This window comes from Micromonospora avicenniae (genome assembly GCF_900156065.1).
Classification (GTDB): Bacteria; Actinomycetota; Actinomycetes; order Mycobacteriales; family Micromonosporaceae; genus Micromonospora; species Micromonospora avicenniae.
The window spans coordinates 1-112953 of sequence record NZ_FTNF01000006.1 but is presented as its reverse complement, the minus strand read 5'-3'; the positions used below and the strand labels follow the sequence as shown (position 1 = coordinate 112953).

The window sequence follows — 112953 nt, the reverse complement described above, 5'->3', positions numbered from 1 at the left end:
ATGATCGAGGTGCTGCCCAAGTGACGTACCGACAGGTCAGGGCGTGTGCGGCACGGGCTCGGCCAGGGCCTGGATCTCCGTGGGCAGCTGCGCCAGCGCCTCCAGGAACTCCCGGTGCCCGACCACGCGGTGCAGGGTCTGCAGGACGGCGCCGGCGCCCTGCTCGGCGATCAGAGGGCTCACCTGGGCGCGCTCGGTGACCCGGCGCAGGAACTCGTCGTACCCGAACACCTCGGGCTCCTCCGGCGCGGTCCGGGCCAGCAGCGGGCGAAGCTCGTGCGCCACGTGGCCGGCCAGCGCGCCCGCCTCGGCGCCACTGATCCGTTCGGCGAGCGTACGCAGGGTGGCCTCGGTCAGCGCGCGGGCCGTCACCTCCGGGACGCCCGCCCGGTCGGCCACCTTGTCGTAGAAACTGAGCTCGGCCATCACCCGTCCTTCCCGAAGCGGAGATGCGTGGCTACCCGCAGCCATCGACGGCAAACGGACCGGCCGGGTCGGCGCCGGCCGTCGAGGAGACCGCTGAGCCTCGCCGTATACCGTTTCCGGCGGCCGCCGACGTCCCGGTGAGCGGGCGGACCGGCGGTTTTCGGTCTACCGGAGAGGTGGGAAGCCTTGCGTCTTCACGTGGGTTGCGCGATGTGGTCGCACCGGGCGTGGCAGGGCCGGTTCCTGGCACATCCCCTGCCCGCGGAAGAGCGCCTGCGGCACTACGCCGGCTGGTGTGACGCCGTCGAGGGAAACACCACGTTCTACGCGACGCCCGCTCGGGAGAGCGTCGCGTCGTGGGCCGAGCAGACCGACCCGGACTTCCGGTTCGTGGTCAAGCTGCCGAAGCTCATCACGCACGAACGCCGGCTCGGTGACGTCGGCGACGCGCTGCGCGGGTTCCTCGAGGCCATCGAACCACTCGGCCCGCGAGCCCACGCCCTCTGGATCCAACTGCCGGGATCGTTCGGCCCCACCGACGTGCCCGTGCTCGCCCGTTTCCTGCGCCGGCTCCCCGACTCCCACCGGTACGCCGTGGAGGTCCGTCACCCCGCGTTCTTCGACGACCCCCGCTCGGCGCGCCTCCTTGAGGAAACACTCACCACGGTGGCCGCCGAATGGGTGCCGTTCGACACCACCACGTTCTTCCAGAGCCCGCCGACCAGCGACGCGGAACGGGACGCGTGGGTCAAGAAGCCCCGGGTGTCGCTCCGATCCGTCGCGCTGACCGACCGGCCGATCGTCCGCTACCTCGGGCGCGACGACTCCGCACGCACGGTCGAGGGCTGGCAGCGCTGGGTCGAGATCGTCGCCGGGTGGCTGCGGGAGGGCCGCTCCCCCACCTTCTTCGTCCACACCCCGGACAACGCCGACGCGCCGCTGCTCGCGCGGCGGTTCCATGACGAGGTACGGACCCGGGTGCCCGGGCTCTCGCCGCTGCCCACGCCGATTCCGGTCGGGCCGGCGACCCTCTTCTGATCGACCGCACCTCGTAGGGCTCGTCGGCGTACGACTGGGCGCAGCGGGTATCCGCCGTCCCTGCGTACCCCGAGATCCGGGCCGGTCGGGCGGGCAGCCCGCAGTTCATTCGAGGAGCGAGCATGAGCATCGCCGGGCGGGCTCGTCTCGCACCGAACGCCTCCCTGGTCCTGCTCGCCTCGATCCTCGTGTCGTTCCTGGCCGCCTCGTCCGCCCCGACCCCGCTCTACGGCATCTACCAGGCGCACTGGCACTTCTCGCAGATCACGACCACGACGATCTTCGCCGTCTACGCCGTCGCGGTGCTGGGATCCCTGCTCACGTTCGGCAAGCTGTCGGACCATGTCGGACGGCGACCGGTGCTGCTCGTCGCGATCATGGTCGAGGTGATCGCGCTGATCATCTTCGTCTTCGCGAACGGCGTACCCACGCTGCTGGCCGCCCGCATCGTGCAGGGGCTCGCGACAGGCGCCGTCACCGGTGCCGTGGGCGCCGCCATGCTCGACATCGACCGCGCCCGCGGCACGCTCGCGAACTCGTTCTCACCGGGCATCGGCACCGGCACCGGCGCGCTGCTGTCGGCGTTGTTCATCCAGTTCCTGCCCGCGCCCACCCGACTCGTGTACATCGTCCTGCTCGTGATCCTGCTGATCCAGGGCATCGGGATCGTGCTGATGCCGGAGACCGTCACGCCGATGGCGGGCGCGCTGCGCAGCCTACGGCCCGAGATCAAGCTGCCCCGCAGCGTACGCGGGCCGGTGCTCGTGGTGGCCCCGGTGCTCTTCGCCGTCTGGGCGCTGGCCGGCTTCTACGGCGCCCTCAGCCCCGCGCTCGTGCGCGCCCTCGGGCCAACCTCGATCGTGGCCGGTGGAGCGGTCCTCTTCGTCTTCGCCAGCCTCTCGTCCATCGCCGTCCTGCTGCTGCGCAACGCGTCCGCGCGAACCACCATGCTCACCGGCATCACCGCCCTCATCCTCGGCATGGTCGTCACGTTGGTGTCGGTCCTGACGGACTTCGTCGTCGGCTTCTTCGTCGGCGCGGCACTGGGCGGCGTCGGCTTCGGCAACGGTATCCAGGGCAGCTTCAAGACGGTCATGCCGCTGGCCGAGGCGCACGAACGCGCCAGCGTCCTGTCCCTGCTCTACATCGTCAGCTACGTCGGCCTCGGCGTGCCCGCCGTCATCGCGGGCTTCCTCGTCGTCTACGGCGGTGGCCTGCCGATGACGACCGACGAGTACGCCGTCGCCATCATCGTGCTGGCCGCGATCGCCCTGCTCGGGCTGCGAAAAGCCACCAAGAAGACGCCTGCCTGACCCACGCCGGTCCGATGGCGTACGTCTCCCGGAGACGTACGCCCTCGTCGCCTGCCTGACCCGCGGGGCTACCGTTGCGCGTTCTTCCCGGTGGGTCGTCGCCGTCCGGCCCGCAGCGCTGCGAGAGAGGCGGGATCACGGTGACGTCCGAGGCGTTCGTGCAGGATGGTGCCGGCGTCGATTCCGTTCGGCCCGACGCCCCACCCACGGCGGAGGAAGTACTGGTCGACGTGCGCGGCGGCACGCTGCGCGGCGCACGCGAGAGCGGACTGACGGTCCTGCGCGGCGTCCGGTACGCGACCGCGGAGCGGTTCGCCCCGCCGGTGCCCGAGAAACCCTGGTCCGGGGTACGCGACGCGCGGAAGCACGGCGGGGTCAGCCCGCAGCCACCGGCCCGATCCGTGGGGCCCGCCGGCATGTCCGAGCTGGGCCTCCAGTCGGAGGACTGCCTGAATCTGACGATCGTGACCCCGGCGGCCGACCGGGCGCGGCGGCCGGTGCTGGTCTGGTTGCACGGCGGCTCGTACCGTTCCGGCTCCGGTTCCTGGGACCGCTACCGGACCGACCGGCTCGCCCGCGAGGGCGACGTGGTGGTGGTGAGCGTCAACTATCGACTCGGGGCGCTCGGCTACCTGCGGTCACCCGGCGTCTCCCCCGGCAACCTCGGCCTCCTCGACCAGATCGAGGCGCTGCGCTGGGTACGGGACAACGCCGCGGATCTGGGCGGCGACCCGGAGAACGTCACAGTGCTGGGCCAGTCGTCGGGCGCGCACGCGGTGGCCTGCCTGCTGGGTGTGGCGCAGGCGCGCCCGCTGTTCCGCCGTGCCGTGCTGCAGAGCCCGCCGCTCGGTCTGGGTCTGGGCAGCCCCGCCCTGGCCGGGCGGGTGGCCGAGCGCTTCCTGACCCGGTTGGGACGGGATCCGTGGGAGGCGTCGACGGCGGAGGTGATCGCCGCGCAGCAGCTGACCGAACGTGACCTGGCGGCACGCACCGGGTTCGGCATGGCCCCGGTGTACGGGCCGGTCGCCGGCACGGATCCGCTGCCGGACGTACGGGGCTGGCGGGCCGCCACCGCGGAGGGCGCGGAGGACCTGGAGGTGGTGCTCGGCAGCACCCGCCGGGAGATCGCCTATTTCCTGGCCGACGGGCCGATCTCCCGGCGCGTCCCCGTGCTGGGACGCGCCGTCGAGAACGCGGTCATCGACCTGGCCACCCGGGCGGTCTTCGCCCGGCCCACCCTTCGGCTCGGCCGGCAGCTGGCCCGGGCGGGCGCCCGGGTCTTCGCGTACCGCATCGACGAGCCGGCCTCGACCTCGCCGTACCGGGCCTGCCACTGCAGCGATCTCCCCCTGCTCTTCGGCGACGAGGCCGCGTGGGCGAACGCGCCGATGCTCGCCGGACTGAGCTGGGCCGAGGTGGCCGACCGGGGCGCCGAGATCCGATCGGCCTGGTTGTCGTTCGCCTCCGGCGGCGCGGAGGCGTTGGCCGCGCAGGGCTGGGCCGGGTACTCCGGCCGGGCCGCCGAGGTGCGCCGCCTCGCCTAGGTGCGATGCCTAGGCCGCCGCGACCCGGACCACGGACTTGCCCGCCCCCGGCGCGGTCTGGTTCGCGACCATCCGAGGTATCTCGTCGAAGCCGTAAACCGTGCCCACCGGCGTGGTGATGGCGCCCCGCTCGGCCAGGTCGGCGAGGCGCTGCCAGATGGCGGCCTCCGCCTGCGGATCCTCCTGGGGCATGGACAGCACGCCGACCACTGTCTGGTTACGCAGCATCAGCTGCATCGGATCCAGCGCCACGGGTGCGCCGCTGGCCAGGCCGACGACGGCGATCCGGCCGTTGCGGACGAGACTCCGCATGGCCGTGGCCGCGGTCTCGCCACCCACCGGGTCGTAGATGACGTCCACCCCTCGTCCGTTCGTGATCTCGGCCATTCGAGCGGTGAGGTCCTGCGTGCGGTAGTTCACCCCGTGGTCCGCGCCGTACCGGACGCAGAACTCCAGCTTCTCGGCGCTGCCGGCCACCGCGATCACGGTCGCGCCCAGTGCCTTGCCCAGCTGAATGGCGGTGGCGCCGCTGCTGCCGGCCGCGCCCAGGATCAGCAGTGTCTGCCCTGCCTCGACCGGGGCGCGCTCGACCAGAGCCGCGTACGCCGTCCGAAACCCGATCGGGAACCCGCCGGCCTGCTCGTCGGTCATCCCTGCGGGGATCCGGACGGTCGATACCTCTCTCAGGTAGGCGTAGTCGGCGTACCCTCCCCAGCCGTTGAGGAATTCGGTGATACCCATTACCTGGTCACCCACCGTGAACCGAGAGCCTGCCGGTACGGCGACGACCTCGCCGGCCGCCTCCTCGCCGAGCCCGAACGGAGGGTCGCCGAGCAGGGGAAACTCTCCCGCCGTCATCATCGCGTCGGGATACCCGGCACCCGCGGTTCGCACCCGGATGAGCACCTGTCCCGGGGACGGCTCGGGCCAGGTCAGTTCCTGAAGTTCGATCGCCTTCTCCGGGGCGCCGAACCTCGCCACGCGCCACGCACGACCAGTAAACATCTCGCTCCCCGCTGTTCCCGTGCCCACAACCCTCCTCACGATCTTGCACGCTGCCGCGTTCACCGGTGACGACTTCGACACAACCTCCGGACGTTGCTGGGCGACCGGCGACCGTGCTGATCAACTCGGCTTTCTTGGAGTCGGCCCGTCCTGAACGCTGGGGACAGCCCGACTTCAAGGAGCCCGAGTCGTCACGGCGGATCCCTCGGCGATCCGCTGCATCGCTCGCACGTAGCGGTCGGTGAAGACGGCCTGCACCTTGCGGCCTGCCGGGCCACCGAGCCGGGCCGCCAGTGACGCGGGACGGGAGAACGCCGCGATGCCGAAGCGGACCTCGCCGTCCGGTTGGAGCCGCACGACGAACAACTCTTCGCCCCGCACGGGGTGACCAGGCAGCGTCCCGTAGGCGAAGCCCCGCCGGTCCGGTTCCTCGACCCGGTACACCACGCGGCACGGGATGAGGAAACCGAGCGGGGGGATCCCCAACCGCAACACCACGATCGCCCCCGGTACGGCGTTCGGCTCCGACGCCGTCACCGCCATGCCCGCGCGGCGGTGCATCTCCCAGGTCAGCAGCCCGTCGACGGCCCGTTCGAAGACGGCGCGGCCGAACCCCAGTGCCGCGTCACGTCGCGCATGGCGGTAGCCCGGCGGCAGCCCGCCGCGCGTGGCCCCGGGATCGGCGTACGTCAGCTCGGCCGCCGCGAGCGCATCGAGTCGCTTCTGATCACCTGGGAACCGCAGCACACCCCCGTGTCTACCTGACGGGAGGCGCGGCACACGTCCCGATCATCGGCGTTCGGTCAGCCGGGCCATCTCGGGGTTGCCGGCGGCCGGGTAGCCGTACCGCCTTGACCTGCGTTTTTCCAATCGGCGCGCCAGCTGGAGCCAGCCGTGACGCCTAACTGAGCCAAGATGGCTTGCATGTGATGCCATTCGTGTGCCATATTGGCACCATGGATTTGACCTCGTACGTGAGCAACCTCGGGCGTGAGATGGCCACGCTCGCCGAAGCCGGCGGTGAGGAGGGGCGCGTGCTGGTCGAGCGCCTGACCGGGGCGCTCGAGTCGGCGATCCGGATGACGCTGCTGGACGCGCTGTCGGCCGCCGCCGACGAGATCACCCGGGACCTGGCTCCGGGTTCGGTGGAGCTGCGCCTGCGCGGGCGTGACCCGAACTTCGTCGTGACCCTGCCACCCGCGGAGCCGCTCGGCCACGCGCCGCAGGACACGAAGGCGACGGCCGGCGGCACGCCGGACAGCGATCTGCTCATCGCCGAGGACGGCCCCAGCGCCCGGATCAACGTACGGCTGCCCGAGCAGCTCAAGGCCGCGATCGAGGAGGCCGCGGCCAAGGAGGGGCGCTCGGTCAACGCCTGGCTGGTCCGGGCGGCCGCGGCCGGGTTGCAGCGCTCCGACCGCGATCAGCGTCCCGAGCCGGGCGGCAGCGCGAAGCGGGCCCAGCAGCGCTTCACCGGCTGGGTCCGCTAGCCGCACCGCGCGCTCTTCTCACCCCACGTCCCCGCCCCGGGGACGACCAACCACCTGTGATGCGGAGACAACCATGCCCAGCTACCAGACCCCCGAACCGATCTCCGTCACCCTCGAGCTCGGCGTCGGCCAGGTGCGGATCGCCGCGAGCGACCGCAGCGACACCGTCGTCGAGGTACGTCCCAGCGACGAAGCCGACGAGTCCGACGTGAAGGCCGCCCAGCAGGTCCGGGTCGACTACAGCAACGGCACGCTGCGGATCATCGGTCCGAAGGTGCGCGCCTTCGACTTCTCCCGCAAGACCCGATCGGTGGACGTGTCCGTCGAACTGCCCAACGGCTCCCAGGTGTCGGCCGAGATGCAGGTCGGCGACTACCGCTGCGCCGGCCGGCTCGGGCAGTGCCGATTCAAGACCTCCGCCGGCAACGTCCAGCTCGAGCGGACCGGCCCGCTGCGCCTGAGCACGTCGGCCGGTCACGTCACCGCCGAGGCGGTCGCGGGCAACGCCGAGATCTCCACCGGCTCCGGCAAGGTCCAGATCGGCGAGGTCGAGGGCACCGCGACGGTCAAGAACTCCAACGGCGACACCACGATCGACACGATCACCGGCGACCTGCGGGTGCGTGCGGCCAACGGCAACATCCACGTCGAACGGGCCGGCGCCGGCGTCGACGCGAAGACCTCCAACGGCAGCATCCGGCTCGGTGAGGTGGTCCGCGGCTCGATCGTCCTCGGCACCGCCATGGGTGACCTGGACGTCGGCATCGCCGAAGGCACCGCCGCCTGGCTGGAGGTCGACACCGCATTCGGTCAGATGCGTAACGAGCTGGACAGCACCGACCGACCCGGCCAGACCGACGAGACCGTCGAGGTGCGCGGCCGCACCTCCTACGGCGACATCACCATCCACCGTTCCTGACCCATCCACGGCCCCGGAGGCAGGCAACCATGACCACCACGCAACCCCGGTCGGCGATCGCCGTCGCCGGGCTACGGAAATCGTTCGGCGACCATGTCGTGCTCGACGGTCTCGATCTGGATGTGCCACGGGGCACGGTCTTCTCGCTGCTGGGCGCGAACGGCGCCGGGAAGACCACCACCGTCAAGATCTTGTCCACCCTGCTCAGAGCCGATGCCGGTGACGCCCGGGTCGCCGGGTACGACCTCGCCCGCGACCCGGACGCGGTACGTGCGGCGATCGGCGTCACCGGTCAGTTCTCCGCAGTGGACAAGCTGCTCACCGGTGAGGAGAACCTGCGGCTGATGGCGGATCTGCACCACCTCGCCCGGAGCGAAGGCCGGCGGCGCGTCGCCCGGCTCCTCGACCAGTTCGGCCTGACCGAGGCCGCCAGGAAGCCGGCATCGGCCTACTCCGGAGGCATGCTGCGGCGGCTCGACCTGGCGATGACGCTGGTCGGCAACCCGCAGGTGATCTTCCTCGACGAGCCGACCACCGGACTAGACCCGCGCAGCCGCCGGGACATGTGGCAGATCGTCCGGGACCTGGTGGCCGGCGGCGTCACCATCTTCCTGACCACCCAGTACCTGGATGAGGCCGACGAACTGGCGGACCGGATCGCGGTCCTCGACCGCGGCCGGGTGGTCGCCGAGGGAACCGCGGAGGAGCTGAAGCGCCGCATCCCCGGTGGGCACGTTCGCCTGCGGTTCGCCGACCCGCAGGGCCTCGACGCGGCCATGGGCGTGCTGGGTGAGGTTGCACGCGACAACGACGCCCTCGCCCTGCGGGTGCCGAGCGACGGCAGCCTGCGCTCACTCAAGACCCTGATCGACCGGCTCGACGACCGGGCCATCGAGGTCGACGAACTGTCCGTGCACACCCCCGACCTCGACGACGTCTTCCTCGCCCTCACCGGCGACTCCGCCAACGAGAAGGTGACCACCCGATGAGCACCACCGTCCTCACCGGCCCGGCTCCGGCAAGCCTGCGTTTCCACCCACTACGCGATTCGGCGACGATGCTGCGCCGCAACCTCAAGCGCATGCTGCGGTACCCGTCGATGACCCTGATGCTCGTCGGGATGCCCGTCGTCTTCCTGCTGCTCTTCGTCTACGTGCTCGGTGGCACGCTGGGCGCCGGGCTCGGCGGTGCGGTGCCCGGCGGCGCGGCCGGCGGGCGTGCCGCGTACGCCAACTACGTGGCACCGGCGATCATCCTGATGACCGTGGCCGCCACGGTCCAGGGGACCGCGATCTCGATCGCCATGGACATGACCGAAGGCATCATCACCCGGTTCCGCACCATGCACATCGCCCGCGTATCGGTGCTGACCGGACATGTCCTGGGCAGCATGATCCAAACGGTGATCAGCCTGGCGATCGTGATCGGCGTGGCGCTGCTGGTCGGCTTCCGGCCCACCGCCGGGCCGGGCGCGTGGCTGGCCACCGCCGGTTTCCTGGTCGCGGTGACCTTCGCCCTCGTCTGGTTGTCGGTCGCGCTCGGCCAGGTGAGCAAGAGCGTCGAGACCGCGAGCAACCTGCCCGCGCCGCTCCTGCTGCTGCCCTTCCTCGGCAGCGGGTTCGTCCCCACCGACTCGATGCCGGCCGGCCTGCGCTGGTTCGCCGAGTACCAGCCGTTCACGCCGATCATCGAAACCCTGCGTGGCCTGCTGATGGACGACCCGATCGGAAACAACGCCTGGATCGCACTCACCTGGTGCGCCGTCATCGCACTGGCCGGATACCTCTGGTCGAAACGACTCTTCAACCGCGAGTCCTGAGCCTGTACTGGGACAGAACCGCGCCGCAGTCCGGGCGCGGCGACGCTCAACCAGCCGCTGGTCGTGTCCGCCAACAGAAAGAGCTCTGGCGAGGTGGGGAACCACCGAGCCAGAGCTCTTGACGTTGGTGCGCCGCCAGGGACTCGAACCCCGAACCCGCGGATTTCTGCTGGGCGATCGACTCGGCGCACGCCTGCGCGACCACATCCTTCATCAGGCGGCGGGATCTGCGGTCGGGCAGGTAGCAGTAGGTGCAGTCGAGGTTGCAGAAGTTGGTCGGCTGCACGACCAAGGTGTGGAAGCTGCCGGCGATCGCCGGCTGGCCGGTGGCGTTGATGACGCCGATGCCGCTCACGAGGAGGCCTCCTCGATGCTGACGGCCGTGGTGGCACTGATGCGGTAGGCGTGGGTGTGGCGGGCAGGCCAGCCGAGGAACCGGTCGAACATGTCTGCCGCGCTGCCCGTGACGCTCGGGTTGAGCCGGTGCAGGTCGTCGATCGCGTCGTGCAGGCAGCCGGCCAGGTCGAGGAACAGGCTCACCGGCACATCGCGGTACTCGGCCAGGAGCGCGAGCTTCGCCGCGCCGCAGGGCCACGGCTGCCCGCAGCGCCGACACAGCCACAGCGGGCGCATCGGCAGATGTTCCACCTCGGCTGGCGCGAACCGGTTCGCCGCGAGACGGCGCTGCTGCCCGGTCACCAGCGACCACCCTCGCGAGCCCGCTGCTTGAACAGCCGATGCCACACGAAGGTGAGCAGCGGCGGATCGGCGGGCCACACCTGCCCCGACGAGGCCGTCCACCCGGGCTCGGGGCGCCGGAGCTGGCTGGCCGTCGCGTTACGCGAGACGTACAGCGTCATGCCGTACCCCCCGTCCGAGACGATGAGCGGTGGGCTCGCCGGGGGAAAGGTGAGCCCACCGCCGCATCACGGCGGCTGGGAGCAGCCCGCCGATCACCCACCCACGCAGCCCTCATGGCAGTACGCAGGCGAGGCTTTAGCCGCACGCGTAAGGGGGCGTCATCCGATGGCGCCGGCTTTGGCGTTGGGCATGACTCTTGCCCAACGGCGGTCCCGTCGTTCATCTCGAGCTCCCTGGCGTGAGGCTGCGATTGCGTGCCGGCCGCCTACTCAGGAGAGCGGTGCACCAGCACGATCAGGTTCGCTCGGTCAACGCTGCGATGGGGATGTCCCGGCGGTGCACTCACGGTGCACCTGCGAGCACGCCGAGTGCAGCTACGATCGTGCGGCTGACGACTGTCCGCAGCGAGAGGACGTGCCATGGCAGCGGTGACGACCTGGACCGGCCGGGAAGCGAACGCCCTGCGTCAATCGTTGCGGATGAGCGTTACCGGCTTCGCCGAGCACTTGGGCGCGGCCCGCCGGACGGTGGCCAAGTGGAGCAGCCAGGGCGAGAAGATCCATCTGCGTGCCGATATGCAGGCGGCCCTGGACACCGTGCTGGCGAGGGCGACCCCTGAAGTTCGTGAACGCTTCGACGCGCTGCTCGATTCAGGTACCAACGGTGCACTTGCGAATCCCACAGCGCCGACCGATCCGGCTACCTACACCCATACTGGCGAAGGCAGCTTCCACGACCTCGACTCGGACGGCGACGTGCGGCGCAGAGATCTCCTAACAGGTGTGACGATCAGCGGTATGACCCTGCCGAGGGTTGCAGCGCTGCTGAACGCACTGGTCGCACCGACCCCTTGCAGCACCGAGTCAATCGCCCTACCACTTCGGCAGTTCGCTCGAAATGTCGCCGCAGTCAAGATCGACTACCAGGCCTGCCGGTACGAGCAAGCTCTCGCCAGCCTCGTGGCCATGCTGCCCGCCCTGGAGCCAACCCGCGCGGGCTCTCAAGGCGAGCAGCGAGCGCAGGCAGAAGCCCTGATTAGCGACCTCTACCACGTCGTCGGCAGCGTGTTACTCAAAGTCGGTGACAAGGGCATGGCCCTGGTCGCCGCCGAACGCAGCAGCCGCGCAGCCCTGCTCAGTCAGGACCCGGTAGCGGTGGCCACGAGCGCCCGGATCATGACCCACGCTCTCATGAGCAACGGCCACAGCAATCAGGCGCAGCAGCTCGCTGAAGTCGCGGCCGAGAACCTCCGACGCGGCACCGGACTCGCCTCGACAGACGCGGTCGCCGTCTACGGCGCCCTGCTGCTGCGCGGTGCCATCGCCGCCGCCCGCGACGACAACCGCGACGTGGCAGAGGCCATGCTCGGTGAGGCCTCCCACGCCGCCGGACGACTCGGCTACGACGGCAACGACCGGTGGACCGGATTCGGCGCCACCAACGTCCTGCTGCACCGAGTCAACATCGCGCTGACCATCGGAGACGCCGGCACCGCCATTACTCTCGCCCGCCAGGTGCCGCTGGACAAAATCGACCTCGCCGAACGCAAAGCTGCACTCTTCGTCGACGTGGCCCGTGCCTACACCCGGTGGGGCCGGTACGAGCACGGTCTGAACGCGCTGCGCAGCGCCTATCAGGTCGCACCAGAGGAGATCCGGTGCCGGCCAGTGGTACAGAGCATCGGTCGCGACCTCGCAGTCCTCACCCGCGGGCACGTTCGTAACGCCGTTATCGACTTCGCCCGGGAAGCCGGAATCCGCGTATGACTCGCGGTCACCTGCAGATCGTCGCCTGCGCTGCCGGGCCCGCCGCAGACGTGACCCGACTGGTCACCACTGCGATCCAACAGTCGTGGACAACGGCCGTCACCGCTACCCCCAGCGCGCTCGACTTCATCGACGCGGAAGCGATTGAGCGGCTGACCGGGCACCCGGTCCGGTCCAATTACCAGTCGGCTGGTCGGACCCACCGCTCGCTCCCCGTCGTGGACGCGCTCATCATCGCCCCCGCTACCTACAACTCTGTCAACAAGATCGCCCTCGGTATCGCCGACAACTATGCCCTGACGACAGTTGCCGAGCTGATCGGCCGGCAGGTGCCGACAGTGGTCGTCCCGTTCGTGAACGCCGCCTTGGCTGCCCGCGCGCCCTTTCAACGCGCGGTGGCGAACCTCCGCGACGAGCGCGTAAGGGTCTTCCTCGGGACCGACGACGGGTGGGAGCCTCACCCGGCCGGCAGCGGCGGCAGTCGCCAGAAAGCGTTCCCTTGGACGGCGGCATTAGACGCAGTGACCGGGATGGCCAGCGGCGTGCCTGCCAGCAGCGCCGATCCGGGCTGAGCCCGTCCCCCTTACATTCAGCGCGGAGAATCAGACCCCGAGGTCGGCGAGTCGCCGGGGGTTGGTCTGCCCGGGCAGCCTCCGTCACATTCTTTTCGATCATCGCTAGCCGGAGACACCGACTCGACAACGGTCGCGATCCCGGCCACTGGCCGCTGTTCATGCATCGTGATGGCGTCTCCGGCCACCAAGCGTCGCCACCGCTGCGGGCTCAGCGGGGCCAGGCGGGCCACCGCTCTTCCGCCAGGCTGAAGATCCGGCTGTGACTCGACCCAAAGTCGCGCGACAAGCAGATCCGGATTGCCCGCCGCCGTCACATCGCCGATGTCCCACAGCGGACGGAGGTGTCCGTCACCGGGTATCGGTGTCCGCCTACCACCGGCGACCCCGGGATCCACGAGCTGAAGGTCCACGCGAATCACGCCATGCACGACCTCGGCCCGCCGCCAGTGACACCACCGCTCGGTCCGGGACAGCCACATCATCCTGGCGGCCTCGGCAAGGAGATCCCAGAAGGCGGTCCCGGTGCGGCACGCATCGCCGAGTTCCACGAGGACGTCCAGCGCGACCTCCCACTCGTCGTGGTCGAGATACTCGTGCGCGTCAGCCACCGTCGTGCCGGCTTCACCCGTCGCGGCCACGGGCAGGTGGTGGGCAGCGCGACGAAGAAGCTCGGGAACATCCACAGCAGGGATCTTCCCGCAGCATCCACACGACGCCGCACCCAGAGAAGGAGCCAGCGCCAAGCTCGGCCGTGGGGAACCCCGCCGACGGAGCCACGTCTCGGCCCGCACCCGGCTACCCGTGAAGCACCACCACACTGACTCGGTGGCTTGTGTCCACGATCACGGCCCCACGTCCACGCTTGCCGGAACCGTCCAACCGCTCCCGAGCACCCCGCGAGCAGCCGGTCAATGGCCAGGTTACAGAAAAGGCCCCGGCCCGGCGTGAAACGCCAGGCCAGGGCCTGATCACCGTGCGCCGCCAGGGACTCGAACCCCGAACCCGCGGATTAAGAGTCCGCTGCTCTGCCAGTTGAGCTAGCGGCGCTCGCTGACAACGGGGAGAGACATTAACAGGGCCGCCGGCGCGGCCGAGCGGGAGGGCCCGGCTACGGGTGGATCACCACCCGCCGGCCGCGCAGCTCACCCTCTTCCAGCATGCGGTGCGCGTCGGCCACGGCCGACAACGGCAGCGGCACGGTCTCGCGTGGGGCCAGCCGCCCGGCGGCGAGCATCCGGTTCACCATCCCGGCGGCCTCGGTCAGCTCCGCGACGGTGGCGTGGGAGATGACGAAGCCGACGACGGCGCGGTCGTTCTGGTAGAGCGCGCCGACCGGCAGCACCGGCCGCGACGCGGCCCCGGCGAGCAGCACGATCCGTCCGCGCAGGGCGAGCAGGTCGATGACCGGTTCCAGCTCGTTGCGTCCGGCCGTGTCCAGGTACACGTCGACGCCGTCGGGACAGACCGTTCGCAGCCGGTGGACGAGGTCGGGAGCACGGTAGTCGAGCGCCTCGACGGCGCCGTTGCGGCGGCAGTATTCGAGGTCGGCAGCGGCGGCGGTCGCCACGACGCGAGCACCGGACGTGCTGGCGAGCGCGACCAGTGCCGAGCCGACGTTGCCGGCACCACCTGCCACGACGGCGGTCTCCCCGGGCCGGAGCCGGCCGTGGACGAACAATGCCAGGTACGCCGTGGCCGCCGGGTGGAGCATGGTCACCGCGGTGGCCGGGTCGACACCGGCAGGCAACCGGAACAGCCGGTCGACCGGCACCACGGCCTGCTCGGCGGCGCTGCCCTGCCTCCCGTCGTACCCCACGCTGTTGCACCAGACCAGGTCTCCGGCGCGGAAGCCGGCGGCGCCCGGTCCCACCTCGGCCACTCGGCCGACGAGGTCGCGGCCGACCACGAAGGGCAGCGGCAGCGGCGTGGGAAATGCCCCGGAGCGTACGAAGGTGTCGACCGGGTTGACGGTGGTGGCGATCACGTCGACGAGGACGTCGGTCGGACCCGGGCGGGGTGCCGGCAGGTCGCCGAACCGGATGTCGGCGGCCGGTCCGGGACGCTCGATGTAGGCGGCTCGCATCGCCTGATTCTGCTCGGCGTCCCGAGGGCCCCGCGCTCCAGCTGAATACGAAAAGGCTCCGACCCGATGCAGGACATCAGGCCAGAGCCTTATTGCTGGTGCGCCGCCAGGGACTCGAACCCCGAACCCGCGGATTAAGAGTCCGCTGCTCTGCCAGTTGAGCTAGCGGCGCTCGCTGGCAACGGACAGAACATTAGCACGGGCTCTGAGCGGGGTTCCAATCCGATACCCGGCTCCCCCCTTCGGGCGAGCTTAACGGGCAAAAGCATCGAAGACCCCAACTTGATCCTGCAGGGGACCTGCTTGCGGCGCGAGATGCGGCACCATGTCCGCCAGGCACGCGAGAACAGAGGTGGGGATGGTCAGGTTCACGCGGGCCGGGGCGTTGGTGGGCGCCCTGGCTCTGGCGGCTTCGCTGGCACTGACGGCTTGCGGCGATGAGCAGCAGAAACCGTCATTCGTCGGTGGATCGGCACCGGGCACCGGCCCCGGTGCCGCGATCGGCAACTCATCGACGCCGGCCGCTCCTGCCGGGCCGCCGCTGCCGGTCAGCCCGGGGAACGGGACGAAGAACAAGCCGGTCAGCACCGAGATCAGCGCGGACCTGCCGGACGGCGCCAAGATCAAGGAGGTCACGCTGACCAACGCGGCCGGCGATCGGGTCTCGGGCAAGTTGCGCACCGACGGCTCGGCGTGGGTCCCGAACGCGCCGCTGAAGTACGGAACCAGCTACACGGCGAGCGTCACCGCCGCCGGCTCCGACGGGGCCACGCATCAGGGGACCAGCACCTTCACCACGATGAAGAAGCCGAAGTCGACCATCGGCTCCGGGCTGTACCTCTTCGACGACAAGACGTACGGCGTGGCCATGCCGGTGGTGGCGGAGTTCCATCCGGGGATCCCGAAGAAGGACCGGGCGGCCGTGCAGAAGCGGATGTTCGTCCGCACCGACCCGCCGCAGCCGGGGGCCTGGCACTGGGTGGACAACGGCAGCCAGGCCTACTACCGCGCACCGGAGTACTGGAAGCCGGGCACGACGCTCGACGTCCGGATCGCGTTGGCCGGCATCCCGTTGAGCAACGGCCGCTACGGCGACGTGGACCGGAAGGCCACCGCCAAGATCGGCCGCTCCTTCGTGATGAAGGTGGACAACGCCACCAAGAAGATGACGGTCTACGAGGACGGCAAGGTGAGCCGGACCATGCCGGTGAGCCTGGGCAAGACGAGCACCCCCTCCTCCAGCGGCACGATGGTCGTGATGGAGAAGAAGGAGAAGACCGTCTTCGACACCATGGACGACCCCGATCCCGCCAACCGCTACGTCACCGACATCGAGTACGCCCAGCGGTTGACCTGGGGCGGTGAGTACATCCACGCCGCACCGTGGTCGGTGGCCGATCAGGGCCGGCGCAACGTGTCGCACGGCTGCGTGAACGTCTCCACCGCCAACGCTCGCTGGCTCTTCGAGAAGACGAGGATCGGCGACCCGATCACCGTCAAGGGCACCGAGCGCAAGCTGGCCGCCGGTAACGGCTGGACCGCCTGGAGTCTGAGCTGGTCGCAGTTCATCAAGGGCAGCGCCCTGCCGGTGCCCGCGGGTGGGGCCGGCCCAGCGCTCTGACATCACGTGCGCCGGCTCGCGATGTCGAGCCGGCGCGGCGGTGCGCGTACGCTGTTGGATCGATGGGCGGGACCGAGCCTCGGAGAACCGAACCCCGCTCGCGAACCGCGAATTCTAGCAACAACCCGGGCATAAGTTCTCGGGGTGTTTCGTTTCACCCCCTGCAACGGGTACCCGTTCTGACGCGTCTGTAAGAGACGATGGGTTGTGCGGGGATCACGACTGTGAGGGAATCATGCGAGCTGACCAGGACCAGCTGAACCAAGGTCGCGGCGGCCGGCCAGTCGGGCGACGCCGTGCTCTCGCCGCAGGGCTGATCGCCGCCACGCTGGCGCTGACCTCTGCCTGCACCAGCGGCGGCGACGGGAAACCATCGTCGTGGCAGGGCGGCACGGAGACCCCCGCGCCGAAGGCGGCCGCCACCATCAGCGAGCCCAAGGCCGACGCCAAGGACGTACCGGCCTCCACGGCCATCGCCTTCAGCACCACCGAGGCGGAGGAGACGGCGGTCGAGCTCAAGGACTCCGCCGGCAAGACGGTCAAGGGCAAGCTCGCCGCGGACGGCAAGTCCTGGCTCCCGTCCGGCGCGCTGAAGTACGGCGAGACCTACACCGCGACCGTGACCGCGACCGGTGACGACGGCCGGCCCGCCACGGCGACCAGCACCTTCACCACCATGGCCCAGCCCAGCAAGCAGATCCGGGTGAGCAGTTTCCTCGGCGACGGCCAGACGGTCGGCGTCGGCATGCCGCTGATCGTCAAGTTCAGCCGGGCGGTCCCCGAGAGCTACCGCGACGACGTGCAGCGCCGGATGACGGTGACCTCGGTACCGGCGCAGGAAGGCATCTGGCACTGGGTGAGCCCCACCGAGATCCGCTACCGGCCGAAGCAGTTCTGGAAGCCCAACAGCAAGGTCTCGTACCGGGTCCAGGCCGGTGGCCTGCCGATGGGCAGCGGCTGGTACGGGCGCGCCGACCTGACCGTCGACATCAACATCGGCCCCTCGCTGATCATGACGGTGGACAACAAGACCAAGAAGATGACCGTCACCAAGAACGGTAAGGCGATCAAGACGATCCTGGTCAGCCTCGGCAAGAAGAGCACCCCGTCGTCGAGCGGCACGATGGTGGTCATCGAGAAGCTGCGCAAGACGGTCTTCGACACGTTCGAGGAGCTGGGCCCCGAGGAGGGCTACCGCACCAAGATCGACTATGCCCAGCGGCTCACCTGGGGTGGCGAGTTCATCCACGCCGCCCCCTGGTCGGAGGGGCAGCAGGGCAGCGTGAACGTGTCCCACGGCTGCGTGAACGTGTCGATGGCCGACGGCGCGTGGCTCTACGCGAACACCCGCATCGGCGACCCGATCACGGTGAAGGGCACCGAGCGCAAGCTCCAGAACGGCAACGGCTGGACCGACTGGAACATGAGCTGGAACGAGTACGTCAAGGGCAGCGCCCTGCCGTACGAGCCGCCGACGGAGCCGTCGACCGACGCGACGCCGGACCCGGACGTCACCCCGACCACCGACTGACGTTCCCGAGAGACGACGAACGCCCCCTCCACGGAGGGGGCGTTCGCGTTCAAGGACTCCCGACCGTCCCACCCGGCTCCAGCCCCGGGGGGTCGGTCTTGCCGTAAGACAAGTCGGGCCCCCTCCGCGGAGGGGGCCCGACTTGTTGCTGGGGTGACTGATGGGAATTGAACCCACGACAACCGGGACCACAACCCGGTGCTCTGCCAACTGAGCTACAGCCACCATGTCGCCGTGCCCGGTCGAACTCTCCGGGCGGCGCGGAACAATAATAGCCCCCCACCCGGCGACCCCGTCCAGCGGGTTGCACCGGACGTCCGAGCACCACCGGCGGAGCCCCGGAGCAGAGCTCAGAGCTGCGCGGCGACCGCCTTGGCGCTCTCCACATCGGGGCCGGGCAGCGGGACGAAGATCGTCCGCCGGTAGTACTCCAGTTCCCGGATGCTCTCCCGGATGTCCGCGAGCGCCCGGTGCTCCAGCCCCTTGGCAGGCTGACCGAAGTAAACCCGGGGGTACCACCGGCGGCAGAGCTCCTTGATCGAGGAGACGTCGATCATCCGGTAGTGCAGGTGGTTGTCGAGCCGGGTCATGTCGCGGGCGATGAAGCCGCGGTCGGTGGCGATCGAATTGCCGCAGAGCGGGGCGGTACGCGGGTCCTTCACGTACGTCGTGACGTAGTCGAGCACCATGTCCTCCGCCTCGGCCATGGTGACCGTCGACCGGCGGACCTCCTCGGTCAGCCCGGACTTGGCGTGCATCGTCCGGACGATCTCCGGCATCGCGTCCAGCGCCGCGTCGTCCGCGTGGATCACGACGTCGACGCCGTCACCCAGGACGTTGAGATCGCGGTCCGTCACCAGCGCCGCCACCTCGATCAGCTTGTCGCCGCGAAGGTCCAGCCCGGTCATCTCACAGTCGATCCAGACGAGGAGATCAGCCACCGGCACAGACTACGCGCAGCCCACGGGCCGCGGATGCGGGCTCCACGGCGACCAGCCCGCTAGGGTTTCCCCGTGCCACCCGAATCCGTCGCACCACCAGCCGTCACCGATGACGACCCCGGTGGCCGTACGGTCCGCCGTCTCGTCACAGTCGTGGCCCTGGCCGCGGTGCTACCGGCGCTCTACCTGCCCGGACGGGTGCACGACTTCTTCGACCTGAAGATCTACATGCGGGCGATGCGGTGGTGGGCGGCCGGGAACCCGCTCTACGACTACGCCCAGCCGGACCGGGTCCAGGGCGAGCTCTACTTCACCTATCCGCCGTTCAGCGCGCTGCTGCTGCGGCCGTTCGCGCTCATCCCGCTCGGTGCCACGATCGCGATCTTCACGATCCTCACCGTGCTGGGCGTGGTGGCGACGACCCGCTGGCTCGTCCGCCCGGTGATCGCGCGGCACGGCCTGCCCCGGGTGTTCGTCATCACGGTGGCGGTGCTGCTGGTCCTGGCCGTGGAGAGCACCCGCGAGACGATCACCTTCGGCCAGATCAACATGTTGCTGGTCGTACTGATCCTCGCCGACCTGCTCTTCGCCGTACCCCAGGGACGGCGGTGGGCCGGCGTCGGTGTGGGGCTGGCGACGGCGCTCAAGCTCTTTCCCGGCATCTTCATCGTCTACCTGCTCGTCTGCCGGCGCTGGTGGGCGGCGGCGGTGGCCAGCGCGACCGCCGCGGCGGCGACCCTGCTGGCGGCGGCCGTCGCGCCGAACGACTCGTGGCGGTTCTGGACGCACGAACTGTGGGCCACCGACCGGGTGGGGCGCACCGACTACACCGGCAACCAGTCGCTGTTCGGGCTGCTCAGCCGGTTCACCGCACCGGACAAGCCGGACCGGCTGATCTGGCTGCTGCTGGTGGCGGTGGTGACCGGGTACGGGCTGTGGCGTGCGGCCCGGGCCGCACGAGTGGGTGACCACCTCGCCGGCCTGACGCTGACCGGGCTCGTCGGCGGGCTGGTCAGCCCGATCACCTGGACGCACCACCTCTACTGGTTCATCCCGGCGGTGGTGGTGTTCGCCGACGCGGCGCTGGGCACCCGCCCGTCGACCGCAGCCGCACCGTCGAGCGCCGCCGTGCCGTCGACCGTCGACGCTCCGACCGCCCCCGCTCCGACCGGCGACGACGACCTGGGCCGACGCCGCAGGCTGGCGGTGCTGGCCGTCGCCACCGGCGCCGTGATCATCTACGGCGTGGTCACCTTCTACGACTGGGGCGTCGCGCCGGTCAACACCGACAACCCGTGGCAGTTCCTGGTCCGCAACACGTATGTGCTGCTCAGCCTCCTGCTGCTGGTCACCCTGCCGGCCCGGCCGTCCATGCCGCGACCGGAGACGTCCCGCCCGGCCACCGAGCCCGAGAAATTGCATCAAATGGACAGAGGCCCCGAGTAGCCGCCATCGGCGCTAATCTGACCTCAACTACCTCATGGACAACTCGGGTAGCGGCACCGATCCCCCGGTGAGAGTGGCCCTCCACGTCGGCAGCGCGGAGGGCCGCTCGCCGTTCGCGGGCACCTCCCGGCGAGCGAGCCGCCCGATGCCGGTTGATCGACTCGGCCTCCTGGATGTCGGGGTGTCCCGGTCGTTCGGATGCCCCGACTTGATGGAACCCGGGCGGGCCAGGTCCCCTGGGCCCACGAACGACACCGTCGCTCAGGGCCGGCGACCGCCGTCGTCCGGTTCCCCGGACCGCCCCCGACCGTCCACCGACACCGGTCCGACAGTGGGTTCCGGTTGCGCGGGCGGCCAGGCGAGGGTGAGCATCGCCTCCGGCGTCGGCTCGGCGGTCGCCGTCGACGGGTGCGGACGCCCGACGGCCGCCGATCGGGTCCCGACGTCCGCACCCGCGGCACGCTCGGTCTCGGCGAGATCCGCGAGGCTGGCCGGGCGGCGGGCGGGCACCGCGCCGATCGCGGACCGCTCGGCCGCGCCGGACCCGACCGCCACGAGTTGCCGCTGAACCCTGGTCATCCGGTCGTCGCCGCCGGTCGGCTGGGCGCCCAGACCGCTGAGCGACGTGACCCCGAGCCGACCGGCGAGGACCGGCACCTGGTCCGGCTCGACCACGAAGACGACCTCCCGGGGGCGCACCGGGCGGAAGAGCAGGAGGACGGCGAACGTCACCAGCAGCACGCCGCCGGCCAGGAGCCCCCACATCGCGGGGGCCGCCCACCCGACGTTCAGCTCGGCGCGCAGGTCCAGGGCAAGGTCCCCACGGCCGTCCGGGCGCATCACCACCAGGCTCAACGGGCGGCCCGCCAGATCATCCGAGGTCCACTCCAGCTCGCCGATGCCCTCCCGGGTCCATCCGGGACGGCCCACGGGCGCGGATCCCGCCGGGTCGCCGGTGGCCGGCGACGCGCCGGCCGGATCGAGCCGGACCGGCAGCGGGCCGCGGGCCAGCGCCACGCGCCGCACCGTGGCGTGCGGTACGGGTTCCAGCCAGCGCCGCACCTCGTCGGTCGGGGCCAGGCCGAGCAACGCGGGACCGTCCGGCGTACTGGCCTCGAGGCGTAGCCGCGCCTGCCCGAACCGGGTGAACGGCGCCTCCTGCCGCAGCAGCCGGTCCAGATCCGGCACGACCACCGCATGTCCGGAGGTCTGCACGGTCTCGACGCGGGCCGTGAACGCGCCGCTCGGGTCGGCGTGCCGGCCGACCTGCCAGAGCAGCCCACCGGCGAGCAGCGCCGGGAGACCGACGATCAGCAGCAGCATTCCGGCGAACGTGCGTACGAACCGCATCCGTTCCGTCCCCCTCCGTAGCCAGACACCCGGTCGACCTTACCGACGTCGACCGGCCGAACAGGGGATATCCACGGCACGCGATCGGGAAAGCGCGCGGGCCCGCCGGAGATCCGGCGGGCCCGCGTGACGGAGTACGGGTCAGGCCTTCGCGGCCGGCTCCCGGCGGCTGCGGCTGAACGCGAGCCCACCGAGCACCAGGCCGGCGAGGCCGGCCACCAGCCCCGCGATGCCGAGCCCGGTGGCGAGACCGTTCCCCTCGGCCTCGTCCGGGTCACCGCCGGCGGCCGAGGCGTTGTTCGCGACCGGAGCCGACGACGCGGAGGGGGACTCGGCCGTGGCGGCCAGGGTGAGCACCGGCGCCGGGTCCTCCGGCTCCTCCGCGCCCGCCGTGGGCTCCTCGATCCACCGCGAGACGTTCCCGTCCGAGTACGTCTGCAGCGTCTTGAAGACCATCTTGTCGACCTGCGGCAGCGGCCCGAGGGAGACCGGGAACTCCTGGAACTGCCCCGGCTTGATCCCGGCGTCGCCGCCCGCCGTCCAGGTCAGCTTCGACACCGCCTCGGTGATCTGGCTGCCGTGCACCTCGAGCGGCGGGTTCAGCTTCCGCTTCTCCATCGCCACCGTCCAACCCGGCACCGGCATCGTGGAGACCGACCCGACCGGCGCGTTCTCTGGCAGCACCACCTCCAGCTTCACCGTGGAGGCGGTGTCGCTCTCGTTCGGCACCCGGAACGCGATCCGGCCGTAACCGCCCTGGGTCGCCTCGTTCGGGTTCACCGTGACGTGGGCCGACGCGGGCGCGGCGAAGCCGAGCACGGCGGTGGCGACGACACCGACGGCCAGGGCCGCGGCGCCGCCCGGAGAACGGCGGGTACGGGTCATGGGTTCGGAACCTCTCTAACGGATCGGCACGGTGGCGGTCACCGTGGCCTGGTCGATGTCGGACGTACGGGCGGTCAACTTCAACTGCCAGTCCCCGGACGCGGGAAGGTTGATCTCGCCGGTGGCGTGGCTGTCACTCAGCGGCAGCAGCGGGATGTCGATCGGTTCGATCCCGGCCGACGGCAGGGCGGCTGTCGCCTTCCACTCCACCACCGGTTGCGGCCGGCTGTTCTTGTCATACGCGTACAGGTGCAGGCTGTTGTTGCCCGGCGCGGCCGGATCCAGCTCGACCTGGATGTCGAGCAGGGAACTGGTGAGCGTGCTGCTGAAGTAGCCGGCCTCGACACCGGCCGTTTCGGCGGCGGTACGGGCCGGCGGGGTCTGCACCAGCACCGTGGTCACGCCGAGCACCACCACCGTGATCGCGAGCTCCACCCAGACGGCCCGGCGCACCGCCCCCGGGCGCTGCTCGGCGACGCGCCGGCGCACCAGCTGCCGCGAGTACGCGGCCACCCCCATGACCAGCGCGAACAGCCCGATCTTGACCAGCAGCAGCCGGCCGTAGGTGGTGTTCACCAGGGCGCTCGGGGTGGCCACCTCGATCAGCCCCTGCACCACGCCGGCGAGCAGCAGCGCGGACACGGCCAGCGCCGCCCAGCGGGACCAGATCGGCATGATCGCGCCGAGTTCCCGCTCGTCGCCGCGACGCAGCAGGAAGACGGCGAGCATCAGCAGGCCGCCGAGCCAGACCGCCATGCTGCCCAGGTGCACGGTGTCGACGACCACGGAGACCGCCGGGGCCGGCGACGCGGCGGGGTGCCCCGCCAGCGGCCAGGTCAACAGACCGGCCACCCCGAGCACCGCCAGGATGATCCCGTCGGCCCGCCCGGTCGGCCCCGCGAGCAGCGGCCGGAGCAGGAAGGCGGCCGCGGCCAGCAGACCGAGCCGGACCAGGTGCACCGCGCCGAAGGTGCTGCCCAGCACGGTGCCGAGACCCGCACCGCTGACCTCGAAGAGCCCGCCACCGGCCGTGTACGGCACCTGCAACCACAGGTCGGCGAGGGTGGAGAGGGCGACCAGGCCGAGCCCGACCCAGGCCAGCCGGGCCGGGCCACGCCGGCTGAGCCGTCTCGGCCACAACGCGGCCAGCACCAGCGCCGGCCCGATCAGCAGCACGAGGCCCGCGTAGCCGAGGAACTTGGCGACCTTCACCGCGGTCTCGACGACCGGGTTCGCCCGGCTGTTGTCGCCGGTGTCCTGCGGGGGAGGCGACGGCGCCCCGACCGAGTAGGTGAACGCGCCGGATACCGGGTGGCTGTCGGCCGAGATCACCCGGTAGCTGACGAGGTACGTGCCGCGCTCGCCGGCCGGGTCGACCGGGATCTTCACCACCGCGCCCTGGAAGTCCGGATCGCCACGGTCGGCACGGGAGCCGTCCGGCGCGATGACACGGATCTTGTCGGGCACCTTCTGGACGGACTCACTGAAGGTGAGCACCACCTCCGACGGCCCGGTCGGCACCACTGCCGACGCGGCGGGACTGGAGCTGGAGAGCACCGCGTGCGCGCTCGCGGGCGTGGCCGGGGCGATCAGGAGGGCGACGACGGCGACGAGGAGTCCGGCCGCGGCGACGAGCCGACCGAACCAGCGGCGAGGGGCAGAGATCATGCCGGCCATGCTTGCCGACTGCGGCGGTCGACGGCCACCCCGCCTCACCCGCGCCCCGAAGCCAACGCGTCCGGCGCCGCCGGCTCCGCCTGCGGATCCACCCCGTCCGGCAGTGCCGACAGCGCCGCCCGTTCGTGGTCGCATGTCATGACGAGGTAGTCGGCGGGAACCCGGAGAAAGTTCCCGGCGTGGTGCAGGCCATGGATGAGTCCAAGCATCCCCGCCGCCCGTCACGTGCCGCGTAACCTGATTTGTCGTGATCCCCGCCCCGCGCGACGCCACCGCCGTGGAGCGGGTGCCGCTGGTCACCAACCGCTCCCGGGTGGCCCGGGCCCGTGACGAACTGGTCGAGGCGGTCGGCGACGCCCTGCCCGGTTGACCGGGCGGAACTTCCCGTGGAGGCGGGACGACTAATGACCGTGACAGCACCGAGCACCCGGGTCGTGCATTGGCCCGCCGTCCGGCCCTGGCTCGGCACGGCCGCCCGCCTCGGCCTGGCCGCCGTGTGGCTGCTCGCCGGCGCGTCGAAGGTCGACGACCTCGCCGCGTCCGGCCGGGCGGTGAACGCCTACCAGGTCCTGCCGTACGACGTGGCGACCGTGGTCGGCGCCGCGCTGCCCTTCGTCGAGCTGGCTCTGGGCGTGCTCCTGCTGCTGGGGCTGGCGACCCGGCTCACCGCGGGAATCTCCGCCGCCCTGCTGGTGGTCTTCATCACGGGCATCGCGTCGGCCTGGGCCCGTGGGCTCGCCATCGACTGCGGCTGTTTCGGCAGCGGCGGGCAACTCGCCGAGGGGCAGGCGCCGAGCTACCTCCCGGAGATCCTTCGGGACCTGGGATTCCTGGTGATGGCGGGATTCCTGCTGATCTGGCCGCGTACGCCCGTCTCGGTGGACGGCTGGCTGACGGGAGAACCCGTCGTGGAGGACGAGGATGAGTAGTCGCAGAGGACAGCGGGGCGCGGCCAAGGTCGTCCGGCAGCAACTCGCCCGCGAACGTCGACGCCGCCGCACGATCTGGGTCTCGGTGACCGCCGTGGCCGTCGTGCTCATCGCCGGGCTGATCGGCTGGGGCGTCTGGTCCAGCCAGAAGTCGGACGAGTTCACCGCCCCGAAGAACACCGCCGAGGGTGGCACCGGCGTGGTGGTCGGCTCCGGCCCGGTGACCGTCGACATCTACGAGGACTTCCTCTGCCCGGTCTGCAAGCAGTTCCAGGACACCAGCGGCGCCACCGTCGACCAGCTGATCAGCGAGGGCAGGATCAGAGCCGTGTACCACCCCGTGGCGTACCTCAACCGCTTCTCCACCACCGAGTACTCCACCCGCTCCTCCGCCGCCTCCGGCTGCGCGGCCGACGAGGGGAAGTTCGCCGAGTACGCCAAGGCGCTCTACCAACGGCAGCCGCCGGAGGGCAGCGCCGGGCTCACCGACGACGAACTGATCGACATCGGCGCGGGCGTGGGCCTGAACCGCGACGACTTCGGCTCCTGCGTCCGCGACAACACCTTCAAGCCCTGGACCGAACACGTCACCGACACGGCGAGCCGCAACAACGTCACCGGCACACCCACCGTGATCATCGACGGTCAGCAGGTCACCGACCGCAGCCCGGACGGAATCCGGGCGGCCGTGGAGGCGGCCGGCAAGTGATCCGAACCCTACTGACGCGGGCCGGGCTGGTAGCGGCCGCCGCGCTCACCGCGACCCTCGCCACCGCCGCACCAGCCGCCGCGCACGGCGCCGACGCCCCCGACGGCACCGACTACCGGACCACCGTGACCGGGATCGCCCCGGCCCTCGACGGGCTGGAGATCCGGGCGGTCGAAGCGGGCGCCCGGCTCGAACTGACCAACCACACCGGCCGTCCCGTCGAGGTGATCGGCTACTCCGGCGAGCCGTACCTGCGGGTCGGCCCGGACGGCGTGTACGAGAACACGCACTCCCCCGCGACCTACCTCAACCGCACCATCTCCGGGGACACCACGCTGCCCCCGGAGGCCGACCCGGCCGCCGAGCCGTCCTGGCGTCGGGTGGCCGACGGGCCGAGGGTGCGCTGGCACGACCAGCGGGCCCTGTACCAGGAGGGCGCGCCGCCGGCGGCCGCCCAGGCCGCCCCGGATCGGGAACACCGGGTCCGGGACTGGTCGGTGCCGCTGCGCGCCGGATCCGAGCCGATGGAGATCCACGGCACGCTCGACTGGGTGCCACCACCCGACTCGTACACGTGGTGGGCCGTGACGATCGTCGGCCTGCTCGCCGTCGGCGCGCTCGGGCTGCTGCCCGCGGGCTCCGTGCCCGGCGGGCGCGCGCTGGCCGGTGTGGGTGCGCTGCTGGCCACCGGCGGGGCGGCCGCCGTGGCGTACACCGTGGGACGCACGCTGGACGCCGGCGCACAGGGGCTGGGCGGGCTGCTGCTCGGGCTGCTCACCGGGCAACTCTGGGCGCTGCTCACCGGCCTCGGCGCGATCGCGGCCGGCGCGTACGCCCTGGCCCGGCGGCCCGCCGCCGACTTCACCGTGGCGCTCGCCGGCGCCTGCCTGGCACTCTTCGCCGGGGTGGCGAACGCCACCGTGTTCGCCCGGGCGGTCGCCCCAGCGCCCTGGTCGGCGACGTGGGCCCGGGTGCTCCTCGCGGCCGTTCTGATCACCGGCGTGGGGGCCACCGCCGCCGGCGCGCTGCGCCTGCACGCCGCGCGCAACGCCACGCCCCGGCGCACGCCGACGGTCGGCGCCGCCGCGGGGGCGAACAACGCCACCGTGGCTGAGGGGGACGACACCGCCGGCCCGGAGCCGGGAGCCGCGACGGAGCGTGCGGCGGGCGGCGCGGGTCAGGAGCGGGCTGCCGCGCGGGGATCGAAACCGTAGGGCAGTTCGAGACGGTGCCGCGCCAGCAGGTCGGCGTCGGTGAGCAGGTCGGCGGTGGGAGCGTCGGCCACGATCCGCCCACCGTCGAGGATCACCGACCGGTCGCAGAGCTCGGCGGCGTACGGCAGGTCGTGGGTCACCATGAGCATCGTCACCGGCAGGGTACGGAGGATCTCGGCCAGCTCGCGCCGGGCCGCCGGATCGAGGTTGGACGACGGCTCGTCGAGCACCAGGATCTCCGGACGCATTGCCAGCACGGTGGCCACCGCCACCCGGCGGCGCTGCCCGAACGAGAGGTGGTGCGGGGCGCGGTCCCGGTGCTCGGACATGCCGACCGCGGCGAGCGCCTCGTCGACCCGCTCGGCCAGCTCCGCCCCGCGCAGCCCCAGGTTGGCCGGGCCGAACGCCACGTCCTCCGCGACGGTCGGCAGGAAGAGCTGATCGTCCGGATCCTGGAAGACGATGCCCACCCGACGCCGTACCTCGGCGAGGGTGGCCCGGTCCGGCGTCACCGTCAGCCCGCCGACACTCACGCTGCCCTCGGTCGGGGTGAGGATGCCGTTCAGGTGCAGCACCAACGTGGTCTTGCCGGCGCCGTTCGGGCCGAGCAGAGCCACCCGCTCACCGCGCGGCACGGTGAGGTCCACCCCGTGCAGGGCCACGTGCCCGTCCGGGTACGCGAAACGGACCCCACGGGCGTCCAGGCTGGGTGTCGTCGGCTGCACGGAGCCGATCATCCCAGCACCAGGGCGGTGGCCGCGATCGAGGCCGCCAGAACCGGCACGGTGGCCGCGACGAGCCACTGCCCGGCGGTGGCCGCGCCCGCCCCTTGCCAGACCGCCGGCATCCGCCCCGAGTAGCCGCGGGACAGCATCGCCAGGTACACCCGCTCGCCCCGCTCGAACGCCCGCAGGAAGAGCGCGCCGATGCCGGCGGCGAAGCCGCGCAGCTGCCAGAGGAACCGCGGATCGTCGCCCCGGGAGATCCGGGCCACCCGCATCCGCCGCGCCTCGCCGACCAGCACGTCGAGGTAGCGCAGCATGAAACTGGCGATCTGGGTGAGCACATGCGGGCAGCGCAGCCGGTCCAGGCCGAGGATCAGGTCCCGAGTGGTGGTGGTCGCGGCGAGCAGCAGCGACGCGAGGACGCCGAGGGTGCCCTTCGCCAGGATGTTCCAGCTGCCGAAGAGACCGTCCACGGACAGGTGCAGCCCGGCCACGGTGATCCGCTCGCCCGCCCCGAGGAACGGCAGCGCGACCGCGAAGAGCACGAACGGCAGCTCGATCAGAGCCCGGCTGAGCAGCCAGCGGGGCCCCACCCGGGCCAGCGTCGCGACCACCACCACCAGGAGGGCGTACCCGCCGAAGGCCCAGAACGCCTCGCGCGGGGTGGCCACCACCGCGACGGTGAAGACCACCATCGCCACGATCTTGACCTCGGGCGGAAGCCGGTGCACCGGCGAAGAGCTCTCGCGGTACAGCACGTGCGCGTGACCGGCCCCCACCGCCATCAGCTCCGGCTGGCCGGGGCCGACGCGGTGCCCTCGGCAGACGCGTCACGGCCGGCCGCCGCAACGGCGCCCGACGACGCGCCGTCGACCGCCCCGCCCGACGAACGGCGGCGCAGCAGCCAGAAGGCGCCGCCGCCGATCGCGAACGTCAGCAGTACGCCGAGCACCCCGGAAAGGCCCGTAGAGAGGAAGCCGTTCTCGATGCCGCGTACCCCGTAGTCGGCCAGCGGGCTGTCGGCCAGTTCATGGTCCTTGGCCTGCTGGGCCGGGCAGCTGCCGCCGACGATGTTGTCGTCGGCGTCGACGGTGCAGCCCTTGAGCAGCGAGGAGTCCAGCCCGTCCGGATGCGACGAGGCGTAGTTGCTGACCACGCCGGCCAGCACCAGGGCGACCAGCAGGCCGCCGACGATGAAAGCCCAGGGACGCTTGTTCACCGGACACCTCCGACGGCCGGGACGGTGGGCGCCGCGGCGGGGCGCAGCCCGCGCAGCGCGTAGACGAGATCGGGACGCACCTTGGCGACGGTGACCACCGTGGTCGCGGTGATCAGGCCCTCACCGATGCCGATCAGCAGGTGGGCGCCGGCCATCGTGCCGGCCAGACCGGCCAGGTTGCTGCCGAGATCGGTGGTGCCACCCAGCCAGTACTGCACGACGAAGCCCTGCGAGGCGACCACCACGCTGAGCATCGCCGAGACGAAGGCGGTGATCGCCAGGCCGGCGGGCGTACGGGGCAGCACCCGCAGCAGCAGTGCGATGAGCAGGTACGCCGCGGCGGTGCCGACGAGCGCCATGTTCGTGATGTTCAAACCGAGCATCGCCACCCCGCCGTCGCCGAACACCAGCGCCTGCACGACCAGCACGACCGAGACGCAGAGCGCGCCGACCCAGGGGCCGACCAGCATCGCGGCGAGCGCGCCGCCGAGCAGGTGGCCGCTCACGCCGGCGGTGAAGATCGGGAAGTTGAGCATCTGCACGGCGAAGATGAACGCGGCGACCAGCCCGGCCATCGGCGCGAGACGGTCGTCGAGATCCCGGCGCCCGCGCAGCACGCAGACGGTCAGGGTCGCCAGTGCGAGGGCCGCGAAGATCGCGGCCACGGGACCGTTGATGATCCCGTTCGAGATGTGCATCGCCAGGGTTTCCACGCGACCTCCCACGCGTCGGCGGGCCCGTCCTCGCCGGCCGGATCAGACTATTTCCCGAACCTTTCTCTTGCAAAGAGATGGCATTAAGCCTCTGTGTTGATCAACGAACGGGCGCGTGCCGGCACCGGCCCGACGCTCACCACCGGCGGTAGGGTCGGGCAATGACCGCTACCCGCCTCTCCCCCGGTGACCCGGCGCCCGAGTTCACCCTGCCCACCGACACCGGCGACACGCTCAACCTGGCCGACCTGCGCGGTCGGCGGGTGATCCTCTACGCCTACCCGGCGGCGATGACCCCCGGCTGCACCAAGCAGGCCTGTGACTTCCGCGACTCGCTCGCCTCTCTGCAGGCCGCCGGCTACGAAGTGGTGGGCATCTCGCCGGACAAGCCGGAGAAGCTGGCGAAGTTCCGCGAGCGGGACGCGATCACCTTCCCGCTCGTGTCCGACACCGACAAGAGCGTGCTGACCGCCTACGGCGCGTACGGCGAGAAGCAGCTCTACGGCAAGACCGTGACCGGCGTGATCCGCTCAACCTTCGTCATCGATCCCGACGGCAAGATCGAGCGGGCGCTCTACAACGTCAAGGCCACCGGGCACGTCGCCAAGATCCGCCGCGACCTCGGCCTCGACTGAAGTGCCGTATCGGACCACTACCTTGCGTGAGTGGTCCGATACAAATACACCCCGGAAGCGCTCGCCGAGGCCGCGGCCGCCGCGCGCAGCGTCACCGAGGTGATGCGGCTGCTCGGCGTACGGGTCAGTGGCGGCTCGCACGCGCACATCAGCCGGCAGCTGAAACGCTTCGGCGTCGACACGTCGCACTTCACCGGGCACGCCCACAACAAGGGGCAGCGCAGCCCGCGGCGGATCGCCTCGTGGGAGCTGCTCGTGCAGCTGCCGACCGGCTCCCGCCGGACGCCCGGCAGCAGACTGAAGTGGGCTTTGGCCGACATCGGCGTGTCCGAGGAGTGCGAGGAGTGCGGCGTCGGGCCGGTGTGGCGGGGCAAGCCGCTGACCCTGCACGTCGACCACGTCAACGGAGACTTCCTGGACAACCGGCCGCCCAACCTACGGATCCTCTGTCCCAACTGCCACAGCCAGACCGACACGTACGCCGGCCGGAACAAGAACGGCCCCGTCGTAGAAAATGCGCATCTCCCGGTCGGCAGGCCGCCAACGCCACCGGACCGGGAACCGCCGACTGTGGAACAGACAGCGGACCTCGTCCGGCAGGTGGAGCGCGGAGCCCTGGGGCCTGCGGAGGCCGCGCGACGGATCGGTTGTCACCGCAATCACGTCGCTCGCCTCCGGAAGCGGCTCGCCGAGCGCGGCACCCTGGCCCCCGCCGGGCCACGGCGCAGGCCCCCCATCGATGATGTCGTTGTCCATTACGCGCTCGCGAATCCGGAGCTCGGCCCGCGCAAACTCGCCGACCTCATCGGCAGGATCACCGCCGGCGAGTGCGCGATCAGCCACGGAACCGTGTCGAACGCTCTACGGCGGGCGGGACTGCGCACCATCGCGGCGCGACGCTCTAGACTCATCGCGTCGGCGGGAGTGGCGGAACGGCAGACGCGCAGGCCTTAGGAGCCTGTGTCCGAGAGGACGTGGGGGTTCGAAACCCCCCTCCCGCACCGGAACGATGTCGCGAAGATCACGAACGCGATGCAGGTGGCACCTCACCCGGTGAGGATTGCGGGTGTGAGTCTGCGCTTCGTACTCGGCCCCGAGCTGACCCCTGAGCTGCGCGAACAGATCGTGACGCTGTGGGCGGACGTGAGCAACGCCGGTGGGGCGGTCGGTTTCGTGCCGCCGGTGACCGCCGCCGACGTGCGCGCCCTCGCCGAACCGACGTTCGCCGGGATCACCGACGGGCCGGACCGCCTGCTGCTCGGGTACGAGGGCGACCGGCCGGTCGCCGCGCTGATCTTCGCCGACAACCGGTTCGCGCTCAAGGCGCACTGGTGCGTGCTGAAGCGGGTGATGGTCCACCCCGACACCCAGGGCAAGGGGTACGGGTCGGAGCTGATGCGGGAGGCCGAGCGGATCGGCCGGGAGCTGGGCTTCGAGGCGCTGCACGTGACCCTGCGGGACGGGCTCGGACTCGACAGCTTCTACGGCCGACTCGGCTACCAGGAGATCGGCCGGTTGCCCCGCGCGCTGCGGGTGGCGCCCGGCGACGACCGGGACGAGGTCCTCATGTGGCTCGACCTCGCGCCCGTCGCCAGCCCCGACTCCGGACGGTAGATCCGGCCCGCCGGCCACCCGCCTCCTGCCACAATCAGACCCGCCGGACGTCGGCGGATGGCAGGTCAGGAGGGCGACACCGTGCCGGACAGCGAACTCGAGGCGGCCCTGCTGGGCGCGGAGCGCCGCCTCCAGGCCGCGCAGCGGGCCGGGGATGTCGCCGCGCTCGACGAACTGCTCAGCGATCAACTGGTCGCCGTCGGCCCCGACGGCGGGAGGTACGGCAAGCAGGACGATCTCGTCGCGTACCACAGCGGGACGTCGGTGATCGACGAGCTCGTCGAGGAGCAGGTGGAGTTGCTCGTCGAGGGCACCACCGGTGTGACGTTCTTCGTCGGACGGGTGGCGGGCACGTTCAACGGCTCGGCCTTCGCGGCCCGGCTGCGATACACGCGGACGTGGGTCTACGACGCCGACGACGGTTGGCGGGTGCTCGCGGCTCTCATCACCCCGGCCTGAGTCGTGCCGGTGGCGGCTCGGCCCGGGGCGGGGCTCGCGGTACGACGTGCGCGGTCAGGCGCCAGGCGTCAGCGGGTCGCCGACGTTCAGCGCGCCGGTCCCGGTCGGCACGAGGTGCAGTCCGAAGAGGAGCTTCTGCCGCACGTTACGGTAGCGGCCGAGCGTGCGCAGTGGCTCCCGGTCGCGTACCCCGGTCTCCTGGTCGATGGTCGTCACCACGCAGCGGTCGCACGGCCCGGCGGCGCCGAACGTCACCTCGCCGATGCGCAGCGGCCGGCCCACCCAGTCGTCCTCGGCCCAGGCGGGCGCGCCCTCGACGACCAGGTTGGGCCGGAACCGGCTCATCGGCACCGGTTCCTCGCCGGCCTCGGCGAGCCAGTCGTTGAGCGCGGTCAGCGAGGCGGCGTTGGCCAGCAGCAGTGGGTAGGCGTCGGCGAAGCTCACCTGGTCGCCGGTGTCGTGTTCCCGCTCGTCGGCGGCGAGGTGCCGGGCGGGCCGGGCCAGGAAGACCAGCCGCACGGGCCGGCCGAGCAGCGCGCCGAGCCAGTCGTCCGCGGCCGGCCCGGCGGCCAGGGCCGATACGGGCAGCTTCCGGCTGCGGAACGTGCGCACCGCGACGGGCTCGCCGCCGGCCGGCTCGGGTACGTCCAGGTCGGGTCGCCCGTCCGCCCGTAACAGCAGGCCGCCGTCGCGGGGCGTGGCGTGCAGCCCGACCAGCCGGCGGGTCTCCCGCTGGGTGACGCCGACGCCGTCTGCGTCCACCACCATCCAGCGCCGGTCACCGGCCAGGCCCCACGGCAGTACCTGCGTGCCGTCGTGGTCGAGCCGGTGGCAGCCCTTGACCGGGTAGGTGTGGATGGTGCTCAGGCGCATCCGCTCACCATGCCACGCCGGTGCCGTCGCCGGGGTACCGGTGGTCGGCAGCTGGCTGCGCAGGGTCTCCCCGGTCGAGCCGCTTCACCCGCCTCTCACCGCCCGTCGGAGCGCGAGCGCGCCCACCGCACGGTGACGGGTGGAAACGGGCCGATCGAGCGGGCGGCAACCGACCGGCTGGTGGACCGGATCGGCCGGACGAGGGTGCACGGTTCGTTGCCCGAATCAGTAGCATCGCGCCATGCGCCGACATGAACAGACCACAGATTTCGACGCGGAGCCTTCGGGGGTGACCCCCTCTCCGGAACCGACCGGCGGCCCGGAGCGGCCGCGCCGGCGCCGCCGCTGGCGGCGGGTCGTCCTGATCAGTCTGGTGGTGGTCCTCCTGCTCGGTGGGGGCGCGGTGGTCGCCGGCGGTCTCTACCTGCGCTCGGTGGAGTCCGGCATCGACCGGGTCGACGCGTTCGAGGACGTACCGGTGGAGTCCCGCCCCGAGCCGGTGGTCAAGGGGGCGATGAACATCATGATCCTGGGCAGCGACTCCCGCGACCCGGAGAGCACCGGCGGCTCCCGCAGCGACACCATCATCCTGGCTCACCTGCCGAAGGACCGGTCGAGCGCACAACTCGTCTCGATTCCACGGGACACCTGGGTACCCGTGCCGAAGTCCAAGAACGGCCACGGCGGCCGCGACGCGAAGATCAACGCGGCGTACGCCTGGGGTGGCGTCCCGCTGATGGTTCAGACGGTGGAGGAGTTCACGAACGTCCGCGTCGATCACGTCGCGATCATCGACTTCGCCGGATTCAAGGAGATCATCGACGCCCTGGGCGGCGTCGAGGTCGACGTGGAGAAGAACTTCACCTCGATCCACCCCCCGTTCCGCAACTTCCACAAGGGGATGCAGAAGTTGGACGGGGAAGCGGCGCTGGACTACTCGCGCCAGCGCAAGCAGTTCGCCGACGGTGACTTCGCCCGAATCCGGCATCAGCAGCAGGTCATCAAGGCAATTCTGGACAAGGCGGCCTCCGGCGGTCTGCTCACGAACCCCGGCAAGCTGAACTCGTTCCTTCAGGCCACCTCCGACTCCGTCTCCATCGACAAGAACATGTCGCTGCTCGACATGGCGAGTCAGATGCGTGGGGTACGCGGCAACAACCTGACCTTCGTCACGAGTCCGACCAAGGGAACCGGACGGGTCGGCACCGAGAGCGTCGTGTTCGCCGACGAGAAGAAGGTCAAGTCCTTCTACGACGCTGTTCGACGTGACGCGGTAGCGGAGATTCTCGCCGCCGGGAAGTAGGAAATCTGACTGCCTGTATGGCTCTGGTGGTGCAACGTAGCCGGTCGTATCCTTCGGTCGCCCGGACGCCATGGCGTGCGGTTCGGGGGCGGTTCACGGGGAGGAACGACCATGTCAGGGCATGCGGCTGCGGCCGACCAGGCAACAGGCGAGGTGCAGGAAGAGGATCCGCCACGGCAAGCCCTGCTGACAAGGCCTGACCAGGACGAATACACGCGCCCACCCGGCCAGCGGACACGGGAGACCGCGCCGGCCGGCGGCGGCACCGGCGACCGGGTGGGACAGCCGGGTCTCGATGTGACAGCGGTGCTGCCCTACGCCGGTTCCCGCGCCTCCAAGCGGACGCGCTGGCTGCGTGCCTGGATGCTGACCGCACCGGTCGACGTCGCCGCGTTGCTGGCGCCCCTGCTGCTGACCCACCACTACTGGCGGGGGACGCTGGTCATGGCGGGCCTGACTGTGGCGATCTTCGCCGCCGGTGGGCTCTACCGGGCGCGACGCCACGTCAGCATCCTGGACGAGCTGCCGAGCATCTCCGGTCGGCTGCTCGCCGCGGGAGCGGTGGTCGCCATCATCGCGGCCCTGCGTCACGAATCCGCCCAGTACGTGGGCGGGTTCGTGCGGGGGGTGGCGCTCTCCGCGGGGCTGGTCGTCATCGGGCGGATGGTCACCCGAGAGCTGGCCACCATCGCGCGCAAGCGTCGTTGGGTGGAGCACAACACGATCATCATCGGAAGCGGCCCGACCGCGGTGGAGCTGGCCCGGCTGCTGCGCCGCTACCCCCGGTACGGTCTGCGGTTCACCGGCTGCGTCGACACGACGGCCAGGCGCGGCCCGGGCTCGCTTCCGCTGATCGGCACGTTCGACCAGCTCGAGCAGCTCGTGACGACCGTCGAATGTGACGTACTCATCATCGCGGACCCGGAGTGCTCGGAGGCGTTCCTCACGCAGATCCTGCGCCGGCCGGGCACCGCGAGCTGCGACCTCTGGGCCGTGCCCCGGCTCTGGGGTTCACGCTCCCAGGGTGACCACATCGGCGCGATCCCGATCGTCCGCGTCGGCAGCACCACCCTCTCGGGCTTCCGCTGGGGCCTCAAGCGCGCGTCCGACATCGTCTTCTCGGCGCTGGCGCTTCTTCTGCTCAGCCCGGTGCTGCTGCTGTGCGCCATCGCCATCTTCCTCGAGGGTGGCCGCGGCATCTTCTTCTACCAGGAGCGCATCGGCCGTGACGGCAAGCCGTTCCGGATCGTCAAGTTCCGCTCCATGCGTCCCGTGAACGAGCACGAGTCGCAGACGAACTGGTCCATCGCGCACGACCGGCGGGTCGGGCCGATCGGTCGGTTCATGCGGCGCACGTCGTTGGACGAGCTACCACAGCTGTGGAACATCCTGCGGGGCGACATGAGCGTGGTCGGTCCCCGGCCTGAGCGGCCCTACTTCGTGGAGAAGTTCTCCGCCGAGTACCCGCACTACGCGATGCGGCACCGCGTCCCGGTGGGGCTGACCGGCCTGGCTCAGGTCAGCGGCCTGCGGGGGGACACCCCGATCTCCGACCGTGCCCGGTTCGACAACTACTACATCGAGAACTGGTCGCTGTGGTTGGACGCGAAGGTGCTGCTGCGCACGGTGTCCGAGGTGTTCCGCGGCGGCGGTCGCTGACCTTCACCCTGCGCCGCCCGATCAGCCACCTCGTGGCCCCTGAACTGCATGGAGATTGAGATGCCGGATGTTTCGGTCGTCATTCCGACGACCGGCCGAAGCAGCCTCGCGGAAGCTGTCATGTCCGCCCGCGCCCAGGAAGGCGTGTCCGTACACATCGTGGTCGTGTGCGACCTCGCCGACGTGCCGCCGTCCGTGGCGGAACTCCGGGGGCAGATCGACGAGATCGTCTGCACCGGTGGCGGTCGCCGGGGCTCGTTCGCACGGAACCTGGGGGTCGCCCATGCGGCGCCGGGCAGCCACGTGGCGTTCCTCGACGACGACGACGCCTGGTTGCCCACGAAGCTGAAGGTTCAGGTGCCCGCGCTGGAGCGGCTGGCCGCAGCGGGCCGGCTCCCGGTCGTCTCCTCTCGCGTCCTGCAACGCAAGGACGGAGCGGCTCCGCTGCCGACCGCCACGCCCGTCGCTCTCATCTCCGAGGGCGCCTACCCGGAGGACTACCTGTTCCGCCGGCGACGCCTCGGGGTGGGTCGGCAGTCCCTGCCGACGTCGACGCTGCTCACGACGCACGAACTCGCCACCCGCTGCCCATGGGACGAGACTCTGCCCCGCCATCAGGACTGGGACTGGCTGGTCCGGGCCGCGCGCATCCCGTCGGTGAGGATCGTCCAGGTGGAGGAGGCTACCGCGATCTACACCGTGGGCAGTCCCGGCTCCATCTCGGCAAGCGCGGACTGGCGGACGTCGTGGCACTGGGCGCAGCGGTGGGAGGGAGTCTGGTCCCCGGAGACCTTCTCCGACTTCATCGCCGCCCAGACACTGCGTTACGCCCTCCAAGCCCGCGACAGGGCGGGGATTCGGGAGATGGTGCGTGCCATCCGGCGGAACACTCCCCCGTCCGCCCGCAACGCGGTGCTGGCCGCGCTCGGGCTGGTACCCCGAGCCACCCTGGAGCGCATCGCCATGCGAAAGTCGCGTGTCACCTCCGATGCTGCCCCTCTCCTGGACTCGGCCCCCTGATGCGTCTGCACTTCGTACTGCCCCAGCTCGAACCGTTCTACGGAATGGAGCGCGCCGCAGCGCTCCTCATGCGGGGCCTCCGGGCACGTGGTGTGGAGGTCTCGGCGACAGTCCTGTCGCGGGAGGTTCCGGCCGGACTCGACGACCTGGCGATCGACTCGCTGGGGCTCGGGTCCCGGATCACCCGGCTGATGGAGGCGGTCCCGCCGCTGCGACGGCGGTTGCAGGCCCTTCCCTCGGACAGCACGATCGTCGCCAGCGGGCTGTGGGGAAGCGTTCCGGTCGGCGCCGCGTTGACCGGGTCCGGCCGGAGCTTCGTGGCCTGGGAGCATTCGTTGCTGCCGGAGCGGTTGCGCATCGACCGACGGGTACGCACGCTCGCCCGCATCACCCGGCTGCAGCCGCTACGGCCACGACTCGTCGTAGCGGTGTCGGACGGCGTGGCGCAGACCGTCCGGGCTCTCGTGCCGGGGCAGCCGGTCGTGACCATCACGAATCCGATGCCGCCCAGCTCGTTCGTCGCGCCGCGCGACGTCTTCGACCCCGAGCGGATCCAGCTGCTCACCACCGCCGCGTTCCGCCCGTACAAGAACCACGCCTGCGCGCTGTCCGCGCTCGCGTTGCTGCCGCCGCGCTACCACCTGACCTTGGCTGGCGACGGCCAGGAACGGCAGATGCTGGAGGGGATGGCGCGTGACCTGGGCCTGACCGGGCGTACGACCTTCCTCGGCCGGGTCCCCGGGGTCGGCGACCTGCTGGCCGGATCGGACCTGCTCGTGCACCCGTCCCGCGCGGAGACGTTCGGGTTCAGCCTCGTGGAGGCGGCGGAGGCCGGGCTACCCGTCGCGGCCCTGCCCGTACCCGCGCTGGACGAGCTGATCCCCACGCACGTGCCCGGGACCCTGGCCGCGGACACCACGCCCGCCGCCCTGGCTGACGCGGTGCTGCGGATGACAGGCCCGGAACGGCCTACCCGGTGCGACTTCGAGAAGGCATGGCAGGCGCGCAGCGAATTGCTGGATCCGGCCGAGGTGAGCCGCCGGTGGGTGGAGGCGCTGACATGACCCTCGCTTCCGACACCGGCGGCACGGCATCCGGCCCGATCGCGGACGACAACGGCAGGCCCCGGCTCCTGCGCCGGTTGCTCTCCGGCGGGCACGACGGTTTCCTGCGGAAGTCGGGGAAGTTCTTCAGCGGAACCCTGCTCCGCACCGCCGCTCAGGGGGTTCTCTTCGTCCTCCTGGCCCGCGAGATGTCGATCGACACCTACGGGCTGTTCGTCGGCGTGACCGCCCTGGTCGCGGTGGTGTCACCGTTCGCGTCGGCGGGCGCGCCGAGCCTGATCTTTCAGAACCACGCCGACGCGCCGGGTGAGTGGGCCCGACATCTCGCGCGCGGCCTGCTCCTGTCGCTGATCTTCGGCACCGCGGCGACGGCGCTGGTCGGGGTGGCGGCAGTCGTGATCTGGGGCGCCGAGGTGAGCCTCCTGGACGTGTTCGGCCTCGCCGTCGCGGACCTGGTGGCCTGGCGCCTCATCGAGGCGGTGGCGGCGTCGGTACAGGCTCGGGGCCGGATCTTCCTCGCGTCGGTCGTGCCCGCGCTGCTGCACCTCGGCCGGCTGGCCGGCGCCGTGGCACTCGCGCTCGCACCCGAGCCGATCACCATCCGTGAGTGGGCGGTGACGTCCACCGTGGCCTCCGCGATCATCTGTCTGCTCCTGGTCTGGTACGGCCTGCGCGGCGCGGGCCGGATCCCGCTGGACCTCCGGGGCTCGCTCGCGCAATCACGGTCCGGGATGCTCTTCGCCGTCGGCCTGTCGGCACAGACCGTGTACAACGACATCGACAAGGTGATGTTGTCGCGCCTCAGTACCACGGAGAACGCGGCCATCTACGCGGCCGCCTACCGGGTCATCGACTTCGCCTACACGCCGGTCCGCTCCATGGCCGCTGTCGCGTACCCGCGGTTCTTCGAGACGGGACGGGACGGCCCCAGGGCCGCGCTCCGATACGCCCGCACGCTGATGCCGCGGTACCTGCTGATCAGCGTTCCGACCGCCGTCCTGCTCGTCGCCTTCGCGTGGGCCATGCCCCTGGTCTTCGGGCCCGAGTACGACGCTGCCACCCCTGCCCTCCAGGGCCTGAGCGCGCTCGTCGTGCTGAAAACGATCCACTATCTCGCCGCGGACACCCTCTCCGGCAGCCGGCTACAGGCCCGCCGGACGGTCTGCCAGATCATCGTCGGCGTCGTCAACGCGGCCCTCAACGTCTGGCTCATCCCACGCTACGGCTGGCAGGGGGCGATCGTGTCCAGCCTGGTCTGCGACGCGCTCCTCGCGGTGCTGCTGTGGGGCTGCGTCATCGCCGCGCTGCGCCGCGACCCGCAGACCGAGGCCGTCACGTCGCCGCAACCGACGCTGCAAAAAGAAAGGGCATGAGGTGCGCATCCTCTTCAGCTTCCTGCTCACCGCGAGCGGTATCGCGGTGGCCGCCTGGTTGGCGGTCACCAGACGGCGGGTCGCCGCGGCGTTCGGCGGTAGCGGGACCGCGGTCGCGCTGGTTGCGTTCGCGGTGCTCACCAATGCCGCCCCGGTGCTCGCCGGAGACCGCAGCTCGGCGCTCATCGGCGTACTGGTGCTCTGCCTGCTCGGCTGGCTGGTCCTGACCGGCCGCCGTAGCGTTCGCGGACCCGCCGACCTCTGGCGCCGGATGTCGCTGATCGCCGCGGGCGCACTGCTCGCCTGGTGCTTCGCCGTGGACGTCCTCACCGGCACCGGGCTCTACGGTTCGAGGCTGGTGGCGTACGCGGCGTCCGGGCTGTTGCTGCTCGCCGTGCTGTTGATGTCGCGGGACATCGCACTGGACGTGCGGGCGATGACCTGGACCGGGCTGGCCGTCCTCGCGGTCATGACGATCCCCGCCCTGTTCTCCGGTGACGCGGCGTGGCGGGCATGCACCGCCGGCAAGCTGGAGAAATGTTCCCTGGCGGGTGGCCTCTTCAAGAGCTTCTACGACTCCGAGAACTACATCGCGCTGCTCGCGTCGTTCACGCTGGTCGCCAGCCTCTGCGTGCTGCGGCGGGCGGAGCTGGTGGCGGCCGCCGCGTTCTGCCTCCTGATCGTCGTCGCTACCGGCTCCCGGACCAGCTATCTGGCCATCGCGGCGGTGGGCGCCTGGGTGCTCGGCAGTTTCCTGCTCGAACGGTGGCGGCGGTTCGTCCGGATCCACCTCGCGTTCTGCGCCGCCATGGCGATCGCCGCGGCCGGTTTCGCGAGCTACCTGATGTGGAGCGCATCCAAGACGACCCTCAGCAACAGGGGCAACATCTGGATCGCCGCCCGCGAGTACATCGAGGGACGTACGGCCGCCGGCGTCGGCGTCTCCAAGTGGTACCACCTGCGGGACATCGGCGAAGCCCCGACCCACTTCTTCCACTCGGGCTACGTGCTGGCCATCTTCTCGGGCGGTCTGGTGGCGCTCGTGATCTGGTGTCTCTGGGCGACCGCCCTGCTGCACGGCAAGGTTCTCGACGGTCGTGCCTTCACCGCCAAGGCACCCCTCGTGCTGCTCATCGTCTACTCGTTCACGGAGGTCGTGTGGAACCCGCTCTCCGTCGACGGGCTGTCGTGGATCCTCGTCGTACTGATGCTGACCGTCACGTCGTCGTCGGCGTCCGCGGTTGAGCCGGCGGCGGGAGCCCCGGCGGCCGACCGGCCGAGCGGACTGTGGGCCACGCTGCGACGCTGACGGGATCGGGCGCCGCCAGTCGGACCGGCGGCGCCCGCGCGCTACCTCGAAGCGCCACCGATCGGCAGGCGGTCGAAGGCCAGCAGGCCGGCGCCGGTCGCGTTGGCGATCCACGGCCCGGCGCCGGAGTGGCCCCGGTAACTGACCCCGGTCGCCCCGTCGGCCGAGCCGGACAGGCGCAGCACCAACTGCCCGCCGTCGCGGTACTGCACGTCGGTGACGGTGACGGTGGAGCCGTCGATCCGGAAGTCGGCGCCGACACCCGGATCGACCGTCAGCACATCGTCGGCGCGCAGCCGGATGACCAGCTCCGTACGCGCCGCGTCGGCGAATGCCGCCGACTGCGGGTTCGGGGGAAGCACGCCGTCGCTCGGGCCTGCGTACAGATCGCGCGCCACGACCGCGAAGGTGTGGTCGCCCAGCTCCCGATAGCCCTGCTCCCAGGCGAAATGGCAGCCCTGGTGGCCGGAGAGCCCGGTGGTCGACAGCACCGTCACGCCCGAGGTGTCGCCGAGGCGGCGCTGGGCCTCCCGCAGTTGGGTCTTGCTGCTGTCACCGCACGGCGAAGTGCGCACCTGGAAGACGTAGTAGCGACTGCCACCCGCGACCTCCCGCCCGATCTCGCGGCGCCAGTCGGCGAGCAGCGCGCTGAATCCGGTCAGGTGCGCGGAGACGTTGTTGTCATCCGACTCACCCTGGTACCAGAACACCCCCCGCACCTGTCCGATGACATCGGCGCCGATCAGCCGTTGCCGTAGCCGGCCGTAGTTGGTCTCGAGGTCGCCGGGATCCGCGTCGTTGCGCTGGAAGAACCAGATCGACCTGCCGTTGTCGGCGCCGTTGAAGATGGCCACCGGTACGCGGTAGGTGTCGACGATCTGGTGGGCCATCCGTATCCCCCACTGACCGACCGACCCCGGCTGCCTGATCGCCTCGCTGACCCCGTAGTGCCAACTCCGATCCGCGGCGGAGATGCCCGGATCCGGGGTGCTGGAACCGTAGCTGCGGATGAACGGTGACTCCTCGCCTGCCGAGGAGCCCTGGTGGGGCGCCGATACCGCGTTGGACTGGCCCTGGATGATGTAGACGTCCCCCGCGACGACGCCTTCCCACAGGCCGACCCGGCGATCCAGGCCCTCGCCGACGGCGCGCAGCTCGAACCGGTAGTCCCGGAGAGCGGCCGTGATCCGGCGTTCGAACGAGAACTCACCCCCGGTCGTCACCTGGGCCCGGTCCTCCCAGCGGTCCTGATCGCTGGTCACCTGAAGACGAATCTCCTTGACCCGGGAGTCACGCACCTTGCCGGCAACGGTGACCGTGGCTCCGTTCGCCGCGTCCCTCGGGTACAACTGCCGGTCCTCCGGGTGCCGGTCGACGTCGAGCAGGGCGGACCGGGCGTAGACCGTCAGCCGGCGCTCGGTCCAGGAGCCGGCGTTGCCGGCGAACGTCCAGTCGCTGTTGCCGCGCGGCGCCGAGCCGATGCCGACCGAGAGCGGGCCGCCGGTGGAGGTGTACCCGTTGATGGCGAAGACGGTCTGTGGGGCGGACGTCGACGGGCGGTCGGAGCCGACCAGATGCACTTGGAACGACCCGTAGCGCAGGGCTGGCAGGACGTCGTCGTCGGCGTCGAAGGTGCCGGCGGAGGCCCCGGCGATCTGGCCGGAGCTGTCGGGGCCGTACGAGTTGGGCCACATCTCCAGGTACCCGGACAGCCCGGTACCGGTCTGCAGGCCGGCGACGTTGGACGCCACTTCCAGATCATCGACGCGTTGCCGGACGATCTGCCCCTCGCGGGTCGGCAGACCGAGCTGGCCCGCGTCCCTGGTGAAGGGCTCCATGGCCGACCAGACCCACTGCACACCGCCGGGCCCCCGGAGTTCGAGGCAGTACCCGACCCGGTCGAACGCTCCGGCCGCCGCGATACGGCTCCGGTCGAATGTGTAGGGCGGTGTCCGGCCGAGCCAGTTGGCGCGTTCGGGCAGGTTCAGTTCGGCCAACGGAGTGAACTCGCTCATCGAACCGACGTTCGCCGCGCAGGACGTGCCGTCCACTGGGATCGGCCGTTGCGTCGGAGCGGTCGCCGTCGCCCGCGGCGACGCCGCATCCCCGGCAGCCCACGCGGCTGCGGCGATGCAGGCCACGAGCACGCCGAGAGCGCCAAGCGCAACCCAGACCAACCGCGCGGTGCGCCGACGGCGCATCACGGTCGAGAACGGATCGGACACCCTTGGACCTCCGCGGCCGGCGCTTTCGTCGCCGCAAGGTTATGCGATCGCCCGTTCCCGCGGTCGCCGACCAGCGCGTCAAGGGTTCTCGGGCGGCGACCGAGCAACTCGTCGGGTGGCTCACCGAGCGGCGCGAGGTGGACCGGGGCAGGGCCGGACGAGGAACACCCCGTCTGCGATGATGCGCGCCATGGCCGCTACGAGCACCACGGCACCGGTCGCCACCCGGTCCGCCGGCATCGATCTGCTGCGTGTCGCCGGTATCACCGCTGTGGTGATCGGCCATGTCCGGAGCGACGACGTCACCCGGGCGGCCGTCTACACCTGGCACGTGCCGGTCTTCTTCCTCCTCACGGGCTATCTGTGGAAGCCCGGGCGTCCACTGCGTGTGGAGTGGCAGCGGCGGTGGCCGACTCTCGGTGTGCCGTACCTGACCTGGCTCCTGCTGCTGATCGCGATGCTGCTCGCCGCCGACGCGGTGACCGGGCGGGTGGCATCGGGCACCTTCGCCGACGCGATCTACGGCGGCAGCGCCGCCATGCGTCCGTTCTCCGCCTTCTGGTTCGTCTCGGTCCTCTTCCTGCTCGCGGTCGCGTACCGGTTGCTGGAGCGGCTGCCGGTCGCGGTCGCGTGGGGGATTGCGCTGGTCGGGCTCGTGGTCGCCTACGTGTCGCCGGAGGCGGTGACGGCGGGGCCCCTCGGGGTGTTCCTCGTACCCGCGTGTCTGGTGTTCGTACTGGCCGGGCGGCTGCTCCGCCAGGTGCGGCCACGGTTGTCAGCCGGGTCCGGCGTCCTGCTGCTCGTGCTCGGCGCCGCCCTGGTCGTTTCCGGTCTGAGCACGCCGCTCGACATGAAGGCCGGCGATTTCGGGCGTCCCGGGCTCGGCGTGCTGACCGCCGTCCTGATCAGCGCCGGCCTCATCCTGCTGGCCGAGGCGCTCGACGGTCGTCTCCGGCAACGAGCGTCCGCCGTGATCGGCGCGCTGTCCGCGTGCGGCATCGCCGTGGTGCTCAGTCACGCCGCCGTCCTGTGGGTCCTGGGCACGCCGGCCCAGGGTGGCCTCTTCGACTTCGCAGCCGCTCTGCTGCTGCCGTGGGGGTTCGCGCTGCTGGCTCTGCGCACGCCCTTCGCGCCGTACCTCGCCGGGGCGCCGCGGATGCGCCGCCGGTAGATTCCGCCGAGACCTCGGCACCCGCCCGCGCGGGCGGGTGCCGGGGCGGACCGGAACGGTCAGCCCCAGGAGCCTCGGCGACGGCGGACGATGAGCACCACCAGGACGGCGAGGCCGACCACTGCGATCGCGCCGGAGGCGGCGAGCAGCGGCACCGCCCACGCGGGACGCTCCGACGTGCCGGCCTTCGAACCGCCGCTGTCGACGGCGGCCTGCCGGTACGCCTGCGCCAGGGCGTTGGCAGGCGAGGTGGCGTTGCTCTGGTCGAAGCGGTCGATGGCGGTGCCGAGATCGCCCTTGAAGTAGGCCTCGAGCCCGCTGCGGTAGAGACGGTCGGCCTCTCCCAGGCTGTTGTTGACCCCGGCCGCGCTCAGCAGTCCCACCATGGTGGACACCGGCACCACGACCCGGTTGGCACGGTCGGGTCGCAGGATGTCGTTGTCGAGCATGCCGATGACCCGGCCCTCGGCGTCCATGGCGATGCCGCCGCGCGAGTAGATGCCGATGTCCTCGTTGATCCGGTAGATGGGGCCGGTCGGCTGGTTGCCCACCGAGGTGACCGTGACCGGCTTGGAGACCACGGTGTAGGTGGCGTCCCGGAAGTTGGTGTCGCTGGTGTTGTAGCCCATGACGACGAACGGGCTGCCCTCGGCGATCGTCGCCCCGGTGTTCACCTCGGCCACGGGGAGGTTCTCCTGGGCCAGCTTCACCACGGCGAGGTTGCCCTCCTCCAGGGGGAGCGCCTTGACCACCGTGGCGCCGATCGCCGGGGCGGCCGTCGCGCTGCCCTTGGCCACGTTGAGCTGGCCGTACACCTTGACCTCGGGTGGCGACGACGGGGACTCGCCGGTGAAGGCCGTCGTCTTCATCCGGGAGCGGGTGAAGGAGTTGACGTCAGCGGGCTTGAGCGTGCCCTCGCTGACGAGAGCGTTCGCGAGGGCGGAGAGCGCACCGGAGAGCATGATGTCGGGCGTCGGCTGTACGCACTGGCCGTTGGTCAGCACGTGCCCGTCGTGGTTGACCACGAAGCCTGTGCATCGACGGTTGAACGTGACCGGCTGCTGCCGCAGCAGGGTGTTGCCCTGCTTGTTGCGAACGTAGCCGGTCAGGATGACCTCCACGAAGACCATCGAGGGTGCGGCCGTCGCGAGAGCCCGCTCCTCCGGGCTGTGCAGCATCGCCTCGGCCCACGGCTTCAGACCGGGTGCCGCCGGGCTGGCGGTCGGCTCAGGCCGCGCACCGGTCGACCCGCTGGGGCTGCCGGTCGAGACCGCCCAGACTCCGACGCCGCTACCGATGACCGCCACCAGGATCAGCGCGATGACGGCCACGAGGGGACCGATCCGCTGCTTGGGCCCCTCCGAGGGCTGGATCCGCCGTCCGGGTGCGCCGAACGGGTCCTGTGGTGGCACGCTGCCGGCCACCGGCGCGGGCGACTGGGCCTCGAAGGCGGGCTGCGTGGCCGCCGGCTGCCCGGAGACCGGTGCCGAATGCGCCGCCCAGGCGACCTGTGACATGTGCGCCGCCGGCTCGGGTGCACCGGAGACCGGTATCGGCGGGCCGCTGACCTGCTGCGGTATGCCGGAGACCGGCGGCGCCGAGGTGGGCGCGGCGGAGACCGACGGTGGGGCGGACGTGGGAACGGGCGTGTAGTCCACACCGAGGGCCCGAAACAGCATCTCCGCGCTGGAGCCGGCGGCGGCCGGGTAGGCCACCCAGGGCGCGGCGGCCGAGAAGTCGGCGTAGGTGTAGGTGAAATCCTCGGAAATCTCGCCGAGCGACTCAGCGGCCGCCGCGAACGCCTCGCGCCACCCGGGCGTCTCGGCGACTGCGGCGTCGAGCACCGCTACGGTGACGAGCCGGCCGTGCTCATCGGTCGCGGCCCATGCCTTTCCCACCGGAGACCCGCCGAGCGCGTGAGTGAACCTGTATAGGCCTTCCGGCTGCATGCGTACTCCTCCGTTGTACCGCCGTGCGGATAATACCGATCGCCGCTCAGCGCGACCTGGCCCGATCGGCCGACCGTGACGAGCTGCCGAGGCTTGCTTCGTGAAAGTTTTCATGCATAGAGTCACGGCGTGAATGAGGGAGCTGTCGCCGTACCCACTGAGCGGGTGCTCGACCTGTTCCACGGGGTCCGGCTCACCCCCACCCAACGCCGGATCGCGCACTGCCTGGTGCAGCACGCCCCGGCCGTGGCGTATCTCTCCGCCGCCGAGGTGGCCGAGCTGGCCGGGGTCAGCCAGCCCTCGGTCACCCGGTTCGCCGTCGCGCTCGGGCACGACGGCTACCCCGCGCTGCGCCGCCGGCTGCGCGAGCTGACCGCCGGTGCGCCGGACGGCCGCGCCGACGCCGGCAACGAGCTCCAGCAGGCCGTACGCGCCGAGATCGGCAACCTGGACCGGCTCGCCGGGGAACTCGCCGACCGGGACCGGATCGCCGGCACCGGGCAACTGCTCGCCGCCAGCCGGCCGCTCCCGGTCCTGGGCCTGCGCGCCGCCGCGCCGCTGGCCGCGTACTTCGCCTACTTCGCCGCGAAGGTGCACCCGGACGTACGGGTGCTCGACGACGGCGGCAGCCTGCTCACCGACCGCCTGGAGCAGGCCGCAGCGGCGGGGGCGAGCGCCCTGCTCGCCTTCGTGTTGCCCCGCTATCCCCGCGAGACCCTGGACGCGCTGCGCGAGGCCCGCGACGCCGGGCTCACCGTCGTGGCCATCACCGACTCACCGGTCAGCCCGGCCGCCGACCACGCCGACGTGCTGCTGCCCGCCGCCGTCGGCGCCGACCTCGTCTTCGACCTGCACACCGCTCCGATGGCCCTGGCCATGGTGCTGCTCCAGGCAATCTGCGACGCCATGCCGGCCGACACCCAGCGTCGACTGGAGGCGTTCGAGGCGTCCGCCGCCCGCCGACAGTTGTTCCTCGACTGAGAGAGGACCAGAGATGTCCCACCCCGTCCGCGCCGCCCGTGGCGCTGAACTCACCGCCCGTGGCTGGCCGCAGGAGGCCGCGCTGCGGATGCTCATGAACAACCTCGACCCGGAGGTCGCCGAGCGCCCCGAGGACCTGGTGGTCTACGGCGGCACCGGCAAGGCCGCCCGGGACTGGCCGTCGTACCACGCGTTGGTGCGTACGCTCACCGACCTGCGCGACGACGAGACGATGCTGGTGCAGTCCGGACGCCCGGTGGGCGTGCTGCGTACGCACGAATGGGCACCGCGGGTACTGCTCGCCAACTCGAACCTCGTCGGTGACTGGGCGAACTGGCCGGAGTTCCGCCGGCTGGAGCAGCTCGGCCTCACCATGTACGGGCAGATGACGGCCGGCTCGTGGATCTACATCGGCACGCAGGGCATCCTGCAGGGCACGTACGAGACGTTCGCGGCGGTCGCGGCCAAGCGGTTCGGCGGCTCGCTCGCGGGCACGTTGACGCTCACCGCCGGCTGCGGCGGGATGGGTGGGGCGCAGCCGCTCGCGGTGACCATGAACGGCGGCGTCTGCCTGATCGTGGACGTGGACCGGTCCCGCCTGGAGCGGCGGGCGCACGACCGCTACCTGGACGAGATCGCCGACTCGCTGGACGACGCGGTGGAGCGGGCGCTCGCCGCGAAGCGTGAGCGCCGGGCCCTCTCGATCGGCGTGGTGGGCAACGCCGCAGTCGTCTTCCCCGAGCTGCTGGTCAAGGGCGTCGAGATCGACATCGTCACCGACCAGACCAGCGCGCACGACCCGCTGTCGTACCTGCCGGTGGGAGTGGAACTGGCCGACGCCCGGGACTACGCGGCGGCGAAGCCGGCCGAGTTCACCGACCGGGCGCGTTCGTCGATGGCCCGGCACGTGGCGGCGATGGTCGGTTTCCTCGACGCCGGAGCGGAGGTCTTCGACTACGGCAACTCGATCCGGGGCGAGGCGAAGCTCGCCGGCTACGAGCGGGCGTTCGACTTCCCCGGCTTCGTACCGGCGTACATCCGGCCGCTGTTCTGCGAGGGCAAGGGCCCCTTCCGCTGGGCGGCCCTCTCCGGTGACCCGGCCGACATCGCCGCCACCGACCGGGCCATCCTCGAGCTGTTCCCGGAGAACGAGTCCCTCGCCCGGTGGATCCGGATGGCCGGTGAGCGGGTCGCTTTCCAGGGCCTGCCGGCGCGCATCTGCTGGCTCGGCTACGGCGAGCGGGACAAGGCGGGTGTGCGGTTCAACGAGATGGTGGCCTCGGGGGAGCTCTCCGCCCCGGTGGTGATCGGCCGCGACCATCTGGACGCCGGCAGCGTGGCCAGCCCCTACCGGGAGACGGAGGCGATGGCCGACGGCTCTGACGCGATCGCCGACTGGCCGCTGCTGAACGCCCTGGTCAACACGGCGAGCGGGGCGTCCTGGGTGTCCATCCACCACGGCGGCGGCGTGGGCATGGGCCGCTCGATCCACGCCGGCCAGGTGTGTGTGGCCGACGGCAGCGCGCTGGCGGGTCAGAAGATCGAGCGGGTGCTCACCAACGACCCCGCGATGGGTGTGATCCGGCACGTGGACGCCGGCTACGACAACGCCCGCGAGGTGGCCGAGCGCACCGGTGTCCGGGTCCCCATGGCGGAGGGCGCCGAGTGAGCGACCTCACCGCGCGGTTCCGGAAGCTCTGGGACGAGATCGCGCCGATCGGCCGGGACGCCGGCAGTGGCGGCTACCTCCGGTACGCGCTGACCGAACCGGAACTGCTGCTGCGCGGCTGGTTCCGGGACCAGGCCGAGCAGCGTGGCATGCCGATCATCGAGGACGGCAACGGCAACCTCTTCGCCTGGTGGGGTGACCCGGACGCGGGCGACGCCGTGCTGACCGGCAGCCACTTCGACTCGGTGCCGCACGGCGGGGCGTACGACGGCCCGCTCGGCATCGTGAGTGCGTTCCTCGCCGTCGACGAGCTGCGGGAGTCGGGGGTCACCCCGGCCCGGCCGCTGGCGGTCGGCGCGTTCGTGGAGGAGGAGGGGGCGCGGTTCGGCGTACCGTGCCTGGGTTCGCGGTTGCTCACCGGGGCGTTGCCGGCGGAGCGCGCGGCGGTGCTGCGGGACGCCGACGGGGTGAGCTTCGCCGAGGCGCTGGGCCATGCGCCGGCGGGTGCCCGCCCGGAGCTGTGGGGGCGGTTCCGGTCCTTCGTGGAGCTGCACGTCGAGCAGGGCCGCGCACTGGCCGACACCGTCGCGCCGGTGGCGGTGGCCAGCGCGATCTGGCCGCACGGCCGCTGGCGTTTCGACTTCCGGGGCGAGGGCAACCACGCCGGCACCACCCGGATGGCCGACCGCCGCGATCCGATGCTGACGTACGCCTTCACGGTGCTCGCCGCCAACAAGGAGGCCCGGCTGCGTGGCGCGTACGCCACCGTCGGCCGGGTGTCGGTGGAACCGAACGCCACCAACGCGATCCCGTCCCGGGTGACCGGCTGGCTGGACGCTCGGGCGGCGGAGCCGGAGATCCTGACCGGCCTGGTGGAGGCCGTGCACGACAAGGCGGTGGAGCGGGCCCGCCGCGACGGCACCGCTGTCACGCTGACCGAGGAGTCGGCCACCCCGCTGGTCGCCTTCGACGGCGGGCTGGCCGACCGGTTGGCCGCCCTGCTGGACGCCCCGGTGCTGCCGACCGGGGCCGGCCACGACGCCGGTGTGCTCGCCGGGCATCTGCCGACCGCCATGCTCTTCGTCCGCAACCCCACCGGGGTGTCGCACTCCCCCGCCGAGTCCGCCACCGACGCCGACTGCGCCGCGGGCGTGGCCGCGCTGGCCCGGGTGCTGGCGGAGCTGACGTGCTGACCAGCACGCCGGGCCGGGCAGCGGACGCCGCCCGGGTCGTCCCGCGTTGCGCGAGGCGGGAGGCGGCCCGGTGCCGTCAGGATCGGGGGATGTCGCAGACGATTCAGCTCGGAAGGGGGCGTGTGGCATGACCGCCACCCGCTGGTTGGCCGAGTACGCCTGGCTGCCCGACCACGCCGAGCCGATCGCGGACGTGCTGATCGAGGCGGAGGACGGCCGTTTCACGGCGGTGACGCCGTTGACCCGGGGTGGTGCGCCCACCGCCGGGATCGAGGTGCTCACCGACGCGGTACGGCTGCCCGGACTGACCCTGCCCGGACTGGCCAACGCGCATTCGCACGCCTTCCATCGGGCGCTGCGCGGGCGTACGCAGGGTGGGCGGGGCGACTTCTGGACCTGGCGGGACCAGATGTACGCGCTCACCGTCCGCCTCGACCCGGACTCGTACCTGGCGCTGGCCCGGGCCACCTTCGCCGAGATGGCGCTGGCCGGGATCACCGGCGTGGGCGAGTTCCACTACCTGCACCACGCTCCGGGCGGCACCCCGTACGACGACCCGAACGCGATGAGCGCGGCGCTGGTCGAGGCCGCCGCCCAGGCCGGCGTCCGGATCACCCTGCTGGACACCTGCTACCTGACCGCGTCGGTGGACGGTCAGCCGCTGACCGGGCCGCAGTTGCGCTTCGGTGACGGTGACGCCGTGCGGTGGGGCGAGCGGGCGGCGGCGTTCACGCCGGCGGGCGGGCACGCCAAGGTCGGTGCGGCGGTGCACTCGGTGCGGGCCGTACCCGCCGAGCAGCTCGACACGGTGGCCCGCTGGGCACGCGAGCGGGACGCCCCGCTGCACGTGCACCTGTCGGAGCAGCCGGCGGAGAACGACGCCTGCCGGGCGGTGCACGGCAGTACGCCGACGCGGCTGCTCGCCGACCGGGAGGTGCTGGGCCCGGCCACCACCGCCGTGCACGCCACCCACCCGACGAGCGCCGACCTGGGCCTGCTCGCGGAGAGCCGGACCGGTGTCTGCCTCTGCCCCACCACCGAGCGCGACCTGGCGGACGGTATCGGGCCGGCCCGCCGGATGGCCGACGTCGGCATACCGCTCAGCCTGGGCAGCGACAGTCATGCGGTGATCGACCTCTTCGAGGAGGCGCGCGCCGTGGAGTTGGACGAGCGGCTGCGTACCCGTCGCCGAGGGCACTTCGCCGCGGCCGACCTGGTGACCGCGGCGACCGCCGCCGGGCACGCCGCGCTGGGCTGGACCGACGCCGGCCGGATCGCCGTCGGGGCCCGCGCCGACCTGGTCACGGTCCGGCTGGACAGCGTCCGCACCGCCGGGGTACCGGCGGTCGGTGCGTTCTTCGCGGCCACCGCGGCCGACGTCACCACCGTGGTGGTGGACGGGCGGACGATCGTCGCCGACGGCCGGCATCGCAGCGTCGACGTGCCCACCGAGTTGGGTAGGGCCATCGCGGAGGTGACCTCGTGAGCACGGACCTGTGGCCGACGCGCCCGGTGCGGCCGGGCGACCCGGCGCGGCCGACCGTCCGAAGCAGCGGCAGCCTGCTCGTGGACAACATCGGGGAGCTGGTCACCAACGCCTTCGGTGGGGGCGAGGGCGGGCCGCTGGGCATCCACCGCGACGCCGCCCTGCTGGTGGAGGACGGGCTGGTCGCGTGGGTGGGGCCGGCCCGGGGTGCGCCGGCTGCCGACCGGCGGGTCGACGCCGGAGGCGCCGCGGTGCTTCCGGGTTTCGTGGACAGCCACGCGCACCTGGTCTTCGCCGGGGACCGGGCGGCCGAGTTCGCCGCCCGGATGGCGGGCGAGCCGTACACCGGGGGCGGGATCCGGACCACCGTCGGCGCCACCCGCGCCGCCTCCGACAGCGAGCTGCGCCGCAACGTACGGCGGCTGCGCGACGAGGCGCTGCGGCAGGGCACCACCACCATCGAGATCAAGAGCGGGTACGGCCTCACCGTCGCCGACGAGGCCCGCTCGCTTCGGATCGCCGCCGAGTTCAGCGAGGACACCACGTTCCTCGGCGCGCACGTCGTGCCGGCCGAGTACGCCGACCGTCCCGACGACTACGTGGGGATGGTGTGTGGGCCGATGCTCGCCGCCGCCGCCCCGTACGCCCGCTGGATCGACGTGTTCTGCGAGCGGGGCGCCTTCGACGTGGACCACGCCCGCGCGATCCTCGCCTGCGGGCAGGCCGTCGGGCTGGGCGTACGGGTGCACGCCAACCAGCTCGGTCCCGGCCCGGGCGTGCAGCTCGGTGTCGAGCTGGGCGCGGCCAGTGTGGACCACTGCACCCACCTGTCCGACGCCGACATCGACGCGCTCGCGTCGCACCGGATCGGCTGCATGTGCCCGGACGGCCGGCACACCACTACCGTCGCGACCCTGCTGCCCGGGGCGGAGTTCTCCACCCGATCGCCCTACCCGGACGCGCGGCGGCTGCTCGACGCGGGTGTCACCGTCGCGCTGGCGACCGACTGCAACCCCGGTTCGTCGTACACCTCGTCGATGCCGTTCTGCATCGCCCTCGCCGTACGCGAGATGCGGATGACGCCGGCGGAGGCGGTCTGGGCCGCGACCGCCGGTGGCGCGCGGGCGCTGCGCCGCGACGACGTCGGTGTGCTACGCCGCGGTGCCCGGGCCGACCTGATCGTCCTCGACGCCCCCTCCCACCTGCACCTGGCCTACCGGCCGGGTGTGCCGCTGATCCGCCAGGTCCTGCACAACGGAGTACCACAATGACCGTTTCCATCCAGCCCACCGGCATCACCCCCGCCGACGTCCTCGCCGTGGCACGCGGCGGCGTCAAGGTCGTGCTCGATCCCGCCGCGACGGAGGCGATGGCGACCAGCCGGGCGATCGTGGACGGCATCGAGGCCGCCGGCCGGCCCGTCTACGGCGTCTCCACCGGCTTCGGCGCACTGGCGAACACGTTCGTCGCCCCGGAACGTCGGGCCGAGCTCCAGCACGCGTTGATCCGCTCACACGCCGCCGGGGTGGGTGCACCCATGCCCCGGGAGGTGGTCCGGGCGATGATGCTGCTGCGGGTCCGCTCGCTCGCGCTGGGCCGCTCCGGGGTCCGGCCGCTGGTCGCCGAGGCGCTGGTGGACCTGCTCAACCACGACATCACCCCGTGGGTGCCGGAGCACGGTTCGCTGGGCGCCTCCGGCGACCTCGCCCCGCTGGCACACTGCGCGTTGGTGTTGCTCGGCGAGGGCTGGGTCCTCGGCCCGAACGGCGAGCGGGTCGACGCGGCGGACGCGCTGCGCCAGGCCGGCCTGGCGCCGATCGAGCTGGCCGCCAAGGAGGGGCTGGCGCTGATCAACGGCACCGACGGCATGCTCGGCATGCTGCTGCTCGCCCTGCACGACGCCGCGCACCTGTTCACCATGGCGGACGTGACCGCCGCGCTCGCCATCGAGGCGATGCTCGGCTCGGACCGGCCGTTCCTGCCCGAGTTGCACAGCATCCGCCCGCACCCCGGCCAGACGGCGTCGGCGGCGAACATCCACCGGCTGCTGCAGAACTCGGCGGTGATGGACTCGCACCGGGACGACCTGGCGCACGCGGTTCAGGACGCGTACTCGATGCGCTGTGCGCCGCAGGTGGCCGGAGCGGCCCGCGACACGCTGGACTTCGCCCGTACGGTGGCCGACCGCGAGCTGATCTCGGTGGTGGACAACCCGGTGGTGCTGCCGGACGGCCGGGTCGAGTCGACCGGGAACTTCCACGGCGCGCCGCTCGGCTTCGCCGCCGACTTCCTGGCCATCGCCGCCGTCGAGGTCGGGGCGATCGCCGAGCGGCGGGTCGACCGGCTGCTGGACGTCACCCGCTCCCGGGACCTGCCGGCGTTCCTGTCCCCCGACGCCGGGGTGAACTCCGGCCTGATGATCGCCCAGTACACGGCGGCCGGGATCGTCGCGGAGAACCGCCGGCTCGCCGCGCCCGCCTCGGTGGACTCGCTTCCCACCAGCGGTATGCAGGAGGACCACGTCTCGATGGGCTGGGCGGCGGCCAAGAAGCTGCGTACGGTCCTGGACAACCTGACCAGCGTGCTCGCGGTCGAGCTGCTGGCCGCGGTGCGGGGCCTTCAGCTGCGCGCCCCGCTCACCCCGTCGCCGGCCGGGCGGGCCGCGGTCGCGGCGCTCGGAGGCATCGCCGGTGAGCCGGGCCCGGACGTGTTCCTCGCCCCGCTCATGGAGGCGGCACGGGAAGTGCTCCGCGGCCCCGACCTGCGCGCCGCGATCGAACGCGACCTCGGCCCCCTGGCCTAACCCCCGCCCCCTTCCAACCCCCAGCTCCGACGCAACGCCTCATACACGGAAAGCGTGGCTATCCGATGCGGGATAGCCACGCTTTCCGTGAACGAGTGCCTGCCACCGGGGAGGTGGCCGCGGTCAGGGGGTGGGTTGGAGGAGCTTTGCGACAAGCTTGGCCAACTCGCGCAGCGCCTTACCGCGGTGGCTGATCGCGTCCTTCTCGTCGGGCGTCAGCTCGGCGTTGGTCCGGGTCTGCCCGTCGCCCATGAAGATCGGGTCGTAGCCGAAGCCTCCGTCGCCACGCGGAGCGCGCAGCAACCGTCCGGGCTGCCGGCCGTCGACCAGGTGCTCCTTGCCGCCCGGCAGCACCAGGGCGACGGCGCAGACGAACGAGGCGGAGCGGTGCTCGTCCGGCAGGTCGGCGGTCTGGTCGAGCAGCAGCTGAAGGTTCGCCTGATCGTCACCGTGCCGTCCGGACCAGCGGGCGCTGAAGACACCGGGCATCCCGCCCATCGCGTCGACTGCCAGTCCGGAGTCGTCGGCGACGGTGGGCAGGCCGGTACGCCGGAACCCCTCCCGCGCCTTGATCAGAGCGTTCTCACCGAAGGTCAGACCCGTCTCCGGCAGCTCCGGGTACTCCTCGACGTCGTCGAGGCCCAGCAGAGCGACCCGGTGCGCGCCGAGCGCACCGTCGAGGATCCGCTGCAGCTCCACCAGCTTCTTACGGTTACGGGTGGCCAGCAGGATTTTGTTCACAGCATTCCGCCTTTGCTCGCGACTGCGGGGCTCGCGAGCTCGCTCCTCGCGCTCATGAGAGAGCCTTCCGCTGGATCTCGGCCAGTTCCGCGCAGCCCGCCACCCCGAGGTCGAGCAGGGCGTCGAGCTGACTCCGGGGAAACACGCCCGCCTCCCCGGTGCCCTGCACCTCGACGAAGTCGCCGGTGCCGGTGCAGACCACGTTCATGTCGACCTCGGCGGCCACGTCCTCGGCGTAGCAGAGGTCGAGGCGCGCCTCGCCGCCGATGACGCCGACGCTGACCGCGGCCACCGACCGGTGCATCACCGTCTCCGGCTTGCCGACCAGCGCCTTGCGGTCGGCGAGCCAGCGGACCGCGTCGTACAACGCCACGTACGCGCCAGTGATGGCCGCCGTCCGGGTGCCGCCGTCGGCCTGGAGCACGTCGCAGTCGAGCACGATCGAGTTCTCGCCGAGCGCCTTCAGGTCGACGCTGGCGCGCAGGCTCCGGCCGATCAGCCGGGAGATCTCGTGCGTACGCCCGCCGATCTTCCCTCGGACGCTCTCCCGGTCGGATCGGGTGTTGGTGGCCCGGGGCAGCATCGCGTACTCGGCGGTGACCCAGCCGAGGCCGGAGCCTTTCCGCCAGCGGGGCACCCCCTCGGTCACGCTCGCCGTGCAGAGCACGCGGGTCGCACCGAACTCGACGAGCACGGAGCCCTCCGGATGGGTGCTCCACCCCCGGGTCAGCGTCACCGGTCGGAGTTGGTCGGGCTGTCGCCCGTCGGGTCGTGCCATGCCTGCACCCTATGCGGTTCACTGATCCGGCCGCGCCGCGGTGTCCCCGACCCGCCCGGCCAGGCGCGCGGCCGGTCGGGCCGGGCCGACGTCCGGGTGCGAGCACCACGTCGGCGCCGGCCGGACGGTCCGGCGAACACCGCGGCAGGAGCGGTCGGTGCCCGGCGGGTCAGATTTCGTAGCTCGCGCCGGGACGGACCACGTCGAGCGGCCCGGCGTACGCGGCGGCGGCCGACTCGACGGTGTGCGCCTCACTGCCCCAGGCGGCCACCAGGTGCGTGAGCAGCAGCCGGCCGACACCCGCCTTCGTCGCCGCCTCGCCGGCCTCCCGGCCGGTCAGGTGCAGGTCCGGCGGGTTCTCCACACCGTCGAGATAGCTCGCCTCGCACAGGAACACGTCGGCGTCCTGCGCCAGGCGCAGCAGCGAGTCGCACGGGGCCGTGTCGGACGAGTAGCAGAGCACCCGGCCGTCGTGTTCGAGCCGCACCCCGTACGTCTCGACGGGATGGTTGACCCGGTCGACGGTGACGGTGAGCGGGCCGATCGGGAAGGTGCCGGGCTGCAGGCCGTAGAACTGGTAGACGTCGTCCATGGTGCCGTCGTCGCCGTACGCGGCCATCAGCCGGTCGGGGGCACCGGAGGGCGCGTACACCGGCAGAGGCGGGTACGGGCCGTCGGGGGCGTAGCGGCGGACGACCACGTACGTCACGGCGTCGAGGACGTGGTCGCAGTGCAGGTGGGTGAGGAGGATCGCGTCCGGGGCGTGCAGGCCCGCGTAGCGCTGAAGAGTGGAGAGCGAACCGGAGCCGAAGTCGATCAGCAGCCGGAACCCGTCGGCCTCTACCAGGTAGGCGGAGCACGGCGACTCCGGTCCGGGGAAACTTCCCGCGCAGCCCAGGACGGTCAGTCGCATCGAGTCGTCTCGCTGTCACGTTGCGTAGTCGCCACGCCGGTCGTCGCTCGGCTCATGATCTCGACCGACGCGTACGCCACGCAGCGCAGCCTACGCTGGCACGCGCGGGCGCAAGAATCATCCGGTGAAAGTTGTCGTCAAGGTGACACCGAGCGCGGGGACGACCGGCATCGCGTGACCGAATTCGAACATCATCGCGACACCGGCCGTCGCGCTACGTGAGGGCACGGCACCCGCCGGGTCAGGCCCAGAGCTGCCCGTCCAGGGCCTCTTCGGCATCGGCCAACGTGCCGCCGTACGCCCCGGTGGAGAGGTACTTCCAGCCGCCGTCAGCGACCACGAAAGCCACGTCGGCACGGCGACCCACCCGCACCGCCTGGTGGGCGACCGCGAGGGCGGCGTGCAGGATCGCGCCGGTGGAGAAGCCCGCGAAGATGCCCTCCACCTCGACGAGCTGCCGCGTACGCAGTACCGCGTCCCGCGTACCGACGGAGAACCGTCGGGACAGCACAGTCGCGTCGTAGAGCTCCGGGACGTACCCCTCGTCGATGTTGCGCAGACCGTAGACCAGCTCGCCGTAGCGCGGCTCGGCCGCGACGACCTGGACGCCCTCGACCTTCTCCCGCAGGTAGCGTCCGGTGCCCATGAGCGTGCCCGTGGTGCCCAGGCCGGCCACGAAGTGGGTGATCGTCGGCAGGTCGCGCAGCAGCTCCGGCCCGGTCGTCTCGTAGTGCGCCCGGGCGTTCGCCTCGTTGCCGTACTGGTAGAGCATCACCCAGTCGGGGTGCTCGGCGGCGATCTGCTTGGCGGTGGCGACCGCCTGGTTCGACCCGCCGGCCGCCGGCGAGAAGATGATCTCCGCGCCGTACATCCGGAGCAGCTGGACCCGCTCCGTCGACACGTTCTCCGGCATCACGCAGACCAGGCGGTAGCCGCGCAGCTTCGCGACCATGGCCAGCGAGATCCCGGTGTTGCCGCTGGTCGGCTCGAGGATGGTGTCACCCGGCCGGAGCTGACCGGCCTCCTCGGCCGCGCGCACCATGAACAGGGCCGCCCGGTCCTTGACGCTGCCCGTCGGGTTCCGGTCCTCCAGCTTCGCCCAGAGCCGCACCGGCGGTGCCCCCTCGGGCACCGTCGGCGAGAGCCGGGGCAGCCCTACCAGGGGTGTACCGCCGCAGGCGTCGAGCAGGCTCTCGTACCGCGCCATGGCGGCCGCCTCAGCGATCGGCGGCGGAGGCGCGCCGGTCGGGCTCCACGGTGGGCGCCAGCTTCTGGTCGCCGATGGCCGCGGCGGCGAAGCCGAACGCACCGCCGGCGACCGCCGGCAGGATGGTGACGCTGTCACCATCACTGAGCTTGGCGTCCAACGCGCCGAGGAAGCGGACGTCCTCGTCGTTGACGTAGACGTTGACGAAGCGGTGCAGCGCGCCGGCCTCGGTGACCAGGCGCGCCCGCAGGCCGCTGTGCCGCGAGTCCAGGTCGGTGAGCAGGTCGCCCAGGGTGTCGCCGGCGCCTTCGACGACCTTCGCGCCGCCGGTGTAGCTGCGCAGGATGGTGGGGATACGAACCTCGATGGCCATGATGTCGTGCTCCTTCTCGGGTGTGCCTCGGTGACGGGACGTGGGTCGGGTGCTACGGCGTCGCGTTCAGCTGCCGGAACACTCGTAGTCGACCGCCGTCGGGCTCTGCCCGAACTTGTAGGACTGCACGGCGTGCGGGTCGACCGCGGCGTCCACGACCCGGACCGGTTCCTCGGTCACCACGCCGTCCACGATCCGGACCGGTTCCTCGGTCACCACGCCGTCCACGATCCGGAAGGAACGGATCTCCTCGGCGTCGGTGTCACGGGTGGAGACGAGCAGGTAGTGCGCGCCCGGTTCACCGGCGAAGGAGACGTCCGTGCGGGACGGGTAGGCCTCGGTCGCGGTGTGCGAGTGGTAGATGACCACGGGCTCCTCGTCCCGCTCGTCCATCTCCCGCCAGACCCGCAACTGCTCCATCGAGTCGAACTCGTAGAAGGTCATGGAGCGGGCGGCATTGTCCATGGGGATGTGCCGGGTCGGGGTGTCGCTGCCGACGGGACCGGCGATGACGCCGCACGCCTCGTCCGGATGGTCCCGACGCGCGTGGGCCACGATCGCGTCGATGATCGACCGGTCGATGCTCAGCACGCCGACCAGCCTAACGCCTGGTCAGCGCGGGCCGCGAGAGTGGCCGCCGTCACGCCCCGTCGATCAAGGCGTTGAGCAGGGATTCCTGGAGATAGCCGAGATACGCGTAGACCGACAGTTGGAACACGCGGCTGGAGGTCGGGTCCTCGGCGACCGCCTCGTCCAGTTCCTCGCCGAGGTCGGTGCCGTCCTTGATCTCCAACCGGACGCCCATCGCCAGTCGCGCGTCGTTCAACGCGCGGAGCCACGCCTCGGCCGCCTCGGCGTCCAACCGCACCTCGCCGCCGGACTCACCCGGCAACGCCGCGAGGATGGCGCCGGCCTGGTCGATCTTCGCGGTCTTGAGGTCGCCCTCCGTGTACCGGCGGAACTCGGCCGTGCTCCTGCGGTCGTCCGGATAGGCGTCGGGGAAGAGCCGGCCCACCACCGGGTCGGAGTGGTCGAAGCCGTCGGTGAGCAGGCCGACCACCTCGGAGGCGACCTTGCGCAGCACCCGCACCTCGTCGGAGGCGAAGGTGGCGACGTAGCGGCCGCTCTGGCGGCGGAACATACTCAAGACGCCATCCCTTTTCGCGGCTGCGGGGCTCGCAGCATCGGCTCGATCCTCACGCTCACGAGCGGTCCACCGTCGCCCAGAGCCCGTACGCGTGCAGCTGTGACGCGTCGTGCTCCATCCGCTCCCGGGCGCCGGAGGTGACGACGGCGCGCCCCTTGTGGTGCACGTCCAGCATCAACCTCTCGGCCTTCTCCCGGCTGTAGCCGAAGAGCTTCTGGAAGACCCAGGTCACGTACGTCATGAGATTGACCGGGTCGTCCCACACGATCGTCACCCATGGCCGGTCGGACGCCGGCACCTCTTCGGTGGCCGGCGTCTCGACCGGTGCAACCTGCGGAGCCGCCATGCCCCCCATCGTGCCACCGGTTTCCGGGAACCGAGGAACCGGAACGCCGGACCGGGCCGGATCGCCCTCCAGCGGCAGGCCCGACCCGCCGGCGCCGCGCCCGAGGGGTGGGCGGGCGGGCCCGACGGGCCGGGTGCCGGAGCCGCCGTCAGGCGAGCAGGATGCCGTGGTCGACCGCATCGGAAAGCACCGCACCCAGAGCGACACGGACGACCTCGAACCGGCGGGACACGTCCCGGGCCAGCTCCAGCTCGACCTCCCGCAGCGCCCGCTGAGCCCATGCCCGCGCCTCGTTGGCGTCGTTGTTGCCGGGGCTGCGCCAGTGCTGCCAGCAGCCGCCGGAGAGGGCGACGGCGACCGGTGGCAGGATCTCGGCCCGCGCGGCACCGGGATAGCCGGCGAGGGCGTCGATCGCTCCGCCACCGGCCAGGCCGGCCACGCCGGCAGTGCTCGTGACGAGCAACACCCGGTCGAGTTCCCGGGCCAGCCGGTCCTCGGCGAGCCCGAAGCGGATCGCCTTGACGACCCGCTGGCGTACCCCGTCGGGCAGCGGCGCCCCGAGGACCCGGGCGACGGCTTCGTCGAGGATGCCGTCCACCGCCCGGTCGCACTGGACGGTGGCCAGCAGCGAGAGCGCCTCCATCTCGCGGTCGAGCAGCTGCGGCAGCCCGGCGCAGCCGACCCCGAAGACGATCTCCTGGACCACCCGCAGGTGGATGTTGGCCAGTTCGAGTGCGAGATGCTGACGGATCCGCTGGGCACACGAGCGACTCCGCCGGTCCAGTTGCTCGGACCAGTCGCCCGGGTCGGTCACCACGTTCACCCGAACGTGCTCGCCCGGCAGCATGGGCGGGTCGGAGCTGGCGCGGCGCAACCCTTCGTCGACCGCCCAGCCCACCAGTGCCCGGCGCAGGTCCGCCGCGGCGGCACCGTGCAGCGCGAACCAGCGCGCCTCGGCGAGGCCGGGCACGGCGGAGAGCAGGGCGGCACGGTGTGCTTCCACCGTGACGGCGACGGGGTCGACCGTGGGGCCGGGCGAGGGGGACCCGGCCCCGGACGGCGGGACGGACGCCCCCGTGTCCTCCGTCGGCGCCGTGCTGTCGGACCCGGACCAACCGGTCGAGCCCGGAGTGACCACGAAGAAGACCGGCAATTTGGCCCGGGCGGCCTCCGCCAGCAGGTTGAGTTCCGCGGCGGTGCACACCTGGTCGGCGGCGACCACGAAGAGCAGCGCTCCGGCCCGACCGGCCGCGTCCAGCAGCACCGGCACACCGGCGGCGCCGAGCGTGCCGGTGTCGGCCGTGTCGACCAGGCTGAAGTGGCGCAGCAGCGGGTCGGGCAGGTGCAGCTCGACCCGACGCGGCGGACGCGCCAACGCGGGGCCGGCGGCCGTGCGGTCCGCGCCGTAGGTGTGCGGCTGGCGATAGCCCGGCACGTACGCCGCCCGGGTCGCCGTGGTGCCGTGGCGCATCACCAGCCAGCTGCCGTCGGGCACATCGAGCAGTGCGGGGTCGAGGTCGAGCAGGGTGGCGAGCACGGCGCGGCGGCCGGCCCCACCGGGCCCTACGGCGAGCACGCCGAGCGGCTCGTCCGAGCCGGGCGTGGCCACCCCGACCCGGGTGGGCAGCGGCGCACACCGAGGCACGTCGCGCGGCCCGGGCAGGTCGCCGGGCACGTCGACGGAGGAGAGCGGACCCGGCTTCATCAGGGCGGCGACCTCCCGTGGTGGGCGGACCGGCAGCAGCCGGCCGCGTGGAAACTCCGGTGAACCGATCCGGATGCCGGAAGACTACGAGCGGCCAGGCCTTCCGGCGGAACAGTTCGGATACTCACCGGTAATCACGAGATTACTCAACTTCGCTGCGTGACGCTCTGCCTGCGGACCGATTGCGATGGATATGCTGCCGGGATGAGTCGGTGGAGTTTCGTCGGCCGAACGGATGAGCTCGACCGTCTGCTGTCGGCAGTGACCAGCGCGGAGGGGCGGGGGCTCTTCTACAGCGGCAGTGCAGGCATCGGAAAGAGCCGACTGCTGCGCGAGGGTGTCGCGGCGCTACCCAACGACCGCTACGCGATCTGGTCGATCGCGGCCAGCGCCACCACCGCGAGCCTCCCCTTCGGCGGCCTGGTCCAGGTGCTGCCCGCCGAACAGCCGCAGGGTCTCTCCCCCGCCGGCATCCTGCGCTGGGCGCTGGACGTGCTCCAGCAACAGGCGGCCGGGCGTCGCATCGTGCTCGCCATCGACGACGCCCACCTGCTCGACCAGCCGTCGGCCGCGCTGGTGCACCTCGTCGCCCGCGCCGACAACGCCACCGTGATCGGCACGCTGCGCGACGGCGAGCAGATCCCGCTGCCGATCCGGGCACTGTGGACGGACGACCTGGTCGACAAGGCCGAGCTCAGCCCGATGGCTCCGGCGGAGACCGCGGGTCTGCTCGCCGAGATCCTGGGCGGCCCGGTCGACGCGGGCTCCGCCGACCGGCTGGGACGGCTCTCCGCCGGCAACCCGCTGCTGCTCCGCGAGCTGGTGCACGCAGCCTCGGGCAGCGAGGAACTGACCCGCACGTACGGGATCTGGAAGTGGACCGGCCGGTTCGAGCTGGCCCCCAACCTGACCGACCTGATCGACACCCGGATCGGCCAGCTCACCCCCGCCGTCCGGGCGGTCGTGGAGCTGGTCGCGTTCGGCGAGCCACTCGGCCTGCAACTGCTCAACCAGGCCGTCGACCGGCAGGACGTGGAGATCGCCGAGGAGCGGGGCCTGATCACGGTCATCCAGCACGACCGGCGCACCAACGTCCGGCTGGCGCATCCGCTCTACGGCGAGATCATGCGCCGTCGCTGTCCGGTCAGCCGTACCCGCCGGTTGCAGGCCGACCTCGCCGAACTGTTGGAGCGGGTGGGTAAGCGACGCCGCGACGACCTGCTCCGCGTGGCGGTCTGGCGGCTAGACTCCGGCACCGCCCAGGACGCGGCGCTGCTGCTCGAGGCGGCCGGCCAGGCGTTCAGCCGGTACGACGTACCGCTGGCGACGCGGCTGGCCCGCGCGGCGCTCGACGCCGGCGGCGGGTTCGACGCCGCCGAGCTGCTCGCCACCATCCTCATGTTCGCCGACCGGCCGGAAGAGGCGATCGACGTGCTCGACGCCGTCTCCCCCGACCCGGCCGAGCGCCAGCGGTTCGCCCGCTGGCTCACCGTGCGTGGGATGGTGACCTACTGGGGGCTCAGCCACGAGTCCACGGTGGAGGAGATCGCGGCGCGGGCGGAGAGCCTCACCGACTCGGCCGACCAGGCCCGGGTGCGCGCGTTCGAGGCGATCATGCGGCTGCACCGCCTCGACACCGTCACCGCCCTGCGGCTCAGCCAGAGCGTGCTGGACCGTCCCGCGGCCAGCGTCGCCGCCCGCGAGCTGGCCCGGTCCACCGTCGCCTACCTGCAGGCCGCACAGGGGCAGCTGCGTAGCAGCGGCACCGCCATCGCCCAGGTGCACTCCGAGGCGGCCCGCTGGCGCGCCGACATGCCGTACCTGCAACTCGCCCTGGAGCTGGCCCGGGGCACCCGTCTCACGCTCGCCGGCGACCTGGCCGGCATCGACGCGATAGTGGCCGACGAGTTCGCCGACCTCGCCGGCGCCGGAGACTTCCGGCTCGGCACCGGCTACCTCGCCATTCTCCAGGCGTACGCGGCGCGGCTGCGTGGCCAGAGCGACGCGGCGCTGCGGACCAGCCTCGGCGCCTGTGCGGTGCTGGCCACCAGCCGGGTGTACGCCGGGTTGGCGCAGGCCGAGCGCGCCCAGGCGGCCGCCCTGCGCGGCGACGCGACCCAGGCCGCCGAGGCGATGGCCGAGGCGGACCGCACACAGGCTCCCGGCATGGCGGTGCTCTACCCGTGGCTGGAGCAGGCGCGCGGGGCGGCGCTGGCCGCGGCCGGCGACCTGCCCGGGGCGGTGAAACAGCTGACCGACCTGGTCGACCGGCTGCGCACGGACGGCTTCGCCGGTCACGAGGTCCACGTGCTGTACGACCTGGTCCGGCTGGACCAGGCCGGCGCACCGGTCGGTCCCACCTGCTCCGACGGCAGTCGTCGCACGGTCGCGCAGCGCCTCACCGAACTCTCCGAGCGCGTCGACGGTGACCTGCCGCCGCTGCTGGCCCGGCACGCCCGCGCCGCGGTCTCCGGCTCCCCCACCGAACTGTTCGCGGTCGCCGACGCTTTCGCGGCGCGCGAGCTGAACGTCTTCGCCGCCGAGGCGACCGCCGCCGTCCTGCACCGGCTGCGCCGGGAGCGGCCCGCCGCCGCCGGCGAGGCCCGGGAACGCCTCGCCGCGCTGCTGAACCGCTGCGGCCTCGTCCACACCCCGGCGTTGCGCGCCGGCACGCCGACGCTCACCGACCGGGAGTGGGAGGTGGCCCGTCTCGCCGCGCAGGGGGCCACCAGCAAGGCCATCGCCGAGAAGCTCTACCTCTCCGCCCGGACCGTGGAGAACCACCTCCAGCGCATCTACGCCAAGGTCGGTGTGACCAGCCGGGCCGAGCTGCACGCGGCGTTGCGGGCGATCCCGGGGCACGAGGGCGGCGACGCCGACTGAACTCTTAGGCTGGGTCCGTGAGCACCCTTCGCCCCGCCCTGCTGACCGACCACTACGAGCTGACCATGGTCAGCGCGGCGCTGCGCGACGGCACCGCCGATCGCCGCTGCGTCTTCGAGGTCTTCAGCCGCCGCCTGCCGGCCGGACGCCGCTACGGCGTGGTCGCCGGCACCGGGCGCCTCATCGAGCTGATCCGCGAGTTCCGGTTCGACGAGGCCGAGGTGGACTTCCTGCTGCGTACCGGCGTGGTCGACGAGCAGGCCGCGGCCTGGCTGCGGGACTACCGCTTCACGGGCGACATCGACGGGTACGCCGAGGGGGAGCTCTTCTTCCCCAACTCCCCCATCCTCACCGTCTCCGGCGGCTTCGCCGAGTGCGTGGTGCTGGAGACGCTCGTGCTCTCGGTGCTCAACCACGACAGCGCGATAGCGGCCGCCGCCGCCCGGATGGTGACCGCGGCTCGTGGCCGTACCCTCATCGAGATGGGCGCGCGGCGGGCGCACGAGGGGGCCGCGGTGGCCGCCGCCCGGGCCGCGTACCTGGCCGGCTTCAGCTTCACCTCGAACCTTGAGGCGGGCCGGCGCTACGGCATCCCCACCGCCGGCACCGCGGCGCACGCGTTCACCCTGCTGCACGACGACGAGCGGGCGGCGTTCGCCTCGCAGGTCGCCACGCTGGGGAAGAGCACGACGCTGCTCGTCGACACGTACGACATCAGCCAGGGCATCCGCAACGCCATCGCGGTGGCCGGGCCGGACCTGCGGGCGGTCCGGATCGACTCCGGCGATCTCGCGGTGATCGCCCAGCAGTCCCGGGCGCTGCTCGACTCGCTCGGCGCCACCGAGACGAAGATCATCGTCTCGGGTGATCTGGACGAGTACGCGATCGCCGCGCTCGCCGCCGAGCCGGTCGACATGTACGGGGCCGGCACAGCCGTCGTCACCGGCTCCGGGGCGCCGACCGTCGGGCTGGTCTACAAATTGGTCGAGGTCGAGGGACGACCGGTGGTGAAACGTTCGGAGCACAAGGCCACCATCGGCGGCCGGAAGATCGCGGTGCGGCGGCACAAGCCGACCGGTACGGCCACCGAAGAGGTGATCGTCCCGCAGGGGGTGCCCGAGCGGCAGCCCAACGACCGGCTGCTCCAGCGCCAGTTCGTGATCGGCGGCGAGCCGGCCGAGCTGCCGACCCTGGCGGAGTCGCGTGAGCACCTGCGGGAATGCCTGATCTCCATCCCCTGGGAAGGGCTCAAGCTCTCCGGTGGCGACCCGGCCATCCCGGTCAACGTCGTACCGGCGGAGTAGACATGGCCCGGCGGAGGGCCGCGTTCGTCTGGAGGGAGCACCGGTGAGCAAGGCGCTGATCATCGTCGACGTGCAGAACGACTTCTGCGAAGGCGGCTCGCTGGCCGTGAACGGCGGTGCGGACGTGGCAGCAGGCATCACCCGGCTGCTCGCCGCCGACCCGGGTCGCTGGGCCCATGTGGTGGCGACGAAGGACTACCACGTCGACCCGGGGGCGCACTTCGGCAATCCCCCGGACTTCGTCGACACCTGGCCGCGGCACTGCGTGGTCGGCACCCCCGGCTCCGAGTTCCACCCCGCGCTGGAGACCGACCGGATCGAGGAGATCTTCCACAAGGGTGAGCACGCGGCCGCGTACTCGGGCTTCGAGGGGCACGCCGCGGACGGTGAGTGCCTGGCCGACTGGCTGCGCCGGCACGGCGTGGACTCGGTGGAGCTGGTCGGCCTCGCCACCGACCACTGCGTGCGGGCCACCGCGCTGGACGCCGCCCGGGAGGGCTTCACCACCACGGTGCTGCTGGACCTCACGGCGGCCGTCGCCCCGGCCACCACCGACGTGGCGCTGCGCTCCATGGACGGCGCCGGGGTCACGCTCCGCGGGGAACCTGTGATCAGGACCGCATGACCAGGTAATCGGTTGGCGACCGCAGAATCTCCGGCGAGGATGACGCCGGAGGTACGGACCGTCGTGAATTTGAAGCCTTACCGGGAGGCGCTCGCCCTGCCCGGTCTCCGGTCGTTGCTGCTCGTGGCGGTGCTGGCCCGCATCCCGCTCACCGCGACCGGAGTGACGCTCACCTTCTACGTCGTCCAGGACCTCGGCCGAGGCTACGGGGCGGCCGGGCTGGTCGGTGCCGCGGTCACGGTCGGCGGCGCGATCGGCGGACCACTGCTCGGCCGGCTGATCGACCGCCGGGGGCTGCGGCCGGTGCTCGTACTGACCGGGATCGTCGAGGCGGTCTTCTGGTCCACCGCGCCCTCGCTGCCCTACCCACTGCTGCTTCCGGCCGCCTTCATCGCCGGCTCGCTGGCCCTGCCGATCTTCTCGGTGGTGCGGCAGTCCGTCGCCGCGCTGGTGCCCGAGGAGCGCCGCAGGCCCGCGTACGCCCTCGACTCGATGTCGGTGGAGCTGTCGTTCATGGTCGGGCCGGCGCTGGCGGTGGCCCTGGCCACGACGATCACGGCGCGACACACCCTCTACCTCGTCGGAGCCGGCATCGTCGCCGCCGGGGTGGCGTTCTGGCTGCTCAACCCGCCCACCGCCGACGACGTCGAGGAGCCCGGTACGCCCCGACGGCAGATACACCGGCGCGAGTGGGTGACCCCCCGGCTGCTGGCCGTGCTGGCGGTCAGCCTCGCCGCGACCCTGGTGCTCGGCGGCACCGACGTGGCGGTGGTCGCCGTGCTGCGGGAGAGCGGTGAGGTCGGCTGGACCGGCGTCGTCCTCGCCATGTGGGCGGTCGCGTCACTGGTCGGCGGCTTCGCGTACGGAGCGACGCACCGGGCCATCTCGCCGCTGGCACTGATGGCCGCGCTCAGCCTCTGCACCATCCCGGTCGGGCTGGGCGGGTCACACTGGTGGCTGCTCTGCCTGGCGATGATTCCGGCCGGTGCGCTCTGCGCCCCCACCCTCGCGGCGACCGCAGACGCGGTCAGCCGGCTCGCGCCCGCCGAGGTGCGCGGCGAGGCGATGGGCGTGCACGGTTCCGCGGTCACCGTCGGACTCGCCGTCGGTGCCCCGCTCGCCGGAGCGGTGATCGACGCTCGGGCGCCCTGGTGGGGCTTCGCCGTCACCGGTGTGATCGGCGCGTTGGTGGCGCTCGCGGTGCTTCCGATCGAGTTGCGCCACCGCCGCGCCGCCGCGGCCCGCATCGAGCCGGAGTACGCCACCGCGAGCCGCTGAGCCCTCACCGCCTCGCCCCGGTCCCCGGCCGAGAGGCTCGCCCGACCGGCCCGGTCGGCACGCTGGCGTGTCGGGTGATCCACCCGTCCAGCGTTCCGTGGCCCGACCGACCTGCGGCCCGACCGACCCGTGTGCGGACCGAACTGCGGGGTGCCCGATCTGTGGGGCGACCGAAATGTGGTGGGCAGCCCAGTGGGGCCGAACCTACCCGTGGGCGGCCTACCCGCCCGGCGACCGACCGTGGGCCCGATCCACCCGTGCGATGATCGATCCGCGGTTGATCGACTCGTGGTCAAGGAAGTCGGGCTGTCCCGGTAGCGAGGATGCCCCGACTTCCATGAGGTCGAGTTGATCATGCGCCCCGGCCGAGCGCGGAAGCTCGGGCAGGGCAGGGCAGGGCAGGGCAGGTCGGGACGAGGGATGCGGGCCGGGCAAGAGGCGGGACGGAAATGGCGACGGGCGCCGCACCCGGGTGGTCCGGGAGCGGCGCCCGTCGTGGGTGCCGTGGATCTGAGCGGTCAGACCCGGTCGATGTTGGTGGCGGTGTCCTCGGTGTAGCGGGCCCCACCGTCCGACTCGCTGGTCAGCGGCTTGGCACCACCCTCCGGCGGCCCGGCCAGGCTCTGGCCGCCAGCGGCCAGCTCCGGGAACTTCAGGTCGAACGCCGGCCGCTCGGAGCGGATCCGCGGCATCCGGTCGAAGTTCCGCAGCGGCGGCGGGCAGCTGGTGGCCCACTCCAGCGAGTTGCCGTGACCCCACGGGTCGTTGACCTCGACCACCGGACCGGTCTTGTACGACTTCCAGCAGTTGTAGATGAACGGAAGCGTCGAGATACCGGTGATGAAGGCGCCGATCGTGGAGATCGTGTTCAGCGTGGTGAAGCCGTCGGAGGGCAGGTAGTCGGCGTACCGACGGGGCATGCCCTCGTTACCGAGCCAGTGCTGCACCAGGAACGTGGTGTGGAAACCGATCATGGTGAGCCAGAAGTGCACCTTCCCGAGCCGCTCGTCGAGCATCCGGCCGAACATCTTCGGGAACCAGAAGTAGATGCCGGCGAAGACCGCGAACACGATGGTGCCGAAGAGCACGTAGTGGAAGTGCGCCACCACGAAGTACGAGTCGGAGACGTGGAAGTCCAGCGGCGGGCTGGCCAGCAGCACACCGGTGAGGCCACCGAAGAGGAACGTCACCAGGAAGCCGATCGACCAGAGCATCGGGGTCTCGAAGCTCACCTGGCCGCGCCACATGGTGCCGATCCAGTTGAAGAACTTCATACCGGTGGGCACCGCGATCAGGAAGCTCAGGAAGCTGAAGAACGGCAGCAGCACCTGGCCGGTGGCGAACATGTGGTGCGCCCACACGCTCATCGACAGCGCGGCGATGGAGAGGGTCGCGGCCACCAGGCCCTTGTAGCCGAAGATCGGCTTGCGGGAGAAGACCGGGATGATCTCGCTGATGATGCCGAAGAACGGCAGCGCGACGACGTACACCTCGGGGTGGCCGAAGAACCAGAAGAGGTGCTGCCAGAGCATCGGTCCGCCGGTTGCCGCGTCGAACACGTGGGCACCGATCAGCCGGTCCGCGGCGAGGGCGAAGAGCGCGGCGGCGAGCAGCGGGAAGACCAGGATCACCAGCAGGCTGGTGACCAGGATGTTCCACGTGAAGATCGGCATCCGGAACATGGTCATGCCGGGCGCCCGCAGGGTCAGCACCGTGGTGATCATGTTGACCGCGCCGAGGATGGTGCCCAGGCCGGAGATGGCCAGACCCATGACCCACATGTTGGCGCCGACGCCCGGAGAGTGCTCCACGCTGCTCAGCGGGGCGTAGGCGAACCAGCCGAAGTCGGCGGCGCCACCCGGGCTGAGGAAGCCGGCGGTCGCGATCGTGCCGCCGAACAGGTACAGCCAGTAGGCGAAGCTGTTCAGGCGCGGGAAGGAGACATCGGGCGCGCCGATCTGGATCGGCACGATGTAGTTGGCGAAGGCGAACACGATCGGCGTCGCGAAGAACAGCAACATGATCGTGCCGTGCATGGTGAAGAGCTGGTTGTACTGCTCCGGCGACAGGAACTGCAGCCCCGGCCGGGCCAACTCGGCCCGCATGATCAGGGCCATCAGGCCACCGATCATGAAGAACGCGAACGCGGTGACCATGTACATGATCCCGATCTGCTTCGCGTCCGTGGTCCGCAGCAGCCGCGCGATGGCCGACCCCTTGACCGGTTCTCGGACCGGCCAGGGCCGGGTCACGACCGGCTTGGGTGCGACGGTGGTCACGAGTGGCCTCCGGTTCTCGGTTGTCCCGCTCGGCGCGCGCTGAACTGGCGAGCCGTCATCCGCAAGGAGGATAGTCCCCGGCAGGTGGCAGCGCCGCGTGGGGTGGCCAGCTACGATCATCGGCCGCGCCGGACGGCTCAGAGCGGACCCAGCAGCAACCGGTAGTGCTCACCGAAGATGCGGTCACCGCGGCCACGCAGCAGCGGGTCGCGCAGGGCCGGTGGGACGTCGCGGGTCCGGTTGCGGTCGCGGGTGCGATCCCGCACCCAGCGGGTACGCGGGCGCCGGCGGCTCTCGTACGCCACCAGGGCCGTCTCGACGTCGCCCGCGGCCGCCAACGACTCGGCGAGCACGACGGCGTCCTCCAGGGCCATCGCGGCTCCCTGGGAGAGCGTCGGCGCGGTGGCGTGCGCGGCGTCGCCGACGAGCAACACCCGTCCCCGGTGCCAGCGCCCCAGTTCCACCTCGTCGGTGACGCCCACGTTCACCCACTGCACCGCGTCGAGCACCTCGGGCACCGGGCCGCCGTACGAGCCGAAGAGCTCTCGTAGCCGGGCCACCGGGTCGGCGGGCGGTTCTGTGCCGGCCTCGTCGGCGTAGCAGTGCAACCGCCCGGCACCGATCGGCACCATCAGGAAACCGGAGCGCTGTCCGAGCAGCGCGGTCCACTCGGTGATGGGCGGGGCGTCGCGCAGCACCGTGCGATAGACCACCTGGCCGGCGGGGCGGGGCGGGCCGCCGAGCGCCGCCAGCGTACGTACCGACGAGCGCGGCCCGTCGGCGCCGATCACGAGGTCGTACTCGGCGCTGGTGCCGTCGACGAAGGTCACCCCGACACCGGCGGGCAGCAGGTCGAGGGTGCGCACCTCGGCACCGTGCCGCACCGCTCCGCCGGCGCCGCTCAGCAGCACCCGGTGCAGTTCGGCCCGGGGCAGGGCGCGGCACTCGCCGACCCCGGCCCAGAGCGTGTCGAGGTCGACCTCGCAGAGCGGCTCGCCCGCGGCGTCCAGGAAGCGCTGCCGGTGGACGACCTGGCCGAGCCGCCGCACCGGGTCGTACAGGTCCAGCCGGCGCAGCGCTCGGGCGGCATTGCCGGGAAGGTAGAGACCCGTCTCGTGGGACTCCCCCGGCGGCAGCCGGTCGGTCACGTCGGGGCGGAAGCCCGCCATCCGCAGCGCCCGCGCCACGGCGAGGCCGGCAATGCCCGCGCCGACGATGAGGATGCGCAGGGGGGAGCCACGCATGGTGGTACACGCCTCCGGAGGGGTTCGGCACGCGTTGGAGGCAAGACACTACTCGGTGCAATCGCCGTGCACCAGAGTCAATCGGTGCCCTCGACGGCTCTTCTCCGTCCCCGCTGGTTATCCGGACGACCACCAGCGCGTCCGTCCGGCTCTCGGTCGCGCCGATCCGGTTGAGAAAGGCAGGCCTTCCGCAGGGCCGACCTGGACAGTCCAGACCTGCGGAGGAACGCGAATCCTGCTCAGGATGTGGGTCACTCGTGACGGGAGCAGCGACGGCGATCTGGACAGACAACCACCTACGACCTGCGTCGGATTGTCAGCCGTTGAGGGCGCGGCGCAGATCCTTCATCAACAGCAGCAGGTGCATCGGGTCGGTCGGGCCGGCCTCGAACTTGGCCAGCCGTAGGTAGAAGTCGCGGGCGGCTTCGCTCTCACAATGGATGAGCACCGCCCGTACGCCGACAACCTCTCCGGCTGTCGCGATCCGCCGTAGCGCGTCGACCACCAAGGCCCGGCCCAACCCAACGCCCTGGGCAGATCGGTCGACGCCAAGCCGGGTCAGAATCACCACCGGTTGGTGATAGCGACCAGCGCCCTGCCTCAGCCGCAGGGAGGCATCGGCCGGAGCGACGCTGCCCGCCGCAAGGGCGTAGTAGCCGGCCACCCGCTGATCAGGGTGGTCGGCGTCCCGCACCACGTACACCCGGGACAGCCCGGCCCGATGGGCCTGCAGGGCATGCTCGACCAGCCATACCGACTGCGCCCTCGACCCACAGTCGAACCCGGTCAGCACATGCCCGGCTGCCAGTGCCTCGACCGGCAGAAAACGGGAACTCACCGTGCCGCACCGCCCGCCGGCGGATCAAGCACCGTCGGACCAGTCAACAACTCCCGCAATCCGGCGACATCCTGCGCCGGCCCTTGCAACGCCTCATCGAAGATCCGCCAGGACGCCTCGTCCAGCAGGAACGCCCGCCGGTCGGCAAGCACATCCGCCGCCGCCTCGGTCGCCGCCTTCAACACGAAGGTCGACACACTGTCCCCGGCCGCCGCGCTGGCCGCCTCCAGCAACGCCTTCTGCTGCTCGTCCAGCCGCAGGTGCAGCCGCTCCGCCTTCGCGCTCACCCCTCAAGCGTACGCACAACGTACGCCAGCAACAAGCCCGATCGACACCACGATCAATCCGAGACGCCAAACCAAGATCAGATTGGCTCGCAACCGCTCTACCGGATCGACGGATCAGGCACCGCCCCTGGAGCACCAGCATCCCACCCCGGTTGCCGGCGGCGACCGGCCCGCGCCCTGTCGGGCAGGGCGCGGGACGATCCGGTCAGACCCGGGTGAGGCGCACGGCGTCGGCGATGACCAGGCCGGCGGCCGAGCTCCACCGGCTCACCGCCACCCGGTTGGTGTCGCCGGCCGGCAGGGCGAACGTCCCGAGTGTCCGCCACTGACCACCGGTGGCGCGCTGGTCGACGGTGACCGTGCGGTTTCCGCTGGCGGTGGCGATGATGTACGGCGCGGCGCTGTTGTAGCCGGAGTTGGCCGGCCACCAGGCGTCGACCCGGTAGTTGCCGGCCGCCGGGACGTTGAACCGGTACCAGGCCGGATCGCTGACGGCGACCGGGTCGGCGTACCGGTAGTCGGCGCCGTAGCGCTGCCCGGAGTACGAGGAGACGCCCCAGTTCGCGCTGGCGGTGAACCGCCCGGCGGTCGAGTTGTCCACGATGGATGACCAGGCGGTGCCGCCGGCCATCTTCGCGGCCACGTCGCTGCGCATCACATTCAGGTCGATGAAGGACGGGTCGATCTTGCCGGTGGTGCTCGTCTCGCGGTGGCCCCGGGCGTAGCTGGCGTCCTTGCCCAGCCGGGTGAGCACCGCGGCGGTGGCGGCGATCGAGGCGTTGTACTGCGCCGCCGTCATCTCCTGGTCGACCCCGTTGTAGTCGATCTCCCACCCGATCATCAGGGTGTTGCCGTCGCCGGCCGGGATCGGCCCGCTGCCCCCGCTGACACCGGCGTGGTTGCAGCGGCCGGCGGAGATGACGTGGAAGACGCCGTGGTAGTCCACGAGGGCCTGGCAGAGCGGGCCGGCCAGGTCGGGCCGACCGTTGATGCAGATGTTCAAAGCCGGGTGCGGGTTGGTGGCGCTGGAGGTGGAGGCGGTGTGGTGCCAGAGCACACCGATCGGGTCGAAGCTGCCGGGACGCATCCGGTTGAGCCAGTCGCCTTCGACGACGACCTGGACGCCGGCGGATCGGAGCACGTCCACGAGCCAGGGAATGGTGGCCATCAGGCACCGCCGAGCAGGTCGGCCAGGCACTCGGCTTTCGGGGCGGCGGCCGGGACGGGGGCCACCGCCGGGGCGGGAGCCGCCGCGGGTGCGGCGGCCGCCGTGCCCGGCCGGGCCATGATGGTGGTGAGCGCGGCGGCCACCAGGGCCGGGACGCCGAGCAGGCCCCGGCGGCGCAGACGCAGGGATCGGGACGTGACCATGAGGCTCCTTCAGCAGGTCGGGCGGTTGGAAAGGGTCACGACGCATCGACGTACGTGATGGCGGCACGCTACCGCCCAGGTCCGTGGATGTCGATACCCTTCAATGCCTGCCGTGCGGCTGAAGGAAATTGGCAAACGGTCAGGAGTTGCCGAGGGCGTCGAGCTCGCGCATCTCCTCAGCGGTGAGCGAGAAGCGGAACACGTCGGCGTTGGCCTGGATCCGCTCCGGCGTCACGCTCTTCGGGATCACCACGATCTCGTGGTCGATGTGCCAGCGGAGCACCACCTGCGCCGGCGAGACGTCGTGCGCGGCGGCGATCCGGGCCAACATCGGGTGGGAGAGGTCGCTGGTGTCGAGCGGGCTGTACCCCTCGAGCACGACGCCACGGTCCCGGTGCTCGGCGTGCCGCTGCCGGTCGTACAGGAAAGGGCTCCACCGGATCTGGTTGACCGCCGGATTCTCCTCGGTGGCCTGGATGAGCTCGTCGATCTGGGAGGTGCTGTAGTTGCTCACCCCGACCGCCCGGGCCAGGTTCTCCTCCCTGGCCGCGAGGAGTTCCCGCCAGAGCGGGATGCTGTCCCCGGGCGAGGACGGCGGCCAGTGGATCAACCACAGGTCCACGTAGTCGGTGTCGAGCGCCCGCAGGCTCGCCTCCAGCGTCTCGCGCTCCCGGCCCACCCGGTCCGGCGGCAGCTTGGTCGTGATGAAGAGGTCCTCCCGGCGCAGGTCGCTCTCCTGCACCGCCCGGCCGACCTCCTTCTCGTTGCCGTACACGGTCGCGGTGTCGATGTGCCGGTAGCCGGCGTCGAGCGCGGCCAGTACGGCGTCGTAGCCGGCCTTGCCGGTGGCCCGCCAGGTGCCGAAGCCGAGCAGGGGCATCCGCACCTCGCCCGGCAGCAGGACGGTGGGCTGGTCGTCGTGGTCCATGACGACCGTTCTACCCGTCATCGCCGCGCCGTGCGAGCGAAACAACCCGCCGCGCCGCCCGGCGGAGACCTCCGGGTTGCCGGACAATGCGGGGTGTGACCGACCGGCTTGACGAGTACCGACGCCGGAGGGACGCGGCCCGCACCCCTGAGCCGGTGCCGGAGAAGAAACCGCGCGGCCGCCGGCGGGGCGGCGACGAGACCGGCCGCTTCGTCATCCAGCAGCACCACGCGCGCAGTCTGCACTGGGACCTCCGGCTGGAGCACGACGGAGTGCTCGCGTCCTGGGCGGTGCCGCGCGGTCTCCCCCGGGACCCGGGCCGGAACCACCTCGCCGTGCACACCGAGGACCACCCGATGGAGTACCTCGACTTCCACGGTGAGATCCCGGCCGGCGAGTACGGCGGCGGCCGGATGACGATCCACGACCGCGGGACCTACCGCCGCGAGAAGTGGCGCGACGACGAGGTCATCGTGGCGCTCGACGGGGAGCGGACGTCCGGGCGGTACGTCCTCTTCGCCACCGGCGGCAAGGATGGCCGGGACTGGATGGTCCGGCGGATGGATCCCGCGCCGGAGGGCTGGACGAGCATGCCCGAGCTGGTCCGCCCGATGCACCCCACTGCCGCCACCCGCCTCCCCCGGGACCAGACCGCCTGGGGGTACGAGCTGCGTTGGGACGGCACCCGCGCGATCGCGTACGTGTCGGGCGGGCGGCTGCGGTTGCTCTCCGAGACCGACGAGGAGATCACCGGCGGGTACTCCTGGCTGCGCGATCTCGCCGAGGCGATGGCGCCGACCGAGGCGGTGCTGGACGGCCTCCTGGTCCGCATCGACGGCGGCCGGGTGCGCCCGGCCCCGCCCACCTCCGGCAGCCGGGTGCCTGCCGGCGCCCAGTACCTCCTGGTCGACCTGCTCTGGTTGGAGGGCGTGACCTGTCTCGATCTGCCGTACGCCCAACGCCGCGAGCTGCTCGACGGTCTGGCGCTCGCGGGCGCGCACTGGCAGACTCCGCCGTGGTTCCCCGGTACCGGCGCCGAGGCCCTGCGCACCAGCCGAGAGCAGGGGCTCCCCGGGGTGGTGGCGAAGCGACTCGACTCGGGTTACGAGGCGGGTCGACGCAGCCGACGCTGGTTGAGCATCGACGCGACCTGACGGCGAGGAGCGACGTGTATCTGACCCACCTGGAGTGCCCGCGCTGCGGCAAGGAGCATCCGGCGGACCGGCCACAGAACCTCTGCGACTGCGGCTCGCCCCTGCTGGCCCGGTATGACCTGGCCGCGGTGGCCCGGACGGTCGTTCCCGAACAGCTCCCGCTTCGTCCCGCGGACCTGTGGCGTTACCGGGAGGTGTTGCCGGTCGCCGACCCGCGGCACGTCACCAGCCTCGGTGAAGGCTGGACGCCGCTGCTGCGCGCCCCCAGCTACGGCGCGGAGATCGGCGTCACCGACCTCATCGTCAAGGACGAGGGCCTCATCCCCACCGGCTCGTTCAAGGCCCGCGGCGCGGCGGTCGGCATCAGCCGGGCGCGTGAGCTGGGCGTGCGGCGCATCGCCATGCCGACCAACGGCAACGCCGGCGCGGCCTGGGCGAGCTACGCGGCCCGGGCCGGTATCGGCGCGACCATCGTCATGCCGCTCGACGCGCCCACCATCTGCCGGCGCGAGTGCGTGGCCGCCGGCGCCGACCTGCGCCTGATCGACGGCCTGATCAGCGACGCCGGCCGCCGGGTGGCGCAGCTCGTCGGCGACTCCGGCGGCGCGATCTTCGACGCCGGCACGCTGCGCGAGCCGTACCGGCTCGAGGGCAAGAAGACCATGGGGTACGAGATCGTCGAGCAGCTCGGCTGGCAGGTGCCCGACGTGATCATCTATCCGACCGGTGGTGGCGTCGGACTGATCGGCATCCACAAGGCGTTGCACGAGCTGCGCGAGCTGGGCTGGATCTCCGACCGGCTGCCCCGGCTGGTGGCGGTGCAGTCCACCGGCTGCGCGCCCATCGTGCGGGCGTTCGCGGCCGGCGAGGAGCGCGCCGAACCATGGGCGGACGCGCAGACTGTCGCGTTCGGCATCACGGTGCCGGCACCGCTCGGCGACGAGCTGATCCTGACCGCCCTGCGGGACAGCTCCGGCACGGCCGTCGCCGTGTCCGACGAGGAGATCCTGACCGACCTGCGGGCCTTCGCCGCCCGGGAAGGGCTGCTCCTCTGCCCGGAGGGTGCGGCCTGCCTGACCGCGGCCCGGCAGTTGCGCGCCGGCGGCTGGATCCGGGCGGGCGAGCGGGTGGTGGTGCTCAACACCGGTGCGGGCCTGAAGTACCCGGAGACGGTGGACGTCTCCGGCGTGCCGGTGCTGGCCTGAGGCCGACCAGGAAGCGGCAGCTGCTTAGAACGCGCTCGGGTCGGTCAACCGCCAAGCCGCGTTGATCTGGCCGATGTGCGACAACGCCTGCGGGGTGTTGCCGAGCTGCGCCCCCGTGATCAGGTCGATCTGCTCGCTGAACAGACCGACGTCGTTGGCGTACCCGGAGACACGCTCGAAGAGCTCCTCGGCCCGCCGCTGTTCACCGGTCATCACCAGACACTCGACCAGCCAGAACGAGCAGAGCACGAAGCCGGCCGGGTCGGTGTTCCAGCGCCGGATCAGGCCGCCCTCGGTGCTCAGGTCGCGCTCGATGACGGCGATGGTCGCGCGCATCCGCGGGTCGTCCGCCGGCAGGAAGTGCACCACCGGCAGGAAAAGCGCCGAGGCGTCCAGCTCGGTGGAGCCGAACGCGCCGGTGAACGCCCCGATGCGGTCGTTCCAGCCTTCGCGGAGCACGGTGTCGCGGATCTCGTCGCGTATCACGGCCCAGCGCCGTGGATCTGCCCGGCCGCCGAGCCGGTCGGCCAGTCTCACCGCCCGGTCCATCGCCGCCCAGCAGAGCACCTTCGACGACAGGTAGTGGCGCTCCTCCTCGCGCGTCTCCCACATCCCCCGGTCGGGCAGCCGCCAGGTGGACGCCACCTGCTCGGTCAGCCCCAGCACCATCTCGCGCAGTTCCTCGTCGAACGTGTCGCCGAGGTAGTCGCGCAGCCGCCAGACCGCACTCATGATCTCGCCCGGCACGTCGAGCTGCCGCTGGCACCAGGCGTCGTTCCCCATCCGGACCGGCCCGGACCCGGCGTAGCCCGGCAGGTGCGGGCACTCGTGCTCGGTGAGGTCCCGCTCCCCTTCGAGCCCGAAGACCACCGGCACAGGCTTGTCGCCGATGCGACCGATCGAGCGGGTCACCCAGGCGAAAAGGCGGGAGGCCTCGTGCGGGCAGGCCGCCACCCAGAGCGCGCGCAACGTCATGGAGAAGTCGCGCAGCCAGGAGTAGCGGTAGTCGTAGTTGCGATCACCACCCAACCGTTCGGGCAGCGAGGTCGTCGCCGCCGCGGCGACAGCGCCGCTGCGCGCGTACGTGAGACCCGTCAGCACGGTGGCGCTGGGGCGGACCAGCTCCGGGTAACGGCCGGGGTACTGGTGCGTCTCCCGGTATGCCTCCCACGCCTGGATCGTCTCGGCGAGGGTCATCAGCGGGTCGAGCCGGACCGGCGGTGTCCCGTAGGCCTCCCCGTACGCCAGGTCGATGCCGACGACCTGCCCGTCGGAGACCTCGAACTCCTGGTACACCCGGTCCCGTTCGGCCTGCAACGACAGCCCGCTGGCGCCCAGCACCAGCACGACCGGGCCGGCGGTGGCGAGCACGGTGCCGTCCGACTGGTCGTGCAGGTACGGGGTGAGCAGGCCGTGTGCGGGGCGCGGTACGTACTCCAGGGCCATCCGGACCCGGCCGCTCAGTCCCTCGACCACGCGGAGCAGCACGGCTGGGGAGTTCATGCCGAGCTGGTGCGCCCGAGCCCCGATCTCGGCGGCCAGCGCGTCGGTGACCGCGACGCTTCCCTCGGGGGTGTGGTGCACGGTGCGCAGCACCAGCGTGTCGGGGTGGTAAGCCCGCTCGACCCGGTGGCCGGGCCGGCCCGCGCCGATCGGAGCAAGCCGGAAGTGGCCGGCTTGCGGTCCGACTACCCTGGCGAAGACGGCGGAGCCGTCGAAGCGGCCCGGGCACCACCAGTCCACCGAGCCGTCCCGGCTGACCAGCGCGCCGGAGCGGCAGTCGGAGAGGAATCCGTAGTCGGAGATCGGCGGCTGACCCACTCGCCAGGGGTACCCCGATCGAGCGGGATCCAACGAGCCGGTCCCGCCTCCGTCAGTTCGGTGGCTCGTCCTCGCCGGCGGCTTCCGCGGCGTCCGCCTCCTCCTTCGTGCGGTGCACCGCCTGGTCGGCGTGCTCCGGCGGACCGTACACGGTGTAGAGCACCAGCGGGTTGGGGCCGGTGTTGACGAAGTTGTGCTTCGTACCTGCCGGCACCACCACGAGATCGCCCTGCGTCACCTCCCGCTTCTCGCCGGCCACGCGAGCCTCACCGGTACCGCTGACGAAGGTGAGGATCTGGTCGATGCCCTCGTGTACCTCTTCGCCGATCTCACCGCCTGGCGGGATCGTCATGATGACCAGCTGGGTGTGCTCACCGGTCCACAGCACCCGACGGAAGTCGGGGCTCTTCTCGGCCACGGTCGCGATCGTGAAATGCTCCATGCGGGGCCCATACCCGTTCGGTCGTCGTGCCACTCCGGGACTCGCAGATGGTGGAATTCGCCACTTCACCGAGGTTTGGAGCCGTACCGGCCGGGGATTGAGGTTCTCAGACCGGCGATCCGTCGGTTGAGCCAGGTCCCCGCTGGCGTACCGCCGAACGGCTGCGGTGGTGGGAGACGGCCAGAGCGCGGCGACGTTCCGACCTGGGTCGGGCGGCGCCGCGCGCTCGTGCGCGTCCGATGCGGTTGCCGGGCCGGCACCGCACGGCGCATCGGCCGTCAGTCGTCCTCGACGGCGACCGGCTCCCGGCCGAGGCAGCGCAGCTTCAGCTCGTACTCCCCCGCGGCCCCCTCGAACTTGACCTCGACGTCGTCGTCCGGGCCCCGGTCGACGTCGCCCACCCGGAAACCCTGCGCCGGCGCCCAGGAGACCAGCCGCACGCCCTCCGGCACGCACTCGGCAACCGCCCTGCCACCGCCGGTGGTGAAGGTTCGGCGGGCCGGCGGGTCGCCTGTCGGCGGCGCGGACGGCGACGAGGTGGCGGGGGCGTCCGACCACGCCGGTGCAGGTGGGGCGGAGGCGAGCGCCCGAGCGATCTCGTCTTCGCCGCGCATCCCGCCGGGTGTTCCGGTGAGGCTCTCGCCGACGAGTCGGATCGCGCCGAGGCCGATCACTGTGGCGGCGGCGGCGGTGGCCAACCACCCGACGGCGACGAGGAGCCAACGGCGGCGCATGCTGCGAGTGTGCCCGACCGGAGGTTGGCCGCGGCACGGCGCAACGCTAAGAGACGGTTAACGATCCGTCCCGACGCGACGGCAGCGGTTAGCCTGCCAGACGTGGCCCGCCTGCTGCTCATCGAGGACGACCTCGCTATCCGCACGCCGCTGATCCGGGCGCTGCGGGAACGCGGGCACGCGGTGGCCGCCGCGTCGACCGCGATGGCCGGACTGCGCGACGCGCTGGAGGACCGTCCCGACCTCGTCGTGCTCGATCTCGGACTGCCTGATCTGGACGGACGCGAGCTGCTGCGGATGCTGCGCGCGGTCAGCTCGGTGCCGGTGATCGTGGCCACCGCCCGCGACGACGAGACGGAGATCGTCCGCGTGCTGGACGCCGGCGCCGACGACTACGTGGTCAAGCCGTTCACCGCGGCGCAGCTGGACGCCCGCGCCCGGGCAGTGCTGCGCCGGTCGCCGGGCGGTGGCACGCCCGAACCGGCGCTCGTGGTCGGCGGGCTGCGTGTCGATCCCCGGTCCCGGCAGGTCACCCTGGACGGAGCGCCTGTCGAGCTGACCCCACGCGAGTTCGACCTGCTGCACCACCTCGCCGCCCACCCCGGACAGGTGGTCACCAAGCGCGAACTGCTCACCGAGGTGTGGCAGATCCCGTACGGCGGTGCCGACAAGACCGTCGACGTGCACCTGTCCTGGCTGCGCCGCAAGCTGGGTGAGAGCGCCCAGGATCCGCGCTACCTGCACACCGTGCGGGGCGTCGGGGTGCGGTTGGAAGCGCCGCGGGCAGCGGGATGAGGGCCCGGCTGGCGGTCCTGGTCGCCGCGGTCAGCGTGCTCATCCTGATCGCGTTCCTGGTGCCGCTGGCGCTGCTGGTGCGCACCGTCGCCGAGGACCGCGCCACCGTACGCGCCACCGCCGACGCGCAGAGTCTGGTCCCGGTGGTGGGCACCGCCGACGCGACCACCATCCGGCTGACCGTCGAGCAGTTGGCTGCCGACTCCGGCCGGCCGGTGAGCGTGTACCTGCCCGACGGCACCGTGCTCGGCACGCCCGTGCCTCGGACGCCGGCGGTCGCGCTGGCCGCCCGTGGGCAGAGCCTGACCGGGGAGTCGGCCTCCGGCCGGGAGGTCGTCATCGCCGTGCAGGGCCGGGCCGACGGCACCGGGGTGATCCGGGTCGCGGTGCCCCGGGACGAGCTGACCGACGGGGTGACCCGCGCCTGGCTGGTGCTCGCCCTGCTCGGCCTGCTCCTGGTGCTCATCGGTCTGGTGGTCGCGGACCGGCTGGCCCGCACTCTCGTCCGGCCGATCGGGGACCTCTCGGCGGTGTCGCACCGGCTCGCCAACGCCGAACTCGACGCCCGGGTCACCCCGTCCGGACCGCCGGAGTTGCGGGAGGTCGCGGGTGCGCTCAACCATCTGGCCGGCCGGATCCAGGTGCTGCTGTTGCAGGAACGCGAGCAGGTCGCCGACCTGTCCCACCGGCTGCGTACGCCGCTGACCGCGCTACGGCTGGAGGCGGAGTCGCTGCGCGACCCGGACGATGCGTCGCGGATCACCGCCGCTGTCGACGGTCTCGAACGGGCCGTCACCGGCCTCATCCGGCAGGCTCGCTGGCGGCGGACTCCGGCGGCCGGCCCGACGGGCTCGGACGCGGCGGCGATCGTCGGCGAGCGCGTCGCGTTCTGGTCGGTGCTCGCCGAGGACACCGGCCGGCCGGTGACGCTCGACCTCGCGCCCGGCCCGCTGCCGGTGGGCGTGCCCGCCGACGAACTGGCGGCCGCGGTGGACGCCCTGCTCGGCAACGTCTTCGCGCACACCCCGGACGGCACACCTTTCACGGTGCGGCTGGCCGTCGCCGACGGGCAGGTGGTGCTGACCGTGGCCGACGGGGGACCGGGCCTGCCGGCTGACGCGGCCCGTCGGGGCGCGAGCGCCGCCGGCTCGACGGGACTCGGCCTGGACATCGCTCGCCGGGCGGCGCAGGCCACCGGCGGGCGGCTGGAACTGCGTGCGGCGACGGGCGGCGGGGCCGAGGTGCTGCTCCGGCTGGGTCCGCCGAGGGCCTAGAGAACGTCGGGAAACACCTCCGCAGGGCTCCCCGACGGTGTCTTAACCCGGCCTTAGTCTTCCGGCAGCGCCGCCCTATCCGCCCCGGACCGATCCTCATTGGTAGGAATCGAGAGAGGTGGAGACGATGAAGCGCAGTTCAATGCTCCTGGCGTCGGCCGGCGGTGCGGCCGTGCTCGCGGTGGCCGGTGTGGCGATCGGTGCCACGGTCGCGGACGACCGGCGCGACCGGGACACCACGTTGGCCGCCGCCACCACCGCCCCGACCACCCCGGACGACAGCGCCACCAGCGTCACCCCGGACGACAGCGCCAGCAGCGGCGCGCCGAGCACCACGGCGGGCACGCCGAGCAGCGCCCCGTCCAGCAGCGGCGCTCCGTCGGGGAACACCGGCGGCGATCGGATCGGACCGCAGCGGGCCGGTGAGATCGCGCTGGCGAGGGCCGGCGGCGGCCGGATCACAGAGATCGAGGCGGAGCAGGAGCACGGCCGCCCGGTCTGGAGCGTCGAGATCGTGTCGGGCGATGTCGAACACGACATCGACGTCGACCGGGACAACGGCGCGGTGCTCCGGGCGGAGCAGGAGCAGGCCGACGACGACGATGACGATGACTGACCCGGCACCCGCGCGGCGGGAACCGGGCGGGATCTCGCGGTCGTGGCACCGTACGGGCGCCACGACCGCCTGATTCACCGGTGGAGGCACGAGGCACCCCGCGGCGCCCCAGGGCCCGCGGGGTGCCGACGGAACGGACTACTGCTTCTCGGTGAAACCGAACTGAACGATGCCCTGGTCGTCGACGGTCGCGTCGACCGATGCGTCGCCGAGGATCGCCACGGCGTCGGAATCCAGGAAGATCCGGGCCCCCTGGTTGTCGACCACGTGGTCACCCTGCGTGGGCCCGGCGACCAACTCGACGGTGAGCGAGCCCGCCGCGGCGTCGGCGGCGATGCGCACCCCGCCGTCCTCGCCGACGTCCTGCTGGTTGGCGAGATCGCGAATGACCAGGACGGCGTTGTCGGTCATGGTGAGCATGGTGGGAACTCCTCGTGGATTCTCTCGGACCGCGGTCGGAACGGCGCAGACCGGTGATGGGCACGCGTCAGGTGCACCTGGAGGTGATTGCGCGGCACTCAGTCGCCGCCACCCGTATCGGGGCAGGTGAGAGCCCCGTCACCACCTACGTTGCACGTCGCCGGGCGATCCGTCAAATAGATCCTGCTCAGTCGAGCGCGGCCGTGGAGCCGAGCAGCGCACGGATTTCGCGTACGGCGGCACGGCCCGCCCGGTTGGCCCCGACGGTGCTCGCCGAGGGGCCGTACCCGATCAGGTGAATCCGCCCGTCGGCGGCCACCCGGGTCCCGTCCATCACAATTCCGCCGCCGGCGGCACGCAGGTGCAGCGGGGCGAGATGGTCGATGGCGGCCCGGAAACCGGTGCACCAGAGGATCATGTCGGCGGCGACGAAGCGCCCGTCCGCCCAGGCGATGCCGTCGGGCGTGATCCGCTCGAACATGGGTAGACGATCGAGCACGCCCTGCTCCCGCAGCCGGCGGACCTCGGGGGTCAAGGCCAGTCCGGTCACCCCGACCACGCTGCTCGGCGGGCGGCCGGCCCGCACCCGGGCCTCGACCAGGGCCACCGCGGCCCGGCCGTGCTCGGGGGTGAACTCGATCTCGCGGAAGTCGGGCGGGCGACGACTGACCCAGGTCGTGCTCGCGGCGACCGGGGAGATCTCGCCGAGCAGTTGCACCGCCGAGGTGCCGGCCCCGACCACCACCACCCGGTGGCCGGCGAACTCCGCCGGGCCCCGGTAGTCGGCCGTGTGCAGCTGGCGGCCGCGGAACTCGGCCCGGCCGGGATAGTGCGGCCAGAACGGCCGGCTCCAGGTGCCCGTGGCGTTGATCAGGGCTCGTGCGGTCCAGTGCCCACGGTCCGTACGCACGTCCAGCCGCCCGTCGGGCAGCGAATGCACCGACTCGACCCGGACCGGGCGCTCCACCGGCAGTTCGAACTCCCGCTCGTACGCGGCGAAGTAGTCGCTGACAACCTCCGAGGCCCGGCGGTCCGGTGCGGCGGCGGGGAACGGCATGGCGGGCAGGTCGTGGAAGCCGTGCACCCGGTCCACCGTCAGCGTCGGCCAGCGATGCCGCCACGCGCCGCCGGGGCCGTCGTCGCCGTCCAGGATCACGAAGCCGGTTCCAGCCGTGAATCCGGTCCGGTGCAGGTGATGCCCGGCGGAGAGGCCGGCCTGACCGGCACCGATCACCACCACGTCGACCGAGCGCGTGTCCACGCACCGTGCAACGGGAAACGCCCGGCCGCTCTGCCCTCCGTGGTCGTCGTCTCGCTCACATCCGTGGGGCGACCGGCCGGCCGAACGGCACGACGCCGGAGGCCGCGCCCATAAACTGCGGATATGACGGATATACGGCGCTACGCCGCCGAGTTCCTCGGCACTCTGCTGCTGGTCTTCTTCGGGGTGGGCAGCGCAGTGGCCGCCCGGGTCCAGGGCGGCGTGGTGGTGGTCGCGCTCGCCTTCGGATTCGTCATGCTGGCCCTCGTCTACACGATCGGTCCGCTCTCGGGCAGCCACGTGAACCCGGCGGTCACCCTCGGGGTGCTGCTCTCCGGCAACACATCGCTGATCGGTGCGGTCGCCTACTGGATCGCCCAGTTCGCAGGCGCCACCGTCGGCGCCTTCCTGCTGTGGGTGCTCACCCGGTGGGGTGACGTGGTCGACCAGACCGGGGCGCTGGGCAGCAACGGATACGGCGCGCACATCAACCGCTTCGGCGCCGCGCTACTGGAGACCGTGCTGACGTTCCTCTTCGTACTGGTGGTGCTCGTGGTGACCAACCGCTCCGAGCAGACCGTCGTCGCCGGCGTCGCCATCGGGCTGACCCTCGCCCTGGCGCACCTGGTCGGCGTCGTCCTGGACGGCCCGTCGGTCAACCCGGCCCGATCCTTCGGCCCCGCCGTCTTCGAAGGCGGCGCCGCGCTGCGGCAGCTGTGGGTGTTCATCGTCTTCCCGCTGTTGGGTGGAGCGCTCGCCGCGCTCGTGGCACCGCTGTTCGCCAAGCCGGACACGCCGCCGCCCGCGCCCGGGGACGCCGGAGAGCCTCAACCGGCCTGACGTTCCGGCGCCACCGCACGACCCTTCCGGCACCGCCGTACGGCGCACCGGCTGAACCTCGGATCGGCAAAAACCTTCGCCATTGGACCTTTCCCGGCGATTATCTCCATGACAGCATCGAGGCATGCAACGTCGTCTCTTCCCCCGGACGCTCGCGCTGGTCGCGCTGGTCGCCGCCGCCGCGACCGCCGGCGCCCCCGGTGCGACAGCCGAATCCCCCGCCCCGTCCGTGACCCGCCTGAACGCGACCATCGACGCGATCCTCGCCGACTCCCGGCTGGCCGGCGCACAGGCGTCGGTGGTGGTGGCGGACACTACGACCGGTCAAACCCTCTACAACCGCAACGGCGACCGCCGGCTGGTGCCGGCCTCCAACACCAAGCTGCTGACCTCCACGGCGGCCATGGCGCTGCTCGGACCGGACCACCGCTTCACCACCGACGTGCGCACCAGCGGCAAGCGCCGCGCCGGCGTGGTCACCGGCGACCTCTACCTGCGCGGCGGCGGCGACCCGACCATGCTCGCCGCCGACTACGACGCGCTCGCGGCGCAGGTGGCGGCGGCGGGCGTACGCGTCGTGAAGGGCGACCTGGTCGCCGACGACACCCGGTACGACCACAACCGGCTCGGACCGGACTGGACCTGGGACGACGAGCCCTGGTACTACGCGGCGCAGGTCTCCGCGCTGACCGTCGCACCGGACACCGACTACGACGCGGGCACCGTCATCGTGCACGCCGCACCCGGGAGACAGGCCGGCGCGGCGCCGGTGCTCACCACCACCCCACCGACCGGCTACCTGCGGTTCGACAACCGCGCGAAGACGGTGACCGACGGCGAGACGTCGATCTCGTTCGAGCGTGAGCACGGCGGCAACACCATCGTGGTCACCGGTCAGATCGCGACGGGCGGCGAGCCGGCCAGCGACTGGGTGACGGTCTGGGAGCCGACCGGCTACGCGGCAGACGTGTTCCGGGCAGCCCTGCAACGGCACGGCGTACGAGTTCAGGGGCGCACGCTGCTCGGGCAGCCCACCCCGACCGCGGCCGCCACCGTCGCCCGCCACGACTCGATGACGCTGGCCGAGTTGATGGTGCCGTTCCTCAAGCTCTCCAACAACGGGCACGCCGAGGTGCTCGCCAAGGAGATCGGCCGGGTCACGGCCGGCTCCGGCACCTGGTCGGCAGGGCTCGCCGCCGTCAGCGAGTACGTGTCGAGCGTCGGCATGGACACCGGCGCGCTGCGGCAGCGGGACGGCTCCGGCCTCTCCCGTCGCAACATGATCCCGGCCGGCGAGTTCGTCGACCTGCTCGCCGCCGTCCGCGCCGAGCCCTGGTTCGACGCCTGGTACGCGGCACTGCCCATCGCCGGGCAGCCCGAGCGCTTCGTCGGCGGCACGCTGCGCAGCCGGATGCAGGGCACGCCGGCGGCCGGGAACGTGCACGCCAAGACGGGCAGCCTCACCGGGGCGTCCAGCCTCTCCGGTTACGTCACCGACGCCGACGGCCGGGTGCTGGCGTTCTCGATCCTGCTGAACAACTACCTGGCCTCGTCTGTGAAGGGGCTGGAGGACCAGATCGCTGTCGCGCTCGCGGGCTACAGCGAGAAGAGCGTGGGCGCGGCGCGCGTCGCGCCGCCCGCGACGCCCGAGGTATCGCAGGTGCCCGAGGGCTTCGAGTGTTCCTGGGTCAAGCCGATCGCCTGCTGAGCGGGGCCCGTTCGTCAGGCAACCCCGTTCGCGAGGCGGTTCCTCGTGCCGGGCCCCCGAACAGGGGCCCGGCACGTCAGGCACTCGGGCGGGGCGGGAGCGACGCAGCCGGGTCGCCACGCTCGATGAGCGCGTCGATGTCGGCATCGCGCAGCCCGCGCAGCGCCAACACGCGCGCGCCCCAACGGTGCAGGCGGCAGGGGTGTGGATTGGCGTCGTTGCGGCAGATCGTCCCACCGGACCAGCGCTGAGGTGCGTGCACCACCACCGCCCGGAGGGCGAACTGCACGTCCTCGCCGGTCACGTACGGCGGCAGCGGGATCTCCCGGAGCGTGTCGTCGAGCGACTCGGTGGGACCGGCTTGGGCGACCGGACGGACACGGTGGGCGGTACTGATGCTCATCTGCACAATCCTCCACACAGGATGGTCGGACCGGGACAGCAGAAAGTTACGACGCCATCGACGGAACGCGACGGACAAACTGTCCCGCGTTTCTGGGTGGGGATTTCGATGACCGGCCGGCCAGGGTCCGGCGCGGACGCCGCCGGGCACCCCGCGGCGACCCACGACGGCGGGTCAGACGCGTTCCAGCACCACCACCGGGATCTCCCGGTCCGTCTTGGTCTGATACTCGTCGTACGCGGGCCAGATCTTCGCCATCGTCGCCCACATCCGGGGCTTCTCCTCGGCGGTGGCGGTCCGCGCCCGGGCGGTGAACCGCTCGGCACCGACCTGCACGTCGACCTGCGGCTCGGCCAGCAGGTTGAGGTACCAGGCCGGGTGCTGGGGCGCGCCGCCCTGCGAGGCGACGACCAGGTAGTTCTCGCCGTCCCGCCCGTAGATGAGCGCGGTGCGACGCAGCTTGCCGCTGTGCCGGCCCCGAGTGGTCAGCAGCAGCGTGAACACGCCCGGTCGCCACTCGTGCCCGTCGGCCCCGTCGGTCTCGAGATACCGGTGGATGTGGCTGGCGACCCAGCTCGTGGGGCTGTCCAGCACGCCCTCGCTCGCGGTCATGGGCGACTCCTTTCGGATCTTTCGCAGTCGACGCCCACGCTACCGCCGGCGTACGCCCACGGTCCGGCGAAGGAACGGACGGCGGCCCTCGTCCGGGGGCGCGCCCTTCGGAGCACGGAACCGCACTGTGAACTGGGCAACTGCGGCCGGTGTGTGGATCCTCCACCGGCGAGATCGGCGCCGCAGGACACGGGCCGGCCCCGATGATCAGGTGGTGGTCGGGGCTTCAGCGGATCTCGAAGCCGAGCGCCTGAGCGATCGCCAGCGACTGCTCGGCGTCGATGATCGCCCCCGCCCGCTCCACCAGCAATGGGTCGAGCGCGGTCAGGTCGGTGCCCCGCAGGTCGGCGCCGGAGAGCCGCGCGCTGTGCAACTGCGCGGCGGAGAGGTCGACGCCGGCGATCGTGGCGCCGGTCAGGTTGGCTCCGGTGAGGTCGACCTCCCGCATCCGCACGTCGGTGATCCGTACCCCGCGCAGGTCGGCGCCGGGCAGGGCGACGAACGACCAGTCACCCCCGGCGACCGTCAACGGCCGCAGGTCACACTGGGCGAAGGTGCTGCCGACCAGCTTGCAGCCGGTGAACTCGGCCTCGAAGAGGTTGCACCGCTGGAAGCGGCACCGGGTGAAGGCCGAGTCGGTGTGCCGGGAGGCGTTGAACTTCACGTTGCCGAAGGTGCAGCCGTCGAAGACCGCGCCCCGGCTGACCGCCTCGGTGAGGTCGACCTCGAAGAACGAGCAGCGGACGAAGCGCCTGTCGAACAGTTCCTCGCCGTACCAGTCCTCGTCACGGAAGGTCGCGTCCTCGGTCAGCTCGGGCATCGGGCCAGGCTACCGACGAAGACCGACATGTGTGGTCGGTGGCTATTCCCGCCGGGAGCACCGGCGGGTAGGTTCGGCGAGGTGAGTGTGGTGAGGAGCATCGATCCGGATCAGGTCGGCTTCGACCCGGCGCGGCTGGCGCGGATCGACGAGCACTTCGGCAGGTACGTCGACGAGGGTCGGCTCGCCGGCTGGCAGGCGGTCGTCACCCGCCGCGGCGAGGTGGTCCACTCGACCGCGTACGGGCTGCGCGACCGGGAGGCGGGCACGCCGGTCGAGGCGGACACCCTGTGGCGGATCTACTCGATGACCAAGCCGGTCACCTCGGTCGCCGCGATGCTCCTCTGGGAGGAGGGGCGCTTCGAGCTGACCGACGAGATCAGCCGCTGGCTGCCCGAGTTCGCCGACCTGCGGGTATACGCCAAGGGCTCGACGCTCAAGCCGTACACGGTGCCGGCCGTCGAACCGATCCGCGTCTGGCACCTGCTCACCCACACCTCCGGCCTCACGTACGGCTTCATGCAGACCTCGGTGGTCGACGGTCTCTACCGGGCCGCCGGCTACGACCTGTACCCGCCGTCGGACGTCGACCTGGCCGGTGCCTGCGCGGCCTTCGGCCGGCTGCCGCTGCTGTTCCAGCCCGGCACGGCCTGGGGCTACTCGGTCGCCACGGACGTGCTCGGCCGGCTGATCGAGGTGCTCTCCGGGCAGAGCCTCGACGCGTTCCTCACCGACCGGATCTTCCGGCCGCTCGGGATGACCGACACCCGCTGGTACGTCGAGGGCGAGGACGGCGACCGGCTCGCCGCGCTGTACGCCCCGGACCCACGAACCGGGCGGGCCATGCGCTACGACCAGCTCGGTGCGCTCGCCTACCAGAAGCCGGCCCTGCTCTCCGGCGGAGGTGGTCTCATCTCCTCGGCCGCCGACTACCACCGCTTCACCCAGATGCTGCTGCGCGGCGGGGAGCTGGACGGGGTACGCCTGCTCGGCCCGCGCACCGTGCGCTTCATGACCCGCAACCACCTCCCCGGTGGCCAGGACCTGGGCACCCTCTCCACCGGCGGCTTCGCCGAGACCACGCTCGACGGGATCGGCTTCGGGCTCGGCTTCGCGGTGGTCGACGACCCGATCCCCAGCCGGGTCCCGAGCAGCGTCGGCGAGTACTACTGGGGTGGCGTGGCGAGCACCGCGTTCTGGGTCGACCCGGCCGAGGAGATCACCGCACTCTTCTTCACCCAGCTGCTGCCCTCCAGCACGTACCCGATCCGGCCGCAGCTGCGCCAACTCGTCTACTCGGCGCTCGTGGACTGACCCGCCTCGGGTTCTCCCGGTAACGCCACCGGCGGCCGACCCGGTCAATAGCCTTGAGAACCGGAGGTCACGTCCGGCGGGAGGCGGTCATGAGCAGCATCGTGGTATTCGGCGCGGGTGGCACCGCCGGCTCCCGGGTCACCGCCGAGGCGGTCGGACGCGGACACCGGGTCACCGCCGCGGTACGCCGCCCGGAAGCGGCCTCCTACCTGCCCGCCGGGGTGCAGGTGGTGACCGGGGACGCCACCAGCGAGCGAAGCGTACGGGAGTTGGCCCCGGAGGCCGACGTCCTGCTGGTCGCGATCGGCGGAGGCGAGCGCGGGCTCTGGCTCGACGCGGCGCGGGCGCTGGTCACCACGCTGCGCGGGCTGCCGGACGCGCCCCGGATCATCCACCTCGGCGGCGGGTCGACGCTGCTGACGCCGAGAGGCACCCGGTACCTGGACGAGCCCGACTTCCCCGAGGAGTACCGCGACTCCGCTCAGGGGCAGGCGGACGCCCTCGACTACTACCGCAGCCAGGCCGACGGGGTGACCTGGACGTACGTCTCGCCGCCGCCGCTGGAGTTCCACCCCGGCGAGCGGACCGGGCACTACCGCACCGGCACCGACGAGCCGGTCACCGACGATCAGGGCCGGTCGGTGCTCACCTACGAGGACCTCGCGGTGGCGATCGTCGACGAGATCGAGCACCCGCGCCACGAGAACATGCGCTTCAGCGTGGCGTACTGAGGTTCCTGCGCGGACCCGGGCGTGAGGCGCTGCGTGGATGCGCCCCATTTCTGGGGCAGCTCGACAGGCTCCGACTGGAACCCCCGTCACCGCCAGGCGCACGCCGCCGTGGACGGACCCCTCCGGACGACGCGCTGCGCGACCCGGCCGCCTTCACGAAGAGTGGCTCACGCCGGCAGGAAGCCGGCTGTCAGTCGGCGAGGCGGGCGGGGAACCCGCCGGTGGCGATCGGGCTCCAGCGCTCGATGGTGACCCGGATCAGGGACTTGCCCTGCTGCACCATGGCCGCGCGGTACTCGTCCCAGTCGGGGTGCTCGCCCGAGATGCAGCGGAAGTACTCCACCAACGGTTCGAGCGCCTCCGGCAGATCCAGCACCTCGGCCGTGCCGTCGATCTGCACCCAGGGCCCGTTCCAGTCGTCGGAGAGTACACAGGCCGACACCCGCGGGTCGCGGCGGATGTTGGCCGCCTTGACCCGTTCCGGATAGGTGGAGACCACCAGCCGGCCGGCGGTGTCCACGCCCGCGGTGACCGGCGAGGCCTGCGGTCGGCCGTCCGATCGGGTCGTCATCAGCACCACGCGGTGCCGGGGGCGGAGGAATTCGATCAGGCCGTCGCGGTCGACCTTGGTATTCGTCGCGATGCTGCGTGCCACGAGTCGTTTCTACCAGGCCCGCCGCCGGGCCGCCGCCGGGTGCCCCGGTCACTCGGGACGGACGGCGGTGCGCTCCGCGACCTGCTGCGTGGGCACCCGGGGCCGCACCGATGGCCGCCAGGCGCGCCCGTTGGCGTAGATCACCCGGAATCCCAGGTACGAGGCGAGGGGCGCCCAGTGCGCCGAACCCATCCGCAATTCCGCGGCGTTGTGCCGCTGGCCGTTGGCCAGTACGTCGAGCAGGACGGTTTCGAAGGCTGCCGATTCGACCCAGTCCACGTCCCGGGTGAAACCGCAGATGAGTGCGGCTCCGGTGACCTGGAGGAATTCGCGCAGCGCCGCGTCCGAGGCACGCAGCACGGAACAGCTGCCGAAGTAGAGCCGGCGCCCTTCGCAACGCCCGGCCATCAGTTCGGCGACGTCGGAGAGTTCGACGGAGTTCCAGTCGGTCAGGCGGAGCCGGCTCGGCTCCCCGTGCATCGCGAAGAATCCCACCCGATGGTCGGCGTACTGCTTGAGCAACCAGCGGTCGAGGAAGTAGAAGAGCTCGTCGCGGGTCGCCGCGTCCTTGTGGATGAACCGGATCTTGCCCAGCCGCTCGAGCAGTTCGAGCGTGGGCAGCACGGACCCTCGCTCGTTGAGGTCCCGGTGCCACTGACCTTCGACGCAGAAGACGCCTCCCCGCGCCACGTCCACCTCCCCCGCGCGTCGCTCCGGGGCCTGACGTTACCGCTCACCGGGGCTCGGAGAACATCACCCCCAGTGGGGCATTTCGCAAGTTTCGCCGCCTTTACGCCCACTCGACGTTTCGCACCAAAATGGCTGATTCGCCGATCAACCACATTTACAGCGAGCGCCTAGCAACCGCAAATCATGAGGACAATTCTCGTTAACCGCCACCAACGGGCCCGATAGCTGCCAGGGTGGAAATCACGGGACGCCCCGGTCAATGTCCCGAAGCCACCCCATTCACGTTCCTATCGGGAGGACTTCTGTGCGCGTAAACACCCTGAAGCGGGCTGCCGTCGCCTTCGTCCTGGCGCTGCCAGGCGCCGCGATCGCCGCGGTGGTCGCCGCGCCAGCGGCCCATGCCGACGGCTGCTACACGTGGAACCGCAACCTCTACCAGGGGCGGTCCGGCTCGGACGTCCGCGAGTTGCAGGTCCGGGTGGCCGGTTGGGCTGGCAATCGGGACATCGTCGAGACCGACGGCATCTTCGGACCGAAGACCCAGGCCGCGGTCCGACGGTTCCAGCAGGCGTACGGGCTGCGGGTCGACGGCATCGCCGGCCCCGAGACGTACGCCAAGCTCTACGAACTCCAGGACAACGACTGCACACCGCGTCACTTCAGCTACACCGAACTGGACGGCGGCTGCGGCCAGGGCGGGTACAGCGGGGGCCCGCTGCCGGCCGGCGAGACGCGCGAGAACGCGCTGCGCACGATGTGGAAGCTGGAGGCGCTGCGCCGCAGCCTCGGCGACAAGCCCCTCTACGTGACCAGCGGCTTCCGCAGCAATGCCTGCAACAACCAGGTCGGCGGGGCGTCGGACAGCCAGCACCTCTACGGCACCGCCGCCGACGTGGTGTCCCGCACCTCGTCGCTCTGCGAGATCGCCCGCGACGCCCGCACCAAGGGCTTCAGCGGGATCTTCGGGCCCGGCTACCCGGACCACGACGACCACGTGCACGTCGACTCGCGCCGTGAGAACAACGACGACGGCATCCGCAACAGCACCAGCTGGTCCGCGCCGGACTGCGGGGTGGGCAACAACTGAGCGACCGACGGAGCGACGCCGGCCCGGCGCGGGGAGGTCACCCGAGCGCCGGGCCGGCCCTCAGACCAGACCGGCGTCGTGCACCAGCAGGGCCACCTGCACCCGGTTGTTCAGCTCGAGACGGGTCAGCAGCCGGGACACGTACGCCTTGACGGTCGCCACGCTCATGTAGAGCTCCGCGGCGATCTCGGCATTGGTCCGCCCCTGGCCGAGCGCGACAGCGACCTCCCGCTCCCGCTCGCTGAGCGTGCTCAGCAGCCGCAACGCGCGCTCCCGACGCGGGTCCGGCCCGACCGGGACGGGCGCGGCACCGGTGACGTGCGCGATCAACGTGCGGGTGACCGCCGGGGAGAGGGTCGCCTCGCCCGCCGCCACCCGCCGCACCGCCTGCACGATCTCCCCGGGCGGGGTGTCCTTCAGCAGGAAACCGGAAGCGCCGACGCGCAGTGCCCGGAGCACCTGCTCGTCGGCGTGGAAGGTGGTCAGCACCAGCACCTCCGGCGGGTCCGGCAGCGCGCGCAGGGCCTCGGTCGCGGCCAGCCCGTCCAACCGGGGCATCCGGATGTCCATGAGCACCACGTCGGGCCGGCCGGCGGCGACCGCGGCCGGCACCTCACCACCGTCGGCGGCCTCCCCCACCACCCGCAGGTCCGGCACACCGCCGAGGATCATCGACAGTCCGGCCCGGACCAACGGGTCGTCGTCCACGATCAACACTCGCACGGGCCCGCCCGCCGACGCCGCGCCTGCGGCATCCGACGCCCCGGCGGCCGACCCGACGTCCACGCCGTGGCTGACCGGGCCCGGGTCGTTCGTGCCGGCCCGACCCGGCCCGGTCACGCCGTCCACGGCAGCCACGCCGCCAGGCGGAAGTCGCCTGTCTCGTCCCGCCCGTACTCGAGGCGCCCGCCCGCCAGCGTGACCCGCTCGGCGATGCCGACCAGCCCGGTGCCCGTGCCGGGAATGCCCGCGTCGGTCGCCCCGGCGATCGGCCACCGGTTGCGGATGTCGACGCTGAGTCCGGCGCCCGGCGCGCCTGCCACGCCGACGGTGACCACCGTGCCGGGAGCGTGCTTACGGGCGTTGGTCAGTCCCTCCTGCACGATCCGGTACGCGCTTCGGCCGACCGCCGCCGGCACCGCGTCGGCGGCCGCGACCAGTTGGGTGGCGTTGACCCGTACGCCGGCCTCCCGGGACTCCTCGATCAACGCCGGCAGGTCCGCCAGGGTCGGTTGCGGACGCTCCGGATCCTCCTCGACCTCGCTCTCCGTACGCAGCACACCGATCACCTCGCGCAGATCCTGCAACGCGGCGTGCGCGCTGCCCCGGATCACCCCGGCGGCCTTCGCCACCTCGTCCGCCGGCGCGTCGGGGCGGAACTCGAGCGCCCCGGCGTGCAGGCTGAGCAGCGAGATCCGGTGCGCGAGCACGTCGTGCATCTCCCGGGCGATCCGGGTGCGCTCCAACTGGCGGGCCTGCGCCACCCGCAACTGCTGCTCCGCCTCGGCCCGTTCGGCGCGCTCCCGCAGCGACACCACCAACTGCCGGCGGGCGCGCACGAACATCCCCCAGGCCAGCACCGTCGCGCTGATCACCACCCCCCACACGGTGGCCGCCCAGTACGGCAGGTTGGGCTCGGGCCGCAGGTAGCCGAAGGCGAAGTTGGTGCAGATCCCGGCCGCGGTGACGGCCAGCGCGACCGCGGTCCGCCGGTGCACCACCACGGTGAAGTAGATGATCACCAGTGGGAAGGCGCCGGCCATGGAGAACGCGGTAAGTGGCAACGTCGCCGCCGCCAGGCCGAGCGGCCAGCGCCGACGCACCCACAGCAGCCCGCAGCAGACCAGCCCGATCACGGCGTCCACGACGATCATCCAGCCGTGGGGCAGCCGGGTGGCGAGCTCGGGAGCCGGGCTGAGGGCGTCCAACGTGGCGACCAGCACCCAGAACAGGGAGACCACGAAGGCCACGCTGTCGACGATCCAGTCCCGGGTGGTGCGCCGGGGGCGGGCGCGGGCCCGCCCGGCCGGCACGGCGAGCGCCCCGGGCAGCAGCCAGGGGTGGTCCGGCACGACGGCGCTGGTCACGCGTCAATGCTAGGCAGCCTGGAGACCGGCCAGCCAGCTACCAAAGTCGATAGCCTCGCGTAGACCAAGGTCGTTGCGATCGGCGACCGCCGGCCGCTGCGGGCGGCCGGGTGGCTCGCGCAGGCTCGACACATGATCAGCGTGGAGAACCTGAGCAAGCGGTACGGCCGGCATCCGGCCGTCGACGACGTGTCGTTCCGCTGTGAACCGGGCACGGTGACCGGATTCCTCGGACCGAACGGGGCGGGCAAGTCCACCACCCTGCGGATGATCTGTGGGCTGACCCCGCCGACCACCGGCCGGGCGACGGTGAGCGGACGCCCGTACCGGGACCTGGAGAACCCGGGGCGGGAGATCGGGGTGCTGCTGGACGCCTCGGCCCAGCACGCCGGGCGGACCGGCCGGGAGGCGCTGGGCGTCGCCGCGTACACCATGGGTCTGGACCGGCGGGCGGTCGCGGCCAAGCTGGAGCTGGTCGGGCTCGACGGGGCGGCGGCGAGGCGGCGGGTCCGGGCGTACTCGCTGGGCATGCGGCAGCGACTCGGCCTGGCGCTGGCGCTGCTCGGTGACCCACGGGTGCTGATCCTCGACGAGCCGGCCAACGGACTCGACCCGGAGGGGATCTTCTGGATGCGCGGCCTGCTGCGCGACTTCGCGGACCGGGGCGGCACCGTGTTGCTCTCCTCCCACCTGCTGCGCGAGGTGGAGGCGGTCGCGGACCGGCTGGTGGTGATCGGGGGCGGCCGGATCGTGGCGCAGGGAGACAAGACCGAGTTGCTCTCCGGCGGCGGAACGCTGGTGCGCGCCCGCGATGGCGAGGCGCTGCGCCGGTCCCTGGCCGCCGGCGGGCTCACCGTTCGGGAGACCGACGACGGGTTGCTGGTCCACGCCGAGACGGAGGCCGTCGGGCAGGCGGCCGCGGACGCCGGGGTCGTGCTGACCGAGCTGCGCCCGGCAGCTGGTGGCCTCGAGCAGCTCTTCCTCACCCTCACCGCCGAGTCGACCAAGGAGGCCGGGAAGTGACCACCACGACCACACCCCAGGCGAGCAGCGTCGAGCCCGTGCCGCGTCCCGGTGTCCGGCGGCCGTCGCTGCCCCGGCTCACCGCGGTGGAGCTGCGCAAGCTCGCCGACACCCGGGCCGGTCTCTGGCTGCTGATCATCATCGGTCTGACCACCGCCGTCATCGTCACCCTTCAGCTCGTCTTCGCCGACGCCGCGGACCAGACCTTCGCGAACTTCTTCGTGCCGTCGCTGTTGCCGGTCGGGGTGCTCCTGCCCGTGCTGGGCATCCTCTCCGTCACGGCCGAATGGTCGCAGCGGACCGCGCTCGTCACGTACGCCCTGGTGCCCCGCCGGGAACGGGTGGTCGTCGCGAAGCTGGCCGCGGTGGTGCTGGCCGCGCTCGCGTCGGTGGCGACCAGCCTGGCGGTGGCCGCGGTCGGCACGCTGATCGCCGGGACGAGTGGCGGCGCGGGCAGTTGGGAGTTCGACGAGACCCTGCTGCTGAACTCGGTGGTCTTCCAGGTCGCCAACGCGCTGATGGGTGTCGCTTTCGGGTTGCTGCTGCTCAACACCCCGCTCGCCATCGTCACCTACCTGCTGCTGCCCACCGCGTGGTCGATCGTCGGCGGGCTGGTTCCGGCGTTGCACCGGCCGGCCGGTTGGCTGGACACCGGACGCACCATGGAGCCACTCTTCACCACCTCCCTGGACGCCGACCAGTGGGCCCGGCTGGCGGTGTCACTGGTGGTCTGGTTGCTCGTGCCGCTGGCGGCCGGCCTGGTCCGGACGCTGCGGCGGGAGGTGGCCTGACCATGGCCGGCGACGCCCGCACCAGGGTCGGCGGCGGGGCGGCCGAGCTGGCACTGATGTGGGGCGGCTTCCCGCCGCTCGGCGCCGGGGCCGGCTGGCTGCTCGCCGCCGCGGCGGGATGGCTCGCCGACCTGCGCTGGGTGCCGCTGCGGGGCCTGTTCGAGGCGCTGTCCCGGCTGCCGCAGCCGCAGGTCTCCATCGGCGCGGCGGTGCTCGGGGCGTTGGCCGGCCTGCTGCTCGCCGGGGCCGGCACCGCCGAACGGCTCACCGTCACCGTCGACCGTGAGCGGGTCGCCCTGCGCCGCGACGGCAAGCGTCAGGAGACGCCCCGCCACCAGGTACGCGTCGTCCTCGTCGACGGCGGTGACCTGGTGCTGCTCGACGGCGACGGCGGCGAACTGCTGCGGGAGCGTTCGGAGCTGGATCGCAACCGGCTGCGCGCGGCGTTCCGGGCGCACGGCTGGCCGTGGGCGGAGGAAGACCCGCACCGGGCCGCGTACCGGCTGTGGGTGCCGGGGCTGCCCGGGCTGCCGGCCGGCGCGGACGCGCTGCTGCGAGCCCGGGAGCGGGCGATCGAACGGGATCGGCGCAACGACGCCCGGGAACTGCGCCGCGAGCTGAGCCGGCTCGGGGTGGTGGTACGGGACGAGGAGCGGCGGCAGTACTGGCGGTTGACCGCCCGCGCCGTCGCGCCCGCCGCCGATCAGCGGACCGCGCCGGAGCCCGACCGCCGCTGACCGGGCGGACCGCCGCTGGTCAGCCGCGCGTCCCGACCGGCGGCGGCACCGCCGGACGGGCCGCGCCCGGCCCGCCGTCGAGCGCTGGCGGCCATGCCAACAGCAGCGCCATTCCGAGCCCGACGAGCACACCGGCGAACGAGTACAGGACGTCCGAGTCCGCGGAATTGATGGGGGTGTTGCCGGCCAACGCGTTGAGCGGCGCACCGATCCGCAACCACATCGAGATCAGCATCACGAAAATCAGCATCGCCGTTGGGCCGATGAGTCCCGCGAGAGCGGCCAAACCGTGCCGCCCCCAGTCGGGCCGGCCGGCCGGCCAGTTCCAGGCGAGCACCGTCACCCCGGTGAAGAGCACCGCGCCGAGTAGAGGGAAGTGCAGCAGCCCGCTGCCGGGCGAGGTGGCGCGGACGAACAGGACGCCGAGCACACCCGCGACGCCCACCGCCACGGCCAACCAGCTCCGGGCCCGGCTCGGCGCGGGCGCCGCCGCCAGGGCGCAGCTCACCGCCAGCAGGAGCAGCAGCGTGGCGGTGCCGAACGCGGCGGGGTGCAGCTCTGGCTCCCGATCGGTCGGCGATTCGATGCCGGCGGTCACCAGCGTCAACGCCCCCGCCACACAGGCTGCGCCCGTCAGGGTCCGCCGGTACGCTCCCGGTCGGGCCGCGCTGCGCCCCAGACGTACGCACAGGGCGGCGAACGCGGCGACCACCGCGCAGCCGGCGGCGGCGAGCAGCACCGTCGGTCCGGCGCCGGTCGGGTCGGCCCGGTCCACGGCCAGGTCGGCGGCGATCCACACCCCGCCCAGCAGCACGGCCGGACGCGCCCACCAGCTGTCGCCGCGCCCGGCGAGCACCAACCCGAGGACGACCGCGACGATGGCGGCGAACCGCAGGTCACGGGCCCAGTAGGTGTTGTTGCCGGGTAGCGCCTCCGGCCACGGTCCGACCGGCTCGGTCAGGGGCTGCAGGACTGTCATGTTGACCGCCCACAGCACGGCGGCGACGGCGGCGAGGAGCAGCCCGGCCGGGCGCGCGAATCGCATCCGGGTACGGTAGCCCGTCCGTCAGCCGCGTGACGTCCCTCGACAGTAGCGACGGGCCCGACCAGCCCGAGGCGACTGCAAACAGCCGACGGCCCGCACCGATCATCGGTGCGGGCTCGCCGAACGGGTGGTGCTACTTGCCGCCGCCGGTGTTGCGGACGTGGAAGCTGTAGTCCGCGTCGAGGAAGGTGAGGTCACCGGTCGGCAGGTTGGAAACCAGGAGGGCGAAATCGTCCTGGTTGCCGTTGGCACACCTGGTCTGCAGACCGCTGGCAGTGAACTCGTCGCCGGTGGACCGGTAGACCCAGTTGCCCGCGCCATCGGTGGTCTCCCCGGCCGAGGTGACCCCCGGGGTGAGATCGCAGTGCGAGACGACCTGCACGGTCCAGTGGTTGTCCTGTGTGCCGGTGGTGCTGAACCAGTTGCCGGCCGCCGAGGAGACGGTCGCCTCGGCCCCGTTGACCCGTACGTCGTCGACGAACCATCCGGTGTCCAGGTAGGCGGCGTCGGTGGAGTAGCGGAACCGGACGTCGGTGGCGCCGGCTGGCAGGTCGGCGGTGAGGTGCACGTAGACCGGGTCGTCCACGAAGTACGCACCGCCGGAGGTGCCGGTCAGGCCGTTGCCCTCGGTGTTGTTGCCGTGCGGGTTGTCGTCGGTGGTGACGACCTGACCGTCGTCGTCGCGCAGCGGGACGGTGATCCACTCGCCGCCGACGAGCGCCTCGACGAAGCCGTAGTCCCAGCCCTCCTCGATGAAGTGCCAGGTCCAGAAGTCCAGCGAGGAAACCGGGCCGGCGGTGCCGACGTCCAGGATCTTGTCGGACTGGCTCTCGTAGCCGCCGTACCAGTGGGTGGTGCCGGTGTGCGGGGCGATCACCGTCTCGTCGTCGCCGTCGAAGGTGAGTGCGACGGTCGGGCCGGGGTTGCGGAACCGCTCGACCGACATGCCGAACGGCACCGCGGTGGTGTCGGGCCGGTTCTTGAGCCGGGCCCACTTGGCCCCCGGCGTTGCGCCCTGGTAGCTGCCGCGACCCGCCCAGAAGACGTCGTCGGCGATGTCGATGGTCCAGGTCGTGTCGGCCGGGTCACCGAAGTTGAACGCCTTGATGTCGTAGACCGGGGAGTCCTCGTCGTCCAGGTAGACCGCCACCGACCAGTCCCGGAACAGCTCATCGGCGGTGCGCAGGTGCGCGCCGGTCGCCGCGTTGAACGAGTCGATGGCGTTCTGCACACCGGCCATACCGTCGGCCTGCTCCTCGAAGATTTTCTTGATGAGCAGGTCACCGCCGGCGGCGTCGTACTGCTTGTCCGGAGTGAAGGTGCCATCGCCGTTGCCACCCGCCTGCTCCCAGAGGTACTGGAAGTAGGTGAACGCGGCACCGTAGTTGGCCAGCGTGCCGCCCCAGCGGGTCAGCGAGGTCTCCTCGTAGAAGACCTGCTGGTTCGACAGGTGCGAGCCGCCCGCGTCCAGGCCGTTGAGGAAGATGGCGAAGTCCGCCAGCCCCTCGTCGACCCAGGACAGCTCGCCCGGGTCGCTGTAGTTGTGCAGCAGGTGCTCCAGTTCGTGGGCGACCGTGCCCTCGTACAGCTCGGGGCGATCATTGGCCGGGTCGTCGTCGCGCCACGGGGCGTCGTCCGGCCCGACACGGTTGGCCCAGTCGAGTGCGTCGACGACGATGACGTTCATGCCGTTGCTGTCGATGAAGTCCGGCGCGAAGTATCCGGCCGTGTACGACGTGACGGCGCAGTCGTAGTACGCCTCGTCCTGGATGTTGTAGAGGACCATCACCAGCGAGTCGCTGGCCGGCTCCGCCGGGTCGGCCGCGTCCATCAGGCCGAAGTGCTCCTCGTCCACGGCGACGATCTGGTTGGCGAGCTTGTCGCCCACGTAGTCGATCTGCGCCTGGGTGAGGGCGAACTGCGCCGCGGTGGCCGTGGCGCAGGGGGTGAACCCGTCGCCCGGGTTGTGGTCGAACTGCGGGTCCAGGCTGGCCACGCCGGCCGGCGCGGAGCCGTCCAGCGGGGTGCCGGCCGGCACGTAGATGTAGACCGGGGTGCCGTCGGGGGTCGTGTTCGCGTAGACCCGGGTGAAGTCCTGGTTGTACGTCCCGCCCGCCGCGCTGTCGTTGATCGGCAGCGTGATGGTGGGCTCGCCGGGAAGATTTTCGTGATCGTGCGCCTGCGCCGGGGTGGACACGGTGAAGGCGAGCGTTGTGACGCTCGCCGCCGCGACCGCGATCCGACTCAGTCGTCTGTTTCGCACGCGGTTGCCTCCTGCCGGTACCGGCCGGGCGGATCGGACCGTCCGGCCATCAGTCCAACATTGCTGATGTAACGTTTCCAGTCCCGGCGGCGCTGCGTCCGAACCGCCTCCGACCTGGACTTTCGCCGCCCAGCAGACCACTTGCGTGGATCGATGCGAAGGGCCTTCCAGGTCACATCTCGGCCACGAACGGTCATCCGCCGATCACCGCGCTGGCCAGCGCCGCCTCCGCTGCGGCCAGCCGGCCAGGCCCGGTCCGATCTACCCTGGGCTCGACGAGCGAGGAGGATCCGATGGACCGGTACGTCGCCCTACTGCGTGGGATCAACCTGGGAGCCACCAACCGGATTGGGATGGCCGACCTGCGCCGGCTCGTCAGCGCGCTCGGGCATCACGACGTCAAGACGTACCTGCAGAGCGGCAACGTCGTGTTCGGCAGTGACGCCTCGGACGCGGAGCGGCTCGCCGCCGGCATCGAGCAGGTGATCGCCGACGAACTGGGGCTGGCCGTGCCCGTGCTGGTGCGTAGCGCCCGCGAGCTGGCGGCGGTCGTCGACAAAAACCCGTACGCCGGCCGGGAGACGGATCCCACGCGGCTGCTGGTGGCGTTCCTGCGTACCACCCCGAAACCCTCCAGCGTGGATGCGCTGACCGCGCCCGGAGGGGAGAGCGTGGCGTTCACGGTGGTCCGGCGGGAGGCTTACCTCCACTTCCCCGACGGCGGCTACGGCCGGTCGAAGTTCACCAACGCCTACCTGGAGAAGAAGCTCGGCGTGGTGGCCACCACCCGCAACTGGAAGTCGGTGCGGGCGCTGTCGGAGCTGGCCGCCGGATGATCCGGCGGGTGGTCGCGTACCCCGCGACCACCCGCACCCCAGATCAGAAGTGGTACGCCGTGTCGTACTCCGGCACCAGCACCCGGCTGCCCGGCGACGACTCCCGTACGGCGGCGATCAGCTGGTCGAGACGGGTCCGGTCGCTCGGCGCCACCGTCGGCGGGTTACGCAGCTCGGTCTCGAAGTTGTCGAAGTGCACCGGCACGACGACCTCCGGGTGATCCAGCGCCGCCATCAGCCGCGACACGTAGTCGGCGGTGACCGTGGTGCTGTTCAACGCCACCATGGCCACGTCCGGCGCGATGCCGGCCAGGTTGCGCGCCACGAAGTCGCTGGCGCCCATGAAGAACACCGTCGGCCCACCGGCCACCCGCAGCACATAGTTGAGCGTGTCGCCCTCGGGCAGGTCGGCCACCGTGAGTGGCTTCGCCGTCGGGGCCAGCCGCACCCCGGGCAAGGACACGGCGTACGACGCGTTGCGGCTGTGCAGCGAGGCGACCACCTCGACGGTGTAGGCGCCGAAGTCCATCACCTCGCCGCCCTTGACCGCGCTGAGCTGCCCGGACGGCACCCCGTACGCGAGCCCGAGGTGGTACGCGGTCATCGTTCCGAACACCCTGGCGCCGGTACGGCCGGCGATGTACGGCACGTCCATGAAGTGGTCCCAGTGGGTGTGCGTCACCAGCACCGTCTCGGCCCGGTCGACGTACGCGTCGACCACCTCGGTGCGCACTTCCAGCGGGGTGGAGCCGTTCATGCCACCGTCGAACAGCCCGGTGTGGATCCGGCTGAGGAACGGGTCGACCAGGACGGTCCGGTCACCGATGTCGACGCGCCAGCCGGCGGTGCCCCACCAGCGGAAGCTGACCGGACCGGGACGGCGCCGGATCGCATCGCTGGGCGTCGAGGCGGCTGCCGGCGCGGCCTGCGCCGGGGCGCCGAGCGCGGTCGAGGCGAGCCCACCGGCGGCGATCAGGGCGGTGGAGGCGGCGGCGTCGCGAAGGAACCGGCGGCGGTCAAGACTGGACATGCGGGTTCGCTCCCTGTGAACTGGGCGATCGGTCGGTGCAGAGCAAACCAACGCCGGTGGCCGCGCGTCCAAGATCGGTGGGACACACCGGCGATACGGTAACGGGTATAGGACCTGGTCACGTCGGGTGCCGAGGCCGGCCCGACGCCGAAAAATCATTCCCCGCGCAGCGCCTCGACCGCCGTTCGGGCGGCCTCCCCCATCGCCAGGTCCACGTCGATACGCCGGGTGGCGAGTTGAGCGGTTCGGGCGAAGACGGCGATCGCGTACCGGCCGCCGTCGGGGTACTCGGCGACGCCGGCTTCCAGGTGCAGCCCGGGCAGCGTGCCGGTCTTGCCGGACACCCGCACGCCGGGCGGGAAGCCGGCCGCCAGCCGGGTCCAGAAGAGCTGGCGGGCCATCCAGCCGCGAACCATGGCGCAGGCCGCGGCGGGGCCTGCCTCATCCCGCCAGATCAGGCCGAGCAGCCGGGTGATGTCCCGAGCGGTGCTGGAGGTGGTCCGCTCCGGGTCGAAGACCCGCATGGCGCGGACCCGTTCGGCGCTCAGCGTGGGGAAGATCCGCGCGAACTCCGCCTCGGTGCGTGCCCCGACATCGGCGAGCATCACCTCGACGAGCTGCCGTGGTCCACCGAGAATCCGGGTCCGGCCCAGGCCCAGCTCGGCGGCGAGCATCGGTAGCAGGTCCGGGCCGACCCGGCGCAGCAGCAGGTCGGCGGCGGTGTTGTCGCTGACCGACATGGCGAAGTAGGCGAGGTCGCGCAGCGACACCTCGGCGTCGTCGTCGCAGCCGGCCAGCCCCCAGCCGCCGAGCCGGTCGGCGGCGGTGACCAGTACCCGTTCGGTCGGATCGAGCTGACCGTCGGTGACCTGCCGGGCGAATTCCAGCACCAGCAGGATCTTGAAGATCGAGGCGATCACCACCTGCTCGTCCGCCCCGACGGCGACCTCCGGGAGACCCGTCCCGGGTCCGTCGAGGTCCACCACGTGCAGGTTGCCGGTCACCCCGGCCCGGCTGAAGATGCCCTCGACGCGCTCTACCGTTGCCACCTGAGCACGGTATCCGCGGCGCACGGCCGGGACGACGACCACGGGGCCGCCCGCGGCGCTGGCGTAGGGTCCGGCCCGTGGACCTGCTCCGACACCTGCGGCACTTCGTGCTGGTCGCCCGTGAGCTGCACTTCGGCCGGGCCGCCGAACTGCTCGGCATGGCCCAGCCGCCGCTGAGCCAGTCCATCCAGCGGCTCGAGCGGGAGCTGGAGGTCGAGCTCTTCGACCGGTCCCGCCGCCAGGTACGCCTCACCACCGCCGGTGAGCTGCTGCTCGGCGAGGCGGAGGAGTTCCTCGCCGCCGAGGGGCGGCTGCGCAACCTGATGCGCCAGGTACGGGCCGGCGCGCTCGGCGTGCTGCGGGCCGGCGTGCCGCCGGACACCCCGGCCGTACGCCTGCACGCGCTGCTCGACCGGCTCGCCGACCGGGCCCCGGGGCTGGACGTGGAACTGCACGAACTGACCAGTGGCGAGCAGCTGCGGATGCTCGCCGAGCGGCGGCTCGACGTGGGGCTGGTGCATCACCCGATCGAGGCGGAGGGGCTGCGCTCCGGCGCGCCGGTCGACGTACCCCTTGGGGTGCTGTTGCCGCGTACCTCACCGCTGGCCCGGCAGCGGGAGGTGGAGTTGGCGGCGCTGACCGGGTTGGACCTGGTGACGGCGCCACGCGCCACCGCGCCGGGCTGGCACGACCACCTGCTGGAGGTGTGCCGACGGCATGGCTTCGAACCAGGCCGGGTCCGTCCGGCCCACAACCCGGAGTTCCTCTTCGGGCTGGTGCTGGCCGGTGGCGCGGTGGCCGTCGAGCCGGCCACGACGGCACGGCGGGAACCTCGGATCGCGTGGCGGCCGATCGCCGGCACACCCCTGGTGAAGCGCACCTCGGCGGCCTGGCCGGCGCGCTCCGCACATCCTGCCGCACCCATGTTCGCGCAGGTCGCCGCCGAGGTGCTGGCCGACGCCGAGCCGGCGGCCGGCACCCCGCCGCAGGCGCCGGCGCAGCGTCCGTGGCCGGTGCTCTTCGACGCCGCGGGCTGACCGGCCGATTCTCCTGACGTCGGGGACCGGGTGAGGCGGCGACCCGACCGGGTATGGGAGTTGATTGGTAGGTTCGGTCTGTTCGGGGGGACGTGCCCCAGGCCGGATGTTTCGGACGACGCGTGAAGGAGCCGCAGTGGCGAACACGATTCCCGCCATCAGCCTCAACGACGGCAACACCATCCCGCAGCTCGGCTTCGGGGTGTTCCAGGTCGAGCCGAGAGACACCGCGCAGGCGGTCGCGAAGGCGCTGGAGGTCGGCTACCGGCACATCGACACCGCGGAGATGTACGGCAACGAGGCCGAGGTCGGTCAGGCGATCCGCGATTCCGGGCTGGACCGGAGCGAGGTCTTCGTGACCAGCAAGCTGAGCAACGCGGCGCACCGGCCGGACGATGCCCGCCGCGCGTTCGACGCGACGCTCGCGGCACTGGGCATGGACTACATCGACCTGTTCCTCATCCACTGGCCGCTGCCCACCCTCTACGGCGGCGACTTCGTGTCGACCTGGAAGACGCTGGAGGAGTTCCAGCGGGACGGGCGCGCCCGCTCGATCGGGGTGTCGAACTTCCAGGTGCCGCACCTGGAGCGGCTGGCCGACGAGGCACAGGTGGTGCCGGCGGTCAACCAGATCGAGGTGCACCCGTACTTCACCAACGACGAGGTGCGCGAGTACGGCCACAAGCACAACATCCTCACCGAGGGCTGGTCGCCGATCGCGCAGGGCAAGGTCCTCGACGATCCGACGATCACCGACATCGCCGAGGTGGTGGGCCGTACGCCGGCGCAGGTGGTGCTCCGCTGGCACGTGCAGCGCGGCGACATCATCTTCCCGAAGTCGGCCACTCCGGCCCGGATCGAGGAGAACTTCCGCATCTTCGACTTCGAACTGGACGACACCGCGATGGAGCGGATCACCTCCCTCGATAGGGGCGAGGCCGGTCGGCAGGGCGCCCACCCCGACACATTCGACTGGGTGCCGGCCTGACGTAACACCCGGCAGGGCGGCAGCGCACACAGGAGGGGGCCGGTCCGGCCCCCTCCTCGCGTACGAAAGGATCGCGCCGCCGCGATGTCGCTCCGCCGTGCCACGCTCCCCCTGCTCTCGTTGCTCCTCCTGCTCGGTGTCACGGCCTGCGGCCTGACTTCCGCGGCGGGTGCCCCCCGCTGGGCCGCACCGGAATCCCCGGCACCGCCGCCGCCCCCACCGGCACCGACCTCCACGACGGAGGTGGGTACCCGGGTGAAGACCGCGATGTTGGACCTGGATGAGAAGTTCCACCCGGAGACGGCGGCGTTCACCGAGGAGAACAGCGACGCCTGGAAGCTGATCTCGCTGTGTAAGGACAGCCTCCCGTCGGACCGCAAGCGGACGGCCTACCGGGAGCGGGTCTGGGACGGGGACACGGTGTGGATCCGGCAGTACGTGGTCGGCTACCTGAAGGTGCCCGGACGCAAGCTCGCCGACGAGCTGCGGTCGGTGCTGAAGAACTGCACGAAGTACGAGGTGCCGAACGACGGCCGCATCTCCACGATCGTGCGTCCTTCGCCGCCCCCGGTCCCCAACGGGCCGGACGTGATCACCTTCTGCGAGCGTCTGAAGGGCAATTCGACCCGGCACCAGTGCACGCTCTTCGTCACGCGCGGCAACTTCGTGATGGAGGTGGACGTGTCGGGTGAGAACGGCGACCTGGCCGCCGCGACCGAGCTGCTCACCAAGATCGCTCCACTCGCCACCACCGCGCTCGGAAAGATCGCCTGAGCCACCTCCGGGAGGGCGTGCCCGGACACGCCCGCCCGTCGCCGCCGGCCGGATCAGGGAGCGATGCGCTCGGCGAGTGCCCGGAAGGTCGCCTGGGTGGGTGAGCCGGGCTCGGGGACGTACGTGATCAGCCGCTGGTCGGTCTCCGGCACGTGCAGCACCCGGCACTCGAACTCCAGCGGCCCGAGCTCCGGGTGCGCCACCCGTTTGACGACCGGGCGGCGTTCGGCCACGTCGTGTTCGGCCCACAGCTGTGCGAATCGGGGCGACGTGCCGAGCAACTCGGTGACCAACTGCCGGATGCTCGGGTCGTTCGGGTAGCGGCCGTAGGCCGCGCGCAGGTCGGCCACCGAGGTGCGGACGAAGCTCACGACGTCCTGGTCGCTCCAGTGGGCGTCGTCGTCCGGTTGGCGGAACGTCCAGCGGATCGTGTTCCGCTCGGCCGGCGGCACCGCCGACAGATCCCCGATGAAGTGGCGGGCCAGCCGGTTCCACGCGAGCACCTGATAGCTGGCGTCGACGAGGTACGCCGGGGTCTCCGTCATCGCGTCGATGAGGTGCCGCAAACCGGGGCTCACCTCCCGGCTCGGCCCCGCCGACGGCGGCGGGCTCTCCCCGGCCACCCGGAACAGGTACGCCCGCTCGTCCCGGCTGAGCAGCAGCGCCCGGGCCAGCGCGGCGAGTACCTGCCGCGACGGGTGCGGGCCGCGCCCCTGCTCCAGCCGGATGTAGTAGTCGACCGACATGCCGGCGAGCTGGGCGACCTCCTGCCGGCGCAGGCCGGGCGTGCGGCGGCGTAACCCCTCGGGGAGGCCCACCTCGGCGGGGCGCAACCGGGCGCGGCGGGTACGCAGGAACGCCGCCAGTTCGTCGCGGCGCAGGCCGGTGCTCGTCACGCAGCCAAGCATGCCCCGGTTGCCGGGTCGCTGGGTGGTACGGCCGATACCAGCATCGCCGGGTCTCTCCCGCGCGCCCCGACGCCGCGGCAGCGTCGGGAGCATGACGACGAACATGATCGCCCTGGTCACCGGAGCCAACAAGGGAATCGGGTACGCCACGGCCCGCCAGCTCGGCGAGCGCGGCATGACAGTGCTGGTCGGCGCGCGGGACGCCACGCGAGGCCGGGACGCGGAGGGCAAACTGCGCGGCGACGGGGTGGACGCCCGCTTCGTGTCCTTGGACGTCACCGACGAGGCGTCCTGCGCCGCCGCGGCCGAGCTGGTCGAGCGGGAGTACGGCCACCTGGACGTCCTGGTCAACAACGCCGGCATCGTCCGGGCGGACGGGTCGGCGCTGCCCAGCGAGACCACCGTCGCCACGTTGCGCGAGGTGTACGAGACGAACGTGTTCGGGGTGGTGGCGGTGACGAACGCGTTCCTGCCGCTGCTGCGCAACGCCCCGGCCGCCCGGATCGTGAACGTCTCCAGCGAGGTGGGCTCGATCGCCGTGATGACCGACCCGCAGGGAGCCCTGTTCGCGCTGACCTCGGTGCCGTACCCCTCGTCGAAGACGGCGTTGAACATGACCACCGCCATGTACGCCAAGGAGTTGCGGGACACGCCGATCAAGGTGAACGCCGCCAACCCCGGTTACTGCGCCACCGACTTCAACCACAACAGCGGCTTCCGCACGGCGGAGCAGGGCGCGGAGGTCAGCGTGCACCTGGCGACCCTGCCGGCCGATGGACCCAGCGGGCAGCTCTGGGGATTCCAGATGGACGCCGGTGGCGGCTACGGCGTCCTGCCCTGGTGAGTTCCGGGTGAGCGGGGCCGCCGGACTTCGATGAAGCCGGGCGGTCCCACTCATCCGGTCGACCCGACTTCACCGAACCCGAGTCGGTCACGGCGGCTCGCCGCCCGGCGTCCTACACCCCGACGGTGTGGGCGGTGGAGCGACGCAACAGCACGAGGCACCCGGCGACCGACAGCGCCGCCTGCACGAGCACCAACGACCCGTCGAGCTGTTCCGGGGCCGGCACGCTCACCAGGGCGATCACCGCCGGCAGCATCAGCACGGCCAGGACGTCCAGTCCGTTGACCAGCCAGAGCAGCAAGCCACTGGGAAACCCGCCCAGCGGCGTGTCGATGAAGATGTGGCCGATGCTGCTGGCGCTGGCCTTCGCGCGGTGGAGCGCGGCGACGGCGGCCGCCGGGCCCGCCGCCAGGCCGAGCGCCCACCAGGGGCCGGAGAGCGCGCCCGTCGCCTGCACCATCCCCAGGGCGAGCGCGCCCCAGAGAGCCGCGATGCCGGCGGGGACCACGAGCCGCTGCCCGTAGACCTGCCGGTACGTGAGGCCGAGCAGCCGCAGCGCGGCGGGGTTCGACGCGTCGGTGTGGGTCGCCTCGCCGGTGACACTGGCCGCGGCGAGCGTGCCCACCAGGACGACGCCGATCAGCAACCAGACCGGCCCGTCGGCGACGACGGCGGGGGCCAGGGCGGTGCCGACCAGCCAGGGCAGCCGCCCCGGCTTGCGCCGGACCTGGAGCAGATCCTGGGCCGTCAGCGGCGGCAGTCGACGGCCCCGCAGCAGCTGCGAGGTGCGGATGCCGGTCCGGGTCCGCCAGTACCGGCGGCTGCTCTGTTCGGAGAGGAACGACGGCTCGATCGCGTAGGCCGCGTCGGCGTACGAACCGGCCGCGGCGGATGCCTCGGCGATCCGGTGGGTGGGCCAGCTGCCCAGCCGCCACCACACCCGGGTGAGGGCGGCGACGGCGAACAGGAACACCACGACCGCCACCACCAGCGTCACCGACGCCGGCGGCAGGACGTCACGCGGTGGGGCGTACCCACCGGCCACCCGCTCGCCGACCGCGGCCGCGACGAGCGCCGCGGCGACCGCGCCGGCGGTCACGTCGACGGCCCGGCCGGTACGCGGCGCGTTCTGGGCGCGCACCGCGAGCAACGCCAGCAGGAGACCGACGGCGGCACCCCCGGCGAGCCCCGCGAGGACGACGGTCGACGTCGCGGGTCGTTCGGCGACGCGACCGGCGACGGCCAGCCCGACCAACCCTCCCACGACGGTCGCCGAGAACGCGGTGAGCAGCAACGCGGGGGTGAGCAACGCACGCCGGGGCACGGGCGCGGGCAGCAGCCAGGTGGCGTCCGCACGGGTGACGACCACCGGGCCGAGCCGGCGGAGCACACCGAGGAAGGCCAGCAGCACCAGAGCGGCAGCGACCAGCACCGGCACCGACGGACCGGTGGCCTCGGCGGGCCAGACGACGACGCCGAGCGGCCGCCCGAACAGCACCGCGGCCATCACGATCGCGAGCAGCACGCAGTAGACGCTGCTCGGATCCACTCGACCGACGGCGGCGATCCGCATCCGCCGGACGCGGCGGCGTATGTCGACCGGAGCAGCCGGGGTGGGAGCCGGCATGCGGGTGGTGGTCACCGGCTCAGCCCTCGGCCCTGTGCAGACCGACCTCGTCCGCGCCGACGTCGTGCCAGAACTGCTCGTCGTGGCTGGCCATCAGCAGCGTCCCGCCGGCGGCCAGGTAGTCGCGCAGGTGGGCGGCGAGGGCACGCTTCGCCGCGGTGTCGAGGCGCTGTTCCGGTTCGTCGAGCACCAGCAGCCGGCTCGGGCGGACGAACGTCGCGGCGAGCAGGAAGCGTTGTCGCTGGCCCGAGGAGAGGGTGATCGGCAGGCTGTCGGCCAGGCCGGTGATGCCCAGCAACCCGCACACCTCGTCGATACGCCCGTCGGCCGGATCTTCCCCGTTGGCGACCCGTACGAGGTCGAGATGTTCCCGCACGGTCAGGCCGTGGTACCAGGTCGGCGACTCGACGGTGGTCGCCACCCGCCGCCAGAACCCGGGACCGCTCTCGGGCGGCTCGCCGAAGACGGCGACCGCGCCACCGGAGGGCTTCTGCAGGCCGGTGACGCAGCGCAACAGGGTGGACTTGCCGACCCCGTTCTCACCGGTGAGCGCGACCACGGCCCCGGTCGGCACCTGGAGATCCACCTGGTCGAGCACGGTCGTCGACCCGTACGTGACGGTCAGGCCGGTGACCTCTACGGCGTTCCCACCCGGCGCGTTGCCGCTCATCCCGCGGTCGCGCGTGGCGCTGACCTGACCGTCTGACATCCGCCCACTCTAACGGCGGTCGGCCGCGCGCCGATCGTGTCGGCGGCCCGGCCCGGCCGGATGGGGCGTTGCTCGCCCGTCGTCCGGTCGCTGCCGGCGTTCCCGGGCCTCATCGACGGGCAAGGCCGCCCAGGTGTGCCGGCGCGGGCGGAGCGGCCGTCGTCCGCGGGCGGAACCGTCCGACGACGGCTGGAAAGGGGCCTGGCCGGTCCCCTTCCAGCACGTCGCAGGCGCGGCCACGCCGACCGTCAGGACGCCTGCTCGATCTCGGCGCGCAGCGCGGGAAACTCCGTCCGGAACTTGTCCTGACTCTGCAGCGCGTGGACGAGCGCGCCCGTGCTGCCGGCGTCGGACCAGACGCAGACCGCGGCCGGCACCCCGTTGATGTTGCCGTCTCCGCAGAAGGCCTGCCCACCGAGCGGGCCCGGGTCGGCCTCGGTGAAGTTGCCGACGCTGAGTGCCTTGGTGACCCCGGAGATGAACAGTGAGAGGCGGCTCTCCCGGGTGGCGCCGGTCGACGCCACCGCGTTGGCGATCACGATGTCCTGCTTCGCGATGTCGCCGTAGAGACCCTGCGCCTTGGCGGTCACCCCCGGCACCCCGGAATCCTCCGGGAGCCCCACCTCCTCGGTCACCCCGCCGTCCTCGGACCCAAGATCGATTTTCGGGCGGCCGCCGAGGGTCTGCGGCGCGGCGATGGTCACCACACGACCGGGCGCGTCCGGGTCCGCCGCGGCGGGCTGCGACGGCACCTGGCTCCCGGTGCCGGTGACCGCCCCGGCCGTGTCCCCGGAGGCGCTGTCGACCTCGGCGGGGCTGGCGATGACCGTACCCACGAAGACCGCCGCGAACAGCACGACGACCGCGCCGACCGCGATCAGCACCTTCTGAAGGAAGGTCGTCCTGGACGGCGGCCGCGACGGGGGGCCGTACGTCACCGGCGCGGCCGGCGGTCCGGACGGTGCGGGCGGGTAGCTCGGGTAGGGGTTCTGCGACGGATCAGCCGGCTGCGACATCGGTTACTCCAGTTAACGGAACAGGGTCACCACCGGCACGGATGACGCGGCCAACCGGTTCACCGTGGAGTACCGGCCGGCTCAGGTCCGCTCGGGCGTCGTCAGGTCGAGGCACCAGTCGTTGGAGTGCATCAGCTTCCCCGGCGGGTACTCGAAGTCGACCTCCCCGAGCAGCGTGAACCCCGCTTTGCGGCAGACCGCGTTCGAGGCGGGGTTGCCGACCGACGGGTAGGCGTGCGCCCAGCGGCGGGTACGCCGGTCCCGCGCCGCCGCCGCGACCGCGCGCACCGCCGCAGTCGCCAGGCCCCGCCCCTGGTGCTCGGGCAGCACCGCCCAGCCCATCTCGTAGACCTGCTCGCCGCGCCACTCCCGATCCCAGTAGCCCACGCTGCCGACCTTCGTCCCGTCCGGCAGCACCACCGTGAACATGCAGCCCTTGCCCGTACCGGCGAATTGCACGTAACGCTCGTGCCGCGACAGAACCTGCTCGTCGGTCTCCGAGCCACCGGTGTGCGCCCGGACCTCCGGCGCGTTGAGTCTGCGCAGCAGAGCCAGGTCACCCTCGCTCCACGGCGTGATCCGCACCTGCGCCATGCCCACCCCTCTCGTCATCGGTCGGCAGTCAACCGCATGCCACCGACAACGCGGCGGCGCCCCTCGACGATGCGGTCGGACTTCCGCTAGGGCGTGTCCTGTCGATCTTGTAGTGGTTGATGGTTGACGATGTGCCGGTGGTGCGTCGTGGTGAACTGACCGATGAGGCGTGGGTGGTGAT

At 71.8% G+C, this 112953-nt stretch carries 111 protein-coding genes, 4 tRNA genes and 2 pseudogenes (1 of these 117 only partly in view); 57 read left to right on the top strand and 60 right to left on the bottom strand.

Annotation, left to right across the window (positions count from 1 at the left end; genetic code table 11):
* Window positions 1-24: the final stretch of a hypothetical protein gene (locus BXA10_RS12005; protein WP_076470394.1), read on the top strand. 501 nt of this gene lie to the left of the window's left edge; only the last 24 of its 525 coding nucleotides appear in the window; the start codon falls outside the window, past its left edge; it ends in the stop codon at window positions 22-24.
* 12 nt (window positions 25-36) lie between these two features.
* Here the strand turns inward: BXA10_RS12005 and BXA10_RS12000 are convergent, their stop codons facing one another.
* Entirely contained in the window at window positions 37-426 is a 390-nt protein-coding gene (locus BXA10_RS12000; RefSeq protein ID WP_076470393.1) for a DUF2267 domain-containing protein, read from the bottom strand.
* A 210-nt stretch (window positions 427-636) separates the two neighbouring features.
* Between BXA10_RS12000 and BXA10_RS11995 the strand changes: the two genes are divergently transcribed.
* The 3 genes from BXA10_RS11995 (at window position 637) to BXA10_RS11985 (ending at window position 4321) form a co-directional block, all read left to right on the top strand.
* Window positions 637-1464 carry a DUF72 domain-containing protein gene (locus tag BXA10_RS11995; protein WP_217696763.1) on the top strand — a complete coding sequence of 276 codons (828 nt, stop codon included), beginning with the start codon at window positions 637-639 and terminating at the stop codon, window positions 1462-1464.
* 122 nt (window positions 1465-1586) lie between these two features.
* Complete coding sequence (locus BXA10_RS11990; protein WP_076470391.1) at window positions 1587-2777, top strand: MFS transporter; 1191 nt, start codon at window positions 1587-1589, stop codon at window positions 2775-2777.
* Window positions 2778-2917: 140 nt separating this feature from the next.
* A complete protein-coding gene (locus tag BXA10_RS11985; protein ID WP_175649181.1) occupies window positions 2918-4321 on the top strand; it encodes a carboxylesterase family protein in 1404 nt (467 codons plus the stop codon).
* A gap of 9 nt (window positions 4322-4330) precedes the next feature.
* On the opposite strand, the gene BXA10_RS11980 is transcribed toward BXA10_RS11985, so the two are convergent.
* Complete coding sequence (locus BXA10_RS11980) at window positions 4331-5326, bottom strand: quinone oxidoreductase family protein (RefSeq protein ID WP_084752643.1); 996 nt, start codon at window positions 5324-5326, stop codon at window positions 4331-4333.
* Window positions 5327-5500: 174 nt separating this feature from the next.
* Window positions 5501-6073, bottom strand: a complete 573-nt coding sequence (locus tag BXA10_RS11975) for a DUF1990 domain-containing protein (protein WP_217696762.1) — start codon at window positions 6071-6073, stop codon at window positions 5501-5503.
* Window positions 6074-6282: 209 nt separating this feature from the next.
* On the opposite strand from BXA10_RS11975, the gene BXA10_RS11970 reads away from it, so the two are divergent.
* From BXA10_RS11970 to BXA10_RS11955, 4 genes are all read left to right on the top strand, one after another.
* Window positions 6283-6816 carry a YlcI/YnfO family protein gene (locus BXA10_RS11970; RefSeq protein ID WP_076470389.1) on the top strand — a complete coding sequence of 178 codons (534 nt, stop codon included), beginning with the start codon at window positions 6283-6285 and terminating at the stop codon, window positions 6814-6816.
* Window positions 6817-6889: 73 nt separating this feature from the next.
* Window positions 6890-7735 carry a DUF4097 family beta strand repeat-containing protein gene (locus BXA10_RS11965; RefSeq protein WP_076470388.1) on the top strand — a complete coding sequence of 282 codons (846 nt, stop codon included), beginning with the start codon at window positions 6890-6892 and terminating at the stop codon, window positions 7733-7735.
* A gap of 29 nt (window positions 7736-7764) precedes the next feature.
* A complete protein-coding gene (locus BXA10_RS11960; protein ID WP_076470387.1) occupies window positions 7765-8724 on the top strand; it encodes an ATP-binding cassette domain-containing protein in 960 nt (319 codons plus the stop codon).
* The gene (locus BXA10_RS11955) at window positions 8721-9554 is read left to right on the top strand and encodes an ABC transporter permease (protein ID WP_076470386.1); all 834 of its coding nucleotides are present in this window, start codon (window positions 8721-8723) and stop codon (window positions 9552-9554) included. Before BXA10_RS11960 ends, BXA10_RS11955 begins: the two co-directional genes overlap by 4 nt.
* A gap of 94 nt (window positions 9555-9648) precedes the next feature.
* On the opposite strand, the pseudogene BXA10_RS11950 reads toward BXA10_RS11955, so the two are convergent.
* The 3 genes and pseudogenes from BXA10_RS11950 to amcA all read right to left on the bottom strand — a co-directional run.
* Window positions 9649-9909: pseudogene (locus tag BXA10_RS11950) on the bottom strand (hypothetical protein); the annotation flags it as partial.
* On the bottom strand, window positions 9906-10253 hold the full coding sequence (locus BXA10_RS11945) for a hypothetical protein (protein ID WP_076470385.1): 348 nt from the start codon (window positions 10251-10253) through the stop codon (window positions 9906-9908). The pseudogene BXA10_RS11950 and the gene BXA10_RS11945, both read right to left, overlap by 4 nt.
* Window positions 10250-10414, bottom strand: coding sequence for a multiple cyclophane-containing RiPP AmcA (gene amcA, locus BXA10_RS31460; protein WP_175649180.1), 165 nt, complete (start codon window positions 10412-10414; stop codon window positions 10250-10252). Before amcA ends, BXA10_RS11945 begins: the two co-directional genes overlap by 4 nt.
* Before the next feature lie 420 nt (window positions 10415-10834).
* Between amcA and BXA10_RS11940 the strand changes: the two genes are divergently transcribed.
* On the top strand, window positions 10835-12181 hold the full coding sequence (locus BXA10_RS11940; RefSeq protein ID WP_076470384.1) for a hypothetical protein: 1347 nt from the start codon (window positions 10835-10837) through the stop codon (window positions 12179-12181).
* A complete protein-coding gene (locus BXA10_RS11935) occupies window positions 12178-12753 on the top strand; it encodes a flavoprotein (protein WP_076470383.1) in 576 nt (191 codons plus the stop codon). Before BXA10_RS11940 ends, BXA10_RS11935 begins: the two co-directional genes overlap by 4 nt.
* Window positions 12754-12770: 17 nt before the next feature.
* Here the strand turns inward: BXA10_RS11935 and BXA10_RS11930 are convergent, their stop codons facing one another.
* The 4 genes from BXA10_RS11930 to BXA10_RS11915 form a co-directional block, all read right to left on the bottom strand.
* On the bottom strand, window positions 12771-13439 hold the full coding sequence (locus tag BXA10_RS11930) for a hypothetical protein (protein ID WP_076470382.1): 669 nt from the start codon (window positions 13437-13439) through the stop codon (window positions 12771-12773).
* 291 nt (window positions 13440-13730) lie between these two features.
* A tRNA-Lys gene (locus BXA10_RS11925) sits at window positions 13731-13803 on the bottom strand.
* Window positions 13804-13864: 61 nt separating this feature from the next.
* Entirely contained in the window at window positions 13865-14839 is a 975-nt protein-coding gene (locus BXA10_RS11920; RefSeq protein ID WP_076470381.1) for an NADPH:quinone reductase, read from the bottom strand.
* Window positions 14840-14935: 96 nt separating this feature from the next.
* Window positions 14936-15011, bottom strand: a tRNA-Lys gene (locus BXA10_RS11915).
* 186 nt (window positions 15012-15197) lie between these two features.
* Here BXA10_RS11915 and BXA10_RS11910 point away from each other — a divergent pair.
* Together BXA10_RS11910 and BXA10_RS11905 are read left to right on the top strand one after the other, a co-directional pair.
* A complete protein-coding gene (locus tag BXA10_RS11910) occupies window positions 15198-16460 on the top strand; it encodes a L,D-transpeptidase (protein WP_076470380.1) in 1263 nt (420 codons plus the stop codon).
* Window positions 16461-16695: 235 nt separating this feature from the next.
* Window positions 16696-17991 (top strand): L,D-transpeptidase, encoded by a 1296-nt coding sequence (locus BXA10_RS11905; RefSeq protein ID WP_076470379.1) that lies wholly within the window; start codon window positions 16696-16698, stop codon window positions 17989-17991.
* A gap of 149 nt (window positions 17992-18140) precedes the next feature.
* On the opposite strand, the gene BXA10_RS11900 is transcribed toward BXA10_RS11905, so the two are convergent.
* Together BXA10_RS11900 and orn are read right to left on the bottom strand one after the other, a co-directional pair.
* A tRNA-His gene (locus BXA10_RS11900) sits at window positions 18141-18216 on the bottom strand.
* Window positions 18217-18341: 125 nt separating this feature from the next.
* A complete protein-coding gene (orn, locus tag BXA10_RS11895) occupies window positions 18342-18938 on the bottom strand; it encodes an oligoribonuclease (protein ID WP_076470378.1) in 597 nt (198 codons plus the stop codon).
* Between the two features lie 66 nt (window positions 18939-19004).
* Between orn and BXA10_RS11890 the strand changes: the two genes are divergently transcribed.
* Window positions 19005-20378: a glycosyltransferase 87 family protein gene (locus tag BXA10_RS11890; protein WP_076470377.1), complete on the top strand. Its 1374-nt coding sequence runs from the start codon at window positions 19005-19007 to the stop codon at window positions 20376-20378.
* A 261-nt stretch (window positions 20379-20639) separates the two neighbouring features.
* Here BXA10_RS11890 and BXA10_RS32710 read toward each other — a convergent pair whose 3' ends face one another.
* The 4 genes from BXA10_RS32710 to BXA10_RS31455 all read right to left on the bottom strand — a co-directional run bounded on the left by BXA10_RS32710 (window position 20640) and on the right by BXA10_RS31455 (window position 24499).
* Complete coding sequence (locus tag BXA10_RS32710; protein WP_076470376.1) at window positions 20640-21728, bottom strand: hypothetical protein; 1089 nt, start codon at window positions 21726-21728, stop codon at window positions 20640-20642.
* A gap of 141 nt (window positions 21729-21869) precedes the next feature.
* Window positions 21870-22613: a YcnI family copper-binding membrane protein gene (locus tag BXA10_RS11880; protein ID WP_076470375.1), complete on the bottom strand. Its 744-nt coding sequence runs from the start codon at window positions 22611-22613 to the stop codon at window positions 21870-21872.
* A gap of 15 nt (window positions 22614-22628) precedes the next feature.
* Window positions 22629-24290: a copper resistance CopC/CopD family protein gene (locus BXA10_RS11875; RefSeq protein WP_076470374.1), complete on the bottom strand. Its 1662-nt coding sequence runs from the start codon at window positions 24288-24290 to the stop codon at window positions 22629-22631.
* A gap of 35 nt (window positions 24291-24325) precedes the next feature.
* Window positions 24326-24499: a hypothetical protein gene (locus BXA10_RS31455; protein ID WP_175649179.1), complete on the bottom strand. Its 174-nt coding sequence runs from the start codon at window positions 24497-24499 to the stop codon at window positions 24326-24328.
* A 56-nt stretch (window positions 24500-24555) separates the two neighbouring features.
* On the opposite strand from BXA10_RS31455, the pseudogene BXA10_RS30835 reads away from it, so the two are divergent.
* The 4 genes and pseudogenes from BXA10_RS30835 to BXA10_RS11860 form a co-directional block, all read left to right on the top strand.
* A pseudogene (locus BXA10_RS30835) lies at window positions 24556-24660 on the top strand (RNA polymerase subunit sigma); the annotation flags it as partial.
* A 34-nt stretch (window positions 24661-24694) separates the two neighbouring features.
* Window positions 24695-25219: a MauE/DoxX family redox-associated membrane protein gene (locus BXA10_RS11870; RefSeq protein WP_076470373.1), complete on the top strand. Its 525-nt coding sequence runs from the start codon at window positions 24695-24697 to the stop codon at window positions 25217-25219.
* A complete protein-coding gene (locus BXA10_RS11865) occupies window positions 25212-25928 on the top strand; it encodes a DsbA family protein (protein WP_076470372.1) in 717 nt (238 codons plus the stop codon). Before BXA10_RS11870 ends, BXA10_RS11865 begins: the two co-directional genes overlap by 8 nt.
* Complete coding sequence (locus BXA10_RS11860) at window positions 25925-27142, top strand: hypothetical protein (protein ID WP_245828219.1); 1218 nt, start codon at window positions 25925-25927, stop codon at window positions 27140-27142. Before BXA10_RS11865 ends, BXA10_RS11860 begins: the two co-directional genes overlap by 4 nt.
* On the opposite strand, the gene BXA10_RS11855 is transcribed toward BXA10_RS11860, so the two are convergent.
* The 4 genes from BXA10_RS11855 to BXA10_RS11840 are packed head-to-tail and all read right to left on the bottom strand — an operon-like array spanning window position 27106 to window position 29799.
* A complete protein-coding gene (locus BXA10_RS11855) occupies window positions 27106-27879 on the bottom strand; it encodes an energy-coupling factor ABC transporter ATP-binding protein (RefSeq protein ID WP_076470371.1) in 774 nt (257 codons plus the stop codon). The genes BXA10_RS11860 and BXA10_RS11855 overlap by 37 nt on opposite strands.
* The gene (gene cbiQ, locus BXA10_RS11850) at window positions 27876-28646 is read right to left on the bottom strand and encodes a cobalt ECF transporter T component CbiQ (RefSeq protein ID WP_076470572.1); all 771 of its coding nucleotides are present in this window, start codon (window positions 28644-28646) and stop codon (window positions 27876-27878) included. The genes BXA10_RS11855 and cbiQ overlap by 4 nt, the downstream gene beginning before the upstream one ends.
* A gap of 5 nt (window positions 28647-28651) precedes the next feature.
* Window positions 28652-29086 (bottom strand): PDGLE domain-containing protein, encoded by a 435-nt coding sequence (locus BXA10_RS11845; protein WP_076470370.1) that lies wholly within the window; start codon window positions 29084-29086, stop codon window positions 28652-28654.
* The gene (locus tag BXA10_RS11840) at window positions 29083-29799 is read right to left on the bottom strand and encodes an energy-coupling factor ABC transporter permease (RefSeq protein ID WP_076470369.1); all 717 of its coding nucleotides are present in this window, start codon (window positions 29797-29799) and stop codon (window positions 29083-29085) included. The genes BXA10_RS11845 and BXA10_RS11840 overlap by 4 nt, the downstream gene beginning before the upstream one ends.
* 161 nt (window positions 29800-29960) lie before the next feature.
* Here BXA10_RS11840 and bcp point away from each other — a divergent pair, with 161 nt between their 5' ends.
* The 5 genes from bcp (at window position 29961) to BXA10_RS11815 (ending at window position 32507) form a co-directional block, all read left to right on the top strand.
* On the top strand, window positions 29961-30434 hold the full coding sequence (gene bcp, locus BXA10_RS11835; RefSeq protein ID WP_076470368.1) for a thioredoxin-dependent thiol peroxidase: 474 nt from the start codon (window positions 29961-29963) through the stop codon (window positions 30432-30434).
* A 30-nt stretch (window positions 30435-30464) separates the two neighbouring features.
* Window positions 30465-31388, top strand: coding sequence for an HNH endonuclease (locus BXA10_RS31450; RefSeq protein WP_076470367.1), 924 nt, complete (start codon window positions 30465-30467; stop codon window positions 31386-31388).
* A tRNA-Leu gene (locus BXA10_RS11825) sits at window positions 31353-31435 on the top strand. The genes BXA10_RS31450 and BXA10_RS11825 overlap by 36 nt, the downstream gene beginning before the upstream one ends.
* 67 nt (window positions 31436-31502) lie before the next feature.
* A complete protein-coding gene (locus BXA10_RS11820) occupies window positions 31503-32048 on the top strand; it encodes a GNAT family N-acetyltransferase (protein WP_076470366.1) in 546 nt (181 codons plus the stop codon).
* Window positions 32049-32105: 57 nt separating this feature from the next.
* Entirely contained in the window at window positions 32106-32507 is a 402-nt protein-coding gene (locus tag BXA10_RS11815; protein ID WP_175649178.1) for a nuclear transport factor 2 family protein, read from the top strand.
* A gap of 54 nt (window positions 32508-32561) precedes the next feature.
* Here the strand turns inward: BXA10_RS11815 and BXA10_RS11810 are convergent, their stop codons facing one another.
* Window positions 32562-33380, bottom strand: coding sequence for an MOSC domain-containing protein (locus BXA10_RS11810; protein WP_076470365.1), 819 nt, complete (start codon window positions 33378-33380; stop codon window positions 32562-32564).
* Window positions 33381-33621: 241 nt separating this feature from the next.
* On the opposite strand from BXA10_RS11810, the gene BXA10_RS11805 reads away from it, so the two are divergent.
* The 6 genes from BXA10_RS11805 to BXA10_RS11780 all read left to right on the top strand — a co-directional run bounded on the left by BXA10_RS11805 (window position 33622) and on the right by BXA10_RS11780 (window position 41108).
* Window positions 33622-34683 (top strand): LCP family protein, encoded by a 1062-nt coding sequence (locus BXA10_RS11805; RefSeq protein ID WP_084752641.1) that lies wholly within the window; start codon window positions 33622-33624, stop codon window positions 34681-34683.
* A gap of 111 nt (window positions 34684-34794) precedes the next feature.
* Window positions 34795-36342, top strand: coding sequence for a sugar transferase (locus tag BXA10_RS11800; protein WP_084752639.1), 1548 nt, complete (start codon window positions 34795-34797; stop codon window positions 36340-36342).
* A gap of 48 nt (window positions 36343-36390) precedes the next feature.
* Complete coding sequence (locus BXA10_RS11795) at window positions 36391-37362, top strand: glycosyltransferase (protein WP_076470364.1); 972 nt, start codon at window positions 36391-36393, stop codon at window positions 37360-37362.
* The gene (locus tag BXA10_RS11790) at window positions 37362-38426 is read left to right on the top strand and encodes a glycosyltransferase family 4 protein (protein WP_076470363.1); all 1065 of its coding nucleotides are present in this window, start codon (window positions 37362-37364) and stop codon (window positions 38424-38426) included. Before BXA10_RS11795 ends, BXA10_RS11790 begins: the two co-directional genes overlap by 1 nt.
* On the top strand, window positions 38423-39799 hold the full coding sequence (locus BXA10_RS11785) for a lipopolysaccharide biosynthesis protein (RefSeq protein ID WP_076470362.1): 1377 nt from the start codon (window positions 38423-38425) through the stop codon (window positions 39797-39799). The genes BXA10_RS11790 and BXA10_RS11785 overlap by 4 nt, the downstream gene beginning before the upstream one ends.
* Before the next feature lies 1 nt (window position 39800).
* Window positions 39801-41108, top strand: coding sequence for an O-antigen ligase family protein (locus BXA10_RS11780; RefSeq protein ID WP_076470361.1), 1308 nt, complete (start codon window positions 39801-39803; stop codon window positions 41106-41108).
* A 41-nt stretch (window positions 41109-41149) separates the two neighbouring features.
* Here BXA10_RS11780 and BXA10_RS11775 read toward each other — a convergent pair whose 3' ends face one another.
* Window positions 41150-43123 carry a sialate O-acetylesterase gene (locus BXA10_RS11775; RefSeq protein ID WP_084752632.1) on the bottom strand — a complete coding sequence of 658 codons (1974 nt, stop codon included), beginning with the start codon at window positions 43121-43123 and terminating at the stop codon, window positions 41150-41152.
* 400 nt (window positions 43124-43523) lie between these two features.
* Between BXA10_RS11775 and BXA10_RS11770 the strand changes: the two genes are divergently transcribed.
* A complete protein-coding gene (locus BXA10_RS11770) occupies window positions 43524-44504 on the top strand; it encodes an acyltransferase family protein (protein WP_175649176.1) in 981 nt (326 codons plus the stop codon).
* A 59-nt stretch (window positions 44505-44563) separates the two neighbouring features.
* Here the strand turns inward: BXA10_RS11770 and BXA10_RS11765 are convergent, their stop codons facing one another.
* Window positions 44564-46402 carry a trypsin-like peptidase domain-containing protein gene (locus tag BXA10_RS11765; RefSeq protein WP_076470358.1) on the bottom strand — a complete coding sequence of 613 codons (1839 nt, stop codon included), beginning with the start codon at window positions 46400-46402 and terminating at the stop codon, window positions 44564-44566.
* Between the two features lie 180 nt (window positions 46403-46582).
* Between BXA10_RS11765 and BXA10_RS11760 the strand changes: the two genes are divergently transcribed.
* The 6 genes from BXA10_RS11760 (at window position 46583) to hutH (ending at window position 54585) form a co-directional block, all read left to right on the top strand.
* On the top strand, window positions 46583-47434 hold the full coding sequence (locus tag BXA10_RS11760; RefSeq protein WP_076470357.1) for a MurR/RpiR family transcriptional regulator: 852 nt from the start codon (window positions 46583-46585) through the stop codon (window positions 47432-47434).
* A 13-nt stretch (window positions 47435-47447) separates the two neighbouring features.
* Window positions 47448-49103, top strand: a complete 1656-nt coding sequence (hutU, locus tag BXA10_RS11755) for a urocanate hydratase (RefSeq protein ID WP_076470356.1) — start codon at window positions 47448-47450, stop codon at window positions 49101-49103.
* Window positions 49100-50296 (top strand): allantoate amidohydrolase, encoded by a 1197-nt coding sequence (locus BXA10_RS11750; protein WP_076470355.1) that lies wholly within the window; start codon window positions 49100-49102, stop codon window positions 50294-50296. The genes hutU and BXA10_RS11750 overlap by 4 nt, the downstream gene beginning before the upstream one ends.
* A 127-nt stretch (window positions 50297-50423) precedes the next feature.
* Entirely contained in the window at window positions 50424-51782 is a 1359-nt protein-coding gene (locus BXA10_RS11745) for a formimidoylglutamate deiminase (RefSeq protein WP_076470354.1), read from the top strand.
* A 26-nt stretch (window positions 51783-51808) separates the two neighbouring features.
* Entirely contained in the window at window positions 51809-53053 is a 1245-nt protein-coding gene (gene hutI / locus BXA10_RS11740) for an imidazolonepropionase (protein WP_076470568.1), read from the top strand.
* Window positions 53050-54585 (top strand): histidine ammonia-lyase, encoded by a 1536-nt coding sequence (gene hutH, locus BXA10_RS11735; protein ID WP_076470353.1) that lies wholly within the window; start codon window positions 53050-53052, stop codon window positions 54583-54585. The genes hutI and hutH overlap by 4 nt, the downstream gene beginning before the upstream one ends.
* A 123-nt stretch (window positions 54586-54708) precedes the next feature.
* Here hutH and rdgB read toward each other — a convergent pair whose 3' ends face one another.
* From rdgB to BXA10_RS11690, 9 genes are all read right to left on the bottom strand, one after another.
* Window positions 54709-55326 carry an RdgB/HAM1 family non-canonical purine NTP pyrophosphatase gene (gene rdgB / locus BXA10_RS11730; protein ID WP_076470352.1) on the bottom strand — a complete coding sequence of 206 codons (618 nt, stop codon included), beginning with the start codon at window positions 55324-55326 and terminating at the stop codon, window positions 54709-54711.
* A 52-nt stretch (window positions 55327-55378) separates the two neighbouring features.
* A complete protein-coding gene (gene rph, locus BXA10_RS11725; protein ID WP_076470351.1) occupies window positions 55379-56104 on the bottom strand; it encodes a ribonuclease PH in 726 nt (241 codons plus the stop codon).
* A 169-nt stretch (window positions 56105-56273) separates the two neighbouring features.
* A complete protein-coding gene (locus BXA10_RS11720) occupies window positions 56274-57017 on the bottom strand; it encodes an MBL fold metallo-hydrolase (protein ID WP_076470350.1) in 744 nt (247 codons plus the stop codon).
* A 241-nt stretch (window positions 57018-57258) separates the two neighbouring features.
* Window positions 57259-58224, bottom strand: coding sequence for a PLP-dependent cysteine synthase family protein (locus BXA10_RS11715; RefSeq protein WP_076470349.1), 966 nt, complete (start codon window positions 58222-58224; stop codon window positions 57259-57261).
* Window positions 58225-58234: 10 nt separating this feature from the next.
* Window positions 58235-58597: a MoaD family protein gene (locus BXA10_RS11710; protein ID WP_076470348.1), complete on the bottom strand. Its 363-nt coding sequence runs from the start codon at window positions 58595-58597 to the stop codon at window positions 58235-58237.
* Between the two features lie 66 nt (window positions 58598-58663).
* The gene (locus tag BXA10_RS11705; protein WP_076470347.1) at window positions 58664-59188 is read right to left on the bottom strand and encodes a M67 family metallopeptidase; all 525 of its coding nucleotides are present in this window, start codon (window positions 59186-59188) and stop codon (window positions 58664-58666) included.
* A gap of 49 nt (window positions 59189-59237) precedes the next feature.
* On the bottom strand, window positions 59238-59738 hold the full coding sequence (locus BXA10_RS11700) for a DUF2017 domain-containing protein (protein ID WP_175649191.1): 501 nt from the start codon (window positions 59736-59738) through the stop codon (window positions 59238-59240).
* Window positions 59739-59799: 61 nt separating this feature from the next.
* Complete coding sequence (clpS, locus tag BXA10_RS11695) at window positions 59800-60090, bottom strand: ATP-dependent Clp protease adapter ClpS (RefSeq protein ID WP_076470345.1); 291 nt, start codon at window positions 60088-60090, stop codon at window positions 59800-59802.
* A gap of 148 nt (window positions 60091-60238) precedes the next feature.
* The gene (locus BXA10_RS11690; RefSeq protein ID WP_076470344.1) at window positions 60239-61795 is read right to left on the bottom strand and encodes a hypothetical protein; all 1557 of its coding nucleotides are present in this window, start codon (window positions 61793-61795) and stop codon (window positions 60239-60241) included.
* Window positions 61796-61999: 204 nt separating this feature from the next.
* Between BXA10_RS11690 and BXA10_RS11685 the strand changes: the two genes are divergently transcribed.
* From BXA10_RS11685 to BXA10_RS11670, 4 genes are read left to right on the top strand one after another with little or no spacing between them, the layout of a single operon-like run.
* A complete protein-coding gene (locus tag BXA10_RS11685; protein WP_076470343.1) occupies window positions 62000-64678 on the top strand; it encodes a LuxR C-terminal-related transcriptional regulator in 2679 nt (892 codons plus the stop codon).
* 17 nt (window positions 64679-64695) lie between these two features.
* Window positions 64696-65982, top strand: a complete 1287-nt coding sequence (locus tag BXA10_RS11680; RefSeq protein ID WP_076470342.1) for a nicotinate phosphoribosyltransferase — start codon at window positions 64696-64698, stop codon at window positions 65980-65982.
* A gap of 43 nt (window positions 65983-66025) precedes the next feature.
* Window positions 66026-66607: a nicotinamidase gene (locus tag BXA10_RS11675; protein ID WP_076470341.1), complete on the top strand. Its 582-nt coding sequence runs from the start codon at window positions 66026-66028 to the stop codon at window positions 66605-66607.
* Window positions 66608-66646: 39 nt separating this feature from the next.
* Window positions 66647-67885 carry an MFS transporter gene (locus tag BXA10_RS11670; RefSeq protein ID WP_076470340.1) on the top strand — a complete coding sequence of 413 codons (1239 nt, stop codon included), beginning with the start codon at window positions 66647-66649 and terminating at the stop codon, window positions 67883-67885.
* Window positions 67886-68403: 518 nt separating this feature from the next.
* Here the strand turns inward: BXA10_RS11670 and ctaD are convergent.
* The 7 genes from ctaD to BXA10_RS11635 all read right to left on the bottom strand — a co-directional run bounded on the left by ctaD (window position 68404) and on the right by BXA10_RS11635 (window position 74832).
* On the bottom strand, window positions 68404-70164 hold the full coding sequence (gene ctaD, locus BXA10_RS11665) for an aa3-type cytochrome oxidase subunit I (RefSeq protein ID WP_076470339.1): 1761 nt from the start codon (window positions 70162-70164) through the stop codon (window positions 68404-68406).
* 137 nt (window positions 70165-70301) lie between these two features.
* Complete coding sequence (locus BXA10_RS11660; protein WP_076470338.1) at window positions 70302-71408, bottom strand: FAD-dependent monooxygenase; 1107 nt, start codon at window positions 71406-71408, stop codon at window positions 70302-70304.
* A 316-nt stretch (window positions 71409-71724) separates the two neighbouring features.
* Window positions 71725-72246, bottom strand: coding sequence for a GNAT family protein (locus BXA10_RS11655; protein ID WP_076470337.1), 522 nt, complete (start codon window positions 72244-72246; stop codon window positions 71725-71727).
* Window positions 72243-72533 (bottom strand): type II toxin-antitoxin system TacA family antitoxin, encoded by a 291-nt coding sequence (locus BXA10_RS11650; protein WP_076470336.1) that lies wholly within the window; start codon window positions 72531-72533, stop codon window positions 72243-72245. The genes BXA10_RS11655 and BXA10_RS11650 overlap by 4 nt, the downstream gene beginning before the upstream one ends.
* A gap of 205 nt (window positions 72534-72738) precedes the next feature.
* Window positions 72739-73701, bottom strand: a complete 963-nt coding sequence (locus BXA10_RS11645) for a golvesin C-terminal-like domain-containing protein (RefSeq protein ID WP_076470335.1) — start codon at window positions 73699-73701, stop codon at window positions 72739-72741.
* Complete coding sequence (locus BXA10_RS31865; RefSeq protein ID WP_076470334.1) at window positions 73701-73904, bottom strand: hypothetical protein; 204 nt, start codon at window positions 73902-73904, stop codon at window positions 73701-73703. The genes BXA10_RS11645 and BXA10_RS31865 overlap by 1 nt, the downstream gene beginning before the upstream one ends.
* Before the next feature lie 139 nt (window positions 73905-74043).
* The gene (locus BXA10_RS11635) at window positions 74044-74832 is read right to left on the bottom strand and encodes an aldo/keto reductase (RefSeq protein WP_076470333.1); all 789 of its coding nucleotides are present in this window, start codon (window positions 74830-74832) and stop codon (window positions 74044-74046) included.
* A gap of 95 nt (window positions 74833-74927) precedes the next feature.
* On the opposite strand from BXA10_RS11635, the gene BXA10_RS11630 reads away from it, so the two are divergent.
* A complete protein-coding gene (locus tag BXA10_RS11630; RefSeq protein ID WP_076470567.1) occupies window positions 74928-75986 on the top strand; it encodes a DNA polymerase ligase N-terminal domain-containing protein in 1059 nt (352 codons plus the stop codon).
* A gap of 14 nt (window positions 75987-76000) precedes the next feature.
* A complete protein-coding gene (locus BXA10_RS11625; RefSeq protein ID WP_076470332.1) occupies window positions 76001-77191 on the top strand; it encodes a threonine synthase in 1191 nt (396 codons plus the stop codon).
* Between the two features lie 24 nt (window positions 77192-77215).
* Here BXA10_RS11625 and BXA10_RS11620 read toward each other — a convergent pair whose 3' ends face one another.
* The 3 genes from BXA10_RS11620 to BXA10_RS11610 all read right to left on the bottom strand — a co-directional run bounded on the left by BXA10_RS11620 (window position 77216) and on the right by BXA10_RS11610 (window position 80188).
* A complete protein-coding gene (locus BXA10_RS11620; RefSeq protein ID WP_076470331.1) occupies window positions 77216-79012 on the bottom strand; it encodes a glycoside hydrolase family 15 protein in 1797 nt (598 codons plus the stop codon).
* 52 nt (window positions 79013-79064) lie between these two features.
* The gene (locus BXA10_RS11615) at window positions 79065-79454 is read right to left on the bottom strand and encodes a cupin domain-containing protein (protein WP_076470330.1); all 390 of its coding nucleotides are present in this window, start codon (window positions 79452-79454) and stop codon (window positions 79065-79067) included.
* 278 nt (window positions 79455-79732) lie between these two features.
* The gene (locus tag BXA10_RS11610) at window positions 79733-80188 is read right to left on the bottom strand and encodes a septum formation initiator (RefSeq protein WP_076470329.1); all 456 of its coding nucleotides are present in this window, start codon (window positions 80186-80188) and stop codon (window positions 79733-79735) included.
* A gap of 102 nt (window positions 80189-80290) precedes the next feature.
* On the opposite strand from BXA10_RS11610, the gene BXA10_RS11605 reads away from it, so the two are divergent.
* The 3 genes from BXA10_RS11605 (at window position 80291) to BXA10_RS11595 (ending at window position 82873) form a co-directional block, all read left to right on the top strand.
* On the top strand, window positions 80291-80983 hold the full coding sequence (locus BXA10_RS11605; protein WP_076470328.1) for a response regulator transcription factor: 693 nt from the start codon (window positions 80291-80293) through the stop codon (window positions 80981-80983).
* On the top strand, window positions 80980-82257 hold the full coding sequence (locus tag BXA10_RS11600) for a HAMP domain-containing sensor histidine kinase (protein WP_076470327.1): 1278 nt from the start codon (window positions 80980-80982) through the stop codon (window positions 82255-82257). Before BXA10_RS11605 ends, BXA10_RS11600 begins: the two co-directional genes overlap by 4 nt.
* A gap of 127 nt (window positions 82258-82384) precedes the next feature.
* Complete coding sequence (locus tag BXA10_RS11595; protein WP_076470566.1) at window positions 82385-82873, top strand: PepSY domain-containing protein; 489 nt, start codon at window positions 82385-82387, stop codon at window positions 82871-82873.
* Window positions 82874-83011: 138 nt separating this feature from the next.
* Here the strand turns inward: BXA10_RS11595 and BXA10_RS11590 are convergent, their stop codons facing one another.
* Both BXA10_RS11590 and BXA10_RS11585 read right to left on the bottom strand, forming a co-directional pair.
* Window positions 83012-83293, bottom strand: coding sequence for an adhesin (locus BXA10_RS11590; RefSeq protein WP_076470326.1), 282 nt, complete (start codon window positions 83291-83293; stop codon window positions 83012-83014).
* 187 nt (window positions 83294-83480) lie between these two features.
* Window positions 83481-84554, bottom strand: coding sequence for an NAD(P)-binding domain-containing protein (locus BXA10_RS11585; RefSeq protein ID WP_076470325.1), 1074 nt, complete (start codon window positions 84552-84554; stop codon window positions 83481-83483).
* Between the two features lie 123 nt (window positions 84555-84677).
* On the opposite strand from BXA10_RS11585, the gene BXA10_RS11580 reads away from it, so the two are divergent.
* Both BXA10_RS11580 and dacB read left to right on the top strand, forming a co-directional pair.
* Window positions 84678-85394 (top strand): MIP/aquaporin family protein, encoded by a 717-nt coding sequence (locus tag BXA10_RS11580; protein WP_076470324.1) that lies wholly within the window; start codon window positions 84678-84680, stop codon window positions 85392-85394.
* 124 nt (window positions 85395-85518) lie between these two features.
* Window positions 85519-87102, top strand: coding sequence for a D-alanyl-D-alanine carboxypeptidase/D-alanyl-D-alanine endopeptidase (dacB, locus tag BXA10_RS11575; RefSeq protein WP_076470323.1), 1584 nt, complete (start codon window positions 85519-85521; stop codon window positions 87100-87102).
* A gap of 76 nt (window positions 87103-87178) precedes the next feature.
* On the opposite strand, the gene BXA10_RS11570 is transcribed toward dacB, so the two are convergent.
* From BXA10_RS11570 to BXA10_RS11560, 3 genes are all read right to left on the bottom strand, one after another.
* Window positions 87179-87505, bottom strand: a complete 327-nt coding sequence (locus BXA10_RS11570) for a hypothetical protein (RefSeq protein WP_076470322.1) — start codon at window positions 87503-87505, stop codon at window positions 87179-87181.
* Window positions 87506-87679: 174 nt separating this feature from the next.
* The gene (locus BXA10_RS11565; RefSeq protein WP_076470321.1) at window positions 87680-88117 is read right to left on the bottom strand and encodes a nitroreductase family deazaflavin-dependent oxidoreductase; all 438 of its coding nucleotides are present in this window, start codon (window positions 88115-88117) and stop codon (window positions 87680-87682) included.
* 226 nt (window positions 88118-88343) lie between these two features.
* Window positions 88344-88937 (bottom strand): pentapeptide repeat-containing protein, encoded by a 594-nt coding sequence (locus BXA10_RS11560; RefSeq protein WP_076470320.1) that lies wholly within the window; start codon window positions 88935-88937, stop codon window positions 88344-88346.
* A gap of 81 nt (window positions 88938-89018) precedes the next feature.
* Between BXA10_RS11560 and BXA10_RS11555 the strand changes: the two genes are divergently transcribed.
* A complete protein-coding gene (locus BXA10_RS11555) occupies window positions 89019-90251 on the top strand; it encodes a serine hydrolase domain-containing protein (protein WP_076470319.1) in 1233 nt (410 codons plus the stop codon).
* Between the two features lie 89 nt (window positions 90252-90340).
* Window positions 90341-90982 (top strand): NAD(P)-dependent oxidoreductase, encoded by a 642-nt coding sequence (locus BXA10_RS11550; RefSeq protein ID WP_076470318.1) that lies wholly within the window; start codon window positions 90341-90343, stop codon window positions 90980-90982.
* A gap of 190 nt (window positions 90983-91172) precedes the next feature.
* On the opposite strand, the gene BXA10_RS11545 is transcribed toward BXA10_RS11550, so the two are convergent.
* A complete protein-coding gene (locus tag BXA10_RS11545) occupies window positions 91173-91637 on the bottom strand; it encodes a PPOX class F420-dependent oxidoreductase (protein ID WP_076470317.1) in 465 nt (154 codons plus the stop codon).
* Between the two features lie 48 nt (window positions 91638-91685).
* Window positions 91686-92327 carry a DUF6642 family protein gene (locus BXA10_RS11540; RefSeq protein WP_076470565.1) on the bottom strand — a complete coding sequence of 214 codons (642 nt, stop codon included), beginning with the start codon at window positions 92325-92327 and terminating at the stop codon, window positions 91686-91688.
* 304 nt (window positions 92328-92631) lie between these two features.
* Here BXA10_RS11540 and BXA10_RS11535 point away from each other — a divergent pair, with 304 nt between their 5' ends.
* Window positions 92632-93414: a M15 family metallopeptidase gene (locus BXA10_RS11535; RefSeq protein ID WP_076470316.1), complete on the top strand. Its 783-nt coding sequence runs from the start codon at window positions 92632-92634 to the stop codon at window positions 93412-93414.
* Window positions 93415-93474: 60 nt separating this feature from the next.
* Here the strand turns inward: BXA10_RS11535 and BXA10_RS11530 are convergent, their stop codons facing one another.
* Both BXA10_RS11530 and BXA10_RS11525 read right to left on the bottom strand, forming a co-directional pair.
* Complete coding sequence (locus tag BXA10_RS11530) at window positions 93475-94272, bottom strand: response regulator (RefSeq protein WP_076470315.1); 798 nt, start codon at window positions 94270-94272, stop codon at window positions 93475-93477.
* Window positions 94251-95501, bottom strand: a complete 1251-nt coding sequence (locus BXA10_RS11525; RefSeq protein ID WP_076470314.1) for a sensor histidine kinase — start codon at window positions 95499-95501, stop codon at window positions 94251-94253. Before BXA10_RS11525 ends, BXA10_RS11530 begins: the two co-directional genes overlap by 22 nt.
* Window positions 95502-95633: 132 nt before the next feature.
* Here BXA10_RS11525 and BXA10_RS11520 point away from each other — a divergent pair, with 132 nt between their 5' ends.
* From BXA10_RS11520 to BXA10_RS11510, 3 genes are read left to right on the top strand one after another with little or no spacing between them, the layout of a single operon-like run.
* The gene (locus BXA10_RS11520) at window positions 95634-96524 is read left to right on the top strand and encodes an ABC transporter ATP-binding protein (protein WP_076470313.1); all 891 of its coding nucleotides are present in this window, start codon (window positions 95634-95636) and stop codon (window positions 96522-96524) included.
* Entirely contained in the window at window positions 96521-97315 is a 795-nt protein-coding gene (locus BXA10_RS11515; protein ID WP_425436053.1) for an ABC transporter permease, read from the top strand. Before BXA10_RS11520 ends, BXA10_RS11515 begins: the two co-directional genes overlap by 4 nt.
* A gap of 2 nt (window positions 97316-97317) precedes the next feature.
* On the top strand, window positions 97318-98052 hold the full coding sequence (locus BXA10_RS11510) for a YqeB family protein (protein ID WP_084752624.1): 735 nt from the start codon (window positions 97318-97320) through the stop codon (window positions 98050-98052).
* A 19-nt stretch (window positions 98053-98071) separates the two neighbouring features.
* On the opposite strand, the gene BXA10_RS11505 is transcribed toward BXA10_RS11510, so the two are convergent.
* Both BXA10_RS11505 and BXA10_RS11500 read right to left on the bottom strand, forming a co-directional pair.
* Complete coding sequence (locus BXA10_RS11505) at window positions 98072-99097, bottom strand: hypothetical protein (protein WP_076470312.1); 1026 nt, start codon at window positions 99095-99097, stop codon at window positions 98072-98074.
* A gap of 133 nt (window positions 99098-99230) precedes the next feature.
* The gene (locus BXA10_RS11500) at window positions 99231-101360 is read right to left on the bottom strand and encodes a M6 family metallopeptidase (RefSeq protein ID WP_076470311.1); all 2130 of its coding nucleotides are present in this window, start codon (window positions 101358-101360) and stop codon (window positions 99231-99233) included.
* A gap of 293 nt (window positions 101361-101653) precedes the next feature.
* Here BXA10_RS11500 and BXA10_RS11495 point away from each other — a divergent pair, with 293 nt between their 5' ends.
* Window positions 101654-102196 (top strand): DUF1697 domain-containing protein, encoded by a 543-nt coding sequence (locus BXA10_RS11495; protein ID WP_076470310.1) that lies wholly within the window; start codon window positions 101654-101656, stop codon window positions 102194-102196.
* A gap of 43 nt (window positions 102197-102239) precedes the next feature.
* Here BXA10_RS11495 and BXA10_RS11490 read toward each other — a convergent pair whose 3' ends face one another.
* Window positions 102240-103226: an MBL fold metallo-hydrolase gene (locus BXA10_RS11490; RefSeq protein ID WP_076470309.1), complete on the bottom strand. Its 987-nt coding sequence runs from the start codon at window positions 103224-103226 to the stop codon at window positions 102240-102242.
* A gap of 155 nt (window positions 103227-103381) precedes the next feature.
* Window positions 103382-104275, bottom strand: a complete 894-nt coding sequence (locus tag BXA10_RS11485; protein ID WP_076470562.1) for a serine hydrolase — start codon at window positions 104273-104275, stop codon at window positions 103382-103384.
* A gap of 77 nt (window positions 104276-104352) precedes the next feature.
* Between BXA10_RS11485 and BXA10_RS11480 the strand changes: the two genes are divergently transcribed.
* From BXA10_RS11480 to BXA10_RS11470, 3 genes are all read left to right on the top strand, one after another.
* Window positions 104353-105312: a LysR family transcriptional regulator gene (locus BXA10_RS11480; RefSeq protein WP_076470308.1), complete on the top strand. Its 960-nt coding sequence runs from the start codon at window positions 104353-104355 to the stop codon at window positions 105310-105312.
* Window positions 105313-105448: 136 nt separating this feature from the next.
* A complete protein-coding gene (locus BXA10_RS11475) occupies window positions 105449-106300 on the top strand; it encodes an aldo/keto reductase (protein WP_245828217.1) in 852 nt (283 codons plus the stop codon).
* A 255-nt stretch (window positions 106301-106555) separates the two neighbouring features.
* Complete coding sequence (locus tag BXA10_RS11470) at window positions 106556-107074, top strand: hypothetical protein (protein ID WP_139337964.1); 519 nt, start codon at window positions 106556-106558, stop codon at window positions 107072-107074.
* A 53-nt stretch (window positions 107075-107127) separates the two neighbouring features.
* Here BXA10_RS11470 and BXA10_RS11465 read toward each other — a convergent pair whose 3' ends face one another.
* Window positions 107128-107970 carry a helix-turn-helix transcriptional regulator gene (locus BXA10_RS11465; protein WP_084752673.1) on the bottom strand — a complete coding sequence of 281 codons (843 nt, stop codon included), beginning with the start codon at window positions 107968-107970 and terminating at the stop codon, window positions 107128-107130.
* Window positions 107971-108073: 103 nt separating this feature from the next.
* Here BXA10_RS11465 and BXA10_RS11460 point away from each other — a divergent pair, with 103 nt between their 5' ends.
* The gene (locus BXA10_RS11460; RefSeq protein ID WP_076470305.1) at window positions 108074-108826 is read left to right on the top strand and encodes an SDR family oxidoreductase; all 753 of its coding nucleotides are present in this window, start codon (window positions 108074-108076) and stop codon (window positions 108824-108826) included.
* 112 nt (window positions 108827-108938) lie between these two features.
* Here BXA10_RS11460 and BXA10_RS11455 read toward each other — a convergent pair whose 3' ends face one another.
* The 4 genes from BXA10_RS11455 to BXA10_RS11440 all read right to left on the bottom strand — a co-directional run bounded on the left by BXA10_RS11455 (window position 108939) and on the right by BXA10_RS11440 (window position 112790).
* Window positions 108939-110468 carry a DUF6297 family protein gene (locus tag BXA10_RS11455; protein WP_425436052.1) on the bottom strand — a complete coding sequence of 510 codons (1530 nt, stop codon included), beginning with the start codon at window positions 110466-110468 and terminating at the stop codon, window positions 108939-108941.
* A 4-nt stretch (window positions 110469-110472) separates the two neighbouring features.
* Entirely contained in the window at window positions 110473-111123 is a 651-nt protein-coding gene (locus BXA10_RS11450) for an ABC transporter ATP-binding protein (RefSeq protein WP_076470559.1), read from the bottom strand.
* 287 nt (window positions 111124-111410) lie between these two features.
* Window positions 111411-112178 (bottom strand): hypothetical protein, encoded by a 768-nt coding sequence (locus tag BXA10_RS11445; RefSeq protein WP_076470304.1) that lies wholly within the window; start codon window positions 112176-112178, stop codon window positions 111411-111413.
* Between the two features lie 81 nt (window positions 112179-112259).
* Window positions 112260-112790, bottom strand: coding sequence for a GNAT family N-acetyltransferase (locus tag BXA10_RS11440; protein ID WP_076470303.1), 531 nt, complete (start codon window positions 112788-112790; stop codon window positions 112260-112262).
* Window positions 112791-112953 lie beyond the last annotated feature (163 nt).

Excerpts from the sequence above, each read along its gene's own strand:
- BXA10_RS12000 (WP_076470393.1), bottom strand. The coding sequence starts at position 426 with ATGGCCGAGCTCAGTTTCTACGACAAGGTGGCCGACCGGGCGGGCGTC.
- BXA10_RS11995 (WP_217696763.1), top strand. The coding sequence starts at position 637 with ATGTGGTCGCACCGGGCGTGGCAGGGCCGGTTCCTGGCACATCCCCTG.
- BXA10_RS11990 (WP_076470391.1), top strand. The coding sequence starts at position 1,587 with ATGAGCATCGCCGGGCGGGCTCGTCTCGCACCGAACGCCTCCCTGGTC.
- BXA10_RS11980 (WP_084752643.1), bottom strand. The coding sequence starts at position 5,326 with ATGTTTACTGGTCGTGCGTGGCGCGTGGCGAGGTTCGGCGCCCCGGAG.
- BXA10_RS11970 (WP_076470389.1), top strand. The coding sequence starts at position 6,283 with ATGGATTTGACCTCGTACGTGAGCAACCTCGGGCGTGAGATGGCCACG.
- BXA10_RS11965 (WP_076470388.1), top strand. The coding sequence starts at position 6,890 with ATGCCCAGCTACCAGACCCCCGAACCGATCTCCGTCACCCTCGAGCTC.
- BXA10_RS11960 (WP_076470387.1), top strand. The coding sequence starts at position 7,765 with ATGACCACCACGCAACCCCGGTCGGCGATCGCCGTCGCCGGGCTACGG.
- BXA10_RS11955 (WP_076470386.1), top strand. The coding sequence starts at position 8,721 with ATGAGCACCACCGTCCTCACCGGCCCGGCTCCGGCAAGCCTGCGTTTC.
- amcA (WP_175649180.1), bottom strand. The coding sequence starts at position 10,414 with ATGACGCTGTACGTCTCGCGTAACGCGACGGCCAGCCAGCTCCGGCGC.
- BXA10_RS11940 (WP_076470384.1), top strand. The coding sequence starts at position 10,835 with ATGGCAGCGGTGACGACCTGGACCGGCCGGGAAGCGAACGCCCTGCGT.
- BXA10_RS11935 (WP_076470383.1), top strand. The coding sequence starts at position 12,178 with ATGACTCGCGGTCACCTGCAGATCGTCGCCTGCGCTGCCGGGCCCGCC.
- BXA10_RS11920 (WP_076470381.1), bottom strand. The coding sequence starts at position 14,839 with ATGCGAGCCGCCTACATCGAGCGTCCCGGACCGGCCGCCGACATCCGG.
- BXA10_RS11910 (WP_076470380.1), top strand. The coding sequence starts at position 15,198 with ATGGTCAGGTTCACGCGGGCCGGGGCGTTGGTGGGCGCCCTGGCTCTG.
- BXA10_RS11905 (WP_076470379.1), top strand. The coding sequence starts at position 16,696 with ATGCGAGCTGACCAGGACCAGCTGAACCAAGGTCGCGGCGGCCGGCCA.
- BXA10_RS32710 (WP_076470376.1), bottom strand. The coding sequence starts at position 21,728 with ATGCGGTTCGTACGCACGTTCGCCGGAATGCTGCTGCTGATCGTCGGT.
- BXA10_RS11880 (WP_076470375.1), bottom strand. The coding sequence starts at position 22,613 with ATGACCCGTACCCGCCGTTCTCCGGGCGGCGCCGCGGCCCTGGCCGTC.
- BXA10_RS11875 (WP_076470374.1), bottom strand. The coding sequence starts at position 24,290 with ATGGCCGGCATGATCTCTGCCCCTCGCCGCTGGTTCGGTCGGCTCGTC.
- BXA10_RS31455 (WP_175649179.1), bottom strand. The coding sequence starts at position 24,499 with ATGCTTGGACTCATCCATGGCCTGCACCACGCCGGGAACTTTCTCCGG.
- BXA10_RS11870 (WP_076470373.1), top strand. The coding sequence starts at position 24,695 with ATGACCGTGACAGCACCGAGCACCCGGGTCGTGCATTGGCCCGCCGTC.
- BXA10_RS11865 (WP_076470372.1), top strand. The coding sequence starts at position 25,212 with ATGAGTAGTCGCAGAGGACAGCGGGGCGCGGCCAAGGTCGTCCGGCAG.
- BXA10_RS11855 (WP_076470371.1), bottom strand. The coding sequence starts at position 27,879 with ATGATCGGCTCCGTGCAGCCGACGACACCCAGCCTGGACGCCCGTGGG.
- bcp (WP_076470368.1), top strand. The coding sequence starts at position 29,961 with ATGACCGCTACCCGCCTCTCCCCCGGTGACCCGGCGCCCGAGTTCACC.
- BXA10_RS11815 (WP_175649178.1), top strand. The coding sequence starts at position 32,106 with ATGGCAGGTCAGGAGGGCGACACCGTGCCGGACAGCGAACTCGAGGCG.
- BXA10_RS11810 (WP_076470365.1), bottom strand. The coding sequence starts at position 33,380 with ATGCGCCTGAGCACCATCCACACCTACCCGGTCAAGGGCTGCCACCGG.
- BXA10_RS11805 (WP_084752641.1), top strand. The coding sequence starts at position 33,622 with ATGCGCCGACATGAACAGACCACAGATTTCGACGCGGAGCCTTCGGGG.
- BXA10_RS11800 (WP_084752639.1), top strand. The coding sequence starts at position 34,795 with ATGTCAGGGCATGCGGCTGCGGCCGACCAGGCAACAGGCGAGGTGCAG.
- BXA10_RS11795 (WP_076470364.1), top strand. The coding sequence starts at position 36,391 with ATGGAGATTGAGATGCCGGATGTTTCGGTCGTCATTCCGACGACCGGC.
- BXA10_RS11790 (WP_076470363.1), top strand. The coding sequence starts at position 37,362 with ATGCGTCTGCACTTCGTACTGCCCCAGCTCGAACCGTTCTACGGAATG.
- BXA10_RS11785 (WP_076470362.1), top strand. The coding sequence starts at position 38,423 with ATGACCCTCGCTTCCGACACCGGCGGCACGGCATCCGGCCCGATCGCG.
- BXA10_RS11775 (WP_084752632.1), bottom strand. The coding sequence starts at position 43,123 with ATGAGCGAGTTCACTCCGTTGGCCGAACTGAACCTGCCCGAACGCGCC.
- BXA10_RS11770 (WP_175649176.1), top strand. The coding sequence starts at position 43,524 with ATGGCCGCTACGAGCACCACGGCACCGGTCGCCACCCGGTCCGCCGGC.
- hutU (WP_076470356.1), top strand. The coding sequence starts at position 47,448 with ATGTCCCACCCCGTCCGCGCCGCCCGTGGCGCTGAACTCACCGCCCGT.
- BXA10_RS11745 (WP_076470354.1), top strand. The coding sequence starts at position 50,424 with ATGACCGCCACCCGCTGGTTGGCCGAGTACGCCTGGCTGCCCGACCAC.
- hutH (WP_076470353.1), top strand. The coding sequence starts at position 53,050 with ATGACCGTTTCCATCCAGCCCACCGGCATCACCCCCGCCGACGTCCTC.
- rph (WP_076470351.1), bottom strand. The coding sequence starts at position 56,104 with ATGGCACGACCCGACGGGCGACAGCCCGACCAACTCCGACCGGTGACG.
- BXA10_RS11720 (WP_076470350.1), bottom strand. The coding sequence starts at position 57,017 with ATGCGACTGACCGTCCTGGGCTGCGCGGGAAGTTTCCCCGGACCGGAG.
- BXA10_RS11715 (WP_076470349.1), bottom strand. The coding sequence starts at position 58,224 with ATGGCGCGGTACGAGAGCCTGCTCGACGCCTGCGGCGGTACACCCCTG.
- BXA10_RS11710 (WP_076470348.1), bottom strand. The coding sequence starts at position 58,597 with ATGGCCATCGAGGTTCGTATCCCCACCATCCTGCGCAGCTACACCGGC.
- BXA10_RS11700 (WP_175649191.1), bottom strand. The coding sequence starts at position 59,738 with ATGTTCCGCCGCCAGAGCGGCCGCTACGTCGCCACCTTCGCCTCCGAC.
- clpS (WP_076470345.1), bottom strand. The coding sequence starts at position 60,090 with ATGGCGGCTCCGCAGGTTGCACCGGTCGAGACGCCGGCCACCGAAGAG.
- BXA10_RS11690 (WP_076470344.1), bottom strand. The coding sequence starts at position 61,795 with ATGAAGCCGGGTCCGCTCTCCTCCGTCGACGTGCCCGGCGACCTGCCC.
- BXA10_RS11685 (WP_076470343.1), top strand. The coding sequence starts at position 62,000 with ATGAGTCGGTGGAGTTTCGTCGGCCGAACGGATGAGCTCGACCGTCTG.
- BXA10_RS11670 (WP_076470340.1), top strand. The coding sequence starts at position 66,647 with ATGACGCCGGAGGTACGGACCGTCGTGAATTTGAAGCCTTACCGGGAG.
- BXA10_RS11660 (WP_076470338.1), bottom strand. The coding sequence starts at position 71,408 with ATGCGTGGCTCCCCCCTGCGCATCCTCATCGTCGGCGCGGGCATTGCC.
- BXA10_RS11645 (WP_076470335.1), bottom strand. The coding sequence starts at position 73,701 with ATGGCCACCATTCCCTGGCTCGTGGACGTGCTCCGATCCGCCGGCGTC.
- BXA10_RS31865 (WP_076470334.1), bottom strand. The coding sequence starts at position 73,904 with ATGGTCACGTCCCGATCCCTGCGTCTGCGCCGCCGGGGCCTGCTCGGC.
- BXA10_RS11635 (WP_076470333.1), bottom strand. The coding sequence starts at position 74,832 with ATGGACCACGACGACCAGCCCACCGTCCTGCTGCCGGGCGAGGTGCGG.
- BXA10_RS11615 (WP_076470330.1), bottom strand. The coding sequence starts at position 79,454 with ATGGAGCATTTCACGATCGCGACCGTGGCCGAGAAGAGCCCCGACTTC.
- BXA10_RS11610 (WP_076470329.1), bottom strand. The coding sequence starts at position 80,188 with ATGCGCCGCCGTTGGCTCCTCGTCGCCGTCGGGTGGTTGGCCACCGCC.
- BXA10_RS11600 (WP_076470327.1), top strand. The coding sequence starts at position 80,980 with ATGAGGGCCCGGCTGGCGGTCCTGGTCGCCGCGGTCAGCGTGCTCATC.
- BXA10_RS11595 (WP_076470566.1), top strand. The coding sequence starts at position 82,385 with ATGAAGCGCAGTTCAATGCTCCTGGCGTCGGCCGGCGGTGCGGCCGTG.
- BXA10_RS11590 (WP_076470326.1), bottom strand. The coding sequence starts at position 83,293 with ATGCTCACCATGACCGACAACGCCGTCCTGGTCATTCGCGATCTCGCC.
- BXA10_RS11580 (WP_076470324.1), top strand. The coding sequence starts at position 84,678 with ATGACGGATATACGGCGCTACGCCGCCGAGTTCCTCGGCACTCTGCTG.
- dacB (WP_076470323.1), top strand. The coding sequence starts at position 85,519 with ATGCAACGTCGTCTCTTCCCCCGGACGCTCGCGCTGGTCGCGCTGGTC.
- BXA10_RS11570 (WP_076470322.1), bottom strand. The coding sequence starts at position 87,505 with ATGAGCATCAGTACCGCCCACCGTGTCCGTCCGGTCGCCCAAGCCGGT.
- BXA10_RS11565 (WP_076470321.1), bottom strand. The coding sequence starts at position 88,117 with ATGACCGCGAGCGAGGGCGTGCTGGACAGCCCCACGAGCTGGGTCGCC.
- BXA10_RS11560 (WP_076470320.1), bottom strand. The coding sequence starts at position 88,937 with ATGCCCGAGCTGACCGAGGACGCGACCTTCCGTGACGAGGACTGGTAC.
- BXA10_RS11550 (WP_076470318.1), top strand. The coding sequence starts at position 90,341 with ATGAGCAGCATCGTGGTATTCGGCGCGGGTGGCACCGCCGGCTCCCGG.
- BXA10_RS11520 (WP_076470313.1), top strand. The coding sequence starts at position 95,634 with ATGATCAGCGTGGAGAACCTGAGCAAGCGGTACGGCCGGCATCCGGCC.
- BXA10_RS11510 (WP_084752624.1), top strand. The coding sequence starts at position 97,318 with ATGGCCGGCGACGCCCGCACCAGGGTCGGCGGCGGGGCGGCCGAGCTG.
- BXA10_RS11505 (WP_076470312.1), bottom strand. The coding sequence starts at position 99,097 with ATGCGATTCGCGCGCCCGGCCGGGCTGCTCCTCGCCGCCGTCGCCGCC.
- BXA10_RS11495 (WP_076470310.1), top strand. The coding sequence starts at position 101,654 with ATGGACCGGTACGTCGCCCTACTGCGTGGGATCAACCTGGGAGCCACC.
- BXA10_RS11490 (WP_076470309.1), bottom strand. The coding sequence starts at position 103,226 with ATGTCCAGTCTTGACCGCCGCCGGTTCCTTCGCGACGCCGCCGCCTCC.
- BXA10_RS11460 (WP_076470305.1), top strand. The coding sequence starts at position 108,074 with ATGACGACGAACATGATCGCCCTGGTCACCGGAGCCAACAAGGGAATC.
- BXA10_RS11450 (WP_076470559.1), bottom strand. The coding sequence starts at position 111,123 with ATGAGCGGCAACGCGCCGGGTGGGAACGCCGTAGAGGTCACCGGCCTG.
- BXA10_RS11445 (WP_076470304.1), bottom strand. The coding sequence starts at position 112,178 with ATGTCGCAGCCGGCTGATCCGTCGCAGAACCCCTACCCGAGCTACCCG.
- BXA10_RS11440 (WP_076470303.1), bottom strand. The coding sequence starts at position 112,790 with ATGACGAGAGGGGTGGGCATGGCGCAGGTGCGGATCACGCCGTGGAGC.